The 115,343-nt window shown below is 42.5% G+C and carries 119 protein-coding genes, 1 other RNA gene and 4 other annotated features (1 of these 124 running past the window's edge); of the genes, 107 read left to right on the top strand and 13 right to left on the bottom strand.

Annotation, left to right across the window (positions count from 1 at the left end; all coding sequences use genetic code 11):
* The 4 genes from hemB to ysxE form a co-directional block, all read left to right on the top strand.
* Window positions 1–447: the final stretch of a porphobilinogen synthase gene (gene hemB, locus Q1B03_RS04915; protein WP_299738807.1), read on the top strand. 528 nt of this gene lie to the left of the window's left edge; 447 of the gene's 975 nt are visible here — the last part of the coding sequence; the start codon falls outside the window, past its left edge; its stop codon occupies window positions 445–447.
* Window positions 448–502: 55 nt separating this feature from the next.
* A complete protein-coding gene (gene hemL, locus Q1B03_RS04910; RefSeq protein ID WP_299738802.1) occupies window positions 503–1,795 on the top strand; it encodes a glutamate-1-semialdehyde 2,1-aminomutase in 1,293 nt (430 codons plus the stop codon).
* A 135-nt stretch (window positions 1,796–1,930) separates the two neighbouring features.
* Entirely contained in the window at window positions 1,931–3,148 is a 1,218-nt protein-coding gene (gene spoVID / locus Q1B03_RS04905) for a stage VI sporulation protein D (protein WP_299738800.1), read from the top strand.
* Between the two features lie 138 nt (window positions 3,149–3,286).
* Window positions 3,287–4,315, top strand: coding sequence for a spore coat protein YsxE (gene ysxE / locus Q1B03_RS04900; RefSeq protein WP_299738799.1), 1,029 nt, complete (start codon window positions 3,287–3,289; stop codon window positions 4,313–4,315).
* A gap of 36 nt (window positions 4,316–4,351) precedes the next feature.
* Here the strand turns inward: ysxE and Q1B03_RS04895 are convergent, their stop codons facing one another.
* Window positions 4,352–4,540, bottom strand: coding sequence for a hypothetical protein (locus tag Q1B03_RS04895; protein ID WP_044339496.1), 189 nt, complete (start codon window positions 4,538–4,540; stop codon window positions 4,352–4,354).
* 163 nt (window positions 4,541–4,703) lie between these two features.
* Window positions 4,704–4,930, top strand: a binding site (T-box leader).
* 69 nt (window positions 4,931–4,999) lie between these two features.
* Between Q1B03_RS04895 and Q1B03_RS04890 the strand changes: the two genes are divergently transcribed.
* The 30 genes from Q1B03_RS04890 to pheA all read left to right on the top strand — a co-directional run bounded on the left by Q1B03_RS04890 (window position 5,000) and on the right by pheA (window position 35,526).
* On the top strand, window positions 5,000–7,651 hold the full coding sequence (locus Q1B03_RS04890; protein ID WP_299738796.1) for a valine--tRNA ligase: 2,652 nt from the start codon (window positions 5,000–5,002) through the stop codon (window positions 7,649–7,651).
* Between the two features lie 134 nt (window positions 7,652–7,785).
* A complete protein-coding gene (locus Q1B03_RS04885; protein ID WP_299738794.1) occupies window positions 7,786–9,099 on the top strand; it encodes a folylpolyglutamate synthase/dihydrofolate synthase family protein in 1,314 nt (437 codons plus the stop codon).
* A 108-nt stretch (window positions 9,100–9,207) separates the two neighbouring features.
* Window positions 9,208–10,920, top strand: a complete 1,713-nt coding sequence (locus tag Q1B03_RS04880; protein WP_299738792.1) for a sensor domain-containing diguanylate cyclase — start codon at window positions 9,208–9,210, stop codon at window positions 10,918–10,920.
* Between the two features lie 261 nt (window positions 10,921–11,181).
* Window positions 11,182–12,240 carry a VanW family protein gene (locus Q1B03_RS04875; RefSeq protein ID WP_299738790.1) on the top strand — a complete coding sequence of 353 codons (1,059 nt, stop codon included), beginning with the start codon at window positions 11,182–11,184 and terminating at the stop codon, window positions 12,238–12,240.
* Between the two features lie 25 nt (window positions 12,241–12,265).
* Window positions 12,266–13,924 carry a GspE/PulE family protein gene (locus Q1B03_RS04870; RefSeq protein ID WP_299738788.1) on the top strand — a complete coding sequence of 553 codons (1,659 nt, stop codon included), beginning with the start codon at window positions 12,266–12,268 and terminating at the stop codon, window positions 13,922–13,924.
* Window positions 13,925–13,938: 14 nt separating this feature from the next.
* Window positions 13,939–14,976, top strand: a complete 1,038-nt coding sequence (locus Q1B03_RS04865; RefSeq protein ID WP_299738786.1) for a type IV pilus twitching motility protein PilT — start codon at window positions 13,939–13,941, stop codon at window positions 14,974–14,976.
* Window positions 14,977–14,978: 2 nt separating this feature from the next.
* Window positions 14,979–16,190, top strand: a complete 1,212-nt coding sequence (locus Q1B03_RS04860) for a type II secretion system F family protein (protein WP_299738784.1) — start codon at window positions 14,979–14,981, stop codon at window positions 16,188–16,190.
* Between the two features lie 117 nt (window positions 16,191–16,307).
* On the top strand, window positions 16,308–16,697 hold the full coding sequence (locus Q1B03_RS04855) for a type II secretion system protein (protein WP_299738781.1): 390 nt from the start codon (window positions 16,308–16,310) through the stop codon (window positions 16,695–16,697).
* Between the two features lies 1 nt (window position 16,698).
* A complete protein-coding gene (locus Q1B03_RS04850; RefSeq protein WP_299738779.1) occupies window positions 16,699–17,445 on the top strand; it encodes an A24 family peptidase in 747 nt (248 codons plus the stop codon).
* A 21-nt stretch (window positions 17,446–17,466) separates the two neighbouring features.
* Window positions 17,467–18,438, top strand: a complete 972-nt coding sequence (pilM, locus tag Q1B03_RS04845) for a type IV pilus biogenesis protein PilM (protein WP_299738777.1) — start codon at window positions 17,467–17,469, stop codon at window positions 18,436–18,438.
* Complete coding sequence (locus tag Q1B03_RS04840) at window positions 18,422–19,039, top strand: hypothetical protein (protein ID WP_299738776.1); 618 nt, start codon at window positions 18,422–18,424, stop codon at window positions 19,037–19,039. The genes pilM and Q1B03_RS04840 overlap by 17 nt, the downstream gene beginning before the upstream one ends.
* On the top strand, window positions 19,036–19,806 hold the full coding sequence (locus Q1B03_RS04835) for a hypothetical protein (RefSeq protein ID WP_299738775.1): 771 nt from the start codon (window positions 19,036–19,038) through the stop codon (window positions 19,804–19,806). Before Q1B03_RS04840 ends, Q1B03_RS04835 begins: the two co-directional genes overlap by 4 nt.
* A gap of 103 nt (window positions 19,807–19,909) precedes the next feature.
* Window positions 19,910–20,887, top strand: a complete 978-nt coding sequence (locus Q1B03_RS04830) for an SPOR domain-containing protein (protein ID WP_299738773.1) — start codon at window positions 19,910–19,912, stop codon at window positions 20,885–20,887.
* A 189-nt stretch (window positions 20,888–21,076) separates the two neighbouring features.
* A complete protein-coding gene (locus Q1B03_RS04825; RefSeq protein ID WP_299738771.1) occupies window positions 21,077–21,649 on the top strand; it encodes a nucleoside triphosphate pyrophosphatase in 573 nt (190 codons plus the stop codon).
* 28 nt (window positions 21,650–21,677) lie between these two features.
* Entirely contained in the window at window positions 21,678–22,388 is a 711-nt protein-coding gene (gene radC / locus Q1B03_RS04820) for a DNA repair protein RadC (RefSeq protein ID WP_299738769.1), read from the top strand.
* A gap of 252 nt (window positions 22,389–22,640) precedes the next feature.
* Complete coding sequence (locus Q1B03_RS04815; RefSeq protein WP_299738767.1) at window positions 22,641–23,648, top strand: rod shape-determining protein; 1,008 nt, start codon at window positions 22,641–22,643, stop codon at window positions 23,646–23,648.
* 164 nt (window positions 23,649–23,812) lie between these two features.
* Window positions 23,813–24,694 (top strand): rod shape-determining protein MreC, encoded by an 882-nt coding sequence (gene mreC / locus Q1B03_RS04810; RefSeq protein WP_299738764.1) that lies wholly within the window; start codon window positions 23,813–23,815, stop codon window positions 24,692–24,694.
* Window positions 24,691–25,212 (top strand): rod shape-determining protein MreD, encoded by a 522-nt coding sequence (mreD, locus tag Q1B03_RS04805; protein WP_299738762.1) that lies wholly within the window; start codon window positions 24,691–24,693, stop codon window positions 25,210–25,212. The genes mreC and mreD overlap by 4 nt, the downstream gene beginning before the upstream one ends.
* Before the next feature lie 85 nt (window positions 25,213–25,297).
* Entirely contained in the window at window positions 25,298–25,978 is a 681-nt protein-coding gene (gene minC / locus Q1B03_RS04800; protein WP_299738760.1) for a septum site-determining protein MinC, read from the top strand.
* A 1-nt stretch (window position 25,979) separates the two neighbouring features.
* Window positions 25,980–26,783: a septum site-determining protein MinD gene (minD, locus tag Q1B03_RS04795; protein ID WP_299738758.1), complete on the top strand. Its 804-nt coding sequence runs from the start codon at window positions 25,980–25,982 to the stop codon at window positions 26,781–26,783.
* A 258-nt stretch (window positions 26,784–27,041) separates the two neighbouring features.
* On the top strand, window positions 27,042–27,809 hold the full coding sequence (locus tag Q1B03_RS04790) for a M23 family metallopeptidase (protein WP_299738756.1): 768 nt from the start codon (window positions 27,042–27,044) through the stop codon (window positions 27,807–27,809).
* Window positions 27,802–28,668: a M50 family metallopeptidase gene (locus Q1B03_RS04785; protein WP_299738755.1), complete on the top strand. Its 867-nt coding sequence runs from the start codon at window positions 27,802–27,804 to the stop codon at window positions 28,666–28,668. The genes Q1B03_RS04790 and Q1B03_RS04785 overlap by 8 nt, the downstream gene beginning before the upstream one ends.
* A 100-nt stretch (window positions 28,669–28,768) precedes the next feature.
* A complete protein-coding gene (locus tag Q1B03_RS04780) occupies window positions 28,769–30,214 on the top strand; it encodes an Rne/Rng family ribonuclease (protein ID WP_299738752.1) in 1,446 nt (481 codons plus the stop codon).
* Window positions 30,215–30,281: 67 nt separating this feature from the next.
* Window positions 30,282–30,360: a sequence feature (ribosomal protein L21 leader region), on the top strand.
* A gap of 12 nt (window positions 30,361–30,372) precedes the next feature.
* Window positions 30,373–30,681 carry a 50S ribosomal protein L21 gene (rplU, locus tag Q1B03_RS04775; RefSeq protein WP_034757222.1) on the top strand — a complete coding sequence of 103 codons (309 nt, stop codon included), beginning with the start codon at window positions 30,373–30,375 and terminating at the stop codon, window positions 30,679–30,681.
* Between the two features lie 11 nt (window positions 30,682–30,692).
* Window positions 30,693–31,028: a ribosomal-processing cysteine protease Prp gene (locus Q1B03_RS04770; RefSeq protein ID WP_299738748.1), complete on the top strand. Its 336-nt coding sequence runs from the start codon at window positions 30,693–30,695 to the stop codon at window positions 31,026–31,028.
* A 12-nt stretch (window positions 31,029–31,040) separates the two neighbouring features.
* Entirely contained in the window at window positions 31,041–31,331 is a 291-nt protein-coding gene (gene rpmA / locus Q1B03_RS04765; RefSeq protein ID WP_044339518.1) for a 50S ribosomal protein L27, read from the top strand.
* Between the two features lie 716 nt (window positions 31,332–32,047).
* Complete coding sequence (locus Q1B03_RS04760) at window positions 32,048–32,581, top strand: Spo0B C-terminal domain-containing protein (protein ID WP_299738744.1); 534 nt, start codon at window positions 32,048–32,050, stop codon at window positions 32,579–32,581.
* A 56-nt stretch (window positions 32,582–32,637) separates the two neighbouring features.
* Window positions 32,638–33,924 carry a GTPase ObgE gene (gene obgE, locus Q1B03_RS04755; RefSeq protein WP_044339520.1) on the top strand — a complete coding sequence of 429 codons (1,287 nt, stop codon included), beginning with the start codon at window positions 32,638–32,640 and terminating at the stop codon, window positions 33,922–33,924.
* Between the two features lie 205 nt (window positions 33,925–34,129).
* Window positions 34,130–34,585 carry an ACT domain-containing protein gene (locus Q1B03_RS04750; protein WP_113969485.1) on the top strand — a complete coding sequence of 152 codons (456 nt, stop codon included), beginning with the start codon at window positions 34,130–34,132 and terminating at the stop codon, window positions 34,583–34,585.
* 50 nt (window positions 34,586–34,635) lie between these two features.
* Complete coding sequence (gene pheA / locus Q1B03_RS04745; protein ID WP_299738732.1) at window positions 34,636–35,526, top strand: prephenate dehydratase; 891 nt, start codon at window positions 34,636–34,638, stop codon at window positions 35,524–35,526.
* A 60-nt stretch (window positions 35,527–35,586) separates the two neighbouring features.
* On the opposite strand, the gene Q1B03_RS04740 is transcribed toward pheA, so the two are convergent.
* Both Q1B03_RS04740 and Q1B03_RS04735 read right to left on the bottom strand, forming a co-directional pair.
* A complete protein-coding gene (locus Q1B03_RS04740; protein ID WP_299738730.1) occupies window positions 35,587–36,129 on the bottom strand; it encodes a transcription repressor NadR in 543 nt (180 codons plus the stop codon).
* Window positions 36,130–36,182: 53 nt separating this feature from the next.
* Complete coding sequence (locus tag Q1B03_RS04735) at window positions 36,183–37,328, bottom strand: IscS subfamily cysteine desulfurase (RefSeq protein WP_299738728.1); 1,146 nt, start codon at window positions 37,326–37,328, stop codon at window positions 36,183–36,185.
* Between the two features lie 120 nt (window positions 37,329–37,448).
* Between Q1B03_RS04735 and nadB the strand changes: the two genes are divergently transcribed.
* The 13 genes from nadB to yajC all read left to right on the top strand — a co-directional run bounded on the left by nadB (window position 37,449) and on the right by yajC (window position 49,874).
* Window positions 37,449–39,041, top strand: coding sequence for an L-aspartate oxidase (nadB, locus tag Q1B03_RS04730; RefSeq protein WP_299738726.1), 1,593 nt, complete (start codon window positions 37,449–37,451; stop codon window positions 39,039–39,041).
* Complete coding sequence (gene nadC / locus Q1B03_RS04725) at window positions 39,010–39,855, top strand: carboxylating nicotinate-nucleotide diphosphorylase (protein WP_299738724.1); 846 nt, start codon at window positions 39,010–39,012, stop codon at window positions 39,853–39,855. Before nadB ends, nadC begins: the two co-directional genes overlap by 32 nt.
* Window positions 39,856–39,857: 2 nt before the next feature.
* On the top strand, window positions 39,858–40,964 hold the full coding sequence (gene nadA, locus Q1B03_RS04720; protein WP_299738722.1) for a quinolinate synthase NadA: 1,107 nt from the start codon (window positions 39,858–39,860) through the stop codon (window positions 40,962–40,964).
* Between the two features lie 159 nt (window positions 40,965–41,123).
* A complete protein-coding gene (safA, locus tag Q1B03_RS04715) occupies window positions 41,124–42,701 on the top strand; it encodes a SafA/ExsA family spore coat assembly protein (RefSeq protein ID WP_299738720.1) in 1,578 nt (525 codons plus the stop codon).
* 1 nt (window position 42,702) lies between these two features.
* The gene (locus Q1B03_RS04710) at window positions 42,703–43,677 is read left to right on the top strand and encodes a phosphotransferase (protein WP_299738718.1); all 975 of its coding nucleotides are present in this window, start codon (window positions 42,703–42,705) and stop codon (window positions 43,675–43,677) included.
* Window positions 43,678–43,779: 102 nt separating this feature from the next.
* Window positions 43,780–44,517 carry a YhcN/YlaJ family sporulation lipoprotein gene (locus Q1B03_RS04705; protein ID WP_299738716.1) on the top strand — a complete coding sequence of 246 codons (738 nt, stop codon included), beginning with the start codon at window positions 43,780–43,782 and terminating at the stop codon, window positions 44,515–44,517.
* 190 nt (window positions 44,518–44,707) lie between these two features.
* Window positions 44,708–45,256, top strand: coding sequence for an intercompartmental signaling factor BofC (locus Q1B03_RS04700; RefSeq protein WP_299738713.1), 549 nt, complete (start codon window positions 44,708–44,710; stop codon window positions 45,254–45,256).
* A 195-nt stretch (window positions 45,257–45,451) separates the two neighbouring features.
* Window positions 45,452–46,063, top strand: a complete 612-nt coding sequence (ruvA, locus tag Q1B03_RS04695; protein ID WP_299738710.1) for a Holliday junction branch migration protein RuvA — start codon at window positions 45,452–45,454, stop codon at window positions 46,061–46,063.
* A gap of 28 nt (window positions 46,064–46,091) precedes the next feature.
* A complete protein-coding gene (gene ruvB / locus Q1B03_RS04690; RefSeq protein WP_299738708.1) occupies window positions 46,092–47,093 on the top strand; it encodes a Holliday junction branch migration DNA helicase RuvB in 1,002 nt (333 codons plus the stop codon).
* Window positions 47,090–47,296, top strand: coding sequence for a DUF2905 domain-containing protein (locus tag Q1B03_RS04685; RefSeq protein WP_299738706.1), 207 nt, complete (start codon window positions 47,090–47,092; stop codon window positions 47,294–47,296). The genes ruvB and Q1B03_RS04685 overlap by 4 nt, the downstream gene beginning before the upstream one ends.
* A 39-nt stretch (window positions 47,297–47,335) precedes the next feature.
* Window positions 47,336–48,361 carry a tRNA preQ1(34) S-adenosylmethionine ribosyltransferase-isomerase QueA gene (queA, locus tag Q1B03_RS04680; protein ID WP_299738703.1) on the top strand — a complete coding sequence of 342 codons (1,026 nt, stop codon included), beginning with the start codon at window positions 47,336–47,338 and terminating at the stop codon, window positions 48,359–48,361.
* 58 nt (window positions 48,362–48,419) lie between these two features.
* Window positions 48,420–49,559, top strand: coding sequence for a tRNA guanosine(34) transglycosylase Tgt (tgt, locus tag Q1B03_RS04675; RefSeq protein WP_299738701.1), 1,140 nt, complete (start codon window positions 48,420–48,422; stop codon window positions 49,557–49,559).
* Window positions 49,560–49,601: 42 nt separating this feature from the next.
* Window positions 49,602–49,874, top strand: coding sequence for a preprotein translocase subunit YajC (yajC, locus tag Q1B03_RS04670; RefSeq protein WP_149156354.1), 273 nt, complete (start codon window positions 49,602–49,604; stop codon window positions 49,872–49,874).
* Between the two features lie 68 nt (window positions 49,875–49,942).
* Here the strand turns inward: yajC and Q1B03_RS04665 are convergent, their stop codons facing one another.
* Window positions 49,943–50,314 carry a TIGR04086 family membrane protein gene (locus Q1B03_RS04665; RefSeq protein ID WP_299738695.1) on the bottom strand — a complete coding sequence of 124 codons (372 nt, stop codon included), beginning with the start codon at window positions 50,312–50,314 and terminating at the stop codon, window positions 49,943–49,945.
* 162 nt (window positions 50,315–50,476) lie between these two features.
* Here Q1B03_RS04665 and Q1B03_RS04660 point away from each other — a divergent pair, with 162 nt between their 5' ends.
* Together Q1B03_RS04660 and Q1B03_RS04655 are read left to right on the top strand one after the other, a co-directional pair.
* Window positions 50,477–51,772, top strand: coding sequence for an ArsB/NhaD family transporter (locus Q1B03_RS04660; protein ID WP_299738693.1), 1,296 nt, complete (start codon window positions 50,477–50,479; stop codon window positions 51,770–51,772).
* Window positions 51,773–51,842: 70 nt separating this feature from the next.
* Window positions 51,843–52,493 carry a DUF421 domain-containing protein gene (locus Q1B03_RS04655; protein WP_299738691.1) on the top strand — a complete coding sequence of 217 codons (651 nt, stop codon included), beginning with the start codon at window positions 51,843–51,845 and terminating at the stop codon, window positions 52,491–52,493.
* Between the two features lie 80 nt (window positions 52,494–52,573).
* On the opposite strand, the gene spoVB is transcribed toward Q1B03_RS04655, so the two are convergent.
* Window positions 52,574–54,124: a stage V sporulation protein B gene (gene spoVB / locus Q1B03_RS04650; RefSeq protein ID WP_299738688.1), complete on the bottom strand. Its 1,551-nt coding sequence runs from the start codon at window positions 54,122–54,124 to the stop codon at window positions 52,574–52,576.
* 124 nt (window positions 54,125–54,248) lie between these two features.
* On the opposite strand from spoVB, the gene Q1B03_RS04645 reads away from it, so the two are divergent.
* The 4 genes from Q1B03_RS04645 to Q1B03_RS04630 all read left to right on the top strand — a co-directional run bounded on the left by Q1B03_RS04645 (window position 54,249) and on the right by Q1B03_RS04630 (window position 58,343).
* A complete protein-coding gene (locus Q1B03_RS04645) occupies window positions 54,249–54,569 on the top strand; it encodes a post-transcriptional regulator (protein WP_299738686.1) in 321 nt (106 codons plus the stop codon).
* Window positions 54,570–54,698: 129 nt separating this feature from the next.
* Window positions 54,699–56,963, top strand: coding sequence for a protein translocase subunit SecDF (gene secDF / locus Q1B03_RS04640; protein WP_299738683.1), 2,265 nt, complete (start codon window positions 54,699–54,701; stop codon window positions 56,961–56,963).
* A gap of 146 nt (window positions 56,964–57,109) precedes the next feature.
* On the top strand, window positions 57,110–57,994 hold the full coding sequence (locus Q1B03_RS04635; RefSeq protein ID WP_299739648.1) for a cation diffusion facilitator family transporter: 885 nt from the start codon (window positions 57,110–57,112) through the stop codon (window positions 57,992–57,994).
* 13 nt (window positions 57,995–58,007) lie between these two features.
* A complete protein-coding gene (locus Q1B03_RS04630) occupies window positions 58,008–58,343 on the top strand; it encodes a lipopolysaccharide assembly LapA domain-containing protein (RefSeq protein ID WP_299738681.1) in 336 nt (111 codons plus the stop codon).
* 103 nt (window positions 58,344–58,446) lie between these two features.
* Here the strand turns inward: Q1B03_RS04630 and Q1B03_RS04625 are convergent, their stop codons facing one another.
* Window positions 58,447–58,593: a hypothetical protein gene (locus Q1B03_RS04625; protein ID WP_299738679.1), complete on the bottom strand. Its 147-nt coding sequence runs from the start codon at window positions 58,591–58,593 to the stop codon at window positions 58,447–58,449.
* A 283-nt stretch (window positions 58,594–58,876) separates the two neighbouring features.
* On the opposite strand from Q1B03_RS04625, the gene recJ reads away from it, so the two are divergent.
* From recJ to dtd, 4 genes are all read left to right on the top strand, one after another.
* Window positions 58,877–61,240: a single-stranded-DNA-specific exonuclease RecJ gene (recJ, locus tag Q1B03_RS04620; RefSeq protein ID WP_299738677.1), complete on the top strand. Its 2,364-nt coding sequence runs from the start codon at window positions 58,877–58,879 to the stop codon at window positions 61,238–61,240.
* Window positions 61,231–61,743, top strand: a complete 513-nt coding sequence (locus tag Q1B03_RS04615) for an adenine phosphoribosyltransferase (RefSeq protein ID WP_044339542.1) — start codon at window positions 61,231–61,233, stop codon at window positions 61,741–61,743. Before recJ ends, Q1B03_RS04615 begins: the two co-directional genes overlap by 10 nt.
* A gap of 288 nt (window positions 61,744–62,031) precedes the next feature.
* Window positions 62,032–64,221 carry a bifunctional (p)ppGpp synthetase/guanosine-3',5'-bis(diphosphate) 3'-pyrophosphohydrolase gene (locus Q1B03_RS04610; RefSeq protein WP_299738673.1) on the top strand — a complete coding sequence of 730 codons (2,190 nt, stop codon included), beginning with the start codon at window positions 62,032–62,034 and terminating at the stop codon, window positions 64,219–64,221.
* A 13-nt stretch (window positions 64,222–64,234) separates the two neighbouring features.
* The gene (gene dtd / locus Q1B03_RS04605; protein WP_299738671.1) at window positions 64,235–64,675 is read left to right on the top strand and encodes a D-aminoacyl-tRNA deacylase; all 441 of its coding nucleotides are present in this window, start codon (window positions 64,235–64,237) and stop codon (window positions 64,673–64,675) included.
* A gap of 73 nt (window positions 64,676–64,748) precedes the next feature.
* Here dtd and Q1B03_RS04600 read toward each other — a convergent pair whose 3' ends face one another.
* Window positions 64,749–66,491: an SH3 domain-containing protein gene (locus Q1B03_RS04600; RefSeq protein ID WP_299738668.1), complete on the bottom strand. Its 1,743-nt coding sequence runs from the start codon at window positions 66,489–66,491 to the stop codon at window positions 64,749–64,751.
* 200 nt (window positions 66,492–66,691) lie between these two features.
* Here Q1B03_RS04600 and Q1B03_RS04595 point away from each other — a divergent pair, with 200 nt between their 5' ends.
* The 10 genes from Q1B03_RS04595 (at window position 66,692) to Q1B03_RS04550 (ending at window position 75,499) form a co-directional block, all read left to right on the top strand.
* Window positions 66,692–66,868 carry an RNA polymerase subunit sigma-70 gene (locus Q1B03_RS04595; protein WP_113971304.1) on the top strand — a complete coding sequence of 59 codons (177 nt, stop codon included), beginning with the start codon at window positions 66,692–66,694 and terminating at the stop codon, window positions 66,866–66,868.
* Window positions 66,869–66,938: 70 nt separating this feature from the next.
* Window positions 66,939–67,168: a binding site (T-box leader), on the top strand.
* 73 nt (window positions 67,169–67,241) lie between these two features.
* The gene (hisS, locus tag Q1B03_RS04590) at window positions 67,242–68,516 is read left to right on the top strand and encodes a histidine--tRNA ligase (protein ID WP_299738665.1); all 1,275 of its coding nucleotides are present in this window, start codon (window positions 67,242–67,244) and stop codon (window positions 68,514–68,516) included.
* A 30-nt stretch (window positions 68,517–68,546) separates the two neighbouring features.
* Window positions 68,547–70,313, top strand: a complete 1,767-nt coding sequence (gene aspS, locus Q1B03_RS04585; RefSeq protein ID WP_299739646.1) for an aspartate--tRNA ligase — start codon at window positions 68,547–68,549, stop codon at window positions 70,311–70,313.
* 70 nt (window positions 70,314–70,383) lie between these two features.
* A non-coding RNA gene (ssrS, locus tag Q1B03_RS04580) (6S RNA) lies at window positions 70,384–70,573 on the top strand.
* Between the two features lie 202 nt (window positions 70,574–70,775).
* Window positions 70,776–71,540: a tRNA threonylcarbamoyladenosine dehydratase gene (locus Q1B03_RS04575; protein WP_299738663.1), complete on the top strand. Its 765-nt coding sequence runs from the start codon at window positions 70,776–70,778 to the stop codon at window positions 71,538–71,540.
* Between the two features lie 219 nt (window positions 71,541–71,759).
* Window positions 71,760–72,539 (top strand): hypothetical protein, encoded by a 780-nt coding sequence (locus Q1B03_RS04570; protein ID WP_299738661.1) that lies wholly within the window; start codon window positions 71,760–71,762, stop codon window positions 72,537–72,539.
* Window positions 72,540–72,542: 3 nt separating this feature from the next.
* A complete protein-coding gene (locus Q1B03_RS04565; RefSeq protein ID WP_299738659.1) occupies window positions 72,543–72,917 on the top strand; it encodes a GntR family transcriptional regulator in 375 nt (124 codons plus the stop codon).
* A gap of 2 nt (window positions 72,918–72,919) precedes the next feature.
* Window positions 72,920–73,630, top strand: a complete 711-nt coding sequence (locus tag Q1B03_RS04560) for an ABC transporter ATP-binding protein (RefSeq protein ID WP_299738656.1) — start codon at window positions 72,920–72,922, stop codon at window positions 73,628–73,630.
* Window positions 73,630–74,556: an ABC transporter ATP-binding protein gene (locus tag Q1B03_RS04555; protein WP_299739644.1), complete on the top strand. Its 927-nt coding sequence runs from the start codon at window positions 73,630–73,632 to the stop codon at window positions 74,554–74,556. Before Q1B03_RS04560 ends, Q1B03_RS04555 begins: the two co-directional genes overlap by 1 nt.
* A complete protein-coding gene (locus Q1B03_RS04550) occupies window positions 74,549–75,499 on the top strand; it encodes an ABC transporter permease (protein ID WP_299738654.1) in 951 nt (316 codons plus the stop codon). Before Q1B03_RS04555 ends, Q1B03_RS04550 begins: the two co-directional genes overlap by 8 nt.
* A 167-nt stretch (window positions 75,500–75,666) precedes the next feature.
* Here the strand turns inward: Q1B03_RS04550 and Q1B03_RS04545 are convergent, their stop codons facing one another.
* Window positions 75,667–76,386 (bottom strand): protein-glutamine gamma-glutamyltransferase, encoded by a 720-nt coding sequence (locus Q1B03_RS04545; protein ID WP_299738651.1) that lies wholly within the window; start codon window positions 76,384–76,386, stop codon window positions 75,667–75,669.
* A 151-nt stretch (window positions 76,387–76,537) separates the two neighbouring features.
* Here Q1B03_RS04545 and Q1B03_RS04540 point away from each other — a divergent pair, with 151 nt between their 5' ends.
* A complete protein-coding gene (locus Q1B03_RS04540) occupies window positions 76,538–76,672 on the top strand; it encodes a hypothetical protein (protein WP_299738648.1) in 135 nt (44 codons plus the stop codon).
* 113 nt (window positions 76,673–76,785) lie between these two features.
* On the opposite strand, the gene Q1B03_RS04535 is transcribed toward Q1B03_RS04540, so the two are convergent.
* On the bottom strand, window positions 76,786–78,060 hold the full coding sequence (locus Q1B03_RS04535; RefSeq protein ID WP_299738645.1) for a replication-associated recombination protein A: 1,275 nt from the start codon (window positions 78,058–78,060) through the stop codon (window positions 76,786–76,788).
* A 216-nt stretch (window positions 78,061–78,276) separates the two neighbouring features.
* On the opposite strand from Q1B03_RS04535, the gene Q1B03_RS04530 reads away from it, so the two are divergent.
* From Q1B03_RS04530 to Q1B03_RS04425, 22 genes are all read left to right on the top strand, one after another.
* Entirely contained in the window at window positions 78,277–78,696 is a 420-nt protein-coding gene (locus Q1B03_RS04530; protein ID WP_044339554.1) for a cysteine metabolism transcriptional regulator CymR, read from the top strand.
* 12 nt (window positions 78,697–78,708) lie between these two features.
* On the top strand, window positions 78,709–79,851 hold the full coding sequence (locus Q1B03_RS04525; protein WP_299738641.1) for a cysteine desulfurase family protein: 1,143 nt from the start codon (window positions 78,709–78,711) through the stop codon (window positions 79,849–79,851).
* A gap of 47 nt (window positions 79,852–79,898) precedes the next feature.
* The gene (gene mnmA / locus Q1B03_RS04520) at window positions 79,899–81,014 is read left to right on the top strand and encodes a tRNA 2-thiouridine(34) synthase MnmA (RefSeq protein WP_299738639.1); all 1,116 of its coding nucleotides are present in this window, start codon (window positions 79,899–79,901) and stop codon (window positions 81,012–81,014) included.
* Between the two features lie 173 nt (window positions 81,015–81,187).
* Window positions 81,188–81,859 carry a lipopolysaccharide assembly protein LapB gene (locus Q1B03_RS04515; protein ID WP_299738637.1) on the top strand — a complete coding sequence of 224 codons (672 nt, stop codon included), beginning with the start codon at window positions 81,188–81,190 and terminating at the stop codon, window positions 81,857–81,859.
* 17 nt (window positions 81,860–81,876) lie between these two features.
* On the top strand, window positions 81,877–84,267 hold the full coding sequence (locus Q1B03_RS04510) for an ATP-dependent RecD-like DNA helicase (protein WP_299738635.1): 2,391 nt from the start codon (window positions 81,877–81,879) through the stop codon (window positions 84,265–84,267).
* Window positions 84,268–84,441: 174 nt separating this feature from the next.
* Window positions 84,442–85,038, top strand: a complete 597-nt coding sequence (locus Q1B03_RS04505) for a biotin transporter BioY (protein ID WP_299738633.1) — start codon at window positions 84,442–84,444, stop codon at window positions 85,036–85,038.
* Window positions 85,039–85,055: 17 nt separating this feature from the next.
* Entirely contained in the window at window positions 85,056–86,057 is a 1,002-nt protein-coding gene (gene bioB / locus Q1B03_RS04500) for a biotin synthase BioB (protein WP_299738631.1), read from the top strand.
* A gap of 203 nt (window positions 86,058–86,260) precedes the next feature.
* Window positions 86,261–86,446, top strand: coding sequence for a hypothetical protein (locus Q1B03_RS04495; protein ID WP_034757353.1), 186 nt, complete (start codon window positions 86,261–86,263; stop codon window positions 86,444–86,446).
* 6 nt (window positions 86,447–86,452) lie between these two features.
* A complete protein-coding gene (locus Q1B03_RS04490) occupies window positions 86,453–86,593 on the top strand; it encodes a YrzQ family protein (RefSeq protein ID WP_113971292.1) in 141 nt (46 codons plus the stop codon).
* A gap of 329 nt (window positions 86,594–86,922) precedes the next feature.
* Entirely contained in the window at window positions 86,923–87,999 is a 1,077-nt protein-coding gene (locus tag Q1B03_RS04485) for an AI-2E family transporter (protein ID WP_299738622.1), read from the top strand.
* A 76-nt stretch (window positions 88,000–88,075) separates the two neighbouring features.
* Window positions 88,076–88,346, top strand: a binding site (T-box leader).
* A 66-nt stretch (window positions 88,347–88,412) separates the two neighbouring features.
* Entirely contained in the window at window positions 88,413–91,046 is a 2,634-nt protein-coding gene (alaS, locus tag Q1B03_RS04480; protein WP_299738620.1) for an alanine--tRNA ligase, read from the top strand.
* Between the two features lie 83 nt (window positions 91,047–91,129).
* Window positions 91,130–91,396 (top strand): IreB family regulatory phosphoprotein, encoded by a 267-nt coding sequence (locus Q1B03_RS04475; protein WP_034757362.1) that lies wholly within the window; start codon window positions 91,130–91,132, stop codon window positions 91,394–91,396.
* A 3-nt stretch (window positions 91,397–91,399) separates the two neighbouring features.
* Window positions 91,400–91,816 carry a Holliday junction resolvase RuvX gene (gene ruvX, locus Q1B03_RS04470; protein WP_299738615.1) on the top strand — a complete coding sequence of 139 codons (417 nt, stop codon included), beginning with the start codon at window positions 91,400–91,402 and terminating at the stop codon, window positions 91,814–91,816.
* A 14-nt stretch (window positions 91,817–91,830) separates the two neighbouring features.
* Complete coding sequence (locus Q1B03_RS04465) at window positions 91,831–92,121, top strand: DUF1292 domain-containing protein (RefSeq protein ID WP_299738614.1); 291 nt, start codon at window positions 91,831–91,833, stop codon at window positions 92,119–92,121.
* A gap of 159 nt (window positions 92,122–92,280) precedes the next feature.
* Window positions 92,281–93,420 carry an endolytic transglycosylase MltG gene (gene mltG / locus Q1B03_RS04460; protein WP_299739642.1) on the top strand — a complete coding sequence of 380 codons (1,140 nt, stop codon included), beginning with the start codon at window positions 92,281–92,283 and terminating at the stop codon, window positions 93,418–93,420.
* Window positions 93,421–93,618: 198 nt separating this feature from the next.
* Complete coding sequence (locus Q1B03_RS04455) at window positions 93,619–94,266, top strand: O-methyltransferase (protein WP_299738612.1); 648 nt, start codon at window positions 93,619–93,621, stop codon at window positions 94,264–94,266.
* Window positions 94,263–95,192, top strand: coding sequence for a peptidase U32 family protein (locus tag Q1B03_RS04450; protein ID WP_299738609.1), 930 nt, complete (start codon window positions 94,263–94,265; stop codon window positions 95,190–95,192). Before Q1B03_RS04455 ends, Q1B03_RS04450 begins: the two co-directional genes overlap by 4 nt.
* A gap of 37 nt (window positions 95,193–95,229) precedes the next feature.
* Window positions 95,230–96,507, top strand: a complete 1,278-nt coding sequence (locus Q1B03_RS04445) for a U32 family peptidase (RefSeq protein ID WP_299738606.1) — start codon at window positions 95,230–95,232, stop codon at window positions 96,505–96,507.
* A 5-nt stretch (window positions 96,508–96,512) separates the two neighbouring features.
* Window positions 96,513–97,148 carry a uridine kinase gene (udk, locus tag Q1B03_RS04440; protein WP_044339568.1) on the top strand — a complete coding sequence of 212 codons (636 nt, stop codon included), beginning with the start codon at window positions 96,513–96,515 and terminating at the stop codon, window positions 97,146–97,148.
* Window positions 97,149–97,327: 179 nt separating this feature from the next.
* Window positions 97,328–97,804: a transcription elongation factor GreA gene (gene greA, locus Q1B03_RS04435; RefSeq protein WP_299738603.1), complete on the top strand. Its 477-nt coding sequence runs from the start codon at window positions 97,328–97,330 to the stop codon at window positions 97,802–97,804.
* 99 nt (window positions 97,805–97,903) lie between these two features.
* The gene (locus tag Q1B03_RS04430) at window positions 97,904–99,661 is read left to right on the top strand and encodes a penicillin-binding protein 2 (protein WP_299738601.1); all 1,758 of its coding nucleotides are present in this window, start codon (window positions 97,904–97,906) and stop codon (window positions 99,659–99,661) included.
* Window positions 99,662–99,798: 137 nt separating this feature from the next.
* Window positions 99,799–100,506: a YrrS family protein gene (locus Q1B03_RS04425; protein ID WP_299738599.1), complete on the top strand. Its 708-nt coding sequence runs from the start codon at window positions 99,799–99,801 to the stop codon at window positions 100,504–100,506.
* 48 nt (window positions 100,507–100,554) lie between these two features.
* On the opposite strand, the gene Q1B03_RS04420 is transcribed toward Q1B03_RS04425, so the two are convergent.
* Window positions 100,555–100,761: a DUF2536 family protein gene (locus Q1B03_RS04420; protein ID WP_299738597.1), complete on the bottom strand. Its 207-nt coding sequence runs from the start codon at window positions 100,759–100,761 to the stop codon at window positions 100,555–100,557.
* A gap of 184 nt (window positions 100,762–100,945) precedes the next feature.
* On the opposite strand from Q1B03_RS04420, the gene Q1B03_RS04415 reads away from it, so the two are divergent.
* From Q1B03_RS04415 to Q1B03_RS04385, 7 genes are all read left to right on the top strand, one after another.
* Window positions 100,946–101,584 (top strand): class I SAM-dependent methyltransferase, encoded by a 639-nt coding sequence (locus Q1B03_RS04415; protein WP_299738594.1) that lies wholly within the window; start codon window positions 100,946–100,948, stop codon window positions 101,582–101,584.
* Window positions 101,585–101,600: 16 nt separating this feature from the next.
* A complete protein-coding gene (gene mtnN / locus Q1B03_RS04410; protein ID WP_299738592.1) occupies window positions 101,601–102,293 on the top strand; it encodes a 5'-methylthioadenosine/S-adenosylhomocysteine nucleosidase in 693 nt (230 codons plus the stop codon).
* 145 nt (window positions 102,294–102,438) lie between these two features.
* A complete protein-coding gene (locus Q1B03_RS04405; RefSeq protein WP_299738590.1) occupies window positions 102,439–103,362 on the top strand; it encodes a PLP-dependent cysteine synthase family protein in 924 nt (307 codons plus the stop codon).
* A 2-nt stretch (window positions 103,363–103,364) separates the two neighbouring features.
* Entirely contained in the window at window positions 103,365–104,501 is a 1,137-nt protein-coding gene (locus Q1B03_RS04400; protein ID WP_299738588.1) for a bifunctional cystathionine gamma-lyase/homocysteine desulfhydrase, read from the top strand.
* A gap of 102 nt (window positions 104,502–104,603) precedes the next feature.
* On the top strand, window positions 104,604–104,843 hold the full coding sequence (locus Q1B03_RS04395; RefSeq protein ID WP_187443288.1) for a YrhC family protein: 240 nt from the start codon (window positions 104,604–104,606) through the stop codon (window positions 104,841–104,843).
* Window positions 104,844–105,779: 936 nt separating this feature from the next.
* The gene (locus tag Q1B03_RS04390; RefSeq protein WP_172655777.1) at window positions 105,780–105,920 is read left to right on the top strand and encodes a YrzI family small protein; all 141 of its coding nucleotides are present in this window, start codon (window positions 105,780–105,782) and stop codon (window positions 105,918–105,920) included.
* Between the two features lie 26 nt (window positions 105,921–105,946).
* Complete coding sequence (locus Q1B03_RS04385) at window positions 105,947–106,102, top strand: hypothetical protein (RefSeq protein ID WP_299738577.1); 156 nt, start codon at window positions 105,947–105,949, stop codon at window positions 106,100–106,102.
* 313 nt (window positions 106,103–106,415) lie between these two features.
* Here Q1B03_RS04385 and sigK read toward each other — a convergent pair whose 3' ends face one another.
* The gene (gene sigK, locus Q1B03_RS04380; protein WP_299738575.1) at window positions 106,416–107,132 is read right to left on the bottom strand and encodes an RNA polymerase sporulation sigma factor SigK; all 717 of its coding nucleotides are present in this window, start codon (window positions 107,130–107,132) and stop codon (window positions 106,416–106,418) included.
* Window positions 107,133–107,330: 198 nt separating this feature from the next.
* Here sigK and Q1B03_RS04375 point away from each other — a divergent pair, with 198 nt between their 5' ends.
* A complete protein-coding gene (locus Q1B03_RS04375; RefSeq protein ID WP_172655779.1) occupies window positions 107,331–107,468 on the top strand; it encodes a hypothetical protein in 138 nt (45 codons plus the stop codon).
* 67 nt (window positions 107,469–107,535) lie between these two features.
* Here the strand turns inward: Q1B03_RS04375 and pssA are convergent, their stop codons facing one another.
* Complete coding sequence (gene pssA / locus Q1B03_RS04370; protein WP_299738568.1) at window positions 107,536–108,075, bottom strand: CDP-diacylglycerol--serine O-phosphatidyltransferase; 540 nt, start codon at window positions 108,073–108,075, stop codon at window positions 107,536–107,538.
* Window positions 108,076–108,296: 221 nt separating this feature from the next.
* On the opposite strand from pssA, the gene Q1B03_RS04365 reads away from it, so the two are divergent.
* Complete coding sequence (locus tag Q1B03_RS04365) at window positions 108,297–109,079, top strand: phosphatidylserine decarboxylase (protein ID WP_299738566.1); 783 nt, start codon at window positions 108,297–108,299, stop codon at window positions 109,077–109,079.
* Between the two features lie 48 nt (window positions 109,080–109,127).
* Here Q1B03_RS04365 and Q1B03_RS04360 read toward each other — a convergent pair whose 3' ends face one another.
* Window positions 109,128–109,268: a sporulation histidine kinase inhibitor Sda gene (locus tag Q1B03_RS04360; RefSeq protein ID WP_044339579.1), complete on the bottom strand. Its 141-nt coding sequence runs from the start codon at window positions 109,266–109,268 to the stop codon at window positions 109,128–109,130.
* A 434-nt stretch (window positions 109,269–109,702) separates the two neighbouring features.
* Here Q1B03_RS04360 and Q1B03_RS04355 point away from each other — a divergent pair, with 434 nt between their 5' ends.
* From Q1B03_RS04355 to Q1B03_RS04320, 8 genes are read left to right on the top strand one after another with little or no spacing between them, the layout of a single operon-like run.
* Entirely contained in the window at window positions 109,703–110,251 is a 549-nt protein-coding gene (locus Q1B03_RS04355) for a YqeG family HAD IIIA-type phosphatase (protein WP_299738562.1), read from the top strand.
* Window positions 110,248–111,348, top strand: coding sequence for a ribosome biogenesis GTPase YqeH (yqeH, locus tag Q1B03_RS04350; protein ID WP_299738560.1), 1,101 nt, complete (start codon window positions 110,248–110,250; stop codon window positions 111,346–111,348). Before Q1B03_RS04355 ends, yqeH begins: the two co-directional genes overlap by 4 nt.
* A gap of 10 nt (window positions 111,349–111,358) precedes the next feature.
* On the top strand, window positions 111,359–112,204 hold the full coding sequence (gene aroE, locus Q1B03_RS04345; RefSeq protein WP_299738558.1) for a shikimate dehydrogenase: 846 nt from the start codon (window positions 111,359–111,361) through the stop codon (window positions 112,202–112,204).
* A complete protein-coding gene (gene yhbY, locus Q1B03_RS04340) occupies window positions 112,191–112,481 on the top strand; it encodes a ribosome assembly RNA-binding protein YhbY (protein ID WP_299738556.1) in 291 nt (96 codons plus the stop codon). Before aroE ends, yhbY begins: the two co-directional genes overlap by 14 nt.
* Before the next feature lie 17 nt (window positions 112,482–112,498).
* Complete coding sequence (locus Q1B03_RS04335) at window positions 112,499–113,065, top strand: nicotinate-nucleotide adenylyltransferase (RefSeq protein WP_299739640.1); 567 nt, start codon at window positions 112,499–112,501, stop codon at window positions 113,063–113,065.
* Window positions 113,058–113,624 (top strand): bis(5'-nucleosyl)-tetraphosphatase (symmetrical) YqeK, encoded by a 567-nt coding sequence (gene yqeK / locus Q1B03_RS04330; protein WP_299738554.1) that lies wholly within the window; start codon window positions 113,058–113,060, stop codon window positions 113,622–113,624. Before Q1B03_RS04335 ends, yqeK begins: the two co-directional genes overlap by 8 nt.
* Window positions 113,625–113,628: 4 nt before the next feature.
* Window positions 113,629–113,982: a ribosome silencing factor gene (gene rsfS, locus Q1B03_RS04325; RefSeq protein WP_299738552.1), complete on the top strand. Its 354-nt coding sequence runs from the start codon at window positions 113,629–113,631 to the stop codon at window positions 113,980–113,982.
* Window positions 113,983–114,729 carry a class I SAM-dependent methyltransferase gene (locus Q1B03_RS04320; protein ID WP_299738550.1) on the top strand — a complete coding sequence of 249 codons (747 nt, stop codon included), beginning with the start codon at window positions 113,983–113,985 and terminating at the stop codon, window positions 114,727–114,729. It begins immediately after the preceding gene.
* The last annotated feature ends 614 nt before the right edge of the window (window positions 114,730–115,343 follow it).

Raw genomic sequence — 115,343 nt, 5'->3', positions numbered from 1 at the left:
CGCCACGGATTGGACGAGGCCGGCTATCATGATGTGCCGATCATGTCATATGCCGTTAAGTACTCCTCAAGCTTCTATGGTCCATTCCGTGATGCCGCACACTCAACTCCGCAATTCGGAGATCGCAGAACGTATCAGATGGATCCTGCCAATCGCCTGGAAGCGTTAAGAGAAGCACAGTCCGATATTGAAGAAGGCGCAGACTTCTTAATTGTCAAACCTGCCCTTTCCTATTTAGATATCATGCGGGAAGTGAAAGACCGTTTTAATGCGCCGGTTGTCGCTTATAATGTTAGTGGAGAGTACAGCATGGTGAAAGCGGCGGCTCAAAACGGCTGGGTAAACGAACAGGAAATCGTAATGGAAAAGCTGACTAGCATGAAACGTGCGGGTGCAGACCTCATCATTACGTATTTCGCAAAAGATGTAGCGAATTGGTTATCCTAATTGGTGGAAAGTTCCTGTAAGGATGACTGAAAGATCACTAAAGGAGGAACCGATATTGCGTTCATATGAGAAATCGAAGCAAGCGTTCAAAGAAGCAGTAAAGCTAATGCCCGGCGGAGTGAATAGTCCCGTTCGCGCATTCAAATCAGTTAAGATGGATCCCATATTCATGGAAAAAGGAAAAGGATCTAAAATTTACGATATTGATGGAAATGAATACATTGACTATGTTCTATCCTGGGGACCACTCATTCTTGGTCACAGCAATGACCGCGTGGTGGAGTCCATTAAAAAAGTAGCGGAAAACGGGACAAGTTTCGGTGCCCCGACTGAAATCGAAAACAAGCTAGCCCAGCTTGTAATTGAAAGAGTACCAAGTATCGAAGTCGTACGTATGGTGTCTTCTGGTACGGAAGCGACGATGAGTGCCCTTCGTCTGGCTCGCGGATACACAGGCCGCAATAAAATCATCAAGTTTGAAGGCTGCTACCACGGTCATGGTGACTCTTTATTAATCAAAGCAGGATCCGGTGTGGCGACTCTTGGCCTGCCTGACAGCCCTGGTGTACCTGAAGGCGTGGCAAAGAACACGATTACGGTGCCTTACAATGATTTAGAAAGCATCCGCTATGCCTTTGAACAATTTGGTGATGATATTGCCGGTGTGATCGTAGAACCTGTTGCCGGTAATATGGGGGTCGTTCCACCTCAGCCAGGCTTCCTGGAAGGCCTGCGTGAAGTCACGGAGAATCATGGTTCACTGTTAATATTTGATGAAGTCATGACCGGGTTCCGTGTCGGATACGGATGTGCCCAAGGCTACTATAACGTAACACCCGACTTAACTTGCTTAGGTAAAGTGATTGGTGGAGGTCTGCCGGTAGGTGCATATGGCGGTAAGGCTGAAATCATGGAGAGAATCGCTCCAAGCGGTCCGATTTATCAAGCTGGAACTCTATCCGGAAATCCATTGGCGATGACAGCTGGATATGAAACCCTGAGCCAGCTGACTCCTGAAACGTACACAGAGTTTGCCCGCAAAGCAGACCTGCTGGAAGAAGGCTTAAAGAAAGCGGCAGAAAAGCACAACATCCCTCACAGAATCAATCGTGCAGGCTCCATGATCGGGATCTTCTTTACGAATGAAGAAGTAACCAACTACGAAGGTGCCAAGTCGTCTGATCTTGATATGTTTGCTGATTACTACCGTGAAATGGCACACGAAGGTGTATTCTTGCCACCTTCCCAATTCGAAGGACTATTCTTATCGACAGCTCATACAGATGAAGATATTGAAAAGACCCTTGAAGCAGCGGAAAAAGCGTTTGAAAAGATTAGTAAGAAGTAGTGATGATAGCCGATCCTTTTTAGGGATCGGCTATTTATATTCGTTTTCCTATCATAATCCTCCTTTTCGTTTCATAAAGTGATAATGGCATTGTTTACTATTTCTTTGTTTGGAACCTGAAAGGAGGAATTTCTTTTGTCACAAGAACAACAATCGTGTTTGCGATTTTCCTTGGAAGAATCAATTTGGTTTAAAAAAGGACAGGAAGTTGAAGAATTGCTATCTATCTCCTTAGATCCTCATATAACGATACAAGAGCAAGAGCAGTACGTACTTATCAGGGGAAGCCTTGATCTTTCCGGTGAATATTTACCAACTTCACCTAGGGACGAAGAAGAGGATGAGTTTGAAGCAGGTGGTAAGTTTGTACAAATAGTGGAAAAGAGGGAAAAAGGTGAGTATGAATTTGTCCACCGTTTCCCTGTCGATGTGACGATTCCGAAAAATAGAATTGCCAATCTGGGCGATATCGACGTATTCGTTGAGTCATTCGATTACATGGTTCCTGAGAATGCTTGTTTAAAATTGAATGCCGATTTAACGATTACAGGGATTTATGGTGAACAGCAGACGCACACTCCCCTTGAAGCTGAATTTAGCAGAGAGGAAGAATACGAGCCGCTTTACCGTTCTAGTGCAGTTGCCGAAGTAGAAGAAGATACAGCGGAGGAAGAAGTAGAAACAGAAGAAGAGCAAGAAGAAAGAGAAGAAGTATACGAGTATGAGAACTACGACGTCGAAGAATTAACGGCGAACGTTGAAGAGCAGGAGGAAGAAGAGGATTCTGAAGACGACGAGTACCAGCCGTTTAATCTGGAAGGACGGACACCACCATCTGAAGAGGAGGATGAGATACCCGTACAGATTCAATACGGTGCTCAGCCAACTCATTCCTATGAGGAAAATTATTTCAGGAAAGAAAACGTGTTTGAGTTGCCTCAGCATGAACTAAGTGAGTCATCAGAAGAGCAGCCGTCTGAACCAAAGGCCGCCTACACGCCGCCTCCTAAATACAAGCAGCAGGAAGCCGAAGAAGAAGAGTCGTCCTCATCAGCTGTAGAAGCGGAGATGGAAGAAAGCGGGGAAGAACCGGAAGAAAAGAAAAAGACAAAAGGTAAAAAGAAATATGAAAGCATTTCATTAACCGATTTCTTTGCAAGAAAAGATGAGGAAAAGGGCGCAACATTACGGGTATGCATTGTTCAAGAGGGTGAGACCCTGGACTATATTGCAGAAAAGTATGATTTGACCATTCCGCAGCTATTAAGGGTCAATCAACTTGAAGCCAATCAAGACGTCTATGTAGGGCAGGTTCTTTATATCCCGAAAAGCGAGTATGTCTTCAAAGGGTAGAGGAATATGGGTAAAGTCGTTCCCGCTTAAGACATAAGAATAGCGTAATGGACATATAGAGGAAAGAATGGGGCTGACACCAAATTCATTGGAGTTAGTCCGTTTTTTTTAGAAAAGTAATCTTAGAAGGTGAGAGGAATGGTACAAACGCTTGATGGATTAAAGCATGTCTTACAACCTTATGGCGTAGAACCCCATTTTGTTGAGAGCTACGGGAAGATTTCCAAAGTGTTTTCCAATAAAGGCACTCTGGCTGTTAAGCAGATCCCGGCCCAGACTGGAGTTGACTTTGTCCGGAATGTGCAACTATTGTTTCAAAGGGGATATAACCGCATTGTTCCGATCTACCCGACTTTGGATGGGCGTTATGCGGTGTGGAATGAAGGGGAGTTATACTATGTGATGCCCTGGCTGTTGAACCTGGAAAGGGAAGATCAATTTGAAAAGCATCAGAAAATGTTCCGGGAATTGGCAAGATTGCATACTCTTTCGTCTCAAGAAGTAAAGATTGATAAAGAAGAGAGAGAATCTCATTACGAGCAGTTGACATCCAGGTGGGATAAAGAACAACAGTTTCTCGATGAGTATGTTGAGGCATGTGAAAAAACAACGTATATGTCTCCTTTTCAATTGCATTTCTGCATGTATTACAAGGATGCCACTCAAGCGTTGAAATTTTCACGCAAGATGCTTGATGAGTGGTATGAAGAGACGAAGGAGCTGGAAAAGGTTAGGACCGTCATCACCCACGGAAAGGTTTCGACGGAGCACTTTCTATTCGATGAAAGAGGGTTGGGGTATTTCCATAACTTTGAGAACTCAAGGATGGCTTCTCCATTTCATGATCTCTTGCCGTTTTTGTCGAGAACGTTGAAAACCTATCCTAAGTATTACGAGGAATGTGTCGAGTGGCTTACCACTTATTTTCTGCATTTTACTGTACGTAATGAAGAGCGGCTCCTGTTCATGAGTTATTTAGCTTATCCAAGCTCTGTCATTGCAGTGGTGGAAAAGTATTTTCATACACCGAAGGATAAGCGGAATGAACGTAAATCCCTCAAAAAATTGCAACGACACTACTGGCTGCTGAAAAATACAGAATACGTTGTCATGCGTTTAGATGAAATGGAAAAAAAGAAACAGGAGCAGGCGGCTGAAGCAGAATAAAAAAAGGACTGGCGAAGTCCACATCTCGTCAGTCCATTAAATCCAATCGAAATAAATGGCAAGGCCTATACCGATAAACAGAGTTAAAAGAAGGACATCAAAAGTGGTTGGGAGCAAAATGGTCCGGACCCCTTGAAAGATCGTAAAGGGGATGATGAATTGCTTACATATTAACCGGGCGTTTCCCATCCATTTCTGCATGGTATATTGATTGATTTTTTTCATATTCTTCCACTCACTCTCCTGGGTATATTCACTACTTTATCTTATGAATACAGGATAGAATGGTGCCTGAGTAGGCGAAATGAATATTTTTATTAAAAATTGGCGATAATGATTGACGAAAGTTTATCTTTTCCTATACTATAATTAGTAAATAAATAATGCCTTAAAAGCAATGAACAGGAAGAGTACATTGGCCCTTACTTTCAGAGAGGAAAATCGTTTGGTGAGAGATTTTCTACGTTAAGACAATGGAAGGTCGCCTGGAGAGCTGTTTCTATGAATTTCAGTAGTAGAAGCCGGTTAAAAGCCGTTATAATCGTCGAGAGTTCAGGAGGTTTATTTCTCCTGAGAAAAAAGGTGGTACCGCGAATGGAATCCTTCGTCCTTTTCATAGGACGGGGGATTTTTTTATTTTTTTAGAAAAGTGTACTTATTCGCACTAATATAGGAGGAAAACAAATGGAAACTCAAGATCAGCAATTAGCAATGCCGACGAAATATGATCCGAATGCCATTGAGCAGGGACGCTACAAATGGTGGCTCGAAGGGAAGTACTTCGAAGCGACAAACGATAAGGAGAAAGAGCCTTACACCATCGTCATCCCTCCGCCGAACGTAACGGGGAAACTTCATCTTGGTCATGCTTGGGACACAACCCTGCAAGATATCCTGACCAGAATGAAGCGAATGCAGGGTTACGATGTATTATGGCTGCCAGGTATGGACCATGCAGGAATTGCAACACAAGCGAAAGTGGATGAAAAACTTCGTAATCAGGGTATTTCACGCTATGACTTGGGCCGTGAAAAGTTCGTAGAAGAAACGTGGAAGTGGAAAGAAGAATATGCCGAGCATATCCGTCAGCAATGGTCTAAAGTTGGATTAGGCTTAGATTATAGCCGAGAACGTTTCACGTTGGATGAAGGTTTATCGGAAGCTGTACAAAAGGTATTTGTCGACCTTTATAATAAAGGCCTGATTTACCGTGGTGAATACATCATCAACTGGGACCCGGCAACGAAAACCGCCCTTTCAGACATTGAGGTTATTCATCAGGATGTACAAGGCGCATTCTATCATATGAAATATCCGTTGGCTGATGGAAGTGGTCATATTGAAATTGCCACAACCCGCCCTGAAACCATGCTTGGTGATACGGCAGTTGCAGTACACCCGGAAGATGATCGCTACAAGCATCTAATCGGTAAAACAGTTACCCTTCCAATCGTGGGACGTGAAATTCCGATTGTAGGAGATGATTACGTTGATATGGAATTTGGTTCCGGAGCAGTGAAAATTACGCCTGCACACGATCCGAATGACTTCGAAATCGGTAATCGTCACAATTTAGAACGTATTCTTGTAATGAATGAAGATGGAACCATGAATGAAAAGGCGGATAAATACCAAGGGATGGATCGATTCCAATGTCGTAAGGAAATCGTGAAAGACCTTCAAGAAGCCGGCGTTCTGTTCAAGATTGAAGAGCATATGCATTCAGTTGGCCACTCAGAAAGAAGTGGAGCAGTCGTTGAGCCATATCTTTCTACTCAATGGTTCGTTAAAATGGATCCTCTGGCAGAAGAAGCGGTAAAACTTCAGCAGGATGAAAACAAGGTCAACTTTGTACCTGATCGCTTTGAAACGTCATACCTGCGCTGGATGGAAAACACGCGTGACTGGTGTATTTCCCGTCAGCTTTGGTGGGGACACCGCATCCCTGCCTGGTATCATAAAGAAACGGGCGAAATCTATGTAAACAATGAAGCACCGGAAGATATTGAAAACTGGACACAGGAAGAGGATGTACTGGATACATGGTTCAGTTCTGCTCTATGGCCGTTTTCAACAATGGGCTGGCCAGATCTGAATGCAGAGGACTTTAAACGGTACTACCCAACCAACACACTTGTGACGGGATATGACATTATCGGATTCTGGGTATCTCGCATGATCTTCCAGGGACTGGAGTTCACGGGAGAACGTCCATTTAAAGACGTACTGATTCACGGACTGGTTCGGGATGCAGATGGGCGTAAGATGAGTAAGTCATTAGGAAACGGTGTAGATCCAATGGATGTCATCGAAAAGTATGGAGCAGATTCCCTACGCTACTTCCTATCTACAGGCAGCTCACCGGGTCAGGATTTACGCTTCTCCTTTGAGAAAGTAGAATCTGTTTGGAACTTTGCGAATAAGATCTGGAACGCATCACGCTTCGCCCTTATGAATATGGACGGTATGACCTATGACGAAATTGATTTATCAGGTGAAAAATCTGTTGCTGACAAATGGATCCTTACCCGATTAAATGAAACGATTGAAACCGTAACACGTTTAGCGGATCGTTACGAGTTTGGTGAAGTTGGTCGTGTTCTTTACAACTTTATCTGGGATGACTTCTGTGATTGGTATATTGAAATGGCTAAATTGCCTTTATATGGCGAGGACGAAGCAGCTAAGAAAACGACCCGTTCGATTCTGGCTCATGTCCTGGACAACACAATGAGACTTCTACACCCATTCATGCCGTTTATTACCGAGGAAATATGGCAGAACTTGCCGCATCAAGGCGAATCCATTACGGTGGCTGCATGGCCGACGGTTCAAGAAGAACTTACAGACCAAGCGGCAGCAGAAGAGATGAAGCTGCTCGTTGATATCATTCGTGCTGTACGTAATGTCCGTGCTGAGGTTAACACGCCGATGAGCAAGCAAATCAACTTGATGCTAAAGGCGAAAGATGCACATACGCTAACAATCATCGAGAAGAACAAAGCGTATATCGAAAAATTCTGTAACCCGGAGAAGCTTGAAATGGGTACAAATCTAGATACACCGGAAAAAGCGATGACCGCAGTCGTTACAGGTGTGGACTTATTCCTTCCATTAGAAGGGCTGATCAACATCGAAGAGGAAATTGCCCGCCTGCAAAAAGAGTTGGAGAAATGGACGAAGGAAGTTTCCCGTGTTCAAGGTAAGCTGAACAATGAGAAATTTGTAAGCAAAGCCCCTCAGAAAGTAGTAGATGAGGAAAAAGCAAAAGAAAAAGATTATTTAGAGAAACAAGCGACTGTTAAAGCAAGAATAGAAGAGCTGAAGTCAGTTTAATTTTGCCGAGTGAATAGAGGTTAAGAAGAGGGCTTTAAAATCAGGTCTGATTGTTATGGGGAGATCCTCTTCAGCAATCAGATCCGATTAGAGCCCTTTTTCTAATGAAACCTAAAAGAGGGAGTGAATAATAATTGTTAACCTATGATAAAGCCGTTGAATGGATACACTCAAGACTCAGACTTGGAATCAAACCGGGTCTGGAGAGAATGCAGTGCTTGTTAGAGAAGCTTGGAAACCCTCATGAAAAGCTCAAAACCGTTCATATCGGGGGAACAAACGGTAAGGGATCTACTGTAACCTATTTGCGAAACATATTACAGGAAGCAGGGTATTCTGTAGGCACCTTTACTTCTCCATACTTTGAACGTTTTAATGAAAGAATCAGTATCAATGGAGATCCTGTTTCAGATGAGGACTTAACTTTTCTTGTGGAGAAAATAAAGCCCATTGCCGAGAGCATGGAACAATCAGAATGGGGAAGTCCTTCTGAATTCGAGGTCATTACAGCCATGAGCTTTTATTATTTTGCCGAAATGAAACCGGTCGATCTCGTCCTTTATGAGGTTGGACTTGGTGGAAGACTCGATTCAACGAATGTCATCACCCCGATGGTTTCAGTCATAACGAGTATCGGCCTTGATCATATGCAATTTTTAGGAAGCAGATTAGAAGACATCGCCTATGAGAAAGCCGGTATCATCAAGCGTTCCGTTCCTGTCATATCAGGGGTCCACCAAAAAGAAGCGGCGGATGTGATAAAAGGTAGAGCATTAGAAATGGATAGCGATCTATTTGAACTTGGAAAGGATTTCTCAGTGGAACGTCTTTCGATCCTTGAAAAAGGTGAAAAATTTTCCTATCATTCACCTTCTTTACATGAAACGTACGAGCTTGCGATGATAGGTACTCACCAAATGAACAATGCCGCACTTGCCATAAAGGTAATTGAGCTGCTTTCTGAAGAGCATGTCATAAATGTAGAAGGAACACACATAAATGCTGGATTGAAAAAGTCATCATGGCCGGGGAGGATGGAACTCCTTTCAGATAAACCTGAAATATACATCGATGGTGCTCATAACCCTGAAGGAATTAGCGCCTTGGTGAAAACCATACAGGATCGCTTTATGGAGAAGAGGGTGACGGTTCTATTTTCCGCATTGAATGACAAAGACTTACGGCCGATGATTTCTCATCTTGAAGAAGCAGTGGATGCGATCGGGTTCACGACCTTTGACTTTCCAAGAGTGGCATCAGCTGAAGAGCTTTACGGATTATCTTCCCATCCTGATAAGGTTAAAGTTTCTCGTTGGAAAGAGTTTCTTCAAGAGAAGATCCCGGGGCTGAAAGAAAATGAAGTACTGCTCATAACAGGTTCTTTGTATTTTCTATCTGAGGTAAAACCATATCTTCTGAATGAATTAAAAAATTACAGAAAAAAGTAAGTGACTTTATCGAACCGCTTTGATAAAATATTCATAAACTTGTGACTATTTAACTAGTATAGTATCATAGAACTATATTAAATCGAACGGAACCTTTGGAGGATAGACATGACATTATCAGTAAAAAAGAAGCTGTACATATTGCTGGCCTGGCTAGCCGTTGTACCTGCTGGATTATATTTTACTTATCGCTACTATCCTCCTGAAAATATTGCAGGAAATGAGCTGGAGCTTTTAACCTTAGTGGCTTTTGCCACCTTTATCCCACTCATGCCCATTGTGATAAATGGTGCCACCATTTTCTTCATCCAGTGGGTGACCCTCGTAGGGTTTATAAAGTATGGATTATTTATTGAGATCGTCCTCATGCAATTCTCTATTATCCCATTGCTTATCCGGCTCAGGCTGGCCAAAACCGATTGGCATAGAATTCCCTTGAATTCAGTGATGTTCTTTCTTGTTTCATTAGTGAGCGGCCTCATTTATTTTCTATTCGGTGGAGAAGTCGGATTAAAGGGTATCGGTCAATTACTATTTCCGATACTCAGTTATCAAATCGTTTCGATTATGATCAATCAAATTCTTCTTTTAATGTATCAACGCTATGTAGTGAACAATGATGTCCGTTTTTACAGCAAGGATTTCGTTTGGGACTTTACCGCAAATATGATCATGTTCCCTCTCTCATTATCTCTCTATTATTTAACGTTTGAACTGGGAGCCTTCGCTTCTCTATTGATCGGTATCCCTTTTGTGAGCTTATCGATCATTTTAAAGCTCTATAACTCTTCTGAAAAAATCAATGAATACCTTCAAAAAGCGGGTGAAATCGGTCACCAATTAACCGAAAGCCTGAAAGTAAAAGAAGTGCTTGATATATTCATCGAGAAGATCATCGAGACCCTCCCGGTTGAGTATGCATATATCCTTGATTGCCAGGAAGAGGAACTTGTCCTCTTGAGGCGTGTTGAAAATGGAGAAATGAAGTCGAATAACCTGCGTCCATTAAAGAAAAACCAGGGGATCAGCGGTGTAGTATGGGAAACCGGGAAGTCCGTGCTCTACACTTCACGATCTGAATGGACCGATATCGCTGAAGGGTATATGCCTGAGGGAGTGGAAAGTGTTTTGTGCGTACCCATTGTAAGAAGTCAAAAGGTACGAGGGATCCTTCTATTGGCCTCTTCCAAAAAGAAAGCCTATGAAAAGTATCAATTGATGATTGTCGATATTTTATGTTCCTATTTAGGCGTGGCAATCGCAAATGCAAGACACCATGAACGGACAAAGAAAAACAGTGAAAGATGTGCCCTGACAGGACTATACAATTACCGATATTTTGAAGATCTCCTGACGCTTGAATTCAATCATCTCGATGTTGGGAAAAGACAAAGTCTATCACTCATTATGCTCGACCTGGATCACTTCAAGGTGATTAACGATAACTATGGCCACCAGAGCGGGAATGAAATCCTGATTGAACTTGCCGAACGCCTTCGTACCCTTATCGATTCAAGAGGTACAGTTGCGAGATACGGAGGGGAGGAATTTGTCATCCTTCTTCCGGATGCGAAACGGGATGAAGCACTCCTGCTTGCTGAGAATGTCAGAGGTGCGATTGCCAATGAACCCTTCACTCTCCATGACAGCCTGGACGAATCCAACAAACGAATGATGGTCCGGATCACCGCAAGCATTGGAGTCTCAACCGCACCGGAAGATGCCGATGATACACTTGCTCTTATCCGCCATGCGGATCGGGCACTTTATACGGGTGCGAAGCAGGCTGGACGGAATCGGGTGGCTCAGTATGTGAAATGAATTCGGAAAACACCTTCCTACTTGTGGAGGTGTTTTTTTTGAACGAAAACTATGACTTTTATTCTATTTTTTTCTATTTGTAGCAAATAGTAGCTTTCCATTTACAACTGTATATACTAAAATAGTAGTAGTCGAATTTTGTTAATTTTCATCGAATTATACTTCTAAGTTCCTCCTTCAACAACGTTTAAATCAGTTTACATCCTTTCTTCAAAACATCTAAAAAACCTATAAGGAAAAAGAATAAAAGGGGCATCTGTGATGAGTAAAAGAACACCTTTTACAAAGCTATCCGTATTTTTAGTGTTGTGCAGCATAGGTTTATTCAGTTTTGCTCATCTGGGTGCTTTGGCCTATGATCGCTTCCTATCACCGGCTCAACCTGTTTCCGGCAGCGAGAACAAAGATGTTGCGGGTCCTTCTGATCAAAATCCAGAACACAAAAGTAAGAGCGAAGCTACCATTGAAACCATTTCAGAGATCAAAGTCGATGGTCTACCATTGACACCAGGGCTTCAGCAGTTTATTGATACGAACCCTGAGATTGAAATAAGAGGGGCCTCACCGTTCTCCTTACTGGAGTTTATTGAGGGGGAAGGATTCACTGGAGCAACTGACCAAGATCTTAGCACTCTCGCTTCATGTCTTTATGAGCTGATACTGCCGACAAACTTTGAGGTGATTGAGAGAAATCAGAGCAGGGAGCTTCCTGATGGTACTGAATTAGGGATGGAAGCTTATGTAAATGAAGAACAGGGTAAGGACTTTATTTTTTCAAATCCTAACAGTGGGTCTTATACGATCACCCTTCAGTGGCAAGGAGATCTGCTTTCCATCTCACTAAAGGGCGCAGAACTTCCGTATAGGGTGACGGTAGAGCGAAGGGACAAGCTGGTCTTTAAACCGAAAGTGATCAAGCAATACAGTCCATACTTACATACAGGTGAAGTAATGGTAACGAAAGAAGGCCGAAACGGAATGCAGGTTGAAGTATGGAGGAGCTTTCAGACAATGAAGGGTGAATTTCTCAAGGAAGAAAAGGTATCAGAAGACTTTTACCTTCCCGTTCATAAAGAAGAGTTACATAGTATGAAAGATTATGTGGCAGGGAAAGTGGTCGATGTTTCAGAGGTGGATGAAACGAGTTCTGAGGTTGAAGAGCATAAAACCCGGGACAGCTCAGTGCCTCAAGAAAGTCCATCTAATCAAGAGAAAGATGAACAGTCGGATTCACCTGACAATGCAAATTCCCCTTCAACGAAACAGAACTCCAATGCTTCTTCTTCTGAAGAGGATCTTCCTTTGCCCGATATGAAATAAGAAAATGACAGTTAGGTGGAATGGCATGGCACAAGAGCGGAAACGTTTAGGCGATTTATTAGTTGAATCAGGTTTGTTAACAGAAGAAAAGCTTCAAACGGCTCTCAAAGAAAAGGGGATCGATCAGAAGCTGGGAGATGCGATTTTACAAAAAGGATACATTACAGAACAGCAGCTGATTGAAGTGCTGGAGTTTCAATTAGGCATTCCTCATGTCAGCTTATTTCGATACCCGTTTGATCCCAAGCTGTTTCATTTGATTCCAAAAGAAGTGGCAAAACGGAATTTAATCATCCCACTTAAAAAAGAGGGAGATAAGCTGTTTGTAGCCATGGCTGATCCAATGGATTTCTACACGACCGAGGATCTGCGATTATCCACTGGCTTTTATATTGAGACGTCCATCGCAACAAAGGACGATATCCTTCGGTCAATCAGTAAGTATTACGATATGGATGAAAGCTTTGAAGAGTTAAAAGGGGTGGGGAATGAGCGTCATCCATTAGAGGATGAAGCACTGACAGATCAGGACTCTCCCATCGCCAAACTTGTCAATCAATTGTTATCCAATGCCATGACGCAAAAGGCGAGCGATATCCATATCGATCCTCAGGAAACAAAAGTACATATTCGCTATCGGGTGGACGGCATTTTGCGGACTGATCGCTCTCTCCCTAAGCATATGCAAAGCATGCTGACGGCCCGCATCAAAATCATGTCTCAATTGGATATCACGGAGCACAGGGTACCTCAGGATGGAAGGATCAAAACGAACATCGATTTTCGTCCGATTGATTTAAGGGTCTCGACCCTGCCGACGGTATATGGAGAAAAAATTGTCCTTCGTATACTGGACCTGAGTTCATCGTTAAATGACCTGGGGCAACTCGGCTTCAACAGTTTAAACCTTAAACGATTTCAAGATTTGATTGATCGCCCGACCGGGATCGTCCTTATAACGGGCCCTACTGGTTCAGGTAAATCTTCTACTTTGTATGCAGCCTTGAACAAGCTGAATAGTGAAGAGGTCAATATTATTACGGTTGAGGATCCAGTTGAATATCAATTGGAAGGGGTTAACCAAATTCAGGTGAACACCAATGTCGGCCTTACTTTTGCTACAGGTCTCCGGTCCATCCTAAGGCAGGACCCCAACATTATCATGGTAGGGGAAATCCGTGATAGAGAGACGGCTGAAGTAGCGATACGAGCTTCACTGACGGGACACTTAGTTCTCAGTACGATCCATACGAATGATTCCTTAAGCACGGTAACACGCCTTATAGATATGGGGGTCGAGCCCTTTTTGGTTGCGACTTCTGTAAGCGGCATTGTCGCTCAACGTCTTGTTCGAAAAGTGTGTCGGGATTGTGCACAAGAAGAAATCCCTACAGTGAGGGAGAAAGAAATCTTTGGTCGCAGAGGAATGACAATCGAAAAGGTCATTCGTGGCAGAGGATGTGCCTCGTGCAATATGACAGGCTATAAAGGAAGAATGGCCATTCATGAAGTACTGGTCGTAAACGATGAAATGAAGAGAATCATCATGAATAATGAATCCCTTTCCACATTAAGGGAAGTTGCCAATAATCACAAAACCATTTTTCTTTTGGATGATGGATTGTTTAAGGTGAAGCAGGGATTGACCACGACAGAGGAAATACTGCGTGTAGCAATAGAGTAAAGAAGGTGTATGACTTGAAGGAACGGATAGATCATCTATTACGGGAGGCATTTGAATCAAAGGCCTCTGATATTCATTTAACGATAGGATCAGCCCCTGTTTTCCGAATTCATGGAGACTTAAAGAGATATGGGCAGGATGTGCTGAAGCCGGAAGATACAGAGCAAATGGCAAAAACCATTGTTCCCGAGCATTTATGGACGGAATTCAAGGAACGGGGGGAAATGGACTTTTCTTATGCCCTCCCAGGTGTCTCACGGTTCCGTGTGAATGCCTATTTTCAACGTTCTTGTATTTCGATTGCATTACGTGTTGTGCCCAGAAATATTCCGACCCTGGAAGAACTAAAGCTCCCCCCTGTGATAATGAAGATAGCAGAAAAGCATCAAGGGTTGGTGTTGGTGACGGGCCCGACCGGAAGCGGAAAATCGACGACGCTTGCTTCGATGATTCATTATATGAATCAGACGATGAGAAAGCATATCATTACGCTTGAGGATCCGATAGAGTACTTACATAAGCACGGTTCTTCCATTATTGATCAACGGGAAGTCGGGTTTGACACAAAGTCCTTTGCATACGGATTGCGAAGTGCATTGAGGCAGGATCCCGATGTCATTCTGGTAGGAGAAATGCGCGATCTGGAAACCATTCAAACAGCCATTACAGCAGCTGAAACCGGTCATTTAGTCCTGGGGACGCTGCATACGTCCAGTGCCGTTTCGACAATCGAACGGATTATAGATGTATTCCCGGCTGAACAGCAATCCCAGGTCCGGGTTCAGCTTGCAACGGTTCTGCAGGGAGTGATTGCTCAGCGCCTCCTGCCTACAGTTGATAAAAAAGGCAGGATTGCTGTCTCGGAAATCCTCCTGAATAATTCAGCGGTTGCGAATCTTATCCGGTCTGAAAAGATTCATCAAATTCCCACCATCATGCAAACTTCTAAAGCGCAGGGAATGGAGCTCTTTGAATCGAATGTCAGCAGATATCTACACGCCGGTATGATTTCGAAAGAAGTGGCCTCTCCATTTCTTCAGGAGAACCGTTAAAGATGGGCAGATTTAAGTATGAAGGACGAGATAAAAAAGGGAAGAAAAAAGGCCAGGTCACGGCTGCTACCAAAAAAGAGGCAATGCTCCGGCTGAAGAATCAAGGCATCCGCATTATTTCAGTGGAGGAAATTCCAGAGACACTTTTAACGAAAGAAATTACTTTGGGAAACCCTGTCAAGCTTCAACATATGGTGATTTTTCTCAGGCAATTCTCTACTCTATTGAAAGCGGGAGTCACAGTCGTGGACGCGACCCGCATTCTAAGCAGTCAAACAGATAGTAAAGCCTTAACGAAAATACTTATAGACGTTGAAATAGAATTGAAAGAGGGACATCCCCTTTCAGATGCATTCGGCAAGCATAAGAAAGTGTTTGAGCCCCTCTTCATCAATATGCTGAAAGCGGGGGAAGCAACGGGGAGTCTGGATGAAACCCTGGAAAGACTTGGAGATCACTACGAAAAGCAGCATGGAACCCGGCAAAAAGTGATCGCGGCCCTTTCTTATCCTGCAGTTGTTGGCGTGATCGCCATTGGGGTTGTCATCTTCTTACTAGCAGCTGTCGTGCCGACTTTCGTGGATATGTTTGACGATTTCGGGGGAGAATTACCGTTAATCACGAGATTCGTCCTCGGTGCCAGTGAAACAGTGCAGCGTTTTTGGTACCTTCTTTTATTCCTTGTCATTCTCATGATCACAGGCATTGCAGTGGTAAGACAGAGAAAAGAGTCGAAATACTATTTGGATTACTTCTTACTGCGTATCCCACTATTCGGTAAACTACTCCAAAAAGCGGTTTTAGCCCGAATGACAAGGACATTGAGTTCCTTATTCTCAAGCTCGGTTCCCATCCTTCAGTCGTTGGCTATCGTCGAACGGGTAGTGGAAAATGAAGTCATTGCGGCAGTTCTCAAAGAATCGAGAGAATCACTTGAAAAAGGCGGAACGTTAACGGAACCCATGAAAAAACACTGGGCCTTTCCGCCCCTGGTCTCACAAATGATTTCCATCGGAGAAGAAACAGGATCACTTGATAGCATGCTTTCCAAGGTGGCGGATTTCTATGAGAAAGAAGTCGAAAACTCTACAGATCAACTTAAAGCATTAATAGAGCCACTCATGATCGTTCTATTGGCGGGACTGGTCGGGACGATTGTAACGGCCATCATGATCCCAATGTTTGAAATATTTAACAATGTGCAGAATTTCTAGCAATTATGATAAATATTTACATATTTAGACTTATATTTTATTTTCTGTGTTGTATAATATAGGTAGATTAAAAGAGTACTAAAGTACTACAAAAGGTTATGGGGAGGAAATGAAGAAATGTTGAAGAAAATGAGAAAAATGTTGAAGAATGAGAGAGGTTTGACACTGGTTGAGCTTCTTGCTGTCATTGTTATTCTTGGTATTATTGCGGCGATTGCTGTGCCGAGTATTGGTTCTATTATTAATAAGAGTAAGGACGATGCAGTTGTAGCTGAGGCTATTCAAATAATTAGTGCCGCTAAACTGGCACATGCTTCGGATTCTGAAGCTAAATCTTGGGACGAAGTGTCTTTAAGTAGTTATTTATCAAATGTAGACGATGCTGAATTCGATGTGGTTTATGAAAACAACGTATACAAAATTAAGGGACACCCTGCACAAAGTATAGTTACGGGGGCGGTAGCTACTGAATTAACAGAAAAAGAATTAACTGAAGCCGCTAAATAGTATGATTGCAATTATCATCACCATCTACGCACTCCTCCTAGGCTCCTTCTACAACGTAGTAGGCCTGCGGGTGCCGTTAAAGAAATCCATTGTAAAGCCAAGGTCGAGCTGTCCGTATTGCAGTCATCAACTGACTGCCCTCGAGCTGCTTCCTGTCTTTTCTTATCTCATTCAAAAGGGGAAATGCCGCCGGTGTCAAGGGCGCATTTCTCCTTTATATCCGTTTATGGAAGCATTGAATGCCAGTCTATTTGTCCTCGCGTATCTTGAGTTTGGATTCGTATGGGAGCTGCTTGTCGCATGGACGCTCATTTCATTGTTCGTCATCATTACCGTTTCTGATTTGAAATACATGGTCATTCCGGATAAAGTACTACTATTTTTTGCGGGGATTTTTTTGTTGGAACGTCTGTTTATTCCGTTGACCCCGTGGTGGGATAGTCTGGTCGGTGCCGCTGTTGGATTCGGGCTCCTTCTTCTGATCGCCATCGTCAGTAAAGGCGGCATGGGTGGAGGCGATATCAAGTTATATGGAGTCATCGGCTTCGTTGTCGGATTGAAGGTCATGATCCTGTCCTTCATGCTGGCAACCTTCTTTGGAGCGATCTTTGGCTTGGTTGCACTGGCATTCAAGGTCATTGAGAAAGGTAAACCGATTCCCTTCGGTCCGTTTATCGCTTTAGGGACCATCCTTGCTTATTTGTATTACGATGCCATCCTATCCGCATATCTATCGTTTTTCTATTAATGTAAAGAAAGGGTTCATTCCATGGGTTTATTATCGTTTCTCTCTAGCAGCAAAAAAACATCCAATATCGTGTTCACAGACAATTTCATCCGCTTTCTAGAGTTGAAGCAGACTTCGCCACTAGTTGTTCAGGCATGTGGGGAACGCTCCCTTCCGGACGGAGTCATTAAAGGTGGAAGGATCATGGATGAACAAACTCTATCATTTATATTGGAAGAATGTGTAGAGGAGTGGGGAATTAAAGGAAGATCGATGCGATTTGTCGCACCTGATCCGTTTGTCGTGTTAAGAAAAGTGAGGATTCCCCTTGATCTGAAAGAAGATGAAATAGAGGGATACTTGTTTTTAGAAATTGGTACTAGCATTCATTTGCCTTTTGAAGATCCCGTTTTTGACTATGCTTTGTTAGATGAAGTGGAAGATGGTAGAGAGGTCCTTTTAATCGCATCCCATCAGGAAGTGGTGGATAGCTACAAAGATGTGCTGGAGGATGCGAAATTAAAGCCCATTGTTGCAGACATTTCACCCCTCTCTCTTTACAGGTTATCAGTAGAGCAAAGATCCGTTTCACCACATGAGCATACAATGTTCCTGCATTTTGATGAGAGATTATTAACCATCTCCATTTTCCGACAGCATAAACCGATCTTTACTAGACCGATTGTGTTAGAGCAGGAAAATAAGAACGTATTGATTGAAGAGCATCTCGCTTGGAGAAATGTCGAAGATGCGTTCAGTGAAATAGAGAAAGTGATGAACTTTTATCAGTATTCACTCCACAAAGGAGATTTCTCTGTTGAACGGGCTCTCATTAGTGGTGATCATCCGAATATACGTCAGATTGAAATGTATATAAAGGAAAGACTTAGTATCCCCGTCGGCTTTCAACGTCTGGAAGGGATCCACACTGTGGATGGCGGGAAGATATCCGATAAGTTTGCCATAGCTTTGGGTCTGGCGCTAAAAGAGGTGCAATATGTTGAATCTCATTGATATTAACCTATTGCCGGAAAAAGAAAAGAAGAGTGCTGTGTTTGTATCCAGTATCGCTATCATTCTTTTAGTATTTTTTGTTGTATGTCTCTTCTTCTTTTTCTCCCTTCGAAGCGTTCAATCGGAAACGGAAAGAACGATTGAAGGTATCTCACAAACGAAAAAAATCATTGAAGTACAACAAACGAAATTGCTTGATTCAGAGTCTTCCCAAGGAGCAAGGGAGCTTAAGGAAACAATTGAATGGATGACAAACTATCCAATCGAGACAGTTCCTGTACTCAACGAGCTGATCTCGTTACTGCCTCCCCGGGGATTCATTCAGACCTTTGAATATAGTGAAAGACAATCAATTAATGCTTCCATACAATTTGATTCATCCCGGGAAGCAGCCTATTATCTGCATCATTTAAAAGGTGTAGAGTGGATTAAAGAAGCAGAAATCCTTGAGATCACGACAAACAATATGACCGGTGAAGATATGGACTGGGATGAAAGTGGAGTGGTCCCCAGGTATCTGGCTGATTTTTCAATTTCCCTTGATTCTGTAAAACTTCAACAGTCAGATGACACCTCCTTAGAAGAGGAGGTCGAGGAATGATGTCAGCAGTGAACAAAAAAGAAAGACTGCTTTTAATAGGAATTACGTTAGCGTGCCTATTTACCTTGTTTCTCTTCTATTTCTTTGTCTATTCTCCCCCAAAAGACAGGCTGAGGATCAAACATGAGGAACTGAAAACAGAACAAAAGATTTTAGCAGCAATTGAAACCAAGACATCTCAAATTGAAAACCATTCATACAGGGATACTAAAAGTCTGCAAGGGCAAATTCCCGTCGATCCGCTAACAGAACAGCTCATCCTTCAGTTTGAAAAAGTAGAGGTCCTGTCTCAAAGTACGATTCAATCTATGAGCTTCGCGAAGGAAGATTTCCTGTTTTCCAGTGAAGAAAATGAAGATCCCGCCTTGGGAAATGGAGGAGAACCTTCAGATGAGAAAGTGATGGAAAAGGACACTTCTTCTGTAAAGAGATTACAAATCACCATGACGGTTGAATCAGAAAACTATTTTGCAATGGAGAAGTTCATTGGTGAACTGGAAAATCTTGAACGAATTGTAGAAATCAATCAACTTGTGTTTGAGGGAAGGGAAGAAATGAGTCCTGTCCAGGATGGCAGGGAGCCCGAACCTCTAACCTATCAACTAGTGGTCTCTGCTTTTTATTTACCGGAGCTTACAGATTTGCAAGACAGTGTGCCGTCCATTGACAGTCCGCCCCCTTCAATGAAGAAGAATCCTTTTATTCAATATACGAATCCTGCCGAAGAAGGATCCATTACAACGAGTGACGGTGACGCTGAAAACTGAAAAATTTGACGAAAACCTATTAGGACAAGACGACAAAAGTCTTGTTCTTTTTTCTATTGTTTGTGATAGCATGGAAAAAAATAGATGAAGGAGGGTGGCGGTGATGGATAAAAGAAGAGGGAATGATAAAAAGATTTCTATTAAAATTAATGGTGAAAAAACAAATTTTGAAGAAGATCTTCTTGTTTATGATTGGAAGTTGGGGGAATCTGAAGCGGCAGCCGGGGAAGAGGCGGAAGACAATGGGTTCGACTGGATCCTTCCAGATGATGAGGAAGCCCAACCTCCTAAGGAATACAAAAAAATCAATTATGTGTCAGGGAACAAAAAGAAGCGAAAGTCTTTCAAAAATCCTTTTCAGGACTCTGTTAATCTTTTAATGTCGATAATTGGCGCGGTTGTGGTGGGAGCAGTGTTGGGTTTTGGCACGCTTAAAGTCATTACGACAACGGATGGACCTTCTGTACCGGCGGCAACGCTGCAAGACAGTACAGCAGAAGGAAATACGGAAGGAAAGCAGGCGGTATCTGCTGTTGAATTACAGGATTTCTCAACGTCGATCCTTCAAGGCGGTGTGTTTTCATCAGAGGACTCATTAAATGCCATGAAAGACAGCTTGGCAGGGAAAGGTTTTGCCAGTGCCAGCGTGGAAAAGGATGGACAATTCTTTCTCTTATTGGGTGTTTCGGGAGATCTTGAGACAGCCAAAAAACTGGGAGGAGAATTGAAAGGTCAAGGGCTGGACGTATATGCGAAAGACTTTGTCCTTGGAGCAAAGGGAATAAACGCTTCGAGTGAAGAAGAAACCTTTCTGGAAAAAGGTAATGTCCTTTACAACACTATAGCGGAGGAAAGCAGCAAGGGAATGTTCGGCGGGTCTCCTGACGAAACCGCAATTCAAACCATTCAATCCGGAGTAAAGGAATTGGAAGGGATCAAGGTAGGACAAGAGTCCGTCGCTTCCATGAAAAAATCCCTGGTCAATGCAGGGAATCTTGCAGCAGCGATGAAGTCCCCGGAGGATGCCCAAAAAGTCCAGGAAGAACTATTATCCTACCTCCAACTTTACAGCGGATTATAGTTTCGACTGAATTAGACTATTTTCTAGGAAATAATCCTTTATGCAATATAGAGCCTCTCTCTCTCATTATGTCAGATATATGCCTGCTGACATAAGAGTGCGGGCTCTATTTTTACTTGTTTAGGGAGGAGGGATTTGGTAGTATAGTCATGTATCTCCCAATTTTTACTCTGAAAGGAATGGTATGGTGTGTCCAACCTCATACTCGCTTCACAATCTCCTCGTCGAAAAGAACTTCTACAACAAATCCAACTCTCTTTTTCCGTCATAAGCTCTACTGTAGATGAAACCTTTTCATCTGATTTATTGCCTCATGAAGTCGTGATGTATCTTGCACAGAAAAAAGCAAAAGAGATAGCGAATCAGCACCCCACCCATTATGTGATCGGTTCTGACACCGTCGTAGCTAAGGATGGACAGATCCTAGGAAAACCGGAATCGAAAGAAGAAGCGAAGGAAATGCTGAAGATGCTTTCAGGTTCTACCCATGCTGTCTACACAGGCGTTGCGATCCTTAATGGTGATGTGGAGAAACTTTTTTATGAAAAAACGGATGTTACGTTTTGGGAGTTGACCTCTAAAGAGATTGACGACTATATTGCATCGGAAGAGCCTTTTGATAAAGCTGGTTCATACGGTATTCAAGGGATCGGAGCGAAATTTGTCAAAGCAATCAAAGGCGATTATTTCTCCGTCGTCGGTTTACCCATCTCACGAGTGAATCGTGTTTTACTTGAAATGGGCTATCTTCAAACAGAATGACTCCCGAGTGTAAGAAAAGGAGGAACCAATGGTAAAAACAAAACCCCAGCACGAAGAAAACAGGCTGATGATCCGGGATTTCCCTCAAGACGAGAGACCCCGGGAAAGACTGATTCAAAGTGGTGCAGCCAGTCTATCCAACCAGGAGCTGCTGGCTATTTTACTCCGGACCGGAACAAAATCCGAGTCTGTTCTTCAACTGGCCAACCGGCTGCTCAATCATTTTGACGGATTGAATCTATTAAAGGATGCTTCCCTGGAAGAGATTACGAAAACGAAGGGGATCGGTCTTGCAAAGGCAGTTCAAATTATGGCTGCTGTTGAATTTGGTCGAAGAATCAGCAACTTAGCCTTTGATGACAGATATAGCATCCGCTCCCCGGAAGACGGAGCCAACTATGTGATGAACGATATGAGATTTTTGGCCCAGGAGCATTTTGTCTGCTTATACCTCAACACAAAGAATCAAGTTCTCCACAAACAAACCATCTTTATTGGAAGTCTGAATGCCTCCATCGTACACCCTCGGGAGGTCTTCAAAGAAGCCTTTCGGCGATCCGCCGCATCAATCATTTGTATTCATAACCATCCATCGGGAGATCCGACTCCAAGCAGGGAAGATATTGAAGTGACAAAAAGATTAGTGGAATGTGGTCGAATCATTGGTATTGATATACTCGATCATCTTATAATAGGGGAGAAGAAGTTTATCAGTTTAAAGGAAAAAGGGTATTTATGACACTATGATTTTTTTCCTGGTTACGATATAATAAAGTTTATGATTTTTACAAACAATATGGTGATTCTATATAACGCAGTCTGTGAATAAGGGAGTCATTCTACAAGGGAATGAGTCTTTTCGTTATGCATGAACGTACAATTATTGTGACGAAAATTACGAGGATAGAGAGTGATTGGACAACTCTCCTGTGAAAACACATATAAAATGTTAAAAACCAGCCAATTTGTATCAGAAAGGGAGATACCATTCATGTTTGGAACGAAAGATTTAGGGATTGATTTAGGAACAGCTAACACATTGGTGTACGTGAAAGGCAAAGGGATTGTCGTTCGCGAACCTTCTGTTGTGGCACTTCAAACAGATAATAAGCAAATTGTAGCAGTCGGAAATGATGCTAAAAACATGATCGGAAGAACACCGGGGAATGTAGTGGCGCTTCGCCCAATGAAGGATGGGGTGATCGCTGACTACGAAACAACTGCCACGATGATGAAGTACTACATAAAACAAGCGACACGTAATAAAGGCGCTTTTTCACGTAAGCCTTACGTCATGGTTTGTGTACCGTCAGGCATTACGGGCGTTGAAGAAAGAGCGGTCATTGATGCAACAAGACAGGCTGGCGCAAGGGATGCTTACACGATCGAAGAACCTTTTGCCGCTGCGATCGGCGCAAACCTGCCAGTATGGGAACCAACGGGAAGTATGGTCGTGGATATTGGTGGAGGAACGACGGAAGTAGCGATCATCTCTTTAGGAGGGATTGTGACTAGTCAGTCGATCCGTGTTGCCGGGGATGAAATGGATGATGCCATCATCAACTATATCCGCAAAACGTATAATCTGATGATCGGGGATCGTACAGCGGAAAACATCAAGATGGAAGTCGGTTCTGCCGGGGACTCTGAAGGAATCGAAGCGATGGAAATCCGTGGGCGTGACCTTCTGACAGGTTTACCGAAAACGATAGAAATAACGGCCGTTGAAATTGCATCTGCCCTTCGTGATACTGTATATACGATTGTCGATGCGGTTAAGAGTACATTAGAGAAGACACCACCAGAACTCGCGGCTGACATTATGGACAGGGGAATTGTGCTGACAGGGGGCGGAGCCCTTCTTCGTAATCTTGACAAACTGATCAGTGATGAAACGAAAATGCCGGTCCTCATTGCTGAGGAGCCTCTGGATTGTGTGGCCATTGGTACAGGGAAAGCCCTTGACCACATTCACCTCTTTAAAAATCGGGGAAAATAATAATAGATAATGTATGGGGGACGTCTCCTTAAGGTTACTGATTTAATCTTAAGGCCGGCCCCATCTTTTTTCGAAGAACCATGAATATTTTGACGAATGATATCAAAAACAAGCGATTTTTGATATAGTATTTACTAGAATGAGAAAAGGTTGAGGTGTACATCATGCCACAATTCTTCCTGAATAAACGTTTGATCATTCTGCTCGTCAGTGTCATAGTCCTTGTGGGATTAATTGGATTTTCTTTGCGGGAGCGAGATAGCATCAGCTGGCCAGAGCAGTTTGTGAAAGATATGGTAGGATTCGGACAGTCATTGGTTTCAAAACCTGTTAATTATGTAGCGGGAGTTGTTGAAAACGTTCAAGATCTTCAAAATACATACACAGAAAATGAAAAGCTGAAAACACGTTTAGATGAGTTAGTGAAGCTTGAAACAAAAGTGAAAGATCTTAAACAAGATAATACTGAATTAAGAGCGGTCCTTGAAAAGAAGGAAGACCTTCGTGCCTATAACACGATTCAAGCCACCGTCATTGCAAGAAACCCGGATCGCTGGCAAGAGCTCCTGACGATCGATAAAGGGGAAGTGAACGGAATTAAATCAGACATGGCTGTTATTTCATCGGCCGGATTGATTGGAAAGATTAAGAGCGTAAATGAATTTTCATCCACTGTTGAATTAATTTCGACAAATAATACAAAAAACCGGATTTCCACAGTGATTCAAGGGAAAGAACAAGATATTAACGGGTGGATTGAAGGATACGACAGTGATAAAAAAGAAATCCTAGTTAAGCGGATTTCAAACGATATGAAAGTGGACAAAGGCTCTAAAGTGATGACCTCCGGGTTAGGAGGAGTGTTCCCTAAGGGTCTGGTTATCGGGGAAGTAAAAGAAGTGAAACCGGATCAATACGGCCTGACTCAAACGGCATATGTAAAGCCTGCTGCTGATTTTTATCACCTGGAGCACGTCATGGTCATCGACCGAGAAATTCAAGGTGTGACAGAACAGGAAGTAGATTCTGAGGAGGAAGAGCAATGATTAGCAGGCTCCTCCTTCCTTTCATGACCCTGCTTTTCTTTTACAGTGAAAGTCTATTTGTTCATCTTTTCCCTAATGAAGAATGGTTTGATCAGAAAATCATTGTTCCACATTTTCTGATTATTGTGCTGTTCTTTATTTGTGCGTATTATCAGTATCGAACTGCGTTGCTTTATGGTTTCATCTTTGGCTTTCTATTTGATATTTATTACACTGAAATCAATGGAATTTACTTAGTGCTCTTTCCGTTTGTCATCTTTTTATCACACCAGATGATGAAGGTTTTACATAATAACCTCTTTGTACTGGGAATCATTTCTCTTGTGAACCTTTCTGTCTTAGAGTTTTTGGTGTATCAAATCAATTTAATTATCCAGCGAACCGATTTGACGTTTATGCAGTTCGTGGACTGGCGTTTGTGGCCAACATTGGTCCTTAATATATTGTTTTATATAGTTTTGGCATTTCCACTTAGGAACTATCTCCTCCGTAAACGGAAAGAGTGGTTGGAAGATTAAATTCTATTAGTAATTTTTTCATAAAAAGAGGAAATGACACAGCTTATGTCGAATTTAATAGACGACTGAGGTGAAAATTTGCGCCATGAATAAAAAGCCAAATGTGATGATAAAAGGAACAAAAGAAGGACTGACTCTTCATCTCAATGATCAATGCTCCTTTCGCGAGTTGAAGAAGGAATTGGACGATAAACTGTCTGCCCATTACCGGGAAACGGAAGGGACTCCCCTCCTCACGGTCAATATTCAAACAGGCAATCGCTACTTAACAGATGATCAAGTAGAAGAGTTGAAAGAGATTGTAAGACAAAAACGCAATTTAGTAGTGAATGAAGTATGGAGTAATGTGATTACTAAGAATGATGCAGAGAAACTCATAGATGAACGAAATATAGAAACTCTAACCGGGGTTATCCGGTCGGGACAAGTCGTGGAAGTGCCAGGAGACATCCTTATTGTCGGCGATGTCAATCCCGGGGGAAAAGTTCTGGCTGGAGGGAACATTTACATATTGGGTTCATTAAAAGGGCTTGCCCATGCCGGCCACAATGGAAACCAGGAGGCGGTCATTGTGGCATCGAAAATGGTTCCGTCCCAGCTCCGGATAGGGGATTCCTTGAACCGGGCACCTGATCGGGTGGAGGAAGACGATGACCACGAAATGGAATGTGCGTATGTCGACGATCAGGGGCAAATTGTTGTGGATCGATTACAAGTTTTAAAGCATCTTAGACCAAATATTACTAGTTTTAAAGGAGGAAGCTAATGTGGGTGAAGCCATAGTTGTTACTTCAGGTAAAGGTGGAGTGGGAAAGACGACTACTTCTGCCAATGTTGGTACAGCATTAGCTCTACAAGGCAAAAAGGTTTGCTTAATTGATACAGATATCGGCCTCAGAAACCTGGATGTGGTGATGGGACTCGAAAACAGAATCATTTATGACTTAGTAGACGTTGTAGAGGGCCGCTGTAAAGTACATCAAGCTCTAGTAAAAGACAAGCGTTTCGAAGACAAACTATTTTTACTGCCAGCTGCACAAACAAGTGATAAATCCGCTGTTAACCCTGAACAAATGAAAAAGCTAGTATTGGATTTAAAGCAAGACTATGATTATATCATCATAGATTGTCCTGCGGGAATTGAGCAGGGGTATAAGAACGCTGTAGCAGGTGCTGATCGTGCGATTGTCGTCACGACACCTGAAATTTCTGCTGTTAGGGATGCGGATCGGATTATCGGTTTACTCGAAAAAGAGAATATTGAACCGCCTAAACTCGTCATTAACCGCATTCGCAATCATATGATGAAAAATGGTGAAATGTTGGATGTGGATGAAATTACAGCCCATCTTTCCATCGACCTTCTTGGAATCGTAGCCGATGACGATAATGTGATCAAATCTTCCAATAAAGGTGAGCCGATCGCTCTTGATTCAACAAGCAAAGCCTCTATTTCCTACCGGAATATTGCCAGAAGAATTTTGGGTGAATCTGTTCCGTTACAGTCCTTGGAAGAAGAACGGGCTGGAGTCTTTTCGAGAATTAAAAAGTTGTTCGGTGTAAAAGCATAATGATCAGTCCCGGTAAAGCGCATAGTGCGTTTTGCCGGGACATTTTTTATTCTCCCCATGAATATTCTTAAAGGACAAGTCATACATTGTAGCAAATCATGTGTAATCGAATGGACCTCTTTTTATATGGATCTAACATCCCTTGTCCATCATCATGAACACAGAACCATTAGTATAGAATCACTCCGGGATAGGGTGATGCATCAAGAAATGAACCAAACGTTAAGAAACAATACCTTATAAAAAGGAATGGTGTACATGGGGAATCGTGCGGATGAAATACGTAAGCGGATAGCGAAACGAAAGAGAACGAATTCAGGCCAGAACCCTTCATACTTCCTCCTATCGGACGAGGAGCGTTATGGAATGGAACGCCAGACAAGCTTTGAAGGCGGACCGCCACCTGAGGGAGTGCATCCTTTGTTTAAAAAGGAAACCTTTATGCTAAAAATTCTTGGAGCCGGAATCATGGTATTGGTGACGGCCATTATGTTTAAGAGTCCTTCACCTGTATTCAATGAGGCGAAATCAATTGTCACGAAAACCATGGATACAGAGTTTCAATTTGCCGCCATTTCCACGTGGTATGAGGATCAATTCGGAAAACCATTAGCCTTATTACCTGCCAGTAATACAAAGAAAGAATCCTCTTCAACGCAAAGTGCTGAATATGCCGTACCTGCGGCAGGGAAGGTCGTTGAGAATTTTAAAACAAATGGACAAGGAATCATGCTTCAAACGGGTTTAGGTGAAGATGTGGCAGCTATGAAGGGGGGCTTGATTATATTTGCAGGTAAGAAAGAGGAGCTTGGGAACACAGTCGTCATTCAACATGCAGACAAATCAGAATCCTGGTATGGCCATCTTGAGTCAATTGATGTGAAACAGTATGAATCGATTGAAAAGGGATCTCTTGTAGGCAAGGTTTCCACAAGCAGTCAGAACGATGTGACAGGAGAGTTTTATTTTGCGATAAAAATGGGTGATACATTTATCGACCCGATACAGGTGATGTCATTTGACTAATATCATTACACTTATGAAAAAATTTTATGTTCACCCTTTGCTTTGGCTTGTCATTGCCATAGCCATTATGACAGCTCACTTTTTTGAGCTGATTCTGCTTCTGATCATCATTACCATTCATGAATTGGGGCACGGATTGATGGCGCATTATTTTTCCTGGAGAGTGAAGAGAATTGCACTGTTACCATTTGGCGGCGTTGCCGAGATGGATGAACATGGAAACCGTTCACTGCGGGAAGAGTTCTGGGTGGTGGCAGCAGGTCCCCTGCAGCATATTTGGCTGATTGCCTTAGGGTGGGGGCTCTTGGGCACAGGCGTCATCAGCCAGGAAACCTTCTCACTTTTTCTTCAATTAAATATGATGGTACTATTATTTAACCTCCTTCCCATCTGGCCATTGGATGGAGGGAAGATGGTTTCTTTATTATTAGCCACGAAGTTTAATTATCTGAGAGCGTATGAGTACACGCTTCTCTTTTCTTTTGGCTTATTATTAGTGTTTCATTTGATTGTTCTCATAACCGCTCCCCTTCATTTGAATCTTTGGATTGTTCTTTCGTTCCTCTATTTCTCCCTTTGGGTGGACTGGAAACAGAGACGATATGCGTTTATGAAGTTTTTGTTAGAAAGGTATTACGGCAAGAGTCATCAATTCGTAGAATTGAAGCCCCTCCCCATCGAAGGGGAGGATTCGATTCTAACGGTAGTAGAGAGATTTCAACGTGGAGTGAAGCATCCATTGGTTGTATTCGAAAAAGGAATCGAAGTGGGGAAGCTTGATGAAAACGAGATCCTCCATGCCTTTTTCGCTGAAAAGATGACCTCTGCCAAAACGAAAGATCTTCTCTACCTTTATTGACGAATGAAGAGGAACTGTATAAAGTAAGGTCATACTAATAAAAGGGTTGGGTTCAACCCTTTTTTCTTATGACTTTTTTTGTAGAAAAGGGGTTTCCGCTGTGGAAGAAATAATTGTTCATAGTAAAAGCAGGGAAAAACGGTGGGTATACCGATCGAATAATGAAATCATAGGTTTACATACATATCAGCCCGGCGAAGAAACGTTGACGGGCAATATTTATTTGGGAAGAGTCATTAAAGTTCAAAAGGGACTGGGTGCAGCATTTGTAGATTTTGGTCACGGTAAAAACGGCTATCTGCATGAAAAGGACTTTCCGCAAAACGTCGAGGCGTATCATACTGGCAGCATTCCTACACCAATCGGGAAGTGCGTTCATGAAGGTCAAAAAATCATCGTGCAGGTCATGAAGGACGAAATTGGAACGAAGGGTGCAAGGTTGACGGCCGTTATTGAGCTGAGAGGGAATCATCTTGTGTACATGCCACAAGGGTACTACGTGGCGGTGTCTAAAAAAGTGGATGAAGAGAACAGGAAGGTATTACGACGCTTAGGGAACGAGTGGAAGAAGCCTGAAGAAGGCATTGTCATGCGTACCGATGCTGCTGAAGCGGGAGAAGCAGTGTTACAGGAGGAGCTCGTGTCATTACGTTCACGATATGAAAGTCTGCATGGGGTATCTCTTAGAGCCAAATGCCCCTCACTCTTATCGCAACAGGACACTTTCCATGAAGATCTCCTTGAACAAATGAAAAAGGGGAGTGGAGGAAAAATTGTGGTCGATGACTATGATAGCCTTCTTCATTTAGAGGAAATGAGCGGACACGGGATCAAAGATAAGTGGACCTTTGAACTCTATCAGGGTCATGAAAATATCTTTCGTCATTATCACGTTGCCCCTGCTTGGGAGAACGCACTGAAAAAAGTGGTATGGCTTGATAAAGGGGCATTTCTCGTCATTGAGTCTACAGAAGCCATGACCGTCGTGGATGTGAATTCCGGTAAGTTTACGGGTAAAGACGATTTAGAGCAAACCATTTTACAAACCAATAAATCAGCAGCAAAAGAAATGGCGAAGCAGCTCGCACTCCGTAATTTGGGCGGCATGATTTTAATTGATTTTATCGATATGAAAAAGGAAAGCCACAAAAAGGAAGTGATGGATGCACTTTCTGATGCGTTGGTATCGGATAAGCAGCGCACGACGATTGTAGGCTTCACTTCCCTTGGCATTCTTGAATTGACGCGAAAAAGGACCCGTCAGCCCCTTTCTGCCTACTTGACCCGTCCTTGCTCGGTATGTCATGGTACAGGAAGGGAAATGACGCCGGAGACGCTGGCATTTCAGCTTGAACGGGAACTGTGGGAAATGCAGGGGAAGGATGGTTCCGAAATTGAAGTGGAAGCGACCCGGGAAGTCGCAGCTGTTTTTTCTGGAAAACAGAATGTCCATCTTCAAAGATTGGAAAAGGCGTTGAGTAAAAAGATCACAATAAAAGTAATCGCCCATGATCATCCTCATTACCATGTAACAAAGATTATATGAATTTCGTGATTGTTATTGACAGTACATCAAATTTTATGATAGGATTCTAATGTTATTGATTGTAGCACCCGTGCTACAACCGCTCATTACAGGTACAAAAGTGTGGAGTGATCCAACACCTGTCATTGGCGAGTCTGAGTTTATAAGGAGGTGCGATTATGTACGCAATTATCGAAACAGGTGGTAAGCAAATCCGTGTAGAAGCTGGTCAAGCAATCTACATCGAAAAGTTGAACGCAGAGCAAGGCGATACGGTAACTTTTGACAAGGTTCTATTCGTTGGTGGTGACGATGTGAAAGTAGGAAGTCCTTTAGTGGATGGAGCTACTGTAACAGCGAAAGTTGAAAAACAAGGCCGCGCGAAAAAGCTTGTAGTATTTAAATACAAAGCGAAAAAGAACTACCGTCGTAAGCAAGGTCACCGTCAACCTTACACTAAAGTTGTCATTGACGAAATCAACGCGTAAGGCGTGATGACATGATTAACGTTTACGTAGAGCGTTCATCGGGGAAAAGAATCCGTTCTTTCTCAATGGATGGACATGCTGATTTTGCCGAAAATGGGCAAGACATTGTTTGTGCAGGTGCTTCTGCTGTTTCATTCGGCAGTATTAATGCCATTATGGCGTTAACGGGTGTAGAACCGGCCATTGAGCAATCCTCTGATGGTGGATTTCTTCGCTGTGTCATCCCTGATGATCTTCCGGAAGAAACAGAGAGCAAGATTCAGCTGCTACTTAATAGCATGCTTATCAGCCTCCAAACGATTGAAAGAGACTATAGTGATTTTATTAAAATAACCTTCAAAAAGTAGGAGGTGGAACAGATGTTAAGATTAGACCTTCAGTTTTTTGCGTCTAAAAAAGGAGTAGGTTCGACTAAAAATGGTCGTGACTCTATCTCAAAGCGTCTTGGTGCTAAGCGTGCAGACGGTCAAATGGTTACTGGTGGATCAATTCTTTACCGTCAACGCGGTACGAAAATTTATCCAGGCCTAAACGTCGGCCGTGGTGGCGACGATACACTTTTCGCTAAAACCGACGGTGTTGTTCGTTTCGAACGCATGGGTCGTGACAAGAAAAAAGTGAGCGTATACCCAGTTGCGAATGAAGCTTAATCGCATATCTTTAACGAAAACTCTAACCGACTTTCGGTTAGAGTTTTATTTTTTTAGGGATATGGGTGCGGGCTCGGTTTTTGGTACTGTATAGGTTATGTAGTGCGCTTATATATGGGTAAAGAGTTGTATTTGAGAAGAAAAAATGTTGATTTTGCGTTCGTTTTGCTGAAATTGCAAGTGTATCGTTGAATTTGAGGAAGTTTGGCTCAGGTATGAACGGGTCCGGTATTCTTATGATTGACTTTGGGTGATATATTATCGAGTTTGAGACATATATTATCGACTTTGACCTGTTTATAATCGACTTTTCGAATATATTATCGAATTCGACCATTTTATTATCGACTTCCAATTTTTATCTAAACGCGAAGAATTTTTGAGTGAATGTATGAATTTATTCCAAATAAGTGAAACATTCGTTGAGAATAAGCTTTGAATCCTAGGGAAATCATGCATAAAAGAGATGGAAAAAGTGATTTATTTTCAACTTTTGCATTTTATTATCAAATTCACACCATATATTTTCAAAAATCGAATTTTATTTTCAACTTCCACCCATTTATTTTCAAAACTAAGGATATATTTTCAATCCCTTGAAATCAAGCATTCCAACCGATTTTCATTCACCCCATCAATTTTACAGAAACGATATACGCACCAGTCCCATCTTTGATATACTTACAGGTAAGCACTTAAAGTATAGGAGTTAGATTATGAGCGAAAATTGGGGTGTAGTCGAGGCGTTACGACATGCTCGTCACGACTGGATGAATGATCTGCAATTAATTAAAGGTAACCTGGATCTTGATCGTGTGGAGCGGGCGAAGCAAGTGATTGAAGAAATGGTCCTTGTTGCACAAAATGAATCAAAGCTATCGAATTTAAAACTTCCATTATTGGCAGAGTGGATATTAACATATAATTGGTCAAGACATTTGATTAAGCTGGATTTTGAAGTACTTCAATTGGAGTCCGCACACGGGCTTGAAGACCGAAGACTTTACAACTGGTGCAAGGAGTTTCTGGAATTCCTTGAATCAAATGTAATGAACAATGTAGAGAATCAATTATCCATCTTACTGAACATTACAAAAGAACATTCCCGTTTGATATTTGATTTCACAGGTATACTAAAGAGTACGAGCGTGGTAGAAGACTGGATTAAAGATCAACAATCAAACGGAGAAAATATAGAAATAGAACAGCTTCAAGAAGAGGTTCTTGTCATTCATGTAATGGCTGGATAGTCGCCTCAATACAGGCGGAAATTCAACTATTGCACGGATAAGTTAGGAGTGAAAGTATGTTTATAGATCAGGTCAAGGTTTATACAAAGGGTGGTGACGGCGGAAACGGTATGGTTGCCTTCCGTCGTGAGAAATATGTACCTAAAGGTGGTCCCGCCGGAGGAGATGGCGGTCACGGTGCAGACGTTATTTTCGAAGTGGATGAAGGTTTAAGAACCTTAATGGATTTCCGCTATCAACGTCATTTCAAGGCACCTCGTGGAGAGCACGGGATGAGTAAGAATCAGCATGGACGCAATGCGGAAGATATGGTTGTCAAAGTTCCACCTGGAACAGTCGTGAAGGATGATGACACAGGTGAAACGATTGCGGACCTGGTGCAGCATGGTCAACGTGCCGTGATTACGAAAGGTGGCCGGGGTGGAAGAGGGAATTCCCGTTTCGCTACGCCTGCCAACCCAGCTCCTGAGCTTTCTGAAAAAGGGGAGCCTGGACAAGAGCGATATATCGTAATGGAATTAAAGCTTCTGGCCGATGTTGGATTGGTAGGATTCCCGAGTGTCGGAAAATCCACTTTGCTTTCAGTCGTTTCAGCAGCTAAGCCGAAAATTGCTTCCTATCATTTCACTACCATCGTTCCGAATTTAGGGATGGTTGAAACGGGAGATGGTAGAAGTTTCGTTATGGCCGATTTGCCTGGATTGATTGAAGGAGCCCATGAAGGCGTCGGACTCGGTCACCAATTCCTGCGTCATATAGAACGTACGCGTGTCATTGTCCATGTGATCGATATGAGTGGAATGGAAGGAAGAGATCCATACGAGGATTACCTGACGATCAATGAAGAGCTTAAGCAATACAATCTTCGTTTAACGGAGCGACCTCAAATCATTGTTGCGAATAAAATGGACATGCCTGATTCAGAAGAGAATCTGAAGATCTTCAAAGAAAAACTTCAGGAAGATTATCCTGTGTTCCCGATCTCGGCTGTTACGCGTCAAGGCCTGAGTGAGCTTCTATATGCTGTAGCCGATAAAGTGGAAACGACTTCTGAATTCCCTATTCATGAAGAAGAAGAAACAGGCATCCACCGTGTTGTTTACAAGCATGAAGAAGAAGAGAAAGAATTCGAAATCACTCGTGATCCTGATGGAACATTCGTTGTCAGCGGTGCGAAAATTGAGAGATTATTCAAAATGACCGATTTCTCAAGGGAAGATTCTACGAGACGATTCGCAAGACAGCTTCGTTCGTACGGTGTGGATGAAGCCCTTCGTGAGCGTGGTGCCGAGAACGGTGACACAATCCGCCTGTTAAAATATGAATTCGAATTTGTAGATTAAGTTTCATCCTTCATCTATTTCGGACAGAAAAGCGGAGGCGCTTGACTTATGACCTCGAGAGACAGGTGCCGTAGCTGGATGACAGAAAAGCTATGGTGGTCAAGGATAAGCCGCCAATGCTCTACAATAGAAAGCGAAAGCGGTACTCAGAGAGGCTTGATCATACCCTCTGGTCTCTGTAGCTAGACAATTGGAGGAATAGTCATTGGGGAAAAAATTTCAAGAAGGCAAGTTTTATTTAGTACGGGAAGACGTGCTGCCTGAAGCGATGAAGAAAACCCTGGATGCGAAAGAATTGATTGAAAGAGGCAAGGCTGACTCAGTATGGGAAGCGGTCCATCGGGTCGATTTAAGCCGGAGTGCCTTTTATAAATATCGTGATACAGTGTTTCCTTTTCACACCGTGGTGAAGGAGAGAATCATCACGCTATTCTTTCATCTGGAAGACCGTTCAGGAACGTTGTCTCATTTACTGAGTGAAACGGCCAATCATGGTTGCAATATTTTAACGATACATCAGACGATCCCATTGCAAGGAAGAGCGAATGTCACACTTTCTTTAAATGTGACTGACCTTACGATCGGATTGGAAGACTTACTCTCAAAACTCAGACGATTAGAATTTGTAGAGAAAGTGGAAGTGTTAGGTTCCGGAGCCTAACACTTTTTTTTGCTTAAAAGCTCTTCCTCTTTGTTTGTATACGTGTTAGAATGTTCAATAAATTTGGTGAGAGTGAGAGGAAGATCAGAGTGAAAATTGCGTATTTAGGACCCCAGGCTTCCTTTACAGATTTAGCTGTTAAGAAGGCATTCCCAGAAGAAGATACCGTATCGTATGTGACGATTCCGGATTGCATTGAAGCGGTGATAGAGAATGAGGTTGATTATGCCGTTGTCCCCTTAGAAAATGCCCTGGAAGGCTCGGTACATATTACAGTCGATTATTTATTTCATGAAGCGAATTTAGCGATTGTAGCTGAATTGACGTCCGCGATTCAGCAGCACTTAATGATACATCCAGAATGGAGTGACAGTGAAGATTCTATCGAGAAAGTTCTTTCCCATTCCCACGCATTGGCACAGTGTCATAAGTTTTTACATAAGCAGTTTCGCGGGGTACCCCTGGAACAGACGACGAGTACGGCTGCCGCTGCTAAATTCGTGAGTGAGAATCCTGACTCGTTCCTTGGGGCAATTGGAAACGAACTGGCAGCAGAAAAATACGGATTGAAAATCATGCATGAAAACATTCATGATTTTGCCTATAATCATACAAGGTTTATCGTTTTACATAAGACGGCTGATCCATTGTCACTTTCTCAGGAAAAAAGTCTGGAGAAGACGACCTTGATGGTGACTCTCCCAAAAGATCGATCAGGAGCGCTCCATCAGGTATTATCAACCTTTGCCTGGAGACAATTGAATTTAAGTAAAATTGAATCAAGACCTCTGAAAACAGGGTTGGGGGATTATTTCTTCTTAATTGATGTGGCTCATGAAATGGATGATGTCCTTCTTCCGGGAGCAGTTAGTGAAATGGAAGCCCTCGGATGCAAAGTGAAAATGATTGGGACGTATTCTTCTTATTTATTGGATAATTGAGCAGCAAAAAGGCAGATTCCAACGTGGAATCTGCCTTTTTTATATGCTCGTCGGGGCTGATCAATTGTAAGTTTGAATCAGGAAGCCTGCATCTTGAAGGGCTTTTTCTGCTGTCTCCAGGGCTTGTTCACTATGGGCCATTAAGGTATGTAAATGAACACCATCGGTTAATTCTGAAAGAAAGGAAGCCCCCGTTTCATCAATTTTGTTCATGAATTGTTCCACTTCCTTACGGTTGGACACCATAATCGAAGCGGTCAGGTCTCCGTATACGCCGTGTTCGATCTTTACATCCTTGACTGTGACACCGTGATCGACAAGTAAGAAGAGTTCTTCCTCCGACCGGTCAGGTGTATGCTGGCAAGCAACCGTCCGTTCAATCATTGTATCCTGATTCGAGGCAGGCATATACAAGTAGCCCTGACTCGTCGCAATGATGGGCTCACCCTTTGCTTTCAGCAGTGTGATGTCACTTACGATCACCTGTCGGCTGACACTGGTCTGCTTGGCGAGCTCTCCCCCTGTGATCGGGGCATGTTTTGTGATTAGTTTATCGAGGATCCATTGTCTTCTCTCATCTCCAAGGATCTTTTTTCCTGCCAAAGATATCTCCTCCGTCCCCAATTTATATAGAAAATCATACCACAACTTGTTCTTCAAGTTAAGGAAGATACATGAGCAGCGCGTATTTCGTATAACGCGTGTACAAGTTTCTCTACATGTTCTTCCTTTGTATCTCTCCCAAATGAAATGCGTATGAATTCTTTTCCGGCTCTTTGATCAACTCCCATGCTGGACAGTGTTTTAGACATAGCCCCAGTCCCTGAACCGCAAGCACTCCCTGTGGAAATGCATATTCCCCTCCGGTTGCATTCAAGCATCAGCCATTGACCCTCAAGCCCATGAATTCCCAGGCCGATTACGTGTGGTAGCTGTGCATGTGCGGGTCCCTCATAGAGCGTGTAAGAACCCGGAAGATGTTCTTCTAATAGCGATAGAAAATGGTCTCTCAGACGAGCATAATGCGGGATTGAAAAGGAATCATGAAATAAACTTGCGGCTGTCACGAATCCTGCTATTCCGGGCAGATTCACCGTTCCTCCCCTGAACCCGTCCTCATGTGTCTGGCCCGGGATCATAGGACAAACATCGATAGAAGGATTGATATAAAGAGCGCCGACTCCTTTTGGTCCATAAATTTTATGGGAGGATAGAGTGAAGCTGTCTACGATGGAAGTGTATTCCGTGATGTCTGTTTTCCCAAAGGATTGAACCATATCACTGTGCAGCAAGATATCATTGATTCTCAGTAGATTCTTGATGTCATGGAGAGGCTGGATCGTTCCGATTTCCCCGTTACAATGTCCGATGCTCACGACGGTTGTTTCTTCTGAAATCGCTTCTTCGAGTTTTTGCAGGTGAATCAATCCTTGAGATGTGGTGGGGATTTTCGTGACGGTAAAGCCCCATTGCTCAAGAAAAGCGGCAGAGGAATGCAGGGATGAATGTTCTGCACCACCAATGATGATGTGTTTTCCCTTGTGCTTCCTGCTTAGTGCGAGCGTGACGAGGGCTAAGTGATTTCCCTCTGTTCCCCCGGAAGTAAAGTAGATCCCTTTAGGTGGCACCCCAAGGACTCCAGCCAATTTTTCTCTGCATTTTGTCAGTAAAAGCTGTGCTTTTCCGCCTGTGTCGTGAAGACTGCTCGGATTCCCCCAGAACTCCTCACTGACTGTTTGATACACTTTCAAGCTTTCAGGATCAACTGGGGTTGTAGCGGCGTAATCAAAATAGTTCATCATGTAACCTTCCTTTGTTTAAATAGTCTGAATATATGAGACTTGTAAAAAACTCTTGTCATTAGTTTAAATATGTGTAAATATATGTGTCAAGACACCTGTAAATAATCAGGAGGGTTTTTGATGAAAAAGGCCGATGTTTTGATTGTTGGAAGTGGCATTGCAGCATTGCAACTGGCACGCCAACTTCAAGATCATTTTTATGTGATGATTATCACAAAGGATAAAATCGTAAGTGGCAACTCATATCTTGCCCAAGGTGGTGTTGCAGCAGCTTTAGGACAAAAGGATTCTGTCCATGCTCATTATGAAGATACATTAGAAGCAGGACGCTATCATCAGGATGAGGATAGCGTGAATCAACTCATTGTAGATGGAAAAAGAATCGTAGAATCCCTGGTAAACGAAGGGGCCCCTTTTGACCGCAAAGAAGATGGGAGTCTTTCTCTGGGGATGGAAGGAGCTCACAGTGCAAATCGCATATTGCATAGTGGGGGAGATCAGACAGGAAAGTATTTGGTGGAGCATTTATTGAAATCCCTTTCAAGAAACAAAGTCGAATTTATTGAAGGTGAAATGGTTTACAAGCTAGTTAAAGATGACAGGGGACACTGTTGCGGTTTGAAAACGAAGGATAAGAGTGATGCTATCCGCTATTATTACGCTGCCCACGTTGTTCTTGCCACGGGAGGAATCGGGGGATTATATCCTTCTACATCCAATCATCCGGTCGTAACGGGTGATGGAATGGCCCTTGCTTTTCTTGCCGGGGCTAAGGTTGCGGATATGGAGTTCATCCAATTTCACCCGACTTTGCTTTGGCTGAACGGGAAAACATGCGGTCTTATTTCAGAGGCAGTAAGGGGGGAAGGAGCTCTCCTGCTAAATGATATGGGAGAAAGAATCATGCAGGGAGTGGATCCTCTCTTGGAGCTTGCACCACGTCATATTGTAGCTGAATGCATCTTTAAGGAGCGGCAAAAAGGAAGAGAAGTGTTTTTAGATATAAGTAGAATAGAAGACTTTCAGTTAAAGTTCCCGTCCATCTCCTCTCTTTGCTTAAAACATAATATTTCTATTGAGGAAGGGAAGATCCCTGTTTCACCTGGATGTCATTTTATGATGGGGGGAGTACTGACCGATCGAGTGGGGAGAACCAATATTCCGGGACTGTATGCGATTGGGGAGGTAGCCTGCAGCGGTATCCATGGAGCGAACCGATTGGCCAGTAATTCGTTACTGGAAGGTTTGGTATACGGAGACCGACTTGGAAAATACCTCATTCAGAATGGTGGTAATCATCATTCATCCTTTCTGCTCTCTTCGATTGCTCCCATTCAAGAAGGAAAATCGGCACATATTCCTTTTCAGTCAAGCGATGTAAAAGAGAAAATGATGGAGCATGTAGGGATTATCCGTGATGACAAAGGATTGGTCACTCATTTGAATTGGTTAAGGTCCCAACCCCTGACATTTCATGAGCATATCGATTTCAATTCACGTGAAGAGATTCATACATACTTCATGTGGATTGTAAGCTCACTTGTAACTCAGTCCGCTTTATTACGGACAGAAAGCAGGGGAGGGCATATTCGATCAGATTATCCCCTTGAAGATAATGAAACATGGTTCAAACGAAAAATGATTTTACAAAACAAAGATGGTCGATTGAGGGTGGAGTATCATGAACAAAATGAAACTAAAATCTATGCTTGAAGAGTTTTATCGTGAAGATTTGGGTGATGGAGATCACTCTTCTGAAATCCTGTTTTCTAAAGACGATGAAGGATCTTTTTCATTCCTGATGAAAGAGAACGGTATATTTTGTGGGAAAGATGTGATCGAGCTTGGGTTCGGGCTCTTCAATCCATCAATCGAAGCAAGGGTGTTCATAGAAGATGGAGAAATGGTCGAAATGGGACAATTGATTGCTGAAATCAGAGGTCCAATGAGGGATCTTCTCCAGGCGGAACGAGTTGTCCTCAATTTGATCCAGCGCATGAGCGGTATTGCAACCGAAACCCATCGGGCTGTTGAGCAGGTGAAGGGGAGTGGGGTCCGTTTATGTGACACCCGGAAAACAACGCCGGGGTTACGGATGCTTGAGAAGTATGCTGTAAGGACGGGGGGAGGATTCAACCACAGAAGTGGCCTTTATGATGCCGTCATGTTAAAAGATAATCACATTTCATTTGCCGGATCGATTACAAATGCTGTTAAGCAGGTGAAAAGTCAAATCGGACATATGGTGAAAGTGGAAGTGGAAATTGAAACGAGGGAGCAATTGGTGGAGGCGATTGAAAGCGGAGCGGATGTCATTATGTTCGATAATTGCACACCTGCCACTATAAGTGAGTGGATTCCTCTTGTTCCTCCTCATATTGTGACAGAAGCATCAGGAGGTATTACAAGGGAAAATCTTTCAGCTTATGCAGCTACAGGAGTTCACTATATCTCCCTCGGGTACTTGACACATTCAGTAAAATCACTTGATATCAGCGCACGAGCAAGAATCGCGAAAGGGGTATAAATATGGGGTTGCTTGAAGAATTAACGAAACAAACAGGAGTACTGCCTGAATCGATTACAAGTCTATCGACAGAAGAGATGGAGAACCGGGTAAGAGAAATTAAGCTTCAGCTGGGAAAGAAGCTTTTCATTCCAGGGCATCATTACCAAAAAGATGAAGTGATCCAATTCGCCGATGCCGTTGGTGATTCTCTTCAGCTTGCCCAACTATCCGCGCAAAATAAAGAAGCGGAATACATTGTGTTTTGCGGAGTTCATTTTATGGCTGAAACCGCAGATATTTTAACGGATGAAAATCAAGTTGTCATCTTACCCGATATGAGGGCGGGCTGTTCCATGGCAGATATGGCTGATATTTACCAGACGGAAAAGGCATGGATCAAACTCATGGAGCTATTTGGTGACACGATCATTCCCCTCACGTATGTCAATTCCACTGCAGCCATCAAAAGCTTTGTAGGAAAGAATGGGGGAGCGACGGTTACGTCATCAAATGCACATAAAATGGTTGAATGGGCATTAGGACAGAAGGAGCGGATTCTTTTCTTGCCCGATCAACATTTAGGTCGCAACACAGCGGCTGACCTTGGCGTTTCTTTAAGTGAAATGGCCGTATGGGATCCGATTCGAAACGAACTGATCCATGAAGGAGACCTTGATGGCGTGAAAGTGATCCTGTGGAAAGGGCACTGTTCCGTCCATGAGAATTTTACAGAGAAGAATATAGAAGTAATCCGGAACAATCATCCTGACATGAAGATTATCGTGCACCCGGAATGTCGCCGTGAAGTGGTAGAGAAATCAGACTTGAATGGAAGCACGAAATTTATAATCGAAACCATCGAACAATCTCTTCCAGGCTCTTCTTGGGCGATTGGCACAGAGATGAACCTTGTGAAAAGACTGATCAATCAGCATCCGGATAAAAACATTGTTTCACTTAATCCTTATATGTGTCCTTGCTTAACGATGAATCGCATCGATTTACCACATTTAGTATGGGCATTGGAGAAAATTATTGAAGGAATACCTGAAAATATCATTAAAGTCGATGAAGGTGTTTCAAAAAATGCAATTTTCGCTTTAGAACGCATGTTAACCCGTGCTTAATGAATATAAATAATGAAATGACCAAGCCCGAAATATACCGTCCAATCGCCTGAGACGGTATATTTTTTTTTGAACACACATAAGTTTTTATGTAGATGATTAGCAATTTGCCTATCTTGTCATAGGATATATAGACTTATGCCTGAGGAGGGAAAAAGAGTGAAAATCCATATTGTTCAAAAAGGGGATACTCTCTGGAAAATCGCCAAGAAGTATGGCGTAAACTTCGAAGAGTTAAAACAAATGAATGCCCAGCTATCAAACCCTGATATGATCATGCCTGGCATGAAAATTAAAGTGCCGACTACAGGCGGATCCGTTAAGAAAGAGACACAAATCAAATACGGGTCCAAGGAAATGCCTAAGAAAGAGATGCCTAAAGCAGAGCATCCATTCAAAGAGCAGAAGCCTATGGCCATGCCAGTCGAAGAGCCAAAGAAAGAAAAGCCGAAAGAAGTACAAAAGCCGTTTGCACCAAAAATGCCTCAACCAGTAGTGCCGGAAATCGATATTAACAACTATTACATGATGAATATGGCTAATATGCAAATGCAACAGCCAATGCAAAAGCCAATGCAGCAAGCAAAACCAAAACCAAAACCTCAAATGCCGCCTAAACCTACTAATGTACTACCAAAAGCAAAAGAACAGCCAAAGCCAAAACCGATGCAAGAAGCCGTCCAAGGTGTTCAAGAAGAAGAAAGCTTACAAATGCCATCACAACCACAAGGAGGGAACACCCAACCTATGTATAACCCAAATAATTGCGTGCCTGTATCACCGGTAATGCCAGGACCAGGTTTCTGTCCACCACATGGATGGGGAATGCAGCCAGGAGGATATGGAATGCCGATGGGCCAAGGAATGCCAATGGGGCCAGGAAGCCAGGTTCAGGGGGCATCCATGATGCCAGGAATGCAGCAGATGCCAATGATGCCACAAATGGGATATGAAGAAGAGTCTTCTTCCGTTATGCCATACATGCCGCATGGTCAAATGCCGATGCAACAACCGATGCAGATGCCGATGCACATGCAGCAGCCGATGCAAATGCCGATGCAACAGCCAATGGGTCAGCCGTCAGGAGTAATGGGTGTATCGGATGAAGATGACTATCCATCGGTTCAAATGCCGCAACAGGTATCACCGGCTATGATGTATCCTCAAAATTGCTATCCAGTCTCCCCTGTCATGCCGGGACCAGGATTCCAGGGTGGAATGCCGGGTGGAATGCATGGCGGATATCCAATGGGACCTGGAGGTCAAGTACAGGGTGCGATGTCAGAAGAGTCCCCGTCTTCGATGATGAACGGGTATCAAATGCCAATGGGGCAACCATCCGGAGTAATGGGTGCACAAATGGGCGGTCAAATGCCGATGGGGCAGCCATCCGGAGTAATGGGTGCACAAATGGGCGGTCAAATGCCAATGGGCCAGCCATCCGGAGTAATGGGAGCAAGTGATCAGGGTGATTGCGGATGTGGCGGACCAAAAGGGTATGGACCGATGATGCATCATCCGATGATGCCACAACAAATGCCACAACAAATGCCTCAAGGAATGCAGCAACAACCATACGGCTTCGGACCAGGGATGATGGGTCAGGGAATGCCAGGCCAAGGAATGCCGATGGGACCTCAAGGTCAGGGAATGGGAATGCCAATGGGACCTCAAGGAATGTTTGGTCCAAGAGCATTTTCCATGCCGAACTACCATGACGATGACTTTGAGGGCTAACATGCATGTACGAGGGGACGATTATTCACATCGTCTCCTTTCTTTTTTACAATATAAGTTAAACGATCCCGGAGCATCCCTTAAAATGTTAAAAGAAGGGAAATGGAAGCTGAAAAGCAATGGTAGAAAGTGGTTTGTGAAACGATTTCCAAATCAACTGAAATTCTTACAGCAGGAACGGCTGATTTCAACGCTGTTAAGAGAAAAATTCTATCACGTTCTGCCATTCCATCCTATTCATGAGCGGGAGATATTATTATTTGAAGGATCTCCAATCGGTATTACAATGTGGTTGGAAACGTCTCAATCCATAAGCTATGATCGATCCAAAGATCGGGAAGATGCATTGAAGGTCCTGAAAAAATTTCATTCAGTCTCAGAAACAATCCGGGATTCATGGACAACAGAGATTCCAAGGTACAGATGGCTGAAAAAATGGAAAAAACGAATGATGCAGTTTCAATATAATCTACCCTATTTGCAAGCCTTCATTCAACCTTATTATTTGTATACGTATTTAGAATGGGGAAAGTGGGCGCTGAAAGAATTAAAATCAATCGGCATCGATGAGAATGGAAAATGCATTACTCATGGAGATGTGGCACATCATAATTTCTTAAGAGGAAAGAATGGAATCGTGTATATGATTGACTTTGATTTAATGTCCCTTTCTACAGCATTAACAGATGACCTGCAGTTTTGCAACCGGATTTTACCATATTTAAATTGGACATTAAGTGACATCAAGCGCCTGACTCCATTTCAATCATACGAGGATGAGCTTATTTTTTATCTTGGTTTAATGTATCCGTCAGATGTGTTTCGCGAGTGGAATCGATTCATCCGTGAAGATCAATACTATAAACAGCGTGTTTGGGGTTATTTAATCAATTTAACCCTTAACCAATTTCCACAGCGAATGCAATTCAATCAAGAGTTGCATGGAGAATTGAAAAGGATCAATACCCAATTGTAGGAGATGTCTCCAAACTTTGACCCGAATGAAAGGTGAGCTCCTTTCACAACCTAATGGTGAGCACAAATATGCTCGAGTATTGGGTTGAAGGAGGAATCACCATTGAATAAACGATTATTCATGGTACCATTAACAGCCGTCATGACATTGGGCCTTGCTGCATGTAATAGTGGAGAAGAAGAAGCTCAAGATCGATACACAGACTCCTATGAGCCCCTCGGCTTCTATTCAAACGAAGGCCACGGTGGAGATAAGGGAGATGAGAGGGACGGACCTCTAACGGAAATGTATGACCATTCTGTTGGAAAAGAGGGTCAGGATATCCGCCAAAAGAAACGCGAATTCCTTCAAGTAAGGGATGAGAATGGCAATCCTAAAAATCCTTCAAGACCACTTGCCAACTATGATGAGAATTTCTTAGCACAAGACGGTCGCGCGAGCCACGGTGATGCGAATTACCATGGACATCTTGATGATAATACACGAAATGCCAAGAGATCTTACTATACAGCTTATGAAGGGGACTTAGCTGAGAAAATCGGTGATGTTACTGGAAAGGTTGAAAATGTAAGCGACGTTCGTGCTGTTGCATATGGTTCAGATGTCCTCATTGCTGTAGAGCTGGATGACCACAGCAAAATCGAGGAAACGAAAGCCCGGGTCACAAAAGCCGTTCAGCCTTATCTTCATGGAAGGTCGGTTTCGGTTGTGACTGATGAAGGAACGTTCAGTCGGGTCAGAAATATTGACAATGATTTACGTGACGGCGGACCAAGAGAAGGAATTAACTTTGATATGCACGATATGTTTAAATCGGTTAAGAACCGTGTCAATGAGTAACAATGGTGAGACTACTTAAAGAGTTCAATCTCTTTGGTAGTCTTTTTTTTGTTCAGCCTGGTGCATCCTCTTTACCTTCTCTCAAGGTCCGTCCCTCCTGAAAAATTTCACTCAAGACTGGATATTCTTAACAGGGTTTGGCAAGACTAGTGGATAGAGCGTTACATAAATTAAGTTCGAGGTGATCACGATGACGATTAAGGTTCGAATCGTGTTTATGGTGATGTTGTTAATAGGTGCTTTTTACTTCACATTCTTTTATACAGAAGAGAAGCAGGCTGCTGATGGGGGCTCTCTTGAGGAGCTGAATGAAACGCCTGCAGAGGTAACTTCCGCCCACACGATCACAGTCATACTTGAAAGAGTATATCTGGATGGTGAAGTGAGTGAGGAAATCGTACAGGAAACGATTTGGAGCATGGAAGATTTCTGGGCTGCATATGAGGATTGGCAGCTGATGGATATGACGGAAGAACAGATCGTGTTTCAAAAACAGATGGATGATATTTCCCCCCTTTTAAAGACGAATGGATATTTCGGTATTTCTGACAATGGCGTCCTCTCCATTTTCAATGGGAAACCGGGACAGGCAGAGATCATTCAGTCCTTCTTTCAGATTGATGTAGAGAAGCTTGAAAGTAAACGGCATGATGATTTAGTCAAGGGCATCCCTATAAAGTCGAAGCAAGAATACGAAGAGGTTCTCGAACAATTTAAACCCTACTCGGTTCCTAAATAACAGTGAAAACCAGTGCGATCGCCACTGGTTTTTTATGTTGGATTTTTTTCTGCCCAATCCCGGTTCGATCTGATAAAATTAGAACAAGTGTTTCATTTTCTGTCACTCTTTCCGACCACAGTAAATAGTGATATGATACAATAGGTTTTATATGACTTTTTTATGCAGGGTTTTTAAATAGGGAGAGAAAAAAAGATGTATGAGTATATAAAAGGGACGGTTAGCCAAGTTGGTCCTGAGTATGTAGTAGTGGAGAATAATGGGATCGGATATCAGCTGTATACGGCGAATCCGTTTGTTTATTCTAAATATCAAAATCAAGAGATTCAGATTTTTACATATCAGCATGTGCGTGAAGATCTTATTGCCCTTTATGGCTTTCTGGCAATGGAAGAAAAATTGCTATTTATGAAACTATTAAATGTTTCAGGAATTGGTCCCAAAGGAGCTTTAGCGATTTTGGCCTCGGGTGCCCCCCAGCAGGTAATTACCGCCATCGAAGAAGAGAATGAAAGTTTCCTGACGAAGTTTCCCGGTGTGGGTAAGAAGACAGCACGTCAGATGATCCTGGACTTAAAAGGGAAGCTTCAGGATGTTGTGCCTGATTATTTTCCAAGTTTATTCTCGAATCCAGAGGAGGCAGAAGTGTCCTCTGGGAAGGATGAGGCCTTTGATGAAGCGATTCTTGCTCTTAAAGCCCTTGGCTATTCTGAACGTGAAATCAAGAAAATCACTCCAAAGTTAAAAGGAGAAGGGCATACCTCGGACGAAATCATCAGGAAAGCTCTTCAGCTCCTATTGAAATAAGTGGATTCCATGAAGGGAGGAAGTCTGGATGGAAGAAAGAATCGTATCAGGCGAATCAGAGTTAAATGAAGATTCCTTTGAATATTCCCTGCGTCCGCAGACAATAAAACAATATATTGGGCAAGATAAAGTAAAGCATAATCTAGAGGTATTCATTGAAGCGGCCAAGATGCGTCAGGAAACCTTGGATCATGTTCTTCTTTACGGTCCACCAGGATTGGGCAAAACGACCCTTGCTGCTGTCATCGCAAATGAGATGGGGGTGAACCTGCGCACCACATCTGGTCCCGCTATCGAGAGACCGGGAGATTTAGCTGCGGTCCTGACGGCACTGGAGCCTGGTGATGTGCTGTTTATCGATGAAATCCACCGTTTGCCACGGGCCATTGAAGAGGTTCTCTATCCTGCGATGGAAGACTTTTGTCTGGATATTGTCATAGGGAATGGTCCGAGTGCCCGGTCTGTCCGTTTAGACCTTCCGCCTTTCACACTCGTGGGAGCGACGACCCGGGCAGGTGCATTATCAGCCCCGCTCCGTGATCGGTTTGGTGTTTTATGCCGATTGGAATATTATAATGAGGAGCAGTTGAATGAAATTGTTCAGCGGACAGCAGCGATTTTAAACACAAAAATCGAAGCGACTGCTTCCGAGGAGTTAGCCCGCAGGTCAAGAGGGACACCGCGTATTGCCAATCGATTATTACGAAGGGTAAGAGATTTTGCCCAGGTGAAGGGGAACGGGGATATTACAACCACCCTTTCGAGGGAAGCCCTCGAGCTTCTTCAAGTCGACAAACTGGGTCTTGATCATATCGATCATAAGCTCCTAAAGGGTATCATCGACCGTTTTAGAGGCGGCCCTGTGGGACTTGATACAATCGCGGCAAGTATAGGGGAAGAGTCACACACGATTGAAGATGTATACGAACCCTACCTTTTGCAAATTGGATTTATCCAACGGACGCCAAGAGGAAGGATCGTCACTCATCTTGTATATGAACATTTCCAGTTGGAGGTGCCGAACAATTGACGGGATTGCCTAAGCTACTAATGATTATAGGTGGAATCATTCTTATTATCGGATTCCTCATGCAATTTATCAAAATAGGTAAGCTTCCTGGAGACATTATCATTAAAAAAGAAAACACAACATTTTATTTTCCACTTATGACTTCTATTCTGTTAAGTGTTATACTTTCCGTTGTCTTTTATTTATTAGGGCGATTTAAATAGGATTCATGGGTGAGATTTAAGTAAGCTAGGTGACAAATTGTGAAAGTAGAAGATTTTGATTTTCATTTACCGGAAGAACTGATTGCACAGACCCCTCTGGAAAATCGTTCCGAGAGTAAACTGATGGTGTTGGATAAAAAAGATGGATCCATTGATCATCTCCATTTTAAAAATATTGTGGATTTCCTGCACGAAGGGGATTGTCTCGTTTTAAATGACACAAGAGTACTACCGGCACGCCTTTTTGGACAAAAAGAAGATACGGGTGCCAATATTGAGGTGCTTCTTCTGAAACAAGAGGATGGAGATCAGTGGGAGACGCTTGTGAAGCCTGCGAAACGAATTCGGGTAGGCACGGAGATTGTCTTTGGAGACGGAAAGTTAAAAGCAACCTGTGTTGGTTTAAAAGAGCATGGTGGAAGAATTCTTGAATTCCGTTACGAAGGGATCTTCTACGAGGTTCTTGATGAATTGGGAGAAATGCCCCTGCCTCCATATATTCGCGAGCGATTAGAAGAACAGGACCGCTACCAAACCGTATTTGCAAGGGAAAGAGGTTCAGCGGCAGCTCCGACGGCCGGTCTTCATTTTACGGAAGAACTGCTGGAAGAACTGAAAGCAAAGGGTGTACATATTGCGTTTATTACCCTCCATGTGGGATTGGGGACATTCAGACCGGTTTCCGTCGATACGATTGAGGAACATGATATGCATGCTGAGTTCTATCAGGTATCCGAAGGGACCGCCCGCCTATTGAATGAAGTAAGGGCAAATGGCGGCCGCATCATTACAGTCGGAACCACATCCACCCGGACTCTGGAAACCATTGCTTCAAAGCACGGGACCTTTGTGGAAGAGAATGGCTGGACGAATATTTTCATTTATCCTGGATATGAGTTCAGGGGGATCGATGGTCTCATCACGAATTTCCATTTACCGAAGTCGACCCTGATCATGCTGGTCAGTGCCTTTGCGGGACAGGAAAACGTCATGCATGCCTATGAAACGGCAGTTAAAGAGAAGTACCGCTTCTTCAGCTTTGGAGATGCGATGTTTATTAAGTAATACACTGATTGAACAAACTATTTACCCCTTTATGGAAAGTGGAAGGAGATTTCACACGTTGACTGCAATAAAATATGAATTGATTAAAACATGTAAACAAACCGGAGCAAGACTGGGCCGCGTCCATACGCCGCACGGTTCATTCGAAACGCCTGCCTTCATGCCTGTAGGAACCATGGCCACTGTAAAAACGATGTCACCGGAGGATTTGAAATCCATGGAATCCCGCATCATTCTTAGTAATACCTATCATCTATGGTTACGCCCCGGTCATGAAATCATCAGGGAAGCTGGCGGCCTTCATAAATTCATGAACTGGGACCGTGCCATCCTTACCGATTCAGGCGGTTTCCAAGTGTTCAGCTTGAGTAAGCTTCGCCAGATTGAAGAAGAAGGAGTCCATTTCCGTCATCATCTGAATGGGGATAAGCTCTTCCTCAGTCCGGAGAAGGCGATGGAAATTCAGAACGCATTGGGCTCGGATATCATGATGGCCTTCGATGAATGTCCACCGTATCCTGCTGAATACGATTATATGAAGAGTTCTGTAGAGCGTACGACACGTTGGGCCGAGCGCTGCCTGGAAGCTCACCAGCGACCGCATGATCAAGGGTTATTCGGAATCGTCCAAGGTGGGGAGTATGAAGAGCTTCGTAAGCAAAGTGCCCGTGACCTTGTATCCATGGATTTTCCCGGCTATGCAGTAGGTGGCCTTTCTGTCGGTGAACCGAAGGACGTCATGAACCGAGTACTTGATTTCACGACGCCACATCTTCCTTCAGATAAACCTCGTTACCTGATGGGGGTTGGATCTCCGGATTCACTGATCGATGGTTCGATGCGCGGAATTGACATGTTTGATTGTGTCCTCCCAACCCGTATCGCACGTAACGGGACCCTTATGACAAGCGAAGGCCGTCTGGTTGTGAAAAACGCTAAGTTTGCAAGGGATTTCAGGCCGATCGATGAGAATTGTGATTGCTATACATGTAAAAATTATAGCCGTGCGTACATCCGTCACTTGATCAAATGTGACGAAACGTTCGGAATTCGCCTTACGACTTATCATAATCTTCATTTTCTGTTAAAATTGATGGAGCAAGTCAGACAAGCGATTCGTGAAGATCGTCTAGGAGACTTTAGGGAAGAATTTTTCGAGCAGTACGGCTTCAACCGTCCTGATGCGAAAAACTTCTAAAAAGCATGCTATAAATGAATCTTGGAAAGGAGGGGAAAAAGAATGGGAGGAAGTTTAGGAACAATACTACCTTTGATATTAATGTTCGTTCTGTTTTACTTTTTACTGATCCGTCCTCAGCAAAAGCGTCAAAAAGCCATTTCAAAAATGCAAAATGAGCTTGCTAAGGGTGATAGAATCATCACGATTGGTGGATTGCATGGTGCGATCGATGCCATCGAAGAAGGAAAAGTAGTCATTCTATGTGGTGACGGCAGCCGTCTTACATATGATCGTAATGCGATCAGAGAAGTCGTTAGAGCAGATCAGGTATAATAAAAAGGGGTCCTCATCATTGTGCCAAGGCACTTTGGGAGGGACCCTTTTTTTATTGTTTGGATGGACTAGCTCTCCCTGGGACCGCCACTCATATTCACCCCAAGGATTCCCCCCATCATGGCTGTGAGGATGTAGCAGCCGTGATAGACGAGCTGCTCCATTGAAAACAGACTATCGTATCCGAGATATTGAAATAAGAAAATGACCAAGGTGTAAATAAGCCCGGTTGAACCTCCGAGAACCCATCCTTTTGTTTTACCTTTTCCACCAGACATAAATCCGCCAACAAATAATGACAGAAACGATATGATGGTGATAAATAATGTGATGGAGCTTTCAGTCAGTTCTGTAAACCGAAGCAGCAAAGAGAATAATAAGCTTGCGACTATCGCTATGACAAATATGGTTGTTGTCCCGTATAGAACGGCACCTCCCATTTTTTTCGCCTCGATGATGGTCCTCTCCCTTCTAACTCATTAAATTTTATTCATGTGATAGTACAAGCATATTCATCCAACATTAGAAAAAGACTAGAAATTTTTTATGGTCAAGCCTCATAGACTAGTATGAAACTTCCTGGAGAAGGAGGAGCTATGACCATGTCTCCGATAATCGTATTAATTGTGTTTGTTTCTGTATACATCCTGCTAATGACCGAGAAATGGAACCGGGTATTGGCTGCCATGGCCGGTGGTGTTGCCATGCTTTTAATTGGGGCTTTTCCAATTGAGAAAGCATTGTTTACGTATATAGATTGGAAAACCATCACTCTGCTTTTTTCCATGATGTTAATCGTGACGTTGACGAGTAAAACGGGGTTCTTTGAGTATATTGCGATCAGGTTTGCACAAGGGGTGAATGGGAATGGACTGGCTCTTCTTATCCTGTTTTCCTTATTGGCAGCGATTGGCTCTGCCTTTCTGGCTAACGTAACGATTGCCATGTTATTGGTTCCCATTCTATTTAAACTGACAAAGCTTCTTGAACTTCCTCCCATACCTTTTCTGATTATGACGATCCTTGCTTGTAATATTGGAGGGACCGCGACCTTGATTGGTGACCCGCCTAATATGATGATCGGACAGGCGGTTAAGCACTTCACGTTTAATGCATTTATTGAAAATTTATTGCCTGTCGTTTTGATGGTCTTTATTGTCACTTTACTCATCATGTGTGTTCTATATAGAGAAGTCCTCTTTGTCAAGGAAGACAGGAAATTACTTCTTAAAGGAATCAATGCAGTAGAGTATTTAAAGAAAGACAGAGGGCTCCTTCAGTCCCTGTTTGTCCTTGGCCTGGTGTTGGCCGGTTTTTCTTTATATCCGATGTTTCATCTCGATGTAACGACCGTCTCCCTTGCCGGAGCTGTTCTGTTAATGCTGCTTCTCGAAAAAATTTATCCTCCGGAAACCATACTAAGAGAGGTGGAGTGGGGGACCCTGTTTTTCTTTATGGGCTTATTCCTGCTTGTGGGAGGGATTGAAGAAGCAGGCTTCATAGATGAAATAGCCCGTGAAATTTTACGGCTGACAGATGGGGACATGAAGAAGACAGCATTCGTCATTCTGTGGGGAACCGGTATATTGTCCGCCATCGTAGACAACATTCCGTTTGTTGCTGCTATGATTCCGGTCATACAGGAATTTGGTGAATTCGGAATGGTCAATATGGATCCGTTATGGTGGTCGCTTGCTCTCGGGGCTTGTTTAGGCGGGAATGGTACATTGCTTGGTTCTTCTTCTAATCTTGTGATTGCAGGACTTGCTTCCAAGGAAAATGTACATATCAAGTTTTATCAATATTTGCTTATTGGTGTACCGGTGACGCTGATTTCACTTGCAGTATCAACGGTCTATGTGTATTTCAAGTACATCCGGCCATTTTTAGGTGGATAAATATTCCTCCCATTAAATTTCCCTATCTGTCGATACTACATAGTGACATGTGTATGAAGGGGGAAAAGCAGTGGAGGAATATTTTATTATTATTATACGCACTCTTTTTCTTTATTTTTTGATCATCTTTATTTTTCGAATAATGGGGAAAAGAGAGATCGGTGAACTAAGCATACTCGATTTGGTGGTATTCATCATGATTGCGGAGATGGCTGTCATGGCCATCGAGCAACCCAAGGATCCCATTATCCATACGGTGCTTCCAATGGGGGTCATTGTCCTGATACAAATGGTATTTGCCTGGTTTTCGCTGCGGTCCAAATCATTCCGTGAGCTTTTGGATGGGAAACCGTCAGTGATCATCCATAATGGGAAAATCGATGATAAGGTGATGAAAAAGCAACGGTACAACTATGATGATTTACTCCTGCAATTAAGAGAAAAAGATATCTTCAATGTGGCAGATGTTGAATTTGCAATATTGGAACCTTCAGGGAAACTATCGGTATTGAAGAAAGATGATGAAGAGGAAGCGTCTCAGTCCTTGACTTTACCGCTGATACTAGACGGGCAGGTCCAAACCACTCATCTGGATATGATCGGGAAAACGGCTTTCTGGTTACGAAAGGAATTGAGGGAGAGAGGCTTTAAGAATATACAAGAGATTTCATTCTGCAGCTTCCAGAATGGGCAATTCTATATTGACGAAAAAAATCAATAGTCTTTAAAAACGCAGGCTCCGTTAACGTCCAAGTCAAAACTCCTCAACATCTTGTTGAGGAGTTTTGATGTGCGATGAAATTATACCGTAATAAACCGGCGGATAAATGGAATACGTGCAAGGTCGTTTTTAACGATAAGCTTAAGACTGATAGATAGGAGAAGGTAGACAAGCGTTGAAGTCGTGACTCCAAATAATAAGCGGAACACCAGGACTTCATCACTGAAAAGGTATAGATACGAATAATGACCCCAGGCTCCTGTAGCAATCAGCACGAATCCGATCTTTAAGTAATCCCGTAAGTAGATCGTCATCGGAATGTATTTAAGGATGGTCATGAAATGAAGCATGGTGACAAGCATAAATCCCGTTACAATCCCCAAAGCAGCTCCGTTTATGCCGAATGCGGGTTGTGAGGCAAGAATAAAGATGACCCCGGTCTTCACCACGGCACCTATTAGGCTGTTGATCATAGCGGCCCTTGCAAGGTTAAGTGCTTGCAGAACCGCTTGCAGGGGCCCTTGATAGTAATAGAATAAGAAGAAGGGGGCCATGATCATTAAGAAACCTGCACCACTTTCGCTTCCGTACATCACCTGCATGAGAGGCTTGGCATAGATGTAAAGGATGACGACGGAGATTCCACCCGTAATCAAGCAGAATCTCAACGCCTGCTGAAGCCTGTGCTCAATGGATGTGAAGTTCTTTTGAGAGTTTGCTTCGCTTATGGCTGGTACAAGAGATTGGGATAATGAGAGTGTAATGAATGACGGAAGGAACAAGAGAGGCAGGGCATACCCTGTAAGGGACCCATATTGTTTCGTTGCCACCCCGGCAGCCACTCCAGCGAGGGCTAAGCTATTGACAACCACAATAGGTTCAAAAAACCAGGCGATCGACCCGATCATTCTGCTCCCTGTGGTAGGCAGGGCCACACTCATCAATTCATTAAACGTCTCCCGGCCATTTCGGATCGACTTGAAGAAATTTCGTCTGATTTTGAATTTTTTCTTTAGTTTGAAGCTGGCGAACAGGTAAAGCAGGGATGCGAGTTCCCCTAATACGGATGCTACCATTGCAGCTGCGGCTGCGTATTCAATTCCATATGGAAGAAAGGTTTTGGTTAAGACGGCAATCAATGTAATCCGGACCACTTGCTCAATCACTTGGGAATAAGCAGATGGCTTCATATTCTGTCTTCCCTGGAAATAACCTCTGATGACAGAGGAAATCGCTACAATCGGAATGATCGGAGCGATGGCAACCAAAGGATAATAGATTCGATCATCAGTAAATAAAGCTTCGGTCAAGTACGGAGCAAGTAGAATGAGCGCCGGGGTAAAGATGATGGAAAGCCCAAGTGTGATCGATAAGGAAACCACCAATATTTTTTTTACTTTCCGGATATCTCCCTTTGATTCTGCTTCAGCCACGTTTTTTGAGATGGCTACAGGAAGGCCCAATTGAGTGATGGTGATGACAAGTATCAGGGTCGGGAAAGCCATCATAAAAAGACCGACGCCTTCTTCACCGATGAATCTCGCGACGACAATCCGGTTTACAAACCCTAATATTCTAGTAATAAAGGCTGCCATCATTAAGATCATAGTGCCCTTAAGAAATTTTGACATAAAATTCCCTGCCTTCTCAAAATTGGTATTATCGTATACAATAATGTATATGCACAAGGGTGGACAAAGCATGACAAGTAGTGAATAATTCCGGCTAAATTTAGCCCAGATGGGGTGAACGGGAATGAAGAATAATCAGCATCCTTATGAACGTTTTTATGAATCGTTAGAGCCAGCACTTATTAGCAAAGTAGAAGAATTCGAAATTCTTGGGTATGGAAAAGCAGACGTACACCGACTTTGGTCCTACTTAACGAAGAAGAAATGGAAGAAACCCGAAACAGATGTGAAATTCTTTCAGTTAGTGAGTGATGTGTTAACGGTTAAACCCGGGGAATATATGAGCTTTGAAACGATTGAAGCATTCAGGTCTCCCAATTGGTTTGCAGATGTGAATGAAGATGAGTTGAACGAACTTCTTCGTCCCAATATGCACGGAAAATAGTCCGAAAAGAAATTGACACCTTTTTCTTTCTCATAGATAATGAGAATATTGAAGATTTCAGGAATTATATTACTTTTTGAAGCACATAGTTCGTATGGTTTTTAAAACGGCAAGGAGGATCTATACATAATGGTAAAGCGTGGCCGAATAATTGCCTTCTTTATACTTGTGGTATTACTTGCAGGTACTATGGGAGGAACAACGAAGAGTATTGTCGATAACATCAAATTAGGATTGGACCTGCAGGGTGGGTTTGAGGTTCTTTACGAAGTTCAACCGATCAAAAAAGGTCAGGAAATTACGAAAGAAACGGTGTCCAATACAGCCGATGCATTGGACAAGCGTATTAACGTATTGGGTGTCAGTGAGCCTAATATTCAAATTGAAGATGGAAACCGGATCCGTGTTCAATTAGCGGGAGTGGAAGATCAAAACGAAGCAAGAGAAATCCTGTCCACTCAAGCAAACCTGACGTTCCGCGACGTAAATGATAAAGTCCGGTTGGATGGTTCGGATCTTGCATCCGGTTCTGCGAAGCAAACCTTTGATGACAAGAACAATCCAATCGTTTCCTTGAAATTGAAAGATCGTGAAAAGTTCTATGAATTGACGAAAGAAATATCTGCAATGGCTCCTCAAAATCAGCTGGTGATCTGGCTTGATTTCGAGGAAGGAAAAGATTCTTATCAAGCCGAAGTGGGGAAAGAAGACCCGAAATTCCTATCTGATCCTGCTGTAAGACAACCGATCAACTCCGATGAAGTCATCATCGAAGGGAATTTCACCGTTGAGCGTGCTCAAAATCTTGCTTCCCTATTAAATGCGGGAGCACTCCCGGTCAAGCTGGAAGAAAAATATTCAACTTCTGTCGGGGCAAAGTTCGGTCAACAGGCACTTGATAAAACAGTCACTGCCGGAATCATCGGGATTGCAATCATCTTCTTATTCATGATTGCGTATTACCGCTTCCCGGGGCTGATTGCAACGATTACCCTTTCCGTTTATATTTACTTAATTCTATTGATTTTCGATTTAATGAACGGGGTCCTTACACTTCCAGGAATTGCAGCACTGATCCTTGGGGTCGGTATGGCAGTCGATGCCAACATCATCACCTATGAACGGATCAAAGAAGAAATGCGCGTTGGAAAGCCGATTCGTTCAGCCTTCCAAGCGGGTAATAAATCTTCGTTCTTAACGATATTGGATGCTAACGTAACAACGATCCTTGCAGCAACGGTACTATTCTTATATGGAACAAGCTCTGTAAAAGGTTTTGCAACGATGCTGATCGTCAGTATTCTGACAAGCTTCGTCACAGCTGTATGGGGTTCACGCTTATTACTTGGGCTTTGGGTAAACAGCCGCTTCTTTAATAAAAAACCAGGCTGGTTCGGTGTGAACAAAAACGAAATCAAAGACCTGGCGGAAAATTACGATACGCTGGATCTGCCAACTCGTTTCGATCGCTTCGATTTTGCTGCACAGCGCAAAAAATTCTTCGGATTATCAGCAATCCTGATCACAGCAGGAATTATCATCCTGGCTATTTTCAGATTGAATCTGGGAATTGACTTCGTAAGTGGTTCGCGTATGGAAATCCTTGCTGACCAAAGCTTAAAGACAGAAGAGATTCAAGACGAATTGAAAGAAATGAAGCTGCCTTCTGAAGATATAGTGATTTCAGGGGACGATGAAAATATCGCCGTCGTTCGCTATACGGAAGATTTAAACAAAGATGAGATCGCCACATTAAAGGACCGCTTTAACGAACTGTACGGAGCGGAACCAAGCATCAGCACCGTTTCACCCGTGATCGGGAAAGAGCTTGCCAAAAATGCGATGATCGCTGTAGCGATTGCATCGATCGGGATTGTCATCTACGTGACGTTCCGCTTTGAATGGAGAATGGCAGCCGGTGCGATCCTTGCACTCCTGCATGATGCATTCTTTATCATAGCCTTCTTCAGTTTAACAAGACTTGAGGTCGATCTTACATTTATCGCAGCCGTCTTGACCATTGTCGGTTACTCGATCAATGATACGATCGTTACCTTTGACAGGCTACGTGAAAACCTTCATAAGAAGCGTCGTCTGAAAACGGATAAAGACATAGAAGACGTAGTGAACCAAAGTATCCGACAAACGATGGGGCGTTCGGTTAATACCGTATTAACGGTGGTGTTTACGGTTCTTGCTCTCATGATCTTTGGTAGTGAGTCCATCCGTAACTTCTCCATTGCCTTATTGGTCGGGTTGATTTCAGGGACTTATTCTTCCGTATTCATTGCCTCTCAAGTTTGGCTGGTGTTGAAGAAGAAAGAACTGAAGAAAAAAGGTACGATCAAAACCGTGAAAGAAAAGAAAACGTGGTCGGACGAACCACAAGTATAAGTGTATGAATGGGTCCGGGGAGTGCTTCTCCCCGGACCTGTCTTTTTTTTGTTTTTTTACGGCATTGGGTTACAATACTAATAGTTGAAAGGAGGCGATACCGCTTGAATCATGAAGACCGTTTTAGGAAAGCTGAAATAGCAGCAATGATTGGTGTTGTAGGGAATATTGTACTTGCGGTAATTAAGTGGGGTGCCGGTATATTGGGAAATAGTAGAGCGTTGATAGCAGATGCCGTTCACTCTGCCTCGGATGTTGCAGGTTCACTCGCCGTCTTTATCGGATTACGTGCAGCCAAGCAGCCTCCTGATCAGGATCATCCATATGGCCACGGGAAGGCAGAGTCCATAGCAGCAATCATTGTGGCCGTCTTATTGTTCTTAGTTGGGATTGAGATCGGAAAATCGTCCATAGAATCTTTCTTTCATCCCTTAACACCTCCAACAGCGATTGCCATCTATGCCGTCATCTTTTCCATTATTGTGAAAGAAGCCATGTTTCAATATAAATATCGATTGGGTAAAAGAATAAAGAGTGATGCCCTGATCGTCAATGCGTATGAGCATCGTTCAGATGTCTTTTCATCCATTGCCGCCCTTGTCGGGATTTCTGCATCCATCCTCGGAGGGAAATTCGATATTGGCTGGCTTGTATATGCCGATCCAGTAGCCGGAATATTTGTTTCGCTTCTTGTCCTCAGGATGGCCTGGCATTTAGGCGCTGAATCCATACATAATACGCTGGATCACGTCATGCATGAGGAGGATATCGTACCCTTTCGTAAAATAGTGGACTCTGTACCTGAAGTGAAGGAAATCAATGAACTTCATGCCAGGGAACATGGGCATTACGTCATCATTGATTTGAAGATAAGTGTCGATCCGCATATGACTGTCGAGGATGGTCATCGCGTCGGAAAGCAGGTTAAGAAAAAACTTCTCGAAGAATCCAATGTAAATGATGTGTTCATTCATATTAATCCGTACAATCCGGCTTCTGAAGAAAGGGATGAACAAATAGACTTAACATAAGGAGGGGAATCCGATGAAATTTCAGTGGACATTATTATTAGGTATTTTCTTTGCTTTGGTGGTTTCCATTTTCGCTGTCATCAATGTAGATCCTGTCACCGTCAATTATTTCTTTGGTGAAGCTGATTGGCCTCTTATATTAGTCATACTCGGATCTGTATTCATGGGGGGAATCATTATCGGTTCGGTTGGACTGTTTCGATTATTCGTCGTCCAAAGGAAAGTAAAGGCTTTAGAGAAAGAAAATTTACTGTTAAAAGAACAAGCCGAAGGTATGCATAAAGAAAAGGCAGAAAAAGTTCCTTTGAAAAAGAGTGCTCCCGGCACAGTAGGGGAAACGGGAGAGTAAACAGCTTGGTGGTTTTGCCACCAGGCTGTTTTTTTTGTTATAAAGAATCACTCTGATGGGACATGCATGTAGATCCGGCTTTGTTAGCTTTTGGTGAAAATTGTTAATCGGCTGGATTTTTTCGGATTTCGGCCGGATTTTCAACCGAAACGGCTGGATTATGACGAAAAACGGCTGGATTATCACCAATTTCGGCCGGATTATCACTGAAAACGGCTGGATTTTCATCACAGGTATCCAGAAAATACACTCATTGGCAGGGTTCCTCCAAGTAGTCACTTGATAATTTACGTTTTTAAGCACAAAATTGGGGTTTTGCCACAAAATCTCCCTCTTAATCACCAATAGTGATGAAACGAGATTACTATCTGATTCTGGACCAGGATCAATAGCTGAATCTGTATGAAGATTTTTTAGATCAGCCTTTTGCTGGTTGGACTTCCCAAGCAGCCTTTTCTTTGGCATCACCCTTCTATTAAGATTGAAACCGCCCCCTCCTTTTTGTATAATGAGTAAGGCTGAGGGGTGAACGTATGTTAAACTCGAAAACACGTTGGATGATGACAGAATCAGATCAACATAAAATATCAGAACTGGCAAATGAATTAAAAGTACCTTCGCTTGTGGCGAAATTATTAATCAACCGGGACTTGGACGACGTAGAAGAAGCCCGGAATTTTTTATTTGATACAGGCGATTCATTTCACGATCCATTTTTATTTGAAGATATGAAGAAAGCAACGGAAAGAATCCATAAAGCCATTGAAAATGGCGAAAGGATTCTTGTTTATGGGGACTATGACGCTGATGGTGTAAGTAGTACGTCCGTATTGATGACAGTGTTAAGGGACATCGGAGCAGATGTGGAATTCTATATCCCAAACCGGTTCAGCGAAGGATACGGTCCGAATGAAGGAGCTTTTCGCTGGGCGAAGGATGAAGAATTCACGCTCATCATAACCGTCGATACGGGAATATCTGCAGTGAACGAAGCAAAATTGGCAAAAGAACTGGAGATCGATTTGATCATTACGGATCACCATGAACCTGGACCGGAATTGCCTCCAGCCTTTGCCTTGATTCATCCAAAGGTCGAAGGGACTACCTATCCATTTGGAGAATTGGCAGGAGTGGGAGTGGCATTCAAACTGGCACATGCACTGTACGGTGAACTTCCTACCCACCTGCTTGATCTTGCTGCGATTGGAACCATTGCCGATTTAGTGCCGTTAAGAGGAGAAAATCGCCTTCTGGCCAAGCGTGGGATTTCCCAACTACGTGTTTCAAACCGATTGGGAATCAAAGCATTATGCCGAATTGCAAATGCTCAACAACAGGAAATCACGGAAGAATCCATTGGGTTCATGATTGCTCCCCGTATCAATGCAGTCGGACGGTTAGGGGATGCAGATCCTGCCGTCGATCTTATGCTCACAGAAGATGCCGAGGAAGCGAAGGCCCTGGCTGAAGAAATTGACAGCTTGAATAAAGAAAGACAGGCGATCGTGTCTCAAATGACCGAAGAAGCGGTTGAGATGGTGGAGAATGATTTTCCCCTGAACGAAAACGCTGTACTTGTAATCGGAAAAGAAGGCTGGAACCCTGGAGTAGTCGGGATTGTAGCTTCACGCTTAGTCGACAAGTTTTACCGTCCGACCATCGTGCTTAGTTTCGATTCTGAAAAGGGAACGGCAAAGGGATCGGCAAGAAGTATCACAGGGTTCGATTTGTTCAAGAATTTATCAACCTGCCGTGATATCCTTCCCCATTTTGGGGGACATCCGATGGCTGCAGGTATGACCTTACAGTTAGACGATGTAGCTCAGTTCAGAAACCGATTAAATGAGTTGGCTTCGACTGAATTGACGGAAGATGACTTTATACCCGTCACACAGCTTGATGCTTCTGTTACAGTGGATGAAATCTCTGTAGAGTCGATTGAAAAGCTTCAGCTTCTGGCCCCTTTCGGGATGCATAATCCAAAACCGAAATGGATCATAGACAGTGTAAGCATCGAACACTATAAAAAAATCGGATCTGCACAAAATCATTTGAAACTGGTCCTAGAAGACAATGGCATTCAATTGGACGGAGTCGGTTTTGGATTGGGAGAACTGGCGGATCATATGACCCCATTTTCAAATGCCTCTGTAATAGGTGAGTTATCCATAAATGAATGGAATAACCGCAAGAAGCCTCAACTATTTTTACATGATGTGAAAATTGAGCATTGGCAATTATTTGATGTCCGGGGGATTAAACAAGTCCATAAATGGAATGGGCTCATACCTGAAGAAAATAAAAAAATCATTTGTTTTAATCCGGCTACTTTAGAAAAGCTGAGTCTGGAAAAAGATGAAGTGATCCTGCTTGAGGATGGTTCTTCACTCGAAGGACTTTCCACCGATAAGGCAAGTTTGGTGCTTCTGGATCTGCCGACTTCTAAACCAATACTTGAAGATCTCTTGAAGAAGGGGCGGCCGCACCGGATTTATGCTCATTTCTTCCAGGAAGAAGATCATTTTTTCAGTACGATGCCAACGCGTGACCATTTCAAATGGTACTATGGATTTTTAACAAAGCGCGGATCATTTGATTTAAATAAACATGGTGATGACCTGGCGAAATACAAAGGCTGGTCAAAAGAAACAATAGATTTCATGTCACAGGTGTTTTTTGATTTGAAGTTTGTTACAATAGTGAATGGATTTATTTCTCTTAATCCTGCTAAAACCAAGAAAGATCTTTCTGAATCTCTCACATATCAGAAGAAACGACAACAATACGAGCTGGAAAACGAATTGTTATATTCTTCCTATCAAGAGTTGAAGACTTGGTTTAATGAAAGGATAGAAGAGTCTGTTACAATTGAGGAGGAAGTAAAAGCATGGACTTAAAACAATATGTTACCATCGTCGAGGATTGGCCTAAAGAAGGAATTAAGTTTAAAGACATCACTACATTAATGGATAATGGTGATGCTTATAGATACGCGACAGATCAAATCGTAGAATACGCAAAAGAGAAACAAATCGACCTGGTTGTAGGACCGGAAGCACGAGGGTTCATCATTGGCTGTCCAGTGGCGTATGCATTGGGAGTGGGTTTTGCTCCTGTACGTAAACCTGGTAAGTTACCACGTGAAACCATTCAAAAAGAATATGGATTAGAGTACGGAAAAGACGCACTGACAATTCATAAAGACGCAATCAAACCTGGACAAAGAGTTCTTATCACGGACGACTTGCTTGCAACGGGCGGAACAATCGAAGCTACGATTAAGCTTGTAGAAGAATTAGGTGGAATTGTGGCGGGGACGGCATTCTTAATCGAATTAACGTACCTTGACGGTCGCGATAAGCTTGATAACTATGATATTCTTACATTAATGCAATACTAATTTTGTTTATCAACTCTCATACACGTATATACTATGTGGTATACTGTTAACTTAAGGGACTGACATCTGGTTTTGAATGTCAGCCCTTATTTTTTATTTGGAAGGGTTAATGGGAGGTTATAAATGAATGGAGTGGTTGTTTTTGTCGACAATCATCGACAAAAACAGATGAATTCTGAGAATTTTACACTTACCCCTTTACATAACCCTGTTTTTTTTTGATAATAGTAACAATCATTAAAATCGAACACTAGTGAAATATATTAAAATACAAAGGTGATTTTGATCATGGCTAAAGATCAAGTACTAACCCCTGAACAGGTTATTGATAAAACAAGAGAATACTTAAATGATGAGCATGTAGGGATGGTCCAGAAAGCCTATGAGTATGCAAGGGATGCCCATAGTGAGCAGTACCGTAAGTCTGGTGAACCCTATATCATTCATCCCATCCAGGTAGCAGGAATACTCGCGGATCTGGAAATGGATCCGGCAACCGTCGCTGCCGGTTTTCTTCATGATGTAGTGGAGGATACCGGTGTTTCTCTTGGAGAAATCGAGGAAGCATTCAATGCGGAAGTGGCCATGCTTGTAGATGGGGTCACAAAGCTTGGAAAGATTAAATATAAGTCACAGGAAGAGCAACAGGCTGAAAATCACCGGAAAATGTTTGTGGCTATGGCTCAGGATATCCGGGTCATTCTGATTAAATTGGCAGATCGCTTGCATAATATGAGAACGTTGAAACATCTGCCACAGGAGAAGCAGCGAAGAATTGCAAATGAAACCCTGGAAATCTTTGCCCCATTGGCGCATCGTTTAGGGATTTCAAAGATCAAATGGGAATTAGAGGATACCTCTTTGAGATATTTAAATCCTCAACAGTATTATCGTATTGTCAACCTGATGAAGAAAAAGCGTGCGGAGCGTGAAGAGTATTTAGAGGACGTTGTAAATGAGGTTAAGGATAAATTAGGCGACGTGAAAATCACAGCGGAAATCTCAGGCCGTCCTAAACATATATACAGCATTTATCGCAAAATGGCTCTTCAGAACAAGCAGTTCAATGAAATATATGACTTATTGGCAGTACGTGTTGTGGTAGATAGCATAAAGGACTGCTATGCCGTTTTAGGGATCGTTCATACGTGCTGGAAGCCAATGCCTGGCAGGTTCAAAGATTATATCGCCATGCCGAAACCGAATATGTATCAATCACTTCATACGACTGTCATCGGGCCTAAAGGGGATCCCCTTGAAGTACAGATCAGAACCCTTGAAATGCACCAGATTGCTGAATACGGTGTAGCGGCACACTGGGCATATAAAGAAGGAAAAGAAGCGAACGAAACGGTTTCCTTCGAGAAAAAGCTTTCCTGGTTCAGGGAGATATTGGAGTTCCAGAATGAATCTGCAAATGCTGAGGAGTTCATGGAATCTCTTAAGATTGATCTCTTTTCTGATATGGTCTTTGTGTTCACCCCTAAAGGGGATGTACTGGAACTGCCATCGGGATCTGTTCCGATTGACTTTTCATATCGCATTCATTCAGAAATCGGTAACAAAACGATCGGTGCCAAGGTAAATGGCAAGATGGTCACTCTTGACTATAAGCTGAAAACAGGGGACATCATCGAAATACTTACGTCCAAACATTCATATGGCCCTAGTCAGGATTGGCTGAAGCTTGCGCAAACATCTCAAGCAAAGAACAAGATCAAGCAATTCTTCAAAAAGCAGCGAAGAGAAGAGAATATTGAAAAAGGCCGGGATTTAGTAGAAAAAGAAATCAAGAATCAAGATTTCGATGTGAAAGAAATCCTTACTCCTGAAAATATTAAACGTGTGTCAGAGAAGTTTAATTTCTCAAATGAAGAAGATATGTATGCAGCCGTTGGGTATAACGGCATTACGGCCGCTCAAATTGCGAATCGCTTAACGGAAAGAGACCGAAAGAAACGTGAACAGGAAGATAGCCTGGAAGAAACGATGAAGGAATTAAATGCTCAACCTGTCAAGCGTAAAAAAGACGCAGGTGTTCAGGTAGAGGGGATTGACAATCTTCTTATCCGACTATCACGTTGCTGCAGTCCTGTTCCCGGGGATGAGATTGTAGGGTTTATTACAAAAGGCCGTGGGGTTTCTGTCCATCGGGCTGACTGTACAAACGTTATGGCTGATGAAGTAGAGCAGCGTCTCATACCAGTGTCATGGGAAAGTGATGGAAATGACCGCAAAGAATATAATGTGGATATTGAAATCTCCGGTTACGATCGCAGAGGTCTATTGAATGAAGTGCTTCAGGCGGTAAACGAGACGAAGACGAATATATCTGCCGTAAGTGGAAAATCCGATCGGAATAAAGTGGCAACCATCAATATGTCCATTTCGATTCACAATATCTCCCACTTACACAAAGTCGTGGAAAGAATTAAACAAATTTCAGATATTTATGCTGTAAGGAGAATCATGAATTAAAGGAGATTTCTTTATGAGGGTTGTACTGCAAAGAAGTAAAGAAGCCTCCGTCACTGTTGATGGAGAAGTAAAGGGAGCGATTCGTTCAGGTGTTGTATTGCTTGTGGGGATCACCCATGAAGATACGGAAGAAGACGCTCGTTATGTTGCAGACAAGGTAGTGAATTTGCGTATTTTTGAAGATGAAGAGGGGAAGATGAATCATTCTTTGCTGGATGTAGAAGGCGAGATTCTCTCCATCTCTCAATTCACTCTTTACGGGGACTGCCGTAAGGGAAGAAGGCCAAACTTCATGAGTGCAGCGAAGCCCGATCACGCAGAGTCTGTTTACGACTACTTTAATAAGGTATTAAAAGAAAAAAGTATTAAAGTGGAAACGGGCGTATTTGGAGCCATGATGGACGTGAGTTTAACGAATGATGGTCCTGTTACGTTAATGATAGAAAGTAAATAATAAAAAGCTGATCCTTCATTTAGCTAAAGGATCAGCTTTTTTATTCATGAAGCATACTGCATTGGGCGCAGCATCAGTTAGTAAAGTAATCTCCTAACCCATGATAGATAGCCGTTGCCGCCAGGTCTTGGAAATACTGTGTATTGACATTGGCTTCCTCTGCCGGATTACTTAAGAACCCCAGCTCCAAAAGGACAGCCGGCTGATTGTTTTCACGAACAACGTGATAATCTCCTACCCGTACACCCCGGTCTTTCGTCGGTAACCGCTCTGCAAGGCTTCCATGAATTTCATCTGCCAATTCTTCCTGGTGACCTTGATAATAGTAGGTAGTATGCCCGACGATAGAGGAATCCAGAATGCTGTCAAAATGGAGGCTGATAAAGGCATCAGCCTGATAATAATGAGATAATGATACCCTTGATGGTAATGAAAGATATTCATCGTTTTTCCTTGTTAAGACCACTTTGGCTCCAGCGCTCTTTAGCTTTTCGGCAAGGAGTTCCCCGGTTCTCATGGTAAGGAGCTTTTCCAATGTCCCACTTGCTCCGATCGTTCCGCTGTCCCTGCCTCCATGCCCCGGATCAATCACCACGACTTTATCTTGTAAGCCGCCGCTTCGCTTGCGTGGAGGAGTGGTGTTCTCCCCGGTGCTGGATCGGATGGACACCACCCAGCCGGCAACAAAACCTGCACTGCCGTCATCTAATTCAATTTCATACCAATCTCCGTTTTTGCTGATAACGGGGAAGCTGTCACCACTGGAGCCCCGTTCGATGACGCTTGCCCTGGCGTTTGCTTCACTTCTGATATTGGTACCATTGTATAGGACTGTGACGTTTTCTTTTTCTGAAGATGGTTCACTCTCATGGGCGGAGGCAGTAACGGTCTTTTGGACATACCAGCCGGCAATCCAGCCTTTTTTCCCATTTGAGAGCTTAATCTGATACCAATTGTTTTTCTCTTTTAATAAGGAATATTTCTCCCCTTTTGAGACCTTTCCAACGACGCTCCCGTTTAATGAGGTTTCATCACGGACATTTAAACTGTGAACCGTAATGATTCCTACAAGATTTGTGGACGAGGAGGCGGGCTCCTCGTCATTGGCAATCGAAGAGAATTCTACATATGCATCGTTCACCCACGCCTTGTCGCTGCCAAATTGAATCTCGTACCACCCGCTGACACTTCCTGTTACCTCTACATGATCTCCCTTGTTTAATACTCCAAGGACGGAACTTTGAAGAGAAGGGGAGGTTCGAACATTTAGGGAGTTGTCGGTGATGATTCCTTGTTTATTCTCACTCTTTTTCGATGGGGAAGGAGTTGCGTTGTTTTCCGACACATATTCCTCATGCACCCAGCCGCTGCCCTTATCCGATTCGATGAACAGCCAGTCACCCTCTTCGTCGGAAACGGATACTCTATCACCGGAGTTTAGAACCGTCACGACTCCTTCAGAGGTGCTTGGGCCTTTTCTGACGCGTAACCCATCTGTGATCACCCGTCTTTCCTGTTTGGGAGAAACGTCGGAAGCGGCAGCTTCTACTGAGACCAACCATTCGGCAACCCAGCCCTCTCCACTATCGGTCGTGACCTTATACCACTCATTTTGTGTATCTACTATACTGTACTCTTCCCCTCTATGTACCTTCGTCAGAACGGGATAACTGAGTCCAGGACCCGTCCGGACATTCAGAGTCGAAACACTGATTGTGGCCGTACCTGAATCTGCATGTGTATAATCAGCTTCAAGTGCCTGAAAAGGAATGATCATGAGCACAATCAGTATCGATGCAATAATTTTCTTAATCATCGTCACCTCCTGTTAGTAATAAACAAACACAATAGTAATATCGGATCCTTTCACTAAGATATTGATCAAAATTCCGACGGTTTATCGAAAAAACCCTTAAGGTTTTAATACGATAAAAAAAATTAAATTCCTCTAAAACGAAATAAAAATAGGTAATTGGAAATGATAGAGTTAAGGAATGTTTTGAAAGGATGATTGAATTGAGGTCAAGTGAAAAAGGGTTTATGAATGCAAATGGTGATAACCAGCTGTTCGGTGTTGATTTTCACCAGTTTCTAGAACGTGAGAAAGATGCATTGAATGTGGAACTTGCTTCCGAGTTCGGGTTATCGTTGAAAGAAGTTAAGTTACTGAAAAAGAAAATGGAAAGATCGTAACGAAATTTTTTTAAACCTCTTGACATGAACTAACGGCATCCGTATCATTATAGAAATAAAATAACATTTACAAAAACCGTTGATCGAGCATAGTAGCTGACACCCACGTGTAAAGAGAGGAAATGCCTTGGCTGAGAGCATTTCTACAATGTGACTTAGTGAATGAACACTCAGGAGGTTTCTCTCTGAAAAAGGTTCTTTAGTAGGAGATGAACGTACCAGGCGTTAACTGGCTAAGTGGAGGTCTTGATAGACTTCAATTAGGGTGGCACCACGGGAATAACAGCTCTCGTCCCTTGTATTATATACAAGGGATTGAGGGCTTTTTTTATTTTACATAAATTTAACTGTATTCGAGAAGGAGGAAATCATCTTGTCCATTCAAATTCCAAGAGGTACACAGGACATTCTACCAGGTGAAGTAGAGAAGTGGCAGTATGTAGAGGAAGTGGCAAAGAATCTTTGTCACGCCTATCAGTATAAAGAAATCCGCACCCCTATCTTCGAGGCGAGCGAACTATTTACCCGAGGTGTAGGAGATACAACGGATATCGTACAGAAAGAAATGTATATGTTTGAAGACCGTGGAGGCAGAAGCTTGGCACTGCGACCTGAAGGCACCGCTTCTGTTGTTCGATCCTTCGTAGGCAATAAGATGTTCGGTCATCCGAATCAACCAACAAAGCTCTTTTACTCCGGACCTATGTTCAGGTATGAAAGACCACAGGCCGGCCGGTACCGTCAATTTGTCCAGTTCGGGGTTGAGGCATTAGGAAGTGAAGACCCGGCGATTGATGCGGAAGTGATTTCATTAGCGATGGGGATTTACAAGAAACTGGGACTGACTCAATTAAAGTTAGTCATTAATAGTCTTGGAGATGCGGGTAGCCGAAACGCTCACAGAGAAGCGCTGATCAATCACTTTAAACCAAGAATCGATGAATTCTGTGGAGATTGTCAAAATCGTTTAGAGAAGAATCCACTACGTATCCTGGATTGTAAAAAAGACCGCGATCATGAATTAATGGCTACGGCACCATCGATTCTCGATTACTTAAATGATGAATCGAAAGCCTATTTCGAAAAGGTCCAATCCCACTTAACCGGGATGGATGTTGAATTCGTAGTCGATCCGACGCTTGTTCGCGGCCTTGATTATTATAATCACACTGCCTTTGAAATCATGAGTGACGCAGAAGGCTTTGGAGCCATCACGACCCTTTGTGGTGGAGGGCGTTACAATGGACTGGTGGAAATGATCGGTGGTCCTGAAACCCCTGGAATCGGTTTTGCCTTCAGTATCGAAAGACTTCTTTCCGCTCTGGAAGCTGAAAACGTTGAACTTCCAATCGAGCAAGGTGTGGATTGCTTTATTGTTTCACTGGGAGAAGAAGCAAAAGATTATGCTGTTAAACTCCTTCACAACTTAAGACAAGTGGGAATTTCTTCAGAGAAGGATTACCTGGATCGCAAGGTGAAAGGTCAATTTAAGGCAGCTGACCGTTATGAAGCGAAATATGTAGCCGTCATTGGCGATAACGAAATACTAGAAAATAAAATCAATCTTAAAGATATGTCTACTGGTGAGCAGGAAGAAATAAGTCTTGATCATTTCGTAGAAAATGTAAAGAACAAACTCGGTAAATAAGCACCTGGATTTGACAAGGAGGAGAATATGATGACAAAAAGAACGGCGTATTGCGGAGAGATAACGGAATCATACACAGGTGAAAAAATCACCTTAAAAGGCTGGGTTCAAAAGAGAAGGGACTTAGGTGGATTAATCTTTATCGACCTTCGTGATAGAGAGGGCATTGTTCAAGTCGTGTTTAATCCCGATTTATCAGAAGACGCTCTGGCTCTTGCGGAAAAAATTCGTAATGAGTATGTATTAAGTGTGACGGGAACTGTCGTAGCAAGAGGAGAAGGAACGGTGAACCCCAACCTGAAAACAGGAAAAGTGGAAATTCACGCAGAAGAGGTTCAAATCATAAATGAAGCCAAGACCCCTCCATTCATGATTGATGATCAAATGGAAGTGTCTGAAGATGTTCGCTTGAAATACCGTTATGTAGATCTTCGTCGTCCAGCGATGATGGAAACATTTAAGATGCGCCATAATGTTACTACTTCATTCCGTAGTTTCTTAAACGATAACGGATTTCTGGATGTGGAAACGCCGATTTTAACAAAGAGTACGCCAGAAGGTGCCCGTGACTATTTGGTACCAAGCCGTGTACATCAAGGTGAATTTTACGCGCTTCCTCAGTCACCGCAAATTTTCAAGCAATTGTTGATGGTATCCGGGTTTGACCGTTATTATCAAATTGCCCGTTGTTTCCGTGATGAGGACCTTCGTGCAGACCGTCAACCTGAATTCACTCAGATTGACATGGAAATGAGCTTTATGGATAAAGAGCAAATCATCTCCCTGGTAGAGAGTATGATGAACAAGCTGATGAACGATGTGAAAGGCTTAGACGTTCAAATTCCATTCCCTAGAATGTCGTATGATGATGCTATGAGCCGATATGGTTCAGACAAACCGGACACACGCTTTGGAATGGAACTGGTCGATGTATCAGAAATCGTGAAGGATTCAGGGTTTAAAGTATTCTCCGGTGCGGTCTCAAATGGTGGTCAAGTGAAATTAATCAATGTAAAAGGCGGAGCTTCCGGGTATTCCCGTAAAGACATTGATGCGTTGACAGAATTTGTTTCCGTTTATGGTGCAAAAGGTCTCGCCTGGTTAAAAGTAGAAGAGGAAGGCTTAAAAGGACCTATCTCCAAATTCGTGACAGAAGAAGATGCTGCACAAATTTCTGTTTCAGCCCATGCAGAAGCAGGAGACTTGTTACTGTTTGTCGCTGACAAAAAGACAGTAGTAGCGGATGCCCTGGGTGCCCTTCGTCTGAAATTAGGAAAAGAATTGGGATTGATTGATGAAACGAAATTCAATTTCCTATGGGTGACAGACTGGCCATTACTTGAGTTTGATGAAGGTGAGAACCGCTATTATGCCGCTCATCACCCGTTCACTATGCCAGTGAGAGAAGACCTGGAACTGCTTGAAACAGATCCCGGTGCTGTTCGTGCAGAAGCTTATGACCTTGTATTAAATGGATATGAGCTGGGCGGAGGTTCTCTTCGTATTTACGAGCGTGACATTCAAGAAAAAATGTTCAGCGTACTTGGATTCTCCAAGGAAGAAGCGGAAAAACAGTTTGGTTTCCTTTTGGAAGCCTTTGAATATGGAACACCTCCACATGGCGGAATCGCCCTTGGGCTTGACCGTTTAGTGATGCTACTTGCAGGTCGCACGAATCTTCGTGATACGATTGCCTTCCCGAAAACGGCAAGTGCAAGCTGTGTACTGACGGACGCTCCTGGTGGAGTAAGTGAAGCTCAATTAAAAGAGTTATCTTTGTCGCTCGATGTAGAATAATGTAATTAAATTCCGGGGGTCATTCATTGAAAACATCATGGTGATATGATATTATTTAAACAATCACAAACGAGTCCTGATGTGTGCGACGTTTTTACCTAACAGTTTTGACCGAACACTTCAAACTTTGGGAGCTTGACGTTTCTGCTAGGCGTTCATGCCCCGTGCCGGGGACTAACAAATAGTGGAATAAAGCACCCACCTGCCGAGAGCGGGTTCAAAACGAAGGAAATGATGGCGGCGGCACGATTGGGACTCATCCAAACATGATAGTTTAACGAAGATCTTATAGAATGAAAAGTCAGGCTGAATAGAGGCCTGGCTTTTTTGTTGGGACTAAATCTTCTCTTAATGGGGTAAACGAAGGGAGAGGGACAACATTTCATATTGATTTTCGGTCCTATATCCTTTATTCTAATTCAGTATAAACCTAGTTGAATACTTATAATGGAGTTGATTATTTTGCTACACCAGTTTTCACGAAATGAACTAGCGATCGGTAAAGAAGGACTTCAAACCCTTAAAAATAGTACGGTGGCAGTATTGGGAATCGGGGGAGTGGGATCCTTTGCAGCTGAGGCTTTAGCCAGATCGGGTGTAGGCCGTCTTGTGTTAGTGGATAAAGATGATGTGGATATCACCAACGTCAATCGTCAAGTCCATGCATTGCTCTCTACAGTGGGTCAGCCAAAGGTCGATCTGATGAGGGACCGCATTAAGGATATTAATCCAGACTGTGAAGTCATTGCTTTAAAGATGTTCTACACGGAGGAAACATACGAGGAATTTTTCAATCAGGGATTGGATTATGTGATCGATGCTTCTGATACGATTTCCTATAAAATTCACTTAATGAAAGAGTGCATAAAACGAGATATTCCTCTAATCGCGAGCATGGGAGCGGCGAATAAAACCGATCCCACACGCTTTAAAATTGCGGATATCAGTAAAACGCATACGGATCCAATTGCCAAGGTGATTCGTACCCGCCTGAAAAAAGAAGGAATTAAAAAAGGCGTAACCGTTGTCTTCTCTGATGAAAGTCCGATTGTCATCCGTGAAGATATTCGAAAAGAAGTAGGAAAAGATGATGCAAAGATTCGTAAAGCGCAACTTCCTCCGTCTTCCAATGCGTTTGTTCCATCGGTTGCAGGTTTGATTGCAGCCAGTCATGTGATGAACCAGCTGTTAAAGCATATTGAAATTAAAAGAGTAAAAGACAAATAATGCCCAGAAAAAGGACTGAATCTAAAATGGATTCAGTCCTTTTTCTATACTTTAAGCAGTACGGCGAATTTTCTATCCAACTTCAAGCCTCCTCTTAGCCAGCTGTACACATTCTTGAAAACTAATTCCATTAATTGGGTTAAAAAAGGATTGACTGTTTAATGTGTCATAGTGTACTATCTAACTAGAACACCATGACACGTTAAAAGGAGTGCACGTATGAACGCTTTTACAGGTCTTCTTTGGAAAGACTTTAAAACCTCTAAGGTTTGGTTTTTTGGCTGGTTAGCGATTATTTTTCTGATTTACATTATTGGATTGGTGATCGGGAATTTCGTCAAAGAGCCAACGATTGTTCAAATCTTTCTCATCATGATCGGTGTATTTCATTTTGCCTTTCTTCCGGGCATCGTATGCTCCATGCTTCGTCTGGAAGGGAAAACACAGCTCTGGCTTCACAGTCCCTATAACGGGTTTATGCTCTTGTTGCCCAAGTTGATTATTGCATTTATTTACTCCACTTTGTCACTACTGTTAGTGGATGGCCTGGGGATCATCTCCATGCTCATGTATCCGGAAGCCTCTCTTTTCTCCTATTGGCCGATTAAAGAAGGCATCTTCTTTAATTTAGGCGTAACGGTGGTGGGCCTGTATATATCCGGATGGACGATTTTCTTATGGACCTTCTACCACTCTCTTTCAAAGTATCCATCCATCAAGAGTATACGATGGATTTTTGTAGCTGGTTTTATCATTGTGTATCAAAGTATTGTCGCATTTCTTATGAGCATTAAATGGGTGGAAAGATTACTCTTCGATACTTTTACTGTTGAAGTGAGTTCGGGCGTCTTTTTCTCGGTTGGTTCCAATCAGGCGAAGGCCGGTTTTGATCCTGAAATGATCCCGCTGCCCTTGCTGCCGTTTGTATTCGAGGGAATAGTCATGATAGTCGTATTTATCATTTCATGCTGGTTATTAGATCGTAAGGTTGAGGTGTAATACATGACAGAGGAATATACAGCTTCCAAGCCGATATACCTTCAAATAGCTGATCGAATCATACGTGAGATTGTAAGAAAAGAATTAACTCCGGGTGACAAACTGCCCTCTGTCCGGGAAATGGCCGTTCAATCCGGGGTGAATCCAAATACCATTCAACGTACGTACAGCGAATTAGAAAGGATGGAAATTGTGGAGACGAGGAGAGGGCAGGGAACATTTGTAACGGAAAAGGAAGAGGTTCTTTCAGTTTTGAATGAAAAGGTCCAACAGGAAGTGATTGAATCGTTCATTAAGAATATGAAAGAACTGGGATTAACAAAAGAACAAATGATAAATGGCGTCGAGAGATACCTTGCCCAAAGAGGGGAGGAATAGAGATGGTTGTGAAATTTGAAGGTGTAACCAAAAAATATGGAAATGAAATGGCCTTAAAGAATACGTCGTTTCAATTTGAAAAGGGTAAGATTTATGGTCTTTTAGGTCCGAACGGCAGCGGAAAATCGACCACTTTGAAGATGATCGCAGGTTTAGTTCTTCCGAGTGCAGGTACTGTGACCATGAACGGCAAGCCTGTTACCCGGAAACAAGCAAGTGAAGTGGCGTATCTTACTGAATTGGATATGTTTTACGAAGCATTTACCGTTGATGGGATGATCCGGTTTTACGCCTCTCAATTCTCAGACTTTGACTTGACCCGTGCTCATGAGTTAGTGGGATTTATGGAGCTGGATAGCAAGAAGAAGATCAAGCATTTATCGAAAGGAAATCGCGGCAGACTGAAGCTTGTTCTTGCCCTGTCCCGAAATACGGAGGTCCTGCTCCTGGATGAACCATTTTCAGGTTTGGATCCCATGGTAAGGGACTCCATCGTGAAAGGTCTCTTATCCTATATCGATTTCGGGAATCAGACAGTGATCATAGCAACCCATGAAATCGATGAAATTGAAGGGATACTTGATGAAGCGTTCATTATCAATGATGGAGAAATTAAAGGGCACTGTCAGGTAGAAGAGCTTAGAGAAATAGAAGGATTGTCAGTCCTGCAGTGGTTGAAACAAACAACGAAAAAAGAAGGGAAGATGAAGTGATGAAGACGGTTGTGCAATTACAGGGTGTCTCAAAAGTCATTAAAGGCAAGACCATTATCGATAATTTATCCTTTGATGTGTATGAAGGGGAAGTATTCGGTTTTCTGGGACCTAATGGAGCAGGAAAAACGACGACGATCCGAATGATAGTAGGACTAATGAATATTTCAAAAGGAGACGTCCTGATTTCTGGGAAGAGCATCAAAAAAGATTTCGAAGGTGCCATTAAGGATGTTGGTGCCATCGTTGAAAACCCGGAGCTCTATAAGTTCATGTCGGGATATCAAAACTTAAAACATTTTGCCCGCATGCAAAATGGAATCACCGAAGAAAGAATGAAGGAAGTCATCGAACTTGTCGGTTTAACAGACCGCATCAATGATAAAGTGAAAACTTATTCACTTGGAATGAGACAGCGCTTGGGTCTGGCGCAATGCCTGCTCCATAAACCAAAGCTCCTCATACTCGATGAGCCTACAAATGGACTGGATCCTGCCGGTATCCGCGAAATTCGTGCGTATATCAGAAAGCTTGCCCAGGAAGAGGGTATGGCGGTTATCGTATCGAGTCACTTATTATCTGAAATGGAAATGATGTGTGATCGTATCGGGATCATCCAATCCGGAAAGCTTGTGGATGTGCAGCAGGTGCGTGATTTTGTAGAGGGGTCAGAGCAGGTTTATCATTTTGAGGTAAATGATGCTGAAAAAATCCAAGCTGTACTGAAATTATTTGATCCAGCAATTAAATATGAAGCCAAGGGTTCGGAAGTTCAGGTAGCTCTAACAAAAGAGCAAGTCCCGAATGTCATTCGCGCTCTAGTGGAAGCAGATGTTCAAATTTATAGCGTTATGCCAATTGCCAAAACATTAGAAGACAGATTCTTAGAAATTACGAATGATAAAGGAGAGGTCGTGCATGCTTAGTCTTATCAGAAATGAATGGACAAAAATATTCAAGCGGGTCGGAACGTATGTAATGCTCGGATTACTTATTCTTATTATTGGTGTTACGGCTGCTTTCACCAAGTATGATGACGGAAAAGCAAAGGAATCGGAAAACTGGAAGCAGGAACTGACAGGACAAGTGGAAGCAGATAAGCAAATGTTATCTGAAAATCCAAGTATGAATAAGTTTATCGTGAAAGACACCGAAAGAAGGATTGCTATTAATGAATATCGAATTGAAAACGACATTCAGCCTAAAGTGAAAGAAACCGTTTGGACGTTTGTAGAAACGAATGCATTCTCCGTTCTTGTTGTAGGTCTGTTTGCCATCATCGTGGCAGCGGGAATTGTGGCAAGTGAGTTCAGCTGGGGCACTATCAAGCTTTTGCTCATCCGCCCTATTTCCAGGACTAAAATCCTGTTATCTAAATATTTCACCGTCATTTTATTCGGAATGAGTATGCTACTTGTATTATTCGTTGTATCATTCCTGATCGGCCTTCTATTATTTGGCGGAACAGATCAATCAACTCATTTGGCGTATGTGGATGGAAAGGTAGTCGAACAAAATATTGTCGGGTACCTGATTAAAACATATTTATTGAAAACCATCGATGTCGTGATGATGGCTACGATGGCATTCATGATTTCGACCGTATTCAGAAGCAGCTCACTGGCTATCGGGATTTCCCTGTTTCTATTATTTGTGGGAGCCAATGCAACGAGCCTGCTCGCTCTTCGATTCGACTGGGCAAAATTCAGTCTGTTCGCGAACACAGATCTGACTCAATATACAGGTTTCACACCACCGCTAGTGGACGGCATGACCATGGGCTTCTCGATCACCATGCTCATCATCTACTTCATCATCTTCCAGCTGCTGGCCTTCATCGTCTTTAATAAGAGGGATGTAGCGGCATAGAAAAGCGGAGGCGGCTTGGTCAGACCCGACAAGCATAAGGCGAACATCCCGGAAAGGCGTCCTTTGCCTTTTTGGGAAGTTTGACTTATGCCCTCGAGGGTCTAGCCGCCGTAGCTGGACAACTAAAAAGCAACAAAAAGTGACGGACTCATCACAGTTCGTCACTTTTATGCATACCGGTATAAATCTGAGAACTTCAAACGGGTGACTTGTTGAAGGAGAAAGGCTGATTCGGTTGCATCTTTTTTTCGAAGAGTATTTAAAGCTTCTATCATTTCATCATGAGTCATGATTCCCACTCCGTGACCAAAATACTGATCCTCTTCTAAAAACACAGAATTTTCCCCCATCCATATCGGATCGTCATAATCAGGGTTAGAGAAATAATAAACATCCCCTGGAATATAGTCCACGCCTTCATAGGTGACCATGCTCATATCATCGTCATAATTGTGACCCCACACTAAAAGGGGGGAGAACAGCTGATTGAAATAAGAAGTCCTGATCGTATCAAGGATTGATTTATAGTAAATGAGGACAATGCTGGTGACACATTCGAAGCTATAGGCAGAGCTATTTGTGAATATATCTTCAATGGCCTCTGATGGAAGCTTCGAGTCGCGAAGCCTATATCCATATGGAGTCTTGATCCAAAAGGCAGAGTTGAAATAGGAATGTTCAAAAGCAGCGAATTTGGCGTCACCCTCATCCATGCTCCTTGCATTGGCAATGAATCGTTCCCGCATCTTCAACTCAAATATGAGCTCGCCTAAATTACGGTAACGATACTCCGTAGGACTGCTTTCCAGCGCTTTAACGATGCTTTTTTCTACAGGTGATAGATTCTGCAACCCATTACTTGACAATCCATTTTCAATGATAATCAATCCATACACCTCCAGGCTTTTTTACTAATGTATGATGGGGTGAGGAGATATGGGTATCAACAGTAGAAATTTTTTGAAAAGGTAAACTAGGATGGCTGTTTTTTACATGATTGGATAAGTCAAAAGTCTATCTTAGGAGGTTGTTCACAATTTGGAACAACAAAACGTGAATCTGGCACAAGTTCTGGTGAAAGTGGCACAACAAACTACAAATCTGGCACAAGTTTTGGTGAAAGTGGCACAACAACCGGAATTACCCCTTAATACCACCCGTCAATCCCTATAAATGGATGGGAAAGCAGTCCAAAAAACAAAAACCTGCCAAAAAGGATCGTCCTTTCAGCAGGTTTTGATAGAGAAATGCCAGTTTTGGGCCACAACGAGCCGCCTCCGGCTTTGTTATTTCATCTGCTTATTAATCTTTTCATACACCTGGGCAATCGCCTGTTCAAATTTCCCAGTCGATTTTGGAGTATAGTAGTTAGCATTTTTTAATTTGTCAGGTAAATAGGTTTGCGGTACCCATCCTGATTCATAGCTGTGTGGATACTTGTATTCGATTCCTCTTCCAAGTTCTTTGGCGCCTTGATAGTGAGCATCTTTTAAGTGATCCGGAACCTCGCCGCTTTTTCCTTTACGGATATCACCGAGTGCCAGGTCGATGGCCGTGATCGCCGAGTTCGATTTAGGTGAGAGACAAAGTTCGATGATTGCGTTGGCTAACGGGATTCTCGCTTCTGGAAATCCGATTTTCTCAGCAGTTTCGACTGCCGCCAATGTTCTTGGTCCTGCTTGAGGATTGGCAAGGCCGATATCTTCATAGGCAATCACCAATAGTCTGCGGGCGATGCTTGGAAGATCCCCGGCTTCAACGAGTCTGCCTAAATAGTGAAGAGCGGCATTCACGTCACTTCCACGAATCGACTTCTGAAAGGCACTTACGACATCATAATGGGCATCTCCATCTTTATCGTGAGAAAAGCTTTTCTTTTGAAGGCATTCTTCCGCAATGCTTACATCGATGCGAATGACCCCGTCCTCATCCGGTGAAGTGGACAGAACCGCCAATTCCAAAGCATTCAAGGAACTTCTGACATCCCCGAAGCTGCTGCTCGCAAAATGTTCAATCGCTTCGTCGGTCACATCAAGTGAATACTCCCCTAATCCACGTTCTCTATCTTCAATGGCTCGATTCAAGGCGACTTTCATTTCATCAATGGAAAGGGGCTTTAGTTCAAAAATTTGGCATCTGCTTCGTATGGCTGGATTGATCGCATGATAGGGATTGCTTGTTGTTGCCCCAATTAGGGTGATCATCCCGTTCTCTAAATAAGGAAGGAGAAAATCCTGCTTTCCTTTATCCAAGCGATGAACCTCATCTAATAGAAGAATTACTTTTCCCGACATTTTGGCTTCTTCCGCTACGATTTGAATATCTTTTTTATTATTGGTTACGGCATTCAGGGTCTTAAACCGGTATTTCGTACTTCCGGCAATGGCGCTCGCGATGGACGTTTTTCCAATCCCGGGTGGACCATATAAGATCATGGAAGAAAGCTGTTTTGCTTTTACCATCCTGTCTATGATCTTTCCTTCTCCAACTAAATGCTGCTGTCCGATGATCTCATCAATGGTTCTGGGTCTCATCTTAAAGGCAAGTGGTTTAATCGACATGAAACATCTCTCCAAACTGACGTTCTAGTTAGATTCACTTTATCATAGGAGGTTCTCATAAGGAAATATTGTGGCTGGGAAAAAGGAGGGAAGTGAATGAAGACGCCCTTTTCACAGTGAGAGGAAGGATATGCTATAATAACAAAAGTCAATATAGAAGAAAGATACGACTCATTTATGATTGTAACGTTATTAAATATATTAGAGGTGCTGGACATGAAGATATCTACTAAAGGCCGATACGGTTTAACGATTATGATTGAATTAGCAAAACGCCATGGTGAAGGTCCGACTTCACTTAAAACGATCGCGCAGCAGCATGAGCTCTCGGAACATTATCTTGAGCAGCTGGTGGCTCCCCTGCGTAACGGAGGACTTGTAAGAAGCATCCGGGGAGCATACGGCGGGTATGTCTTAGGACATGAGCCATCTGAAATTACAGCTGGGGATATTATCCGGATCCTTGAAGGGCCTATCAGTCCCGTCGAAGGGATTGAAGATGAAGAACCGGCAAAACGTGAGCTTTGGATCCGCATTCGTGATGCCGTGAAAGAAGTGCTCGACAATACAACGATAGAAGATTTAGCCAGTCATTCTGATGATGGTGAATCAGATGCATACATGTTCTATATCTAGGAGGTTACTATAATGGAAAGAGTGTATTTGGATCATGCTGCAACGTCCCCCATGCATCCTGAAGTGATTGAAGAAATGACTTCAGTGATGAGGGAGACCTTTGGTAATCCATCGAGCATTCATTCGTTTGGCCGTGCATCACGTCATCTTGTCGATCATGCACGAACCATCATTGCTCAAAGTATCCATGCAGATTACAATGAAATCATTTTTACAAGCGGTGGAACGGAAGCGGATAATTTAGCCATTATCGGTTCAGCCGAAGCGAATAAAGGTAAAGGGAATCACATCATAACCACACAAACAGAGCATCATGCTGTTTTACATGCATGTAAATTCTTAGAGTCCAAAGGGTTTGAGGTGACGTACCTGCCAGTAGATCGTAAAGGCAGGATATCGGTGGAGGAACTGCAAAAGGAACTTCGCGACGATACGATCCTCGTTACGATCATGTTTGGGAATAATGAGGTGGGGACGATCCAGCCGATTAAAGAGATTGGAAAACTTCTGCAGGATCATCAAGCTTATTTTCATACTGATGCTGTACAAGCTTTCGGATTAACAGAAATCGATGTGAAAGAGCTCGGGGTTGATTTGCTTTCAGTTTCAGGCCATAAGATCAATGGTCCGAAAGGGATCGGATTCCTTTATTTACACAAAAACATGGATCTGCAGCCTGGATTATACGGCGGAGAGCAGGAAAGAAAACGCCGTGCCGGTACAGAAAACGTCCCAGCCATTGTTGGACTGGGAAAGGCAGTAGAAATTGCTCAAAATGCGATAGAAGAGAAAATTTCCAAGTACTCTGGTTTCAAGGTCTTACTGAAAGAAACCTTAGCCGGCGCAGACATTGCCTTTGAGGAGAACGGATCTCTTGAGTATGGATTACCCCATGTGCTAAACTTAAGCTTTCCTGGCACGGATGTTGAGTCTATGCTGGTGAATTTAGATATGTCAGGTATTGCTGTATCAAGCGGTTCTGCTTGCACAGCTGGATCTATAGAGCCTTCGCATGTACTAGTCGCGATGTTTGGAAGTCAGTCTGAGAATACAAGGAACTCCATTCGTTTCAGCTTTGGTCAGGGCAATACGAAGGAACAAATTGTCTGGACTGCCCATGAAGTCGCAAAAATTGTAAAACGTCTAACATCTTAATATGTTCGTCTCAATTGGACGAATGAAGGAATAAGGAGGTGGCGTTAGTGAAAAAAGAACCAAAGGATACGAGAGTAGTCGTTGGAATGTCTGGTGGAGTGGATTCTTCCGTAGCCGCATTATTATTAAAGCAGCAAGGCTACGAAGTCATCGGGATTTTCATGAAAAACTGGGATGATACCGATGAAAACGGAGTATGTACGGCAACTGAAGATTACAACGATGTGATTCGAGTATGTAACCAAATTGGTATTCCTTACTACGCTGTGAATTTTGAAAAACAATACTGGGATAAAGTGTTTACGTATTTCCTTGACGAATATAAAGCTGGAAGAACACCAAACCCGGATGTGATGTGTAATAAAGAAATTAAGTTCAAAGCATTCCTTGATCATGCACTGAAACTTGGTGCAGATTATCTGGCAACCGGCCACTATGCACAGGTTGAATACCGTGATGGAGAATACAAGATGCTCCGCGGTGTCGACAACAATAAGGATCAAACGTACTTCCTCAATCAGTTAGGGCAGGAACAACTTGAAAAAGTGATGTTCCCCCTAGGCGGCATCGACAAGAAAAAGGTTAGGGAAATTGCTAAGGAAGCGGGCCTTGCGACTGCTGCCAAGAAAGACAGTACGGGGATTTGCTTCATCGGTGAACGCAACTTCAAAGATTTCTTGAGCAACTATTTACCTGCCCAACCAGGAACGATGGAAACATTAGACGGTAAAGTGATGGGAAAACACGATGGATTGATGTACTATACGATTGGCCAACGCCATGGACTGGGTATAGGTGGGGCCGGAGAGCCTTGGTTCGCCATCGGGAAGGACCTTGAAAGAAACGTGCTCTATGTAGGTCAAAGCTTTGAGCATCCCGCCCTTTATTCAGATTCCATTCTCGCAACGGATGTTCACTGGACCTCGAATGGTGAGAAACCGGCTGAATTCGCCTGCACGGCAAAATTCCGTTACCGTCAGGATGATAACAACGTAACGGTCATTCCTTTAGAAGATGGTAAGGTGAAAGTCATCTTTGACGAGCCCATCCGTGCTGTCACACCAGGACAAGCGGTTGTTTTCTACAATGGTGATGAGTGTCTGGGTGGAGGAACGATCGATACCATTTACAAAGATGAGAAAAAACTTACCTATGTAGGGTAACACTGACCAAAGGACTGAGAAGAAGAGATGTGCAAACTCTCCTCTCTCAGTCCTTTTTTCATCATTGATCGATACCGAAATTGAAAGTCCCGTATGTTATACTAGTAACGATAAGTGAGAAAATCATTACTCAGCTTGCATACATAAATAAAGAAAATATAGAGGTGTTTGAATTGGATAAGAATTTAAAAGGAATTGAGTTATTGCAAGAAGGAAAAGTAGAAGAGGCTGTCAAACTTTTTACAGAAGCCATTGAAGAAAATCCAAAGGATCCGGTAGGGTATATAAATTTTGGGAACGTACTCATGTCGGTTGGAGACAACGAAAAGGCGAAGAAATTTTTTGAACGTGCAATCTCAATCGATGAGAATGCAGGGGCAGCCTATTATTCCCTGGGGAACCTGTACTTTAACGAGAATAACTTTGATGAAGCAAAGGATCAATTTGAAAAAGCTGTTTCAAAGGGAATGGAGAATGCCGATGTCTACTTTATGCTCGGAGTCAGCCTGTTCCAATTAGAGCAGCCGAGACTGGCTCTTCCTTACTTGCAACGAAGTGTCGAACTGAATGAAGAGGATACAGAGGCGCGCTTCCAGTTAGGTCTATGCTTAGCGAAGGTTGAAGCATACGAAGAAGCGATTGCGCAATTATCTCAAGTAGTGGAAGCAGATCCAACTCACGCAGATGCTTACTACAACTTAGGGGTTGCCTTTGCAGGTCATAAGGATGATGCAAACACGGCACTGATGTATTTCAACAAAGCAATCGAAGTTCAACCAGATCATATGCTGGCGGGTTATGGCATCAAGATGATCGAAAAGCTGAAAAATGAACAAAGTGAATAGTTAGGGGGTTCACTGATTTGAGCCAGCAAGATTCTTTAAAGCTGTTTGGTGAGGAAGAAATCTATATAAAAGGAAGGCATCTTGTCACGATTTTTCATAATGAGGAAAATCTCTATACCGTCGTCCGGATCCGGGTGGACGAAACGAATGATACTTATGAAGACAAAGAAGCGGTCGTAACCGGGAATTTTCCTAAGATTCATGAAGATGAGACCTACGTGTTTTATGGGAGGTTTCAAGATCACCCAAAGTTTGGCATGCAGTTTCATGCAAAGCATTTCAAGAAAGAAATCCCACAAACCACACAAGGTGTCGTCCATTATTTATCAAGTGATTTATTTAAAGGAATCGGGAAGAAAACAGCTGAGAAGATAGTGGAGCATATCGGGGAAAACGCCATAACCAAAATACTCGAAAATCCGAGCCTGCTGGATGAAATTCCAAAGCTTCCAAAGGAAAAGGCGAAAAGTATTTATGATACGCTTTCCGAGCATCAAGGCTTGGAGCGGGTCATGATCATGCTGAATGACCTGGGATTTGGCCCCCAAATTTCCATGAAGGTCTATCAAGCCTATAAAGAGCAGGCACTTGATATCATTCAAAATAATCCTTATAAGCTTGTGGAAGATATTGAAGGAATCGGCTTTACCCGGGCCGATGAGATTGGTTCTAAGATCGGGTTGACAGGCAGTCATCCCGACCGGATCAAAGCAGGCTGTTTATACACCCTTGAGCAAACATGTGTGAAGCAGGGCCATGTGTATCTCGAAGCAGAAGAACTCATTGTTACGGTGAAGGAGCTGCTTGAGAAAAGTCAGCCCGAAAAGGTCGATTACACTGAAATATCCAGTCAACTGGTTTCCTTGGAGGAAGAGGGTAAAGTCATTGGAGAAGGCACAAAGGTATATGTTCCTTCTCTTTACTTCTCGGAAAAAGGAATCGTGACAAACATTGAAAAGATTTTGTCTCAAACCCAATATAAAGATCAATTTCCTCAATCCGAATTTCTTCTATCACTTGGAGCACTGGAGGACCGACTGGGAGTTCAATACGCACCTTCACAAAAAGAAGCCATCGAAACAGCGTTGATGTCCCCCATGCTTCTGTTAACCGGAGGACCCGGAACCGGTAAGACGACCGTCATTCAGGGGATTGTGGAGCTGTTTGCGGATCTCCATGGCTGCTCCTTGGATCCCAAGGATTACAAGGATGAACCCTTTCCTGTCTTACTGACAGCCCCGACTGGTCGAGCGGCAAAGCGCATGACAGAATCCACGGGCCTCCCTGCCATGACGATTCACCGACTTTTAGGCTGGAACGGTCAAGAAGGATTTAAGAGTGATGAAGAACGGGCGATTGAAGGAAAGTTGTTAATTGTGGATGAAGTGTCCATGGTCGACACGTGGCTTGCCCATCAATTATTGAAGGCCCTGCCTGAGGATATTCAAGTGATACTTGTCGGGGATGAGGATCAATTACCGTCTGTCGGTCCTGGCCAGGTACTAAAGGACCTATTGAAATCGGAAGTGGTGCCAACAGTCAGGTTAACGGATATTTATAGACAGGAAGAGGGCTCCTCCATTATTGAACTTGCTCATTATATGAAAAGGGGACAGGTACCTCAAGACCTGACCAAACAGCAAAAGGATCGATCCTTCTTCCCATGCAGATCCAATCAAATATCCGAAATCGTTCAAAAAGTCGTTGAGAACGCGAAGAAAAAAGGGTACTCCCCAAAGGATATACAGGTCCTAGCTCCTATGTATCGAGGCCCTGCAGGTATCGACCGATTGAATGAGCTTCTTCAGGAAATTTTCAATAGCAATGACGGTACCCGGAAAGAGATCGCCTTTGGAGATGTGAAATATCGTATTGGGGATAAGGTTCTTCAACTTGTCAATCAACCTGAAAACAATGTTTTCAACGGGGATATCGGTGAAATCGTCTCGATCTTTTATGCGAAGGAAAACACCGAGAAGCAAGATATGATCATTGTTTCATATGAGGGAAATGAGGTCACCTATACGAGGCAAGATCTCATGCAAATTACCCATGCGTATTGCTGCTCGATCCATAAGTCACAAGGAAGTGAGTTTCCCATTGTGATCTTACCTGTCGTGAAAAGCTATTATCGGATGCTGAGAAGAAATCTTCTTTACACTGCCATTACCAGGAGCAAGCAATTCCTCATTCTTTGTGGGGAGCTTGATGCTTTTACCCTTGGAGTAGAGAGGGAAGATGATTTTCTCCGCAAAACGACCCTAAGCGAGAAACTGAACGGTTTAACCGCTGCAGAAAACACGGCAGTTTCTCCTGAAGAAGGTTTACCCATTGAAGAAATCTTGCTGAATGAGGATCCAATGATTGGAATGGAAGGCATCAGTCCCTATGATTTCATGAAAGCATAAGGTCAACGAAGGAATATTTCTCCTGTAGAAATTATTCCTTCGTTGACCTTTTTCTATTGGTTATTGCCATTAATGATCATGATAATTGTTAACTTAAAACAAAATAAAGTTGACATATATTTAAAGAAAGCGATATCCTTATCTTGTAGAAAAAAGACAGATGGGGGAAGACAGATGAACAGAAAATTAAGGACAATCGATCTTACACTGGCAGGGATGTTTGTTGCACTTATGGCGATAGGTGCCAACATCACGACATTCGTACCTTTTATGGTAGTGGGCGGTGTTCCCATTACGTTACAAACGTTCTTCGCCATTTTAGCTGGAGCGATTCTTGGAAGTAGGGTCGGGGCCATTTCCATGACAGTGTACGCACTGGTGGGACTCGTGGGTGTTCCGGTATTTGCACGATTTGGAGCAGGATTATCCTCTATTGTGAGCCCGACATTCGGATTTATCGTTTCGTTTATTCTTACAGCATACATTACAGGTAAAATCGTAGAAAAACATAAAGGAATCAAGGTCTACATTTTCGCGGCTCTAGTCGGGATGACTGTCAATTATGTGGTCGGTACGAACTGGATGTATGCAGCGTACAAACTTTGGGCTGCAGCTCCTGAAGGATTTACATATAAACTTGCATGGGCCTGGATGTTGGTACCTTTACCGAAGGATATCATATTAGCCGTGTGTGCTGGAATGATGGCTCATCGCCTTGAGAAATCGGTCCTGTCAAAGAGTACATTTAAGAATATAAAAAGAGCGGCATAAAAGGGGAGGAATTTCACATGAAAACGTGGAAGGAACTGGCACTTGGAGTGATTGAGGGAGAAGAAATCACAAATGAAGAGGCTTTATCGATTTTACAAAGTCCGGATGACGAACTTCTGGAATTATTGCATAGCGCTTACCTGATTCGAAAACATTATTATGGAAACAAAGTGAAATTAAATATGATCATCAATACGAAATCAGGTTTATGCCCTGAAAACTGCGGCTATTGTTCACAGTCCATTGTTTCAAATGCTCCGATCGAGAAATATCGTATGGTGGATAAAGAGACAATATTAAAAGGAGCCCAAAATGCTCATCAGCTAAATGTGGGAACATATTGTATTGTGGCGAGTGGAAGGGGCCCGAGCAATCGTGAAGTCGATCATGTGGTTTCGGCAGTAAAGGAAATCAAAGAGCAGTATAACTTAAAAGTATGTGCATGTTTAGGCTTATTAAAAGAAGATCAGGCGAAACGGTTAAAGGAAGCAGGGGTGGACCGTTATAACCATAACATCAATACTTCAGAGAACCATCATGAAAACATCACCACTTCCCATACCTATGAAGACAGGGTGAATACCGTTGAACAAGCGAAAGCACAAGGGATTTCTCCCTGTTCCGGAATCATAGTCGGCATGAAAGAGACATTGCAGGATGTGGTTGATATGTCCCGCAGTTTAAAGGTGCTGGATGCCGACTCCATTCCCGTGAACTTCTTGCATGCTATAGATGGTACACCTCTTGAAGGAACAAACGACCTCGATCCGAGATATTGTTTGAAGGTTCTTTGTTTAATGCGTTTCATCAACCCGACTAAAGAGATCCGTATTTCAGGGGGACGGGAAGTGAATCTGCGCAGTTTACAGCCACTTGGACTTTATCCGGCCAACTCGATTTTCGTTGGTGATTACTTAACGACAGCCGGCCAGGAAGGCACAGCAGATCACCAAATGCTTGAAGATCTGGGGTTTGAGGTTGATTATGTGAAGGAAGTAAGTGAGCAGGCAACATCTTGAAAATCGAATAAGTAAATTTAGGTGGGTGCTTTGGAAAAGGTTACTCCTTATGAAATCAAGAAAATATCCCACACTATATAAGAACGGTGATTAAACATCGTTTGGGCGGATATTCTCATTGAACAAGTATAAAACGGGCTCGGATTGGTCATGATGGTAGGGAATACACACCAGGTTTGGTGTAATAGAGGTGAACCTTACCGATGAAGTGTCCAAATTGTCAGAGCAAAGATATTGGAAAGATCGGCATCAACCAATATTATTGTTGGGGTTGCTATATAGAGCTTTCCTTGTCAAAGGGAGTCATTCATACTCATCAAGTGGAAGAGGATGGATCACTGAGCTCCTTAGACGACTTGTTTGATGAGGAAGAACGCCGACTAAGCTAGGAAGAGGTGTCTTTCTTGAACAAAACATTTGCATCCATCGTTGGTTTTGGAGCAGGAATTGCGGCTTCCATCTATTCACAAAGATCCAATATGATGAACCAAAGACAAATGAAACGAATTCGTAAACAAGTAAAGAAACTTTTTTAACAGCTAAAAAGGCTGACTTTCGGGTCAGTCTTTTTTTATTTTCCTGGTTTTTCATATGAAGGAACTTAGATACAAAGAAAAATCACTAAATCTTTATTGATATAAGCAGCTGCTATTTGGATATCAGCGGAATTTTTGTTTTATCAGCGAAATCCCACTTTTATCAGCGGAATTCCCGATATATCAGCGAAAAGACTCTCGCACCTTACATCCCCACCGATTTAGTTCCAGATATGCCCTAGTCTCCCATCATGCTTTTGTTTATGTCCAATGAATAAAATACCCTCCTACATTCCAACACTAGGGAAGAAGAGAAGGAGGTGTTAATAATGGAAAAGAGACCCTATGCCAAATGGTTGTACCGACTTTCAATAGCTCTTATTCTTGCTTTATTCCTATATATTCTCTACTTATTAAAGCCTGTATGGCATCCGGTCCTGGAAGTATTGTTCTTTTCGCTTCTACCCTTCCTGATAGGGGGATTCATTGCCTATTTGCTTCATCCAATAGTAGAAAAAATCCATGAGGCGGGCATTCATAGAGGAATAGCGATCATGCTCATCTACATCCTTTTCTTTGGAGGATTAGGGTACGCGGTCTATAAGGGGACTCCGATCATCATACATCAGCTGAAAGATTTATCAGAGAATGCGCCACTTTTTACAAAACAATACCAGAGGTGGCTGGACTATGTGCAAAGCGAGACCTCCACTTGGCCAGACGGAATACAATCTCAATTAGAGGAAAGAATTGACGGGATCGAAGCCTGGTTGACGGGGCTTGTCGCAGTCGTTCTGGCCACTGTGATGAAGTTTATGAACAGCTTTCTGCTTGTTGCAATCATTCCCTTTGTATCTTTTTATTTATTAAAGGATATTACGAAAGTGAAAAGATTCCTGTGGCAGCTTACCCCTAAAAAATGGAGGAACAGCGCGATTTCATTTTCAAGGGATGTGGATGAATCGCTGGGAGGTTATATCCGGGGACAGCTTTTAGTTTGTTTGATCATTGGGGGACTTTCAGCATTAACACTCTGGTTAATCGGTATGAAGTATCCCTTGATCCTCGGATTGATCATTGGAGTAACCAATGTAATACCCTATTTCGGACCGATTATCGGAGCGGTTCCAGCTGCCATTGTGGCAAGTACGATCTCTGTCAATATGATGATATATGTCGTCATCATGGTCGTAGTTCTCCAATTCCTGGAGGGGAATATCTTATCGCCCCTCATTGTCGGAAAAAGCCTTCATATGCATCCACTGTTTATTATGGCTGCCCTTATCATTGGTGGTGAAGTAGGGGGTGTGATCGGCATGATTGTTGCAGTGCCTTTTTTAGCTGTGGTAAAAGTAGCGATTTTACATGGACGAACCCATTTCATTCATGCAGCAGGGGGAGATTAACTGAAAAAATAAGAATCAACATTGACAAATACAGTGAATATTTCTATAATCCAACATATACAAGTATTCGTATAAAATGAAAGCAATGAAGGATCGAGTACGTTATAGTCCATCTATCAGAGAGGGATTCCCCAGGCTGCAAGGGATTCCAGATGAAGGATAACCGAATGCTAATCCTGAGTGCAGGTAAAACCTGCCGTCTATCCGCGTTAAGGTGTTTTGAGGGATGAACAATAGAGAAATGCGAATAGGCTTCCTGAGAGGCAACAAGGAACTACGAGCCTCTAAGCCTGCACTTTCTTTGTTCATAACCAGGGTGGTACCGCGAGTTAGCTCTCGTCCCTGTTTTAGGGATGAGGGCTTTTTTGTATTCATTTTTAACCATACATAATCAATGAAGGAGGAAGTTTTACATGAACAAATTAACAGGCGCAGAAATTCGTCAAAAGTTTTTAGATTTCTTTCAGGAAAAAGGACATGGTGTTGAACCGAGTGCATCATTAGTTCCGCATGAAGATCCGTCCCTTTTATGGATCAATAGTGGAGTAGCTACATTAAAGAAGTATTTTGATGGACGTGTCATTCCTCAGAATCCAAGAATCGTGAATGCTCAAAAGTCCATTCGCACAAATGACATCGAAAATGTAGGGAAAACAGCACGTCATCACACGTTTTTTGAAATGCTGGGTAACTTCTCCATTGGTGAATATTTTAAAGTTGAAGCGATTGAATGGGCATGGGAATTTTTAACCGATGAAAAATGGATCGGGTTTGATCCCGAGAAGCTTTCCGTTACCATTCACCCTGAAGATCATGAAGCATTTGATATCTGGAACAAAAAAGTAGGCGTACCTGCTGAACGAATCATTCGTATTGAAGGGAACTTCTGGGATATCGGTGAAGGTCCAAGCGGCCCGAATACAGAAATTTTCTACGATCGCGGACCGGAATATGGGGAAAGTCCTGAAGACCCTGAATTATATCCTGGTGGAGAGAATGATCGTTATCTTGAGGTATGGAATCTTGTGTTCTCACAATTCAATCATAACCCTGATGGAACGTATACTCCGCTTCCCAAGAAAAATATTGATACCGGTATGGGACTTGAACGTATGGCATGTGTCGTACAAGAAGTACCAACAAACTTTGATACAGATTTATTTATGCCGATCATTTCTGCAACCGAAGAGATTTCCGGTAAGTCATACGGGAAAAACAGCGAGATCGATGTAGCTTTCAAAGTCATTGCCGATCATATCAGAACGGTTTCCTTCGCAATCGGTGACGGAGCCCTTCCTTCCAACGAAGGCCGTGGCTATGTATTAAGAAGACTGCTTCGCCGTGCGGTTCGATTTGCGAAGCAAATTGAAATCAATCGTCCGTTCATGTATGAATTGGTTCCGGTTGTTTCTGAAATCATGGTTGATTTCTACCCGGAAGTGAAACAAAAAGCGGAATTCATTCAAAAAGTGGTGAAAAATGAAGAGGATCGCTTCCATGAAACTTTAAACGAAGGGTTGGCTATTCTTTCTTCTATTATCAAGGTACAAAAATCTGCTGGGAATAAAGTGATTCCTGGTGAAGATGTCTTCCGTCTGTATGATACGTACGGTTTCCCGGTTGAATTAACGGAAGAATATGCAGAAGAAGAAGGATTGACGGTTGATCATGACGGTTTTGAAAGAGAAATGGAAGGTCAGCGTGAAAGAGCGAGGTCGGCTCGCCAGGATGTGGGCAGCATGCAAGTGCAAGGAGGAATCCTAAGTGACATCACGGTAGAAAGTCGCTTTGTAGGATATGACACATTAGAAACGACTGCTACAATTCTTGAACTGTTGGTTGATAATGAACGTCAGCCGAAAGTCGATAAAGGACAGGAATGCCAATTTATTCTGGACCAGACACCTTTCTATGCAGAGAGCGGAGGACAAATCGGCGATAAAGGATACATTGAAGCTATGGGCGTGAAAGTATTTGTGACAAACGTGAAGAAAGCCCCTAACGGCCAAAACCTTCATTCTGCCATCGTTGAAGAGGGCACACTAGAGCAAAATGCACAGGTGCTTGCAAAAGTGTCCCGTGAATCCAGAACAAAAGTGGAGAAGAACCACACGGCGACGCATATCCTTCATCAGGCATTGAAAGATGTCCTTGGAGATCATGTCAATCAGGCAGGTTCTTTGGTGGAACCAGACCGTCTGCGATTCGACTTCTCTCATTTCGGTTCTGTTTCCCAGGAAGAGATTGAGCGAATCGAAACCATCGTCAATGAGAAGGTCTGGAAGGCTATTTCAGTTAACACAGCTCTTAAATCACTATCAGAGGCAAAAGCGATGGGAGCGATGGCTTTATTCGGAGAAAAATACGGCGAAGAGGTTCGCGTTGTATCGATTGGAGAGTATAGCTTAGAGCTTTGTGGTGGTTGCCATGTTTCGAACACGTCTGAAATCGGGTTATTTAAGATTCTTTCAGAAGGTGGGATCGGAGCAGGTACGAGAAGGATTGAAGCTGTTACAGCGGAGAATGCTTACAAAGTGTTGAATGATCAGGTTACTCAACTGAAGGAAGTAGCAGGCAAACTTAAAGCGAATCCTAAAGAAGTCGTCAACCGAGTGGACTCTTTATTAGTTGAAATGAAAGAGCTTCAGAGAGAAAATGAATCATTATCCGCAAAGTTGTCTAACATAGAAGCAGGCAGCTTAACGGATCAAGTCAAAGTCATTGACGGGGTGAATGTTCTTTCCGCGAAGGTGGCTGTGGGAGATAGCAATGGATTACGTACAATGATGGATGATCTTAAACAGAAATTGGGCTCAGGGGTTATTGTATTGGCAACAACTGGTGACGACAAAGTTACGATCATTGCAGGAGTTACGAAGGACTTAGTCGAAAAAGGATATCATGCTGGAAAACTTGTTAAAGAGGTAGCTTCACGCTGTGGTGGTGGAGGCGGTGGCCGTCCGGACATGGCTCAAGCCGGGGGTAAACACCCGGAAAAAGTGGAAGAAGCCCTGCAATTTGTAGAAGAATGGGTCAAATCCATTTAACTCCTTGTTAAAGTGGTGTACAATGTAGGTAACGATTAACAATTCGGTTGTCAAAAAGACAAGCCTGAAGAGAGGTGCTAAAAATGAGTTCTTTTGACAAAACGATGCGGTTTGATTTTTCAGAGGAGCCGTTCGAACATGACGTGAAGGAAGTACTCCTGCAGGTTCATGATGCTCTTCAAGAAAAAGGGTACAACCCGATCAATCAAATCGTAGGGTACTTATTATCTGGAGATCCTGCTTACATTCCTAGACATCAAGATGCCAGAAATATCATCCGCCGTTTAGAACGTGATGAGATCATCGAAGAATTAGTCAAATCGTATTTGAAACAGCACAAAGAGGGATAATACATGCGCGTAATGGGTTTAGACGTCGGTTCTAAAACAGTGGGAGTCGCAATTAGCGATGAGCTTGGTTGGACCGCTCAAGGGATTGAAACGATTAAGATTGACGAAGATCAAGGTGTGTTCCGGATCGACCGATTAAAGGAACTTGCCGAGGAATACCAAGTGGATACAGTTGTAGTCGGATTGCCTAAAAATATGAACAACTCAATTGGTCCCCGGGGTGAAGCGTCTAAAGCTTATGGAGAGTTAATTCATCAGGAATTATCCCTTCCCGTTAAATATTGGGATGAGCGACTAAGTACAATGGCAGCGGAACGAGTCCTTTTAGAAGCCGATGTAAGTAGGAAGAAACGTAAGAAAGTAATTGATAAAATGGCTGCGATGATGATCCTTCAAGGATATCTTGACAGCCAAAAATAATGAGGTGAATGTTCATGGAACACGGAGAAAAACAAATTACAGTAGTTGACGAACAAGGAAATGAACAATTATGCGAGGTTCTTTTCACGTTTGAATCAGATAAATTCGGAAAATCTTATGTACTATATTATCCACTGGGAGCAGATGAGAACGACGAAGAAGAAATCGAAATCCACGCGTCTGCATTCCTTCCGGGAGACGAAGGCCAAGAAGGCGAATTAAAGCCGATTGAAACAGAAGAAGAGTGGGACATGATCGAAGAAATGTTAAACACTTTCTTAGACGAAGAAGAAGAAGCTGAATAAGCGTTAATTTTTCATACGAAACAGGGACCGCAAAAAGGGACAAAAAACTCACCTTTTTGCAGGTCCCTGTTTCACTTTGTGCAAAATATTGTATAATAGTGAAGATGATGTCGAATTACGCCCAACGGATATCCCTTTTTTTGCTCGAAAGGGGGAAATATAGCTTTGGAAAAAAATAAAAACATAAAAGAAACGCTTATGAAAAAACTGCTGGAGAGACAAGAGGAGGCTAAGGTCATTAGAAAAATAGTAGGTCTTGTCATTCTTTGTCTTGTCATCGTTATTGGAGGAACGGCCATCGGTGGATACCTTTATGTGAATTCAGCATTAAAACCCGTCGATCCGGACAACACTAATCCAGTGAAAGTCGAAATACCTATAGGCTCTGGAGTTACTTCCATCGGAAACATTTTGGAGGAAAAAGGAATTGTCAAGAATTCAACGATCTTTAAATACTATGTAAAATTTAATAATGAATCCGGTTTTCAGGCAGGTTCCTATGACTTGACACCTTCCATGACGTTAAATGAAATTGTTAATAGTTTAAAAACAGGGAAGGTAATGAGAAAAGCAGAGTTTAAGATTACCATACCTGAGGGACTTCAATTAGATCAAATCGCTGAGATCATAGCTGATAAGTCCCCTTATGAGAAAGAAGAAATTGAAAAAAAATTAAATGATAAGAAATGGCTCGAGCAATTAAAACAGGAATATCCGGCACTGATAACTGATGAAATATTAAATAAAAAAATTAAACGTCCGTTAGAAGGATATCTATATCCCGCGACATACCCTTTCTATGAGAAGAAGCCTTCCTTAGAAGCAATCTTAACGAAGATGATTGCACAAACGAACGAAGTCCTCGCTCAATATGAGGGAGCGATGGCAGATAGGGAATACACGGCCCATGAGCTTCTGACGTTATCTTCCCTCATTGAAGAAGAAGCAACAGAAAAAGCGGACAGAGGAAAAATCTCAAGTGTATTCTATAATCGTATAGAAGAGGATATGCCCCTTCAAACCGATCCAACGGTGCTTTATGCATTAGGGAAGCATAAAGATAGAACCGTATACAAAGATCTGGAAGTGGATTCACCTTATAACACATATAGAGTGAAGGGGTTACCGCCCGGTCCGATCGCGAACGCCGGTGTGTCTTCGATTGAAGCGGCTTTAGAACCGGAGGATACAGAGTATTACTATTTCCTGGCTTCTTCCAATGGATCCGTTTATTATTCTGAAACATTAGAAGAGCATAATGAGAAAAAGGCGAAGTACATTACAAACAAAGAAGAATAGCGGGGTGAGAAGAGGAAAGAAAGATTCGCTTTCCTCTTCTCTATGTGATAAAATAGTACAAGTTATTTTTTATACGGGCGTTATCTTTATGAAGATGTGTGTGAAGTAGAAAGCTCATTGTAGCTTTCTTCTTTTCATGTTGTCTGAGAAAGAATCGTAACCCGGGACCATTTATGATAATGATCGTGAGGCTTATATATGAACGAACAGGTTATTCATTATATAGAATCAATCGTGAAAGAACGTCCTGCATTAATTGCAGAGATGGAACAATATGCTGAAGTCCATAATGTTCCCATTATGGAGCTAGTGGGCATTGAAGCACTCCTTGGGATGTTAAGGATCCAACAGCCGAAGCGCATCTTGGAAATCGGAACGGCTATCGGATATTCTGCTCTCAGAATGGCGGAGGCTCTTCCCCACTCGACAGTTGTGACCCTTGAACGTGACGAAGGAAGATTCGACGCAGCTCAGAGCTTTCTGTCTCGCTCAGAGGACGGAAAGAGGATTGTTACTTTATTCGGTGATGCCCTGGAACTTGGGGAAGAAGTGAAGAAACACGGGCCTTTTGATGCGATATTCATCGATGCGGCCAAGGGACAATACCTTAAATTCTTTGAACTTTACTCCGGTATGCTGTCAGAAGAAGGGGTCGTTTACTCTGACAATGTCCTGTTCAAAGGACTTGTTGCTCAAGAAGAGGTAGAGCAGAAAAGAATTCGAAACATGGTCAAGAAACTACGGAATTATAATACATGGCTCATGACCCATGAGCAATTTAATACGAGTATTTTACCCGTAGGAGACGGTATTGCCATCAGTAAAAAAAGAGGTGAGCGCTCATGAAAAAACCAGAATTACTTGTAACCCCTGTCTCTGTTGCTGATATTGAACCGTTGGCATTGGCGGGGGCAGATGCGTTTATGATTGGTGAACAAAGGTATGGCTTAAGGCTTGCGGGAGAGTTTTCAAGAGAAGATGTTCGAGAAGCCATCAAAGTTGCTCACAAACACGGTAAGAAAGTGTACGTAGCCATGAACGCTCTTTTCCATAATGATAAAATTTCTGAGCTTGACGACTATATTGCCTTTCTAAAAGGAGCCGGTGCGGATGCGATAGTGTTCGGTGATCCGGCTGTGTTAATGGCTGTACGTGAAGTGGCACCTGAGATGAAGCTGCATTGGAATACCGAAACAACTGCCACCAATTGGTACACGTGTAATTACTGGGGCAGAAAAGGGGCGAAACGCGCTGTTTTGGCCAGGGAATTAAGCATGGATACCATTGTGGAGATGAAAGAGAATGCAGAGGTTGAAATCGAGGTCCAAGTCCACGGTATGACCTGCATGTTCCAATCAAAACGCTCTTTACTTGGTAACTATTTTGAGTATAGAGGAAAGGCGATGGAGATTGAAAACCGTAAAGAACAACGAAATATGTTCCTGCACGATGAAGAACGTCATAATAAATACCCAATCTATGAAGATGAGAACGGCACTCATATTATGAGTCCGAATGATATGTGCATCGTCGATGAACTGGGTGAAATGGTCGAGGCAGGCATTGACTCCTTCAAAATCGATGGGGTTCTGAAATCATCAGACTATATATTGGAAGTGACGAAACTATATCGTAAAGCCATTGATCTATGTGTAGAAGACGAAGATCAATATGAAGAGAAAAAAGACGATTTTCTAGAAGGAGCGAAGAAGCTGCAACCGGAAAATCGTCCACTGGATACGGGATTCTTTTTTAAAGAAACGGTGTATTAACAATGAAATCATGTTTGATCAGAACGGAGGAGTTACGATGACCACGGTTGTGAAAAACCCTATATCCAAGATGGTAGATGGAAAGCGTGTCATTGTGAAGAAACCTGAACTACTGGCTCCTGCTGGTAATCTGGAAAAATTGAAAATAGCTGTTCATTACGGTGCAGATGCAGTCTATATTGGCGGACAGGAATACGGCCTGCGTTCAAATGCCGGGAACTTCACCCTTGAAGAGATGAAAGAGGGCGTTGAGTTTGCAAGGGTTTATGGTGCCAAAATATATGTGACAACCAATATCTATGCCCATAATGAAAATATGGATGGCCTGGAAGAATACTTACGTGGACTTCAAGAAGCGGGAGTCGCGGGTATTATTGTAGCAGATCCCCTCATCATTGAGACATGCAGGAGAGTCGCTCCGAATGTGGAGGTACATTTAAGTACCCAGCAGTCACTTTCAAACTGGAAGGCAGTCCAGTTCTGGAAAGAAGAAGGACTTGATCGTGTTGTATTGGCCCGTGAAGCAAGCGGCGACGAAATCCGAGAGATGAAGGAAAAGGTGGATATTGAAATTGAGACCTTTATTCATGGAGCTATGTGCATTGCCTACTCCGGCCGCTGTACATTAAGTAACCATATGACTGCCCGTGATTCAAATCGTGGCGGGTGCTGTCAATCATGCCGTTGGGATTATGATTTATATGAAGTCGACGGAGAGAATGAAAATCCTCTTTACGACAACGGTGATGCTCCTTTTGCCATGAGTCCGAAAGATTTAAAGCTGGTTGAATCAATTCCGAGAATGATTGAATTAGGCATTGACAGCCTGAAAATCGAAGGACGTATGAAGTCCATTCACTATGTAGCCACTGTCGTAAGTGTATACCGTAAAGTGATTGACGAATACTGTAAAGATCCCGATAACTTTACGATTAAACAAGAGTGGCTGAAAGAACTGGATAAATGTGCGAATCGTGACACAGCTCCAGCGTTCTTTGAGGGAGTTCCTGGCTTTAAGGAGCAAATGTTTGGTGTTCATAATAAGAAAAATACAAACTATGAATTTGTCGGACTTGTGTTAGATTACGACGAAGAAACGCAAATCGTCACCCTGCAACAAAGAAACCATTTTAAAACAGGACAGGAAATAGAGTTTTTCGGACCTGAAATCTCAAATTTCACGCAAGTCGTCGAGAAAATGTGGGATGAAAAAGGAAATGAGCTTGATGTTGCACGTCACCCATTACAAATTGTGAAATTCAAAGTTCATCAGAGAGTATATCCTGATAACATGATGCGAAAGGAGAACACCTAATACTTATGAAGCATAAACCCGTTGTGATTGGTGTAGCAGGAGGATCCGGCTCAGGTAAAACAAGTGTCACCAAAGCCATTTATGAGCAATTTCAAGGTCATTCGATTTTAATGCTGCAGCAGGACTATTATTATAAAGATCAATCGAATCTTCCTTTTGAGGAACGTTTAAAAACCAATTATGATCATCCATTAGCATTTGACAATGATCTATTAATTCAACATCTGCACGGTCTTTTAGATCATCAACCCGTAAATAAGCCGGTTTATGATTATAAAATGCACACCCGTTCAGACGACACGATTCTCGTTGAACCGAAAGATGTTATTATTTTAGAAGGAATTTTAGTATTAGAAGATGAAAGATTGCGTAACTTAATGGATATTAAGCTATATGTAGATACAGATGCCGATCTTCGCATCATTAGAAGGATGCTTCGTGATATCAAGGAGCGTGGCCGTTCCATTGATTCCGTCATTGATCAATACATTACAGTTGTTCGTCCTATGCATAATCAATTTATCGAACCGACGAAGCGATATGCTGATGTGATCATTCCTGAAGGTGGTCATAATCACGTAGCCATCGATTTAATGGTAACAAAAATTCAAACAATTCTTGAACAAAAGTCATTTTTGTAATACGATAGCATAGATAAAGACATAAAGGTAGAAGTTACATTTTCCCACATTGTAAAGAAGCAGGGAATGGAGAGAGAATGAATTCTCTCTCCATTCCCTACCTTTACATAACTAGCAAATGAACATTTACATAGAGAGTATGGGGAAACTCTTAGATAGCAGAAGGAGTGAAGAGGGTCATGAGTACAGAAAAAGTATTTCCTATGACAGCAGAAGGTAAAGCTAAATTGGAAAAAGAGCTTGAGAATTTGAAAACGGTTAAACGTAAAGAAGTAGTAGAGCGTATTAAAATCGCCCGAAGCTTTGGAGATTTATCCGAGAACTCAGAATACGACGCAGCGAAAGATGAACAAGCATTTGTTGAAGGCCGTATTTCTACTTTAGAAAACATGATTCGCAATGCGAAAATCATTCAAGAAGATGATATGAATTCAGATACAGTACAATTAGGTAAAAAGGTAACGTTCGTTGAACTGCCGGACGGAGACAAAGAAACATACACAATCGTCGGTAGTGCAGAAGCAGATCCATTTGAAGGAAAGATTTCAAATGATTCACCAATCGCGAAAAGCCTTCTTGGCCATAAAGTAGGCGCGGAAGTAAGCGTTCAAACTCCAGGTGGAGAAATGAATGTGAAGATTGTGGAAGTAAGCTGATCATGTAGGAGGGGCTCATTAGCGGGCCTCTTCTTTTTTTATGCCGGGAAAAAGATTATTTCACCCGAAACTCGTCAACAATGGGGACGAGGTGACATTATGAAACGTAAACGAATCAGGCTGCTCAGTATCTTCTTATTACTCTCTCTCTTTGCCTTGTCAGGGAGACTGATGCAATTGCAATTATTTCAAACAGAATCCTATTCGAAACATAAAATCAATCTTCTTGAAGAAAGTGTATCTCAACGAACACAACAATTGGTGATCGATGAAGGGCGTGGAGAATTTCTTGATCGAAACGGTGAGCCTCTTACGTTTACGGAAAAGAATATTCTCGTTCTTTTTCCATTTCTAAAACAAATCGAATGGCCAGTAGAAAAAGTGGCGGGAATCCTTCATGTCCCTCCCAAAACCATTCAATCTAAGGTTGAAGAAGCGAAAGGACCTATCGTATTTGGCGGAAAAGAACCTTTACAGCTCACCGAAAATCAAATGAAAGAAATCAATGACCTTGAAATTCAAGGAGTGTTTGCACTCACGAAAAAGTTCAAAAGTAGTGAAGTGCCTGCTTCACAGCTGATTGGTGTGACGGGAGAAAATGCCGACGTGTTCCATAAGCGTTACCCGGATAAAGTAAAGGGGGCCAATCAGAAAATTGGCGTGTCCGGGCTTCAAGAGAGCTTTGATGAATGGCTGGTAGCAGAAGAGGAAGCGAAATTGATCTATCATGTTGATGCAATCGGTGGCCCATTATTCGGTGTGGATGTAAAATATTTGGCGCCAGCCAATCCATTCTATCCCCTTAATGTGAAAACGACGATTGATGGGAAGATGCAGCAAGCATTGGAAGAGGTTGCAGATACGTATAACATTCAAAAGGGAGGATTACTGCTCCTTGATATTGAAAAAAGCGAAATTGTCGCAAGTGTCTCAAGACCTGCGATGAGCAGCCGTGACCCGTTCAGTGGCGGGGCAACGAACTACATGCTGAAAGCGTTGATCCCCGGCTCTGTGTTTAAGACCGTTGTCGCCGCTGCAGCCATGGACGAAGGGATTGTGGATGAAAGCAGGCTATTTGCATGTGATGAAGATATTCGAGGCGGTCGTGCAGAAAAGCCACACGGAACTATCAATATAAAAACGAGTCTTGCCGTCAGCTGTAACCGGACGTTTGCGGATTTGGCCAATGAATTAACGGAGAAAGATACCCATCTTCTTGATGAATATGCTGAAAAGATCGGCTTGCTTGGTGATATTGTCTGGAAAGGGGATGTCTTTCATTACGAAAGCTTTCCTCAGCTTCAAGTAAGCGAAGGAAGGATCTTTGCGTCGGAAGAACATAGAGATGAACCCAAACTTGTTTCTCAAACTGGGATTGGACAACAAGAAGTTCGAGTCACTCCTCTGGGCATCGCCAATATGATGGCCACCATCGCCAGGGGAGGAGAGAAATATCAAGTGAGTGCCGTATCCGCCGTCGAGTACCAAAATGGAACGAAGATGTTTTCCTTCCCCAAACAAAAGCAGGAGGGTGAGACGATTACTCCATATACGGCAATGAAGCTTCAGCAGTATTTAAGAGGAGTTGTAAACTCACCTGAAGGAACTGCTCCATACCTGCAAACAGCTGCCTACACCATTGCCGGTAAAACGGGAACGGCGCAAACAGGTAATTATCGGGGTGAAGAAGCGAAAGAAAATGAATTGTATATTAAATGGTTCGCAGGATATTTTCCCTTTGAAAACCCTAAATACTCCCTGGTTGCCGTCAACATGGATGTGAAGATCGATGAGGGTGGGATCTACCCGATTTTCAAAGATAGCGTAGATGCCATATATAATCTTGAAAACGATTAAACCTATTGTACAATGGTCCTGTGACCTTTTTCCCTTTCTAATGAAAGTGGCTGAATCCCTAAGAATGGATAATGTTTCGCTTTATTCTTTTCCTCTTGTCATGTTAAAATGTTTAGGATAATAGGGAGGGAAACATAATGGCGAAATACCAATCTCGATTAGATAAACGATCCAAGAAGAATACAAATAAAATTTTGAACATAATGATTGCAGTCGTACTTTTATTGATTGTCGTTGTCGGAGCAACAATAGTGATGGGAGACGGCGATGAAAAGGCATCATCCGGTCTTGCGAATACAGAAACAAAAGAATCAAACAAGAGCAATAATAATGTTGAAAAAGACGATAAATCTGTTTCTTTAGATGAGGATAAAAAATCTGAGGAAAAAGAGAATGAAAATAAAAAAGACGAAGAAAAGAAAAGCGATGAAGAAAAACAAAAAGATGAAGCTTCTGATGAAAAGCAGGACACTGTTAAATTAGAAGGTGAAGACCAAAGTGAATTAAAAGTAGAAGATAGTGACGATCCAAATGTGAAGCAAACAATGGTGCATCCTAACTGGAAGCCAATCGGTACAGAGCAAACAGGTGAACACGTATCTTCATATGATTTAGGATCAGCCGACTGGCAGGAAAAAGTAAAAGCTACGTCGTATGCAACGGGAATTCCTGAAGATAATATGACCGTTTGGTATATTGAAGGGAACGGCGGCCCTCAGAAATCCATGGCTACCGTGACAGCTAAAGATACAAAAACGCCATACAGAGTGTACCTGCAGTGGGTGGACGGCAAAGGATGGCAGCCTACGAAAGTACAGGAATTAGTGGAAAATGATAAAGACTAATAATAGATGAAAAAGGCCCTTTCTCTTGGAAGGGCCTTTTTCAATGAATTACTTCTTTACTTTAAAATGAACCGCAGCACTATACAACCTCCTGCCATTTTCATCAATTGAAACGGCATGATCCACATGGTGTACACTAAGCATGATCGCTTTATTATGCTGAATTTGTTCATCTACCTTCTTTTCTAATGTTCTTAAATTATCTGCTTCAAAAAATTCCACTTTATCTTCTATTAAGTCAAATGAAATATTCATAAGATTCTCCTCCTCATTTGCTTGTGGCAGGTTGTCTCCCCTTATTTTAGAGTCACAAAACGGATTTTACAATTATTATTTGTTGAATTCATTAGGAGAATATGATAATTTAATAACAGTTTAAATTTTAATTCATAGTATGTTTATAGGAATTATAAACTTAATGTAGCAGAGGTGCTAAACCATGGGTAGAGAATTTTTGGATTTGTTTCAGGATTGGGCAGATTCTTATGACGATACAGTTACTGGAAAAGACGTTGAATACCAAGCGGTCTTCGAGGAGTATGAATCCATTCTTGACGAGGTTGTGTCCCGTTCTAAGGGAAGGGTCGTTGAATTTGGTCCCGGTACTGGAAACTTGACCAAGAGATTACTGGATGCAGGGCTTGAAGTGGTTCCTTTTGAACCTTCTCCTGAAATGAGAGCGATCGGAATGCAGAAGCTTGGAGAAGACGTGACGTTTAGGGATGGTGATTTCCTGGACTTTTCTTTAGAAGGAAGGGCAGATTCCATCGTCAGCTCCTATGCATTTCATCATTTAACAGATGAAGAAAAGGGAAAAGCTTTTAGCATATATGGAAAGCTCCTAGCACAAGGTGGTAAAATAGTATTTGCCGATACGATATTTGAAACGGATCAGCACTATCAAGCCGCCATATCCCAAGCAATAAAAAAAGAGTATTACAATCTGGCTGAAGATTTAAAACGGGAATATTACACAACCTTGGAGGTTCTAAGGGAGTTATTGAACCAGAATGGATTTTCAGTTCGATTTAAGCAAGTGAATACCTTTGTTTGGATTATGGAGGCGACTAAACAGTAGAAAGAGGTTTTTAGTAATGAAAATCGCCATCATTGGAGCAATGGAAGAAGAAGTAGCCTTACTTAGAGAAAATATTTCAAACCCTGTAGTGGAAACAATCGCAGGGTGTGAATATACAAGTGGAATGATGAAAGACAAAGAAGTGATCTTACTTCGCTCAGGAATCGGCAAAGTGAATGCAGCGATGTCAACAGCTGTTCTTCTACAGCATTTTAAACCGGATTGCATCATCAATACAGGGTCAGCAGGAGGGTTCGATCCTTCTCTAAATGTTGGTGATGTCGTCATCTCAACAGAAGTAAGACATCATGATGTGGATGTAACGGCTTTTGGATATGAATACGGTCAGGTACCGCAGCTTCCTGCAGCATTTACAGCAGACGAGAAATTAATGAAAACGGCTATTGCCAGCGTGAAGGAACTGGGAGATGCTCAAGTGGTGTCAGGATTAATCGCCACGGGAGATTCATTTATGAATGATCTGGTGCGAGTGGAAGCGATCCGTGACAAGTTTACTGATTTACAGGCAGTAGAAATGGAAGCGGCTGCCATTGCGCAAGTGGCTCATCAATTCCACGTACCATTTGTCATCATTCGATCTCTTTCTGATATTGCCGGCAAGGAATCAGATGTTTCCTTCGAGCAATACTTAGAAAAGGCAGCACTTCACTCTGCTAAAATGGTAATGAGCATTGTAGAGTCTGTATAATACAAGGGAAATATGGCTGACCCAGGTACCAACTTTCTCCTAAACTCATACGGAACAGATGTGTTCAGGCGAGCACTCTATTCGTGTATACGGAGAACAGGGATGGTGGATGGGTCAGCTTTTTTTATAAAGGGGGATTGAATACATGGACGTGTATAAAAGCGTACATGACCTGATTGGGAATACACCGATTGTCGAGATTACAAACTTCCCATTGAAGAAAGGCGTTCGCCTCTTTGCCAAGCTGGAGTTTTTCAATCCCGGGGGTAGTGTGAAGGATCGTTTAGGCCGGGAATTATTAGAAGATGCCATTCGCAAAGGTAAAATAAAACCGGGAGGCACCTTCATCGAACCGACTGCAGGGAACACGGGAATCGGCCTGGCTCTCGCAGCTGTGAATTCTGGATACAACGTTATGTTCTGCGTACCTGAAAAATTCAGTATGGAGAAACAGGAGCTTATGAAAGCATTAGGAGCAAAAATAGTCCATACTCCTACCGAAGAAGGAATGAAGGGAGCCATCGCAAAAGCAACTGAACTGGTGAAGGAAATCCCTAACTCTTATTCTCCTCAGCAATTTGGAAATGATGCTAACCCCAATACGTATTACAAAACATTGGGACCGGAACTCTGGAGCCAGATGAACGGCGAAATTCATACGTTTGTTGCAGGTGCGGGGACAGGTGGTACCTTTATGGGGACAGCTCAATTCCTCAAAGAAATGAATGGAAATATTAAAACAGTGATTGTCGAACCTGAAGGATCCATTTTGAATGGCGGGTCAACGGGACCTCATAAAACTGAGGGGATCGGTATGGAATTTTTACCTCACTATATGGATTCAAGCTATTTCAATAGTATCCATACCGTAACAGATGACAATGCTTTTAAAAGAGTAAAAGAGCTTGCCTTGCTGGAAGGTTTACTGGTTGGCAGTTCTTCTGGCGCTGCACTTCATGCCGCATTACAGGAGGCAGAAGAAGCTCAATCCGGAAGTCACATCGTAACGATTTTCCCGGATTCAAGTGAGCGCTATTTAAGTAAGAAAATATATGAAGGAGGAATCTAATCATGAAAAAGAAAACACAATTAATACACGGCGGTATCCCGACAGATCCTCAAACAGGTGCTGTATCCACTCCCATTTATCAGGTGAGTACGTATAAACAAGATGAAGTAGGAAAGCATAAAGGCTTTGAATATTCGCGTTCCGGAAACCCGACCCGGCACGCCCTTGAAGAGCTTATTAAAGATCTGGAAGGCGGGGAAAAAGGTTTTGCCTTCGGATCGGGAATGGCGGCTATCACAGCGGTTATGATGTTGTTCAACAGCGGAGATCATATTGTGATGACAGACGATGTTTATGGAGGAACGTACCGCGTCATGACGAAGGTGTTAAATCGCGTCGGTATCGAGTCCACCTTCGTTGATACAAGTGATACCAACAATATCGAAAGTGCCATTAAGCCGAATACAAAAGCTATATACATTGAAACACCTACAAATCCATTATTGAAAATTACCGATATCGAGGCTGCAGCTTCATTAGCTAAGAAGCACAATCTGTTGACGATTGTAGATAATACGTTCAGCACGCCATATTGGCAAAATCCAATCAGCCTGGGAGCAGACATCGTTCTTCACAGTGCAACGAAATACATCGGCGGACACAGTGACGTTGTGGCAGGACTGGTCGTTGTGAATTCCGAAGAGCTTGCTGAAGAGTTATTTTTTGTGCAGAATTCCACAGGTGGGGTTCTTGGACCACAGGATTCATGGTTACTGATTCGGGGCATTAAAACATTGGGGCTTAGAATGGAAGAACATGAAGAAAACACGAAGAAGATAGTCGAGTACCTTACATCACACCCGAAAGTATCAAAGGTTTACTATCCGGGACTCGAAACCCATCCGAACCACGACATTGCCAAGAAACAGGCATCCGGCTTCGGTGGTATGGTATCCTTTGATGTGGGCAGTGAAGAAAATGCTGATCGTCTCCTCACGAACACCAAATACTTTACATTAGCTGAAAGTCTGGGAGCTGTAGAAAGCTTGATCTCGGTTCCGGCTCGCATGACTCACGCATCCATTCCGGCAGAGCGCCGAAATGAGTTAGGGATCACAGACGGATTAGTACGTATATCTGTAGGTCTTGAAGACGTGGAAGACCTGATTGAAGATATTGAAAATGCCCTTTCAAAGTAATTCGTCAACTGGTAGAACTGGTATCAATTACATGGTAGCTGACATGCGTCAGTATGTTACCATAGAATGAGAGTTTACTAGTTCTAAAGTAGGTGAATGCACATGAAGAACGCAAAAAAAAGAACCATTCAACAAAAGATGAACGACTTCAAACGATTTGGTTTTACGTTACTTGCACTTAGTGTCTTTATGTATTTAGGGGTCATTATTCCAACAGAAACCGTCACACCTAGTAAAACGATCACCCTCATGACAGGGACCGTTGTTTTACTCGGATTGTCACTTATATTTTTTACAAAAGCGATCAAATACAAAAAAGATATGCAATCTATAGATGAATAGATCATGTAAAGCGGGTTCTCATTGAGGACTCGTTTTCTTTTTGTCGTTTTCAAAAGTGGATGGCTGTGAGCCTTCACCCGCATATGGGGTCTCATCCCATGGTTTTGTATAGATTCTAAAAAAATAAATTCATTTTTTGTATGAGTGAAGTGTGAAAACTTGGACCGTTCCTTTCCGCTCCAATCCACTCTGTGCTAATTATTTATTTACCTATGGGTTATTGATAAACAAACATAAAATAGTTCCAATTGTAGATATGTAGATAGTTTGTTTCATAAAACAAATTATCTACACAGGATCGCATAAACAAAAAATTGATAACGAATATTAGGGTAATAAGTCAATTTAGTCTTTCTTACTGCCAGATCGGATCATTGGAAATCATATCCTATACATTCTATATTTGTTATTTTGACCTTTATGCTCTGTCACGAAAATCTTCTATAGATGGTGAGGGGAACTGCGGAGACTCCTGCGGAAGAACGGGCGTGCCGAGCCTCCTCAGCTAGCGTAGCAGTTCCCCTCACCATCCAGCACATTCTCATTGACAGAGCCCGCGGAAGGTCTGATGTCTTAAAATCACAAAACTATGAAAAAGAACACTCTAGAATAATGTGGAAATTTGTAGAAAAAATAATGAGGAAAGTGGTTTACTTTCTAATGGAAATTGGATATACTAACCAATGTAAGAAAAAAATCACAAGAGGGAGGTCGAAGAACATGTTCATGCTTATTGGAAAAATAGACACAACTTCATATTGTTTTCATCATTCGACCGCTTGTGGGATGCTTCACGCTTAATTTTTAAATCCATTAAATGATAGCCACAGGGAGAATGCAGGTTCCTGTGGCTTTTTTGTGCCACAAGGATCGGACTCTTTGTGGCTTTTTAGTATGCCTTGCAGCCCTGCAGGCACTTTGAAAGGGGTGATACGTATGACACTGAATCTTTTATTTATTACGGTAACGTTCAAAAAGAAACAAGAAACATTTGAAGAAGTGACTCACAATGAAACGGTTTCAAAGTTCTATGAAGAAACGAAAACCAAGAACCAGTACATGTCCCAGTTGTTCTAAGGTAATATCAAAAAATGGAGAGGAGAATGAAATATGATTTATGTACAGGAGAAAAGGCTAAATGCGCTATGGGTAGAGAAGGATACTGCCTAACGAAACAGAAGGTGGGTGGAACGATGTTTTTAAATATTGTTTTTTGGTCGGCTCTCTTCCATAAAAAGAAGAAGCAGGATAAGAAATAGAATGAATGGGGGGATGCCTTTTTCGGAGGGTGTCCTCCTTTGTTTTAATGGGATTAAGAGGGCCGTAAGACAGACACAGTTCCGTCAATCTTTAGTAATAAGTTGTTCACGATTGAGAGGGGAATATCCGGCTTTTCGTGATACATTAATAGTAAGAGGAGTAATACTAATTACTGCTAAAGAGGGAGTGAGATTACGATGTTTTCAATGATAATGGGTCTTATCGTAACATCTGTGATTGGTCTGATTATTGCCGCTGAAGTCAGTGTTGAATAGCAAATAAAAAAAGCGATCCGAGCCTGGATCGCTTTTTTCATGATTTATTGCGTTTTTCTTTTTCTTCACGATAAAATTCATGAAACATCTTCATCAGTGCCCTTTTCTCGATTCGTGATACATAACTTCTTGAGATTCCCAGTTCCTTGGCAATTTCCCGCTGAGTCTTTTCCTCTTTTAAGTCTAATCCGAATCGCCCCACAATGACTTCTTTTTCTCTTTCGTCGAGAACACAAATATATTTTCTTACTTTCTCCAGTTCCATGCTTAGTTGAATCGTATCGATGACATCATCACTCTCAGACTTTAAGATATCAATTAAGCTGATTTCGTTTCCTTCTTTATCTTGGCCGATAGGATCATGAAGAGAGACATCTTTTTTCGTTTTCTTGAGAGCACGAAGATGCATAAGAATCTCATTCTCGATACATCGTGCCGCATAAGTTGCAAGCTTGGTGCCTTTGCCTTCTGAATAACTTTCAATTGCCTTGATCAATCCGATGGTCCCGATGGAAATTAGATCTTCTGGATCTTCGCCTGTGTTTTCGAATTTCTTGACGATGTGAGCAACCAATCGCAGATTATGTTCAATGAGCATATTACGGGCATGCTCATTTCCTTCTGCCATCAGCCTTAAATATTTCTTTTCATCTGCTGCAGATAGTGGTTGAGGGAATGCATTATTCTTAACGTAAGAAACGAGGAAAATTAACTCTTTAAAGAAATACCCCAGTGCTGTTAGAACTCCAGACATGTTTACACCTCCATAAGGACTTAAGCCTATATTCATTCATATGATAAGAAGGGAATGTCCTTGCATGTCCCTGGAAAGTAATCAAAGAAAAGGCAAACTTTCTTAGCCGGTAAATCCCATATTTAAGGTGAAAAATGCCTATACGCTCTTTCCCTATGTACATATACTAGTAGTAAAAGTAAGTGAGGAGGTATTGTAATGCCGTATGGGTACCCTTGTTATGGACCAGTCTATCCAGGTTACTATGGTGGTGGAGGATTCTACTTCGCGTTAGTTGTTGTATTACTAATCTTACTTTTCCTATTTGGTGGATGGTGGTACTACAATAACTGTTAGCCTGACAAGTACAACCTTATATCCGAGCAGAGCCCTGTTCCATGGGAACAGGGCTCTGTTATCATCCTTACATCTTCTTTAAAGTAAACGGGCTAATCATTAAAATGGACAGAATGATGGTCATACATAAAATGAGAACACCTGAAACAAATGGGATGGCGAAATAGCACAGGGTCAGTAAACATCCGGCTACGGTTATTGGCAAGCCCGTAAAGTAGCCATCGTTCTCTGAAATATTGAAGCGAGCCAATCGAAAAGCTCCGCACCCTATATAAAATATGACGAAAAACATCCCGGGAAAGTCATACTGATTCAGAACAGCTGTATACAGGAGTAATGCCGGTGCTACGCCGAATGATATAATATCACTCATGGAATCCAACTGCTTCCCTAATTCTGACTCAATGTTCAATCTCCTCGCAACCATCCCATCAAAGCGGTCTGTTAAGGCTGCGACGAAAATGAGTAACAAACATAGGTTTAATTGGTTATGAAGAATAGAAATGATAGCAAATCCACCTAAAGATAAGTTGGACAAGGTAATGAGGTTGGCCGTTTGGGCCTTAAGCTTTTTAAATGTTTGATCGACGACTTCGGAGAGAAACAATCATTACTCACTCCTTTTAAATAAGTTTGCTCACCATTGAACATAATTTCTGCCTGGGATTTTCACGTGTCACATTACTTGCAGAAACAAGGGCCCTGAGGTCACTGTTACATCCAATGGTGAAAAAAGATTCTTATAAATATAGTATATAATAATATTTTATTATATACTTATTAAACTGTTAAAGTTAATCGTTTTTTAGAAATATGTGAGGGATTATAATGAAGCAATCCATTTATCGTCTTTTTATTGAACTAACAAATAAGAAATGGTCCTCTTATATGATCAGGAAATTTGTACAGTCACCTTTGAGTCGGCCGTTTGTTTCATCATTCATTAAAACGTACAAAATAAATGTGGATGAAATAGAAGGTCGGGTAGCTGACTATAAAACATTACATGACTTCTTTATAAGAAACCTGAAGGAAGATGCGAGGGTCGTACAATATAGTGAGAAACAAGCAGTTAGTCCAGTTGATGGCTCACTTGCCAGTACCGGAGTCATTTCCGAGTCCCTTGAAATAGAGGTGAAAGGAAAGACGTACTCCATTCTTGATATGCTTGGTAGTGCAGAGAAAGCTTCTGATTATTGCGGGGGAGAATTTGCGGTGTTTTATCTGAGTCCTGCAAATTATCATCGCATACACAGCCCCGTGTCAGGCACGATTCTCGGCAGGTGGTCACTTGGACAGCATTCTTACCCTGTTAATGAGCTGGGGTTGATGTACGGCAAAGAAGCACTTTCAAAGAATTTCCGCTCCATTACGGAGCTTCAACATGTAAAGGGCAAAGTGGCTGTAGTAAAGGTAGGGGCCATGTTTGTCAACAGCGTTGATTATGTTCATGAAGGAAAAGAGTGGAAACAAGGCGAAGAAGTCGCATACTTCAGCTTCGGCTCCACCGTGATCCTTTTATTTGAAAGGGATACATTCCAATTCTCAAGGAACAAAGAAATTCCAAGGAATGTAACCGTCGGGGAAACAATAGGAGATTTCACTCAATAAAAAAGAGGACGGATTTGATATAAATCCGTCCCATTTCATGTTAGTATTCTACGAAGTAGCTTTTATTTTATTAGTAAGAGATCGACGGTGAATTTCCATTTCGATGAGGCGAATGAATTCTGTATTGAGTTTCAACTCCAACGCTTTGAAATAAGAATCAATCAACAGTTCGTCCGATAATTTCCTCATTAATGCCACCTCCATAACCATCATCTTTTTTTATTTCGAAATATTAAGTTTTGTACGTTTTTAAGTAGTAATTAAACTTTACCAAATTTATTTTTTTAGAACAAGCGTTCCGTTATCCACAGTTCACGGTGGATAAGTTGTGACTAACTTGTATATAACTGGTAAATAAGCCATATTCATGTCTTGTATAATGTGAATAAGGTTATCCACAACCATGAAGGAAACTGAAAATTTGTCGAAAAATATTTATTCTCTTTGGGAATATTTATGGAATCCCAGGAATATATGTGATTTATTTTGAATCTGCAGGGAAAATTGGTTATCATTAATCTGTTATAGGTTAAAAGATACTAATAGAAAGAATTTGGAATCCGCAGAAATCAATGGACGTGGAGCTATACAATTTAAAAAAAGTAAAATATTAAAGTGAATAAATGATAAAGAAATTTGAGGTGCTGCAAGTGATAAAGCAATTTTTACCCGATGAACAGGTTCAGGATATTTTCAGTATCCGTCCGGAGTATTTAAAAGAAAAGGGAATTAAAGCGATCATTACAGATTTAGACAATACGTTAGTGGAATGGGACCGCCCCAATGCCACCCCTAAATTAATTCAGTGGTTTAAAGAGATGCAGGAACATGGAATCCTTGTGACCATTGTGTCCAATAATAATAAAAACAGGGTGGGAGCATTTGCAGAACCTTTAGGCGTTCCGTTTATTTTTCAGGCCCGTAAGCCAATGGGACGCGCTTTTAAGAGGGCGATTCAGGAAATGGGTGTGAAGAAGGAAGAATCGGTCGTGATTGGAGACCAGCTGTTAACGGATGTTTTGGGCGGAAATCGAAACGGTTTCCATACGATACTGGTTGTTCCCGTTGCTCAATCAGATGGGTTCATCACAAAGTTCAATCGTCGAGTTGAACGCAGAATAATGAAGTTTTTCAAGCGTAAAGGCATGCTTGAGTGGGAGGATAAAAAGTGAGTCAAGTTGTATGTATAGGATGTGGCGTTGAAATCCAGACGGAGAATAAGGAAGGAATGGGGTATGCACCTCCTTCGGCTCTTCAAAAAGAAGAGATTATTTGTCAACGTTGCTTTAGATTAAAGCATTATAATGAAGTCCAGGATGTCCCCTTAACGGATGATGACTTCTTGAAAATATTAAATGAACTTGGTGATTCAGAAGGGTTGATTGTCAAGATTGTCGATATATTTGATTTCAATGGGAGCTGGCTGCCTGGATTGCATCGTTTCGTGGGGTCTAACCCGATTCTGCTAATCGGAAACAAAGTGGATCTTCTCCCCAAGTCTGTGAAACCCTCCAAGCTGATTCATTGGATGAAGCATGAAGCAAGTCAATTAGGGTTAAAGCCTATTGATGTTCAGTTAGTGAGTGCTGCAAAAGGTCAGGGGATTACCGAAGCGATCGAAGCGATTGAACATTATCGAAACGGGAAAGACGTGTATGTAGTAGGGTGTACAAACGTTGGGAAATCAACGTTTATAAACCGTATTATCAAGCATGTATCAGGTGAACAAGATGTCATTACGACGTCTCACTTCCCTGGCACCACTCTCGATATGATTCAAATTCCACTTGATGACGAAGAATCACTCATAGACACGCCGGGAATTATTAATCATCATCAGATGGCCCATTTTGTTGATAAACAGGATTTGAAAATCATTACTCCCAAGAAAGAGATCAAGCCGAGAACCTTCCAGTTGAATCCGGAACAAACCCTTTTCTTCGGTGGATTGGCACGCTTTGACTTCATGGCGGGTGAGCGTCAGGCATTTACCTGTTATTTCTCAAATGAACTATCCATTCATCGCACAAAGATTGAGAAAGCCGATGAGCTCTATATGAACCATGCAGGAGAACTGTTGCAGCCGCCAAGAAAAGATGATATGGGCACATTCCCTCCACTTGTGAGGCATGAGTTCAGAATTAAAGAAGCAAAAACAGATATCGTCTTCTCAGGTTTAGGATGGATTACAGTGAATGACAGAGGGGCGACCATTGCTGCCCATGTTCCTAAAGGCGTTAGTGTTTTCTTGAGAAAATCATTAATCTAGGAGGGATTCTGTGGCTCTATATGGTGTTATAGGAGATCCGATTGCCCATTCTATGTCTCCCGAGATGCATAATGCTGCGTTCCAAGAATGTGGAATGGATTCTGCATACGTGAAATTTCACGTGAGAAAAGAGCAGCTTTCCCAAGCCATTAATGGAATAAAGGCTTTGGGAATTCAAGGAGTGAATGTGACAGTTCCCCATAAGGAACATGTCATGCCTCTCTTAGATGGAATCGATCCATTGGCAGGGGCGATCGGGGCAGTGAATACGATTGTCAATGAAAACGGTAAGCTGATCGGTTATAATACAGACGGTCTTGGGTTTGTTGAAGGCTTGAAAAATATAGCAGATGACCAACTTGAAGATAAATCGATGCTGATTATCGGTGCCGGTGGTGCTGCGAGAGCCATTTATTATTCTCTTGCTTCTTTGGGAGTAAAGAGAATCGATGTGACCAACCGGACTGCATTGAGAGCAGAAAATATGATTAAAGCGTGCCCTTTCGATTTAAACTCGCGCTTTCTATCTCTTGAGGCTGCTGAAAACAGATTGGACCAATATGATGTAATCATCCATACAACATCTATAGGAATGTTTCCTCATATAAAAGGGAGTCCATTAACGATCAAAGAGTTAAAAGAGGGGTGCATCGTTAGTGACATTATCTATAACCCTTTAGAAACAGCATTATTAAAGCAAGCGAATCAGAAAGGTGCTCGTACTCAAAATGGTCTTGATATGTTTGTGTACCAGGGAGCCCTTTCATTTGAAAAGTGGACTGGAATCTTTCCACCGTATTCGATAATGAAAAACACCGTATTACAACAACTAGGAGGTCAACATGTTAACAGGTAAACAAAAAAGATATTTACGTTCAGAAGCACATCATTTAAATCCGGTTTTCCAAGTGGGAAAAGGCGGAGTCAATGAAAATATGATTAAAACAATCGGAGAAGCGATTGAAGTAAGAGAACTGATGAAAATCAGTGTTCTTCAAAACTGTGATATGGATAAGTCAGAGGTAGCTGACCAGCTATCAAAAGGCGTAGGAGCAGAGGTTGTCCAGGTAATTGGAAGTACCATCGTCCTTTACAAAGAATCGAAGGAAAACAAGCAATTAATCCTACCATGATAAGGATTGATAAAATGATGAAAAAGGTTGGACTCCTGGGAGGGACATTTAATCCTCCTCATATGGGCCACTTGGTTATTGCCGAGCAGGTGTTGAAGAAGGCAAATTTAGATGAAATTCGATTTCTTCCTAATCATGTCCCTCCTCATAAACAGGTGGATGATCGTGTAACGGCGAATCAGCGCCTCTTCATGCTGCAACAAGCGATTAAGGGCAACCCCCACTTTTCCATTGAGCGGATTGAATTGGAAAGGGAGGGTGCCTCTTACACCTACGACACCATCAAGCTATTAACCGAGAGGGAAGAGGAAACCGAGTTTTCTTTTATAATAGGCGGGGATATGATCGAATATCTCCCGAAGTGGTATCGAATCGGAGATCTTCAGGAAATGGTAAGGTTTATTGGTGTCAATCGTCCTTCCTATTCACATGAGACTTCGTTTGATGTTCAGTTGATTGAGGTTCCAGAAATTGATATTTCTTCTTCCTATATTCGCGACACAGTGAAAAAGGGACAATCGGTTCGCTACTTAGTTCCAGATGATGTGTGTCGATTCATAAAGGAGGAGAAGTTGTATGAATAGGGAAAAAGCCTTGGAAATCGTAAAAGACCATTTAACGGAACATCGCTATATACACACTTGTGGTGTCATGGACACAAGTATAGAGCTTGCGAAACGGTATGGAGCCGATGAGAAAAAGGCGGAAATAGCGGCGATTTTCCATGACTATGCGAAGTTCCGGGATAAGCATGAAATGCGAAGAATCATTGTAGAAGAGAAGCTGGCTCAGGATCTTTTGCTGTACAATAGTGAGCTCTGGCATGCACCTGTAGGAGCCTTACTTGTAGAGCGTGAAGTTGGTATACAGGATGAAGATATTTTAAATGCCATTCGCTACCACACTTCAGGAAAAGAAGAGATGACCACTCTGGACAAAGTGATCTATTTAGCTGATTACATCGAGCCGAATCGACAATTTCCCGGGGTGGAAGAAGTGAGGGAACTCGCCAAAGAATCATTAGATCAAGGCATTTTAAAGGCTCTTCAAAATACAATGACGTTTTTAATGAAAAAAAATCAAGCGATCTATCCGGATACATTTCGCTTTTATAACGGATTAATTTTAAACCAGAGGAGATGAAGGAATGGAACAAAATTTAGTAGAATTAGCGTTTAATGCCGCTGATGATAAACGTGCTGAAGATATTGTTGTATTAGATATGAAAGGTGTTTCTTTAATTGCGGATTATTTCCTGATTTGTCACGGGAACTCAGACAAACAGGTACAGGCAATTGCCCGTGAATTAAAGGACAAAGCAGAAGAAAATGGCTATTCAGTCAAACGGTTGGAAGGATTTGATCAAGCACGCTGGATCTTAGTCGACTTAGGTGATGTAGTCGCTCACGTGTTCCATAAAGAGGAAAGAGGTTACTATAATCTTGAGCGCTTATGGGGAGATGCATCTTTCGTCGAAGTTGGACAAGGTGAGAGTCACTAAATGAGTTATGAACGTTTTGCTTATATGTACGATTATTTAATGCAGGACGTCCCATATGATGGCTGGTTGGAGTTTGTCGATAAACAAGCCAAGGCCCATTCAATCCAAGGGAAAAGTGTTCTTGACATCGCTTGTGGCACAGGGGAATTATCGCTGCGCCTAGTCCGGGACGGTTACGATGTAACAGGTGTTGACCTCTCCCAGGATATGCTGATGGTTGCTCAGGAAAAGGCATTAGAAATGAACGTAAAGCTTAATCTGTTTCAACAGGATATGTCAAAGCTTGATTCACTTGGTGAATACGATCTTATCACGATTTTTTGTGATTCCCTGAATTACCTGGAAGACGAACTTGATGTTGAAAATACGTTTAAAAGTGTATTTGCTCATCTGAAGCAGGGTGGCTTATTCCTATTTGATGTGCATTCCATTTTTAAAATGACGCAAATATTTATTAACAAGACGTATACCCTGACGGATGATCAGGTTTCATACATTTGGGATTGCTTTCCTGGAGAAGTGCCCAATAGTGTAGAGCATGAACTGACTTTTTTCGTGAAAGATGAGGAAACGAATCAGTACGAAAGAGTAGAAGAGCTTCACAAACAGCGGACATACCCCATTCTTACCTTAAAGGAATGGTTAAAGGATGCAGGGTTCGAAGTGTTGGAGATCTCTGCAGACTTCACGGGAGAAGCTCCTACAGACCATAGTGAAAGAATTTTCTTTACCTGTAAGAAGAAATAATAAAAAGCCGGATCGTCTCTGAAAAGAGAAATGGTCCGGCTTTTTTGAATGGCCTTATCAAAAGGATTTATAAAAAAGTTCTGCAAAGTTTGTTGCTATTGTAGAGAAGAAAGTACTAGTTGATTTCCGCTCCAGGATGCTCGCTTTCCGCGGGGCTGGCGGTGAGCCTCCTCGGCTGCGCCTCCGGGGTCTCACCTGTCCAGCTACGGGGCTTAGGGGCTCGAGGTCATAAGCCAAGTCTGCCAAAAAGGCAAAGTGCGCCTTTCCGGCAGACTCGTCTTATGCTTGTCGCCCCTGAGCTAAGCCCCTCCGCTTTTCGTACTGTCCAGCTATTCCCGCAGGAGTCGAGCATCCTTCCGCTTCAATCAACATTCTGAGCATGTATCTTTAAGGAAATTAATCAGAACAAGAATTTTAGCAAACAACCTTAATTAAGGGTAGAGATTGATTTCCCTTTTATGAAAGAAGAATTATATTTTCTAGTTAAATGACTTTCTTGTACATGTTGAAGCTCTGTCACGGAAATTATGTTGAAGATGGTGAGGGGAACTGCGTAGACTCCTGCGGAAGTACGGGCGTGCCGAGACCCCGGAAGCGAAGCTAAGGAGGCTCGG

It is taken from the genome of uncultured Rossellomorea sp. (genome assembly GCF_947488365.1).
Taxonomy (GTDB): domain Bacteria; phylum Bacillota; class Bacilli; order Bacillales; family Bacillaceae_B; genus Rossellomorea.
The sequence above is the reverse complement of the archived record's forward strand: the minus strand, read 5'-3'. Positions and strand labels throughout refer to the sequence as shown.

Coding starts and splice junctions, on each gene's coding strand:
- ysxE (WP_299738799.1), top strand. CDS start 3,287: ATGGTACAAACGCTTGATGGATTAAAGCATGTCTTACAACCTTATGGC.
- Q1B03_RS04895 (WP_044339496.1), bottom strand. CDS start 4,540: ATGAAAAAAATCAATCAATATACCATGCAGAAATGGATGGGAAACGCC.
- Q1B03_RS04890 (WP_299738796.1), top strand. CDS start 5,000: ATGGAAACTCAAGATCAGCAATTAGCAATGCCGACGAAATATGATCCG.
- Q1B03_RS04880 (WP_299738792.1), top strand. CDS start 9,208: ATGACATTATCAGTAAAAAAGAAGCTGTACATATTGCTGGCCTGGCTA.
- Q1B03_RS04875 (WP_299738790.1), top strand. CDS start 11,182: ATGAGTAAAAGAACACCTTTTACAAAGCTATCCGTATTTTTAGTGTTG.
- Q1B03_RS04870 (WP_299738788.1), top strand. CDS start 12,266: ATGGCACAAGAGCGGAAACGTTTAGGCGATTTATTAGTTGAATCAGGT.
- Q1B03_RS04860 (WP_299738784.1), top strand. CDS start 14,979: ATGGGCAGATTTAAGTATGAAGGACGAGATAAAAAAGGGAAGAAAAAA.
- Q1B03_RS04855 (WP_299738781.1), top strand. CDS start 16,308: ATGTTGAAGAAAATGAGAAAAATGTTGAAGAATGAGAGAGGTTTGACA.
- Q1B03_RS04850 (WP_299738779.1), top strand. CDS start 16,699: ATGATTGCAATTATCATCACCATCTACGCACTCCTCCTAGGCTCCTTC.
- pilM (WP_299738777.1), top strand. CDS start 17,467: ATGGGTTTATTATCGTTTCTCTCTAGCAGCAAAAAAACATCCAATATC.
- Q1B03_RS04840 (WP_299738776.1), top strand. CDS start 18,422: ATGTTGAATCTCATTGATATTAACCTATTGCCGGAAAAAGAAAAGAAG.
- Q1B03_RS04835 (WP_299738775.1), top strand. CDS start 19,036: ATGATGTCAGCAGTGAACAAAAAAGAAAGACTGCTTTTAATAGGAATT.
- Q1B03_RS04830 (WP_299738773.1), top strand. CDS start 19,910: ATGGATAAAAGAAGAGGGAATGATAAAAAGATTTCTATTAAAATTAAT.
- radC (WP_299738769.1), top strand. CDS start 21,678: ATGGTAAAAACAAAACCCCAGCACGAAGAAAACAGGCTGATGATCCGG.
- Q1B03_RS04815 (WP_299738767.1), top strand. CDS start 22,641: ATGTTTGGAACGAAAGATTTAGGGATTGATTTAGGAACAGCTAACACA.
- mreC (WP_299738764.1), top strand. CDS start 23,813: ATGCCACAATTCTTCCTGAATAAACGTTTGATCATTCTGCTCGTCAGT.
- mreD (WP_299738762.1), top strand. CDS start 24,691: ATGATTAGCAGGCTCCTCCTTCCTTTCATGACCCTGCTTTTCTTTTAC.
- minC (WP_299738760.1), top strand. CDS start 25,298: ATGAATAAAAAGCCAAATGTGATGATAAAAGGAACAAAAGAAGGACTG.
- Q1B03_RS04790 (WP_299738756.1), top strand. CDS start 27,042: ATGGGGAATCGTGCGGATGAAATACGTAAGCGGATAGCGAAACGAAAG.
- rplU (WP_034757222.1), top strand. CDS start 30,373: ATGTACGCAATTATCGAAACAGGTGGTAAGCAAATCCGTGTAGAAGCT.
- Q1B03_RS04770 (WP_299738748.1), top strand. CDS start 30,693: ATGATTAACGTTTACGTAGAGCGTTCATCGGGGAAAAGAATCCGTTCT.
- rpmA (WP_044339518.1), top strand. CDS start 31,041: ATGTTAAGATTAGACCTTCAGTTTTTTGCGTCTAAAAAAGGAGTAGGT.
- Q1B03_RS04760 (WP_299738744.1), top strand. CDS start 32,048: ATGAGCGAAAATTGGGGTGTAGTCGAGGCGTTACGACATGCTCGTCAC.
- obgE (WP_044339520.1), top strand. CDS start 32,638: ATGTTTATAGATCAGGTCAAGGTTTATACAAAGGGTGGTGACGGCGGA.
- pheA (WP_299738732.1), top strand. CDS start 34,636: ATGTTCAATAAATTTGGTGAGAGTGAGAGGAAGATCAGAGTGAAAATT.
- Q1B03_RS04735 (WP_299738728.1), bottom strand. CDS start 37,328: ATGATGAACTATTTTGATTACGCCGCTACAACCCCAGTTGATCCTGAA.
- nadB (WP_299738726.1), top strand. CDS start 37,449: ATGAAAAAGGCCGATGTTTTGATTGTTGGAAGTGGCATTGCAGCATTG.
- nadC (WP_299738724.1), top strand. CDS start 39,010: ATGAACAAAATGAAACTAAAATCTATGCTTGAAGAGTTTTATCGTGAA.
- nadA (WP_299738722.1), top strand. CDS start 39,858: ATGGGGTTGCTTGAAGAATTAACGAAACAAACAGGAGTACTGCCTGAA.
- Q1B03_RS04710 (WP_299738718.1), top strand. CDS start 42,703: ATGCATGTACGAGGGGACGATTATTCACATCGTCTCCTTTCTTTTTTA.
- Q1B03_RS04700 (WP_299738713.1), top strand. CDS start 44,708: ATGACGATTAAGGTTCGAATCGTGTTTATGGTGATGTTGTTAATAGGT.
- ruvA (WP_299738710.1), top strand. CDS start 45,452: ATGTATGAGTATATAAAAGGGACGGTTAGCCAAGTTGGTCCTGAGTAT.
- ruvB (WP_299738708.1), top strand. CDS start 46,092: ATGGAAGAAAGAATCGTATCAGGCGAATCAGAGTTAAATGAAGATTCC.
- yajC (WP_149156354.1), top strand. CDS start 49,602: ATGGGAGGAAGTTTAGGAACAATACTACCTTTGATATTAATGTTCGTT.
- Q1B03_RS04665 (WP_299738695.1), bottom strand. CDS start 50,314: ATGGGAGGTGCCGTTCTATACGGGACAACAACCATATTTGTCATAGCG.
- Q1B03_RS04660 (WP_299738693.1), top strand. CDS start 50,477: ATGTCTCCGATAATCGTATTAATTGTGTTTGTTTCTGTATACATCCTG.
- spoVB (WP_299738688.1), bottom strand. CDS start 54,124: ATGTCAAAATTTCTTAAGGGCACTATGATCTTAATGATGGCAGCCTTT.
- Q1B03_RS04645 (WP_299738686.1), top strand. CDS start 54,249: ATGAAGAATAATCAGCATCCTTATGAACGTTTTTATGAATCGTTAGAG.
- secDF (WP_299738683.1), top strand. CDS start 54,699: ATGGTAAAGCGTGGCCGAATAATTGCCTTCTTTATACTTGTGGTATTA.
- Q1B03_RS04635 (WP_299739648.1), top strand. CDS start 57,110: ATGATTGGTGTTGTAGGGAATATTGTACTTGCGGTAATTAAGTGGGGT.
- Q1B03_RS04630 (WP_299738681.1), top strand. CDS start 58,008: ATGAAATTTCAGTGGACATTATTATTAGGTATTTTCTTTGCTTTGGTG.
- recJ (WP_299738677.1), top strand. CDS start 58,877: ATGTTAAACTCGAAAACACGTTGGATGATGACAGAATCAGATCAACAT.
- Q1B03_RS04615 (WP_044339542.1), top strand. CDS start 61,231: ATGGACTTAAAACAATATGTTACCATCGTCGAGGATTGGCCTAAAGAA.
- Q1B03_RS04610 (WP_299738673.1), top strand. CDS start 62,032: ATGGCTAAAGATCAAGTACTAACCCCTGAACAGGTTATTGATAAAACA.
- dtd (WP_299738671.1), top strand. CDS start 64,235: ATGAGGGTTGTACTGCAAAGAAGTAAAGAAGCCTCCGTCACTGTTGAT.
- Q1B03_RS04600 (WP_299738668.1), bottom strand. CDS start 66,491: ATGATTAAGAAAATTATTGCATCGATACTGATTGTGCTCATGATCATT.
- aspS (WP_299739646.1), top strand. CDS start 68,547: ATGACAAAAAGAACGGCGTATTGCGGAGAGATAACGGAATCATACACA.
- Q1B03_RS04570 (WP_299738661.1), top strand. CDS start 71,760: ATGAACGCTTTTACAGGTCTTCTTTGGAAAGACTTTAAAACCTCTAAG.
- Q1B03_RS04565 (WP_299738659.1), top strand. CDS start 72,543: ATGACAGAGGAATATACAGCTTCCAAGCCGATATACCTTCAAATAGCT.
- Q1B03_RS04560 (WP_299738656.1), top strand. CDS start 72,920: ATGGTTGTGAAATTTGAAGGTGTAACCAAAAAATATGGAAATGAAATG.
- Q1B03_RS04555 (WP_299739644.1), top strand. CDS start 73,630: ATGAAGACGGTTGTGCAATTACAGGGTGTCTCAAAAGTCATTAAAGGC.
- Q1B03_RS04550 (WP_299738654.1), top strand. CDS start 74,549: ATGCTTAGTCTTATCAGAAATGAATGGACAAAAATATTCAAGCGGGTC.
- Q1B03_RS04535 (WP_299738645.1), bottom strand. CDS start 78,060: ATGTCGATTAAACCACTTGCCTTTAAGATGAGACCCAGAACCATTGAT.
- Q1B03_RS04530 (WP_044339554.1), top strand. CDS start 78,277: ATGAAGATATCTACTAAAGGCCGATACGGTTTAACGATTATGATTGAA.
- Q1B03_RS04525 (WP_299738641.1), top strand. CDS start 78,709: ATGGAAAGAGTGTATTTGGATCATGCTGCAACGTCCCCCATGCATCCT.
- Q1B03_RS04505 (WP_299738633.1), top strand. CDS start 84,442: ATGAACAGAAAATTAAGGACAATCGATCTTACACTGGCAGGGATGTTT.
- bioB (WP_299738631.1), top strand. CDS start 85,056: ATGAAAACGTGGAAGGAACTGGCACTTGGAGTGATTGAGGGAGAAGAA.
- Q1B03_RS04495 (WP_034757353.1), top strand. CDS start 86,261: ATGAAGTGTCCAAATTGTCAGAGCAAAGATATTGGAAAGATCGGCATC.
- Q1B03_RS04485 (WP_299738622.1), top strand. CDS start 86,923: ATGGAAAAGAGACCCTATGCCAAATGGTTGTACCGACTTTCAATAGCT.
- alaS (WP_299738620.1), top strand. CDS start 88,413: ATGAACAAATTAACAGGCGCAGAAATTCGTCAAAAGTTTTTAGATTTC.
- Q1B03_RS04475 (WP_034757362.1), top strand. CDS start 91,130: ATGAGTTCTTTTGACAAAACGATGCGGTTTGATTTTTCAGAGGAGCCG.
- ruvX (WP_299738615.1), top strand. CDS start 91,400: ATGCGCGTAATGGGTTTAGACGTCGGTTCTAAAACAGTGGGAGTCGCA.
- Q1B03_RS04465 (WP_299738614.1), top strand. CDS start 91,831: ATGGAACACGGAGAAAAACAAATTACAGTAGTTGACGAACAAGGAAAT.
- Q1B03_RS04455 (WP_299738612.1), top strand. CDS start 93,619: ATGAACGAACAGGTTATTCATTATATAGAATCAATCGTGAAAGAACGT.
- Q1B03_RS04450 (WP_299738609.1), top strand. CDS start 94,263: ATGAAAAAACCAGAATTACTTGTAACCCCTGTCTCTGTTGCTGATATT.
- Q1B03_RS04445 (WP_299738606.1), top strand. CDS start 95,230: ATGACCACGGTTGTGAAAAACCCTATATCCAAGATGGTAGATGGAAAG.
- udk (WP_044339568.1), top strand. CDS start 96,513: ATGAAGCATAAACCCGTTGTGATTGGTGTAGCAGGAGGATCCGGCTCA.
- greA (WP_299738603.1), top strand. CDS start 97,328: ATGAGTACAGAAAAAGTATTTCCTATGACAGCAGAAGGTAAAGCTAAA.
- Q1B03_RS04430 (WP_299738601.1), top strand. CDS start 97,904: ATGAAACGTAAACGAATCAGGCTGCTCAGTATCTTCTTATTACTCTCT.
- Q1B03_RS04425 (WP_299738599.1), top strand. CDS start 99,799: ATGGCGAAATACCAATCTCGATTAGATAAACGATCCAAGAAGAATACA.
- Q1B03_RS04420 (WP_299738597.1), bottom strand. CDS start 100,761: ATGAATATTTCATTTGACTTAATAGAAGATAAAGTGGAATTTTTTGAA.
- Q1B03_RS04415 (WP_299738594.1), top strand. CDS start 100,946: ATGGGTAGAGAATTTTTGGATTTGTTTCAGGATTGGGCAGATTCTTAT.
- mtnN (WP_299738592.1), top strand. CDS start 101,601: ATGAAAATCGCCATCATTGGAGCAATGGAAGAAGAAGTAGCCTTACTT.
- Q1B03_RS04405 (WP_299738590.1), top strand. CDS start 102,439: ATGGACGTGTATAAAAGCGTACATGACCTGATTGGGAATACACCGATT.
- Q1B03_RS04400 (WP_299738588.1), top strand. CDS start 103,365: ATGAAAAAGAAAACACAATTAATACACGGCGGTATCCCGACAGATCCT.
- Q1B03_RS04395 (WP_187443288.1), top strand. CDS start 104,604: ATGAAGAACGCAAAAAAAAGAACCATTCAACAAAAGATGAACGACTTC.
- Q1B03_RS04390 (WP_172655777.1), top strand. CDS start 105,780: ATGACACTGAATCTTTTATTTATTACGGTAACGTTCAAAAAGAAACAA.
- Q1B03_RS04385 (WP_299738577.1), top strand. CDS start 105,947: ATGAAATATGATTTATGTACAGGAGAAAAGGCTAAATGCGCTATGGGT.
- sigK (WP_299738575.1), bottom strand. CDS start 107,132: ATGTCTGGAGTTCTAACAGCACTGGGGTATTTCTTTAAAGAGTTAATT.
- Q1B03_RS04375 (WP_172655779.1), top strand. CDS start 107,331: ATGCCGTATGGGTACCCTTGTTATGGACCAGTCTATCCAGGTTACTAT.
- Q1B03_RS04365 (WP_299738566.1), top strand. CDS start 108,297: ATGAAGCAATCCATTTATCGTCTTTTTATTGAACTAACAAATAAGAAA.
- Q1B03_RS04360 (WP_044339579.1), bottom strand. CDS start 109,268: ATGAGGAAATTATCGGACGAACTGTTGATTGATTCTTATTTCAAAGCG.
- Q1B03_RS04355 (WP_299738562.1), top strand. CDS start 109,703: ATGATAAAGAAATTTGAGGTGCTGCAAGTGATAAAGCAATTTTTACCC.
- yhbY (WP_299738556.1), top strand. CDS start 112,191: ATGTTAACAGGTAAACAAAAAAGATATTTACGTTCAGAAGCACATCAT.
- Q1B03_RS04335 (WP_299739640.1), top strand. CDS start 112,499: ATGAAAAAGGTTGGACTCCTGGGAGGGACATTTAATCCTCCTCATATG.
- yqeK (WP_299738554.1), top strand. CDS start 113,058: ATGAATAGGGAAAAAGCCTTGGAAATCGTAAAAGACCATTTAACGGAA.
- rsfS (WP_299738552.1), top strand. CDS start 113,629: ATGGAACAAAATTTAGTAGAATTAGCGTTTAATGCCGCTGATGATAAA.
- Q1B03_RS04320 (WP_299738550.1), top strand. CDS start 113,983: ATGAGTTATGAACGTTTTGCTTATATGTACGATTATTTAATGCAGGAC.